This is a genomic window from Sphingomonas longa, assembly GCF_016892685.1.
Lineage (GTDB): Bacteria > Pseudomonadota > Alphaproteobacteria > Sphingomonadales > Sphingomonadaceae > Sphingomonas > Sphingomonas longa.
In genome coordinates, this window is sequence record NZ_JAFEMC010000004.1 from 343,236 (window position 1) to 446,650 (window position 103,415).

Genomic DNA, 103,415 nt, shown 5'->3' on the forward strand with positions numbered 1-103,415 from the left:
CCCATCCGCTTTCCTTGGCCGAATACGATGATGCAAAAGAACATTGCGTTCAATCCCGGCACGCTGATCGTGCCGGTCGGGGCGAGCGTCGCCTTTCCCAACGAGGATCGGGTCCGTCACCATGTTTACAGCTTTTCGAAGCCTGCAAGGTTCGAGCTTAAGCTCTTCGGGAAGGACGAGAGCCGCAGCTACACCTTCACTAGCACCGGCACGGTGGCACTCGGTTGCAACATTCACGACTCCATGTCGGGCTTCATTCGTGTTGTCGACACGCCGTTCGCGGACAAAACCGGAGCAGCCGGCGACACGCGTATCAGCGGCGTGACAGGCGGCAAGGCGACACTCACGATCTGGCATCCGCGGCTTAAGGCCAAGTTGAACGAGGTCGCTTTTCCGCTCGATGTGCCGAGTAGCGGTGACGTCGCCAAGCTCATCACGGTAACGCTGCGCTGATCATGCCGTCGTTTTCACCACCACTCCAGAGGTTGACCGGAGGCGTGCGGCGGTCTTTGTCCGCGAAGCTGACAATCTTCTACGCGGCATTGTTTGCTGTTGCGACAGCTCTGATTCTTGTTGGCGCGAGGACCGGCATTAATCGCTACGCCGAGCGCATGATCAAGAGCGAGATGATCGTCAGTGCAAAGGTTTTCGATCGTGTTGCAGCCATGCGCTACGCTCAGTTCGGCGATGCCAGCAAGGTTCTCGCGGCAGATTTTGGTTTTCGCACCGCCGCCGCGACAGGGGACGGACCCACCATCGCGTCCGCTCTTGCATCCCTCAGGGGCCGACTGGACCTTGATCAGGCTTTCTTCATCGGGATCGATGGCGCAATAATCGGCTTCCGGGGTGCAATACCCAGCCAAGATGCCAATGAACTGCAGTCAGCGCTGGAAGACGGACAGACCCGCGGCGTTTTGCGGATCGGCGGCAAGAGGTTCAATGCCGCCGCCGCGGCTGTTCGAGCGCCGACGACGATAGGCTGGGTTGTGTTCGGCAACACCCTTGATGCTGCCGAAATGGCAAGATTGGCGAAACTTTCCTCGATTGATCTCGCTCCGCAGATAGTGCCCGCCTCTAACCTCACCGCTAAACAGCGGAGTGGTGGTGCGGTCGAGCAAGACATTGGTGGCACGAGGATCCTTGTTCAGGCTTCGCCGATTGCATCATTTCGAGCCGACGAACCGCAGATGCTCGTCCTCCAGCACAGCATCACCCGTGCACTTGCTGAGTACGGTCCGATGCTCTGGCTGTTGCTAGCCTGCGGCGTCGTTGGCGTGCTGGCAGCCGGCGTCGGAAGCTGGCTCCTGGCGCGACGGATCACACGCCCGATCTCGTTGCTGAGCGGCGCTGCCCTGCGTGTTGCCAAGGGCGAATATGTTCACGTGAAGGTGACGACAACGGACGAACTCGGCACGCTCGCCGCCAGCTTCAACCGGATGGTTGACGACATCGGTGAGCGAGAGCGTCAGATTACCCATATGGCGCTGCATGACAGCCTTACTGGTCTCGCTAACCGGGTCCTGCTGCGCCAGCACCTCGCCGACACGCTGGCCCGGCCCGTAGCAGGCCGCCAACAGGCGCTATTTTGCTTGGATCTGGACCAGTTCAAAAATGTGAACGACACACTCGGGCATCCCACCGGCGATGCGCTGCTGTGTGAGATTGCGCAGCGTCTGCGTGACTTCGCTGAGGATGGGTTCGTAGCCCGACTTGGAGGCGATGAGTTTGCGCTCATCCTCGATGACTACCAGCGGCCGCTTGATCGCATCGCTCACGAACTCATCCGTGTCGTGGCTGAGCCATGCATCGTAAATGGTCACCGCATCGTGCCGGGCACCAGTCTGGGCATCGCGATCTTTGGCGCTGATGGCGTCGACTCGGTGACGCTTGCCAAGAACGCTGATCTGGCACTCTACCGTGCAAAGCATGATGGACACGGCAGCTTCCGTTTCTTCGAAGCGGCCATGGACGCGGAAGCCCGCAAGCGGCGGCAGATGGAGCTTGATTTGCGCGAGGCGATTAGCGGTGGTCAGCTATCGCTGATGTTCCAGCCGCTGTTCAATCTTGCTGAGTCTCGCGTCTCGGCCTTTGAGGCCTTGTTGCGCTGGAATCATCCAGAACGCGGACTTGTCTCGCCTGTGGACTTCATCCCGCTGGCTGAAGATACCGGGCTCATAGTGCCGATCGGCGAATGGGTGGTTCGCGAAGCATGTCGAGTAGCGCGCTCGTGGCCCGACCATGTCCGCATTGCAGTGAACGTCTCCCCTGTTCAGTTCCGCAATCCGGGCCTAGCCGCGGTTATCCTGCAGGCACTCACCGAAAGCGGTCTGCCGCCTCACCGCCTGGAGCTCGAGATCACCGAGAGCCTGTTCATCGACAACCCCGCCACGACACTCGCGTCGCTGCACAGTCTGCGTCGGCTCGGCGTTCGCGTAGCACTCGACGATTTCGGTACCGGCTACTCCTCGCTCAGCTATTTGCGGGCGTTCCCGTTTGACAAGATCAAGATCGACCGCAGCTTCATCATTGATCTGATGAGCAGCGATGGTGCGACCGCAATCATTAAATCGATCACGATGCTGGCCGATGCGCTCGGCATGGAAACAACTGCAGAGGGCGTCGAGGACGTCGGGCAGCTGGACATTTTGCGTGAGCAGGGCTGCAATCAAATCCAGGGCTTCTACTTCAGCAAGCCTGTTGTCGAAGCAGAGGTGCAGCGGTTGCTGAGCGCAGGAAGCCGCGAGGAGATGCGCATCGCTAGCTAGAAGTTCTGGCTCAATAGCCGCCAAGCTCAGAAACAGCTGCCGCTCAGCTTACAAGACCCAATTCCGGACATTGATGCCCCTTGCCTGGCTCCCAACTTCTGCCATTCGTTCATGTCGCGTCGCCAAGGTTGCAATCCGGTCGAGAACCATGAGCTGTGGAGCGGCCGCGCGCCGTGCTTGTCACGACGCGGCGTCACAACATTTCAGGGGTTGGCCGCGAGGTCGAGCTCATCAGCGCCGAGATGCGCCGCCACAGGACGACTGATCGATCCTCCTCGCTCGCGGTCAGCTCCCGACATAGCGGCTGCAAGGCAGCCAGCTGAGGTTCTTGCGGAGCGGCCTTGACGTGTAGCTCGCCACTGCTTCCAAGCCTGAACGATCAACGATCGTCAGGCTCTTCTTCCGACGTTCTATTAGCCCTCTGTCCGTCAGAACGATCATCGTCCGATTCAGATGAACCTGCGATATGCCGATAACATCAGCCAATTGGGCCTGGGTCAGCTCCAGCTGGAATGTATCGCCGGCGGAGGTTCCTGTGGGCAGGAGCCGATCGGCGAGGTCGAGCAGCAGCGCGGCCACCTGCGCGAGCGCCGACGATCGCCCCATCAATGCGAGCTGATCCATCAGGGCGACGCGCTCACGCTGTACGCTCAGGAGGAAGTATCCCGCCAATCTTGGGTGGGTATCAAGCAACGCGCCGAACCGCTCCAGCGGAACAGCACTGATGGCTCCGGCCGTTAGCGCCGTCAGTGTTTCAACGGCATGATCGCTGCACATGCTTGGCGATCCCAGCACGTCGCCCGGCAGATGCACCTTGACGATCTGTCGCCCACCACCCGGCAGCTCCATCGATGCTGCAACCCACCCCTCGACCAGGATGTAGATCATATCGGCGACGTCACCCTGACGACGGATGGTGTGATGGCGCTGGATACGAGTAGGTCTATCGCCGAGAGCCTTTACAGCCTCAAGCTCCGCCAGCGTCAGGCGACCGAACTCCTCGAAGCGATGGAGCGTGGTGGGTTCCGTCAAGACTGTCTCTCCTGACGGCCACAGATAGCTCCGTTCCAAATCGCGTATCAAGCAAAGCGCACGAGACAAGGCTGCAGACGTCCCTCCGCGAGGCAGCTGCTCAGTCCGACAATCGAGCCATTCGGCTAACAGCGTGCCAGACACAACGAACACGACGACGAGCTGCACCACAGGCGGAACAGCCTGTGGAACAACGGGAACGGCCCCGCCTCGATAATCGCCGCCAGCGCAATTTGGATGGGGGCTCGGCGACAAATCGTCTGGCCCTTTTTGTTACGTCAGCAACAAGCGGAGAGGGCGGGTTGTAACGACAATCTCTGTGACAACGGCCGTTTCGGACACGCCCACTCACCGAGGTCAATGCAGGCATATGAGACGCTGATAGGGTCCGACACATGGCCCTGTTCAACATCAGCGTCGATGACGGATGCGCATTTGCCTCCAGTGCAAACGACAGTTTCATCGACATCGACTGTGCGCTAAGAACGGCGGTTAGGGCAGCGATGATGATCGCGTTCGAGGAGCTCAACCAAAGCATTGACAAGTCGTTCACGTGCGAGGTTCAGGATACCGATACACGTGAGAGCAAACGGTCCATCGTCCGTCTTATCGTCACGGCGGAATGATCAATCTTGAATAAGGTCGGAGCCGGGTAATTCAGGCTGTCGCCTCATAGCCCTGGTTGTCGGCTCATCCGCAGAGGCAGGTCACCCCTCTGTCAGATCATGGCAACGTCACGGCGGATCATTCCGGAAATTGGATCGTTCCTTTGGCAATCCTGGCAGACGTTCAGCGCCTGGGACCGAGGCGTCATCCTCTCGCACGAGCGCTGCCAGAGGATCATCATGCCACGCTTCTTTTTCCACACGCAGACCGACTCTCGGATGACTGACTTCGACGGCTATGAACTGGCGACTGCGTCCGAGGCTCGTCAGCAGGCGATACAAACCTGCGGCCAGATGATGATCGATGCTGCAGATGCGTTCTGGGGATCGCGCCCCTGGAGCATCACGGTGACGAACGCCGAGGGGTTGATCCTTTGGGAGATCATCATGGACGGAAGCGCAACGCCGGCCTCGAGAGATCTGACCTAACCCCATCGTTCAAAGCTTTAGCATCGGCGATGCAGCGCGGCACTCCTCCGGTATGGCAGTAGATTTGACGTAAGTTAGCGCCTTACGTCTCGTTCCGCAGTTATACCGGCTATGATGGATGAAAGCGCTTCGGCAAATCCCCTGACGGCCAAGCTCCGGACCATCGCCGATCTGTCGCCTAGAGATAGTGCCACATTGGATCGGCTCGTCCAGGATGTCCGTGACATCCCCAGCGGCGGCACCATCATCGATGAAGGCGACAGGCCGACCCGGATCCACCTGGTGCTGGCGGGGTGGGTAGCGCGCATGAAGTACCTGTCAGGAGGAAGCCGGCAGATCACCGGACTGCTTCTGCCGGGCGACTTCTGCAATCTTCATGCGACGATCCTGGATGAGATGGATCATAGCATGACCGCGCTTGTGGACGCCAAGGTGGCTTTTGTGGCGCAGGATCTCCTCGACGATGTGCTGTTCAGCTCGCGCGCTGTTACCCGCGCCTTCTGGTGGTCGACGCTCCTCGACGAAGCCATTGTCCGGGCCTGGCTGGTCAGCGTCGGTCGGCGTTCTGGTCTGGCCAGAGTTGCTCACCTCTTTTGCGAGCTGCAAGTCCGATCGACGCGTGTCGGTCTGGCAACTGGCGACACGATGGTCGTTCCCCTGACGCAGGAGCAGCTTGGCGATGCTACTGGCCTCACCAGCGTCCACGTCAACCGCATGCTTCGCACCCTGCGCGATGCTGAGGTCATAGACGTTTACAGGGGGCGCATACGCATCATCGACAGTTCTGAGCTACGACGGATCGCGGGGTTTGATCCGACATACCTGCACGGACCGGAAACCGGTGCTGGCAAAAGCCAGCACCGCCCGCGAGGGTAAGCCATGCCCAGCCCCTGGCATCGGGCTAAAACGCCAGAACCACACAGTATCATGCGGTGACGCGCTGCTTCTTCTGGTTGAGGTGCAGGTAGGACGGATTGAAGTCCGCCGCTGATGCCATAGCTTTCCACTCAACGATGACGATCGAGTTTTTAGTCCTCGTGATCAGGCCCTCCGCTTCCAGCTCCTTCAGCATGCGGTTGACGTGAACCGGGGTCAGCGCGACCGCATCGCCGATCTGCTCTTGAGTAAGCGGCAGGGCGATCGCCGTCTGGTCGGGAACGTGGCTTTTGATCGCAAGACGGACCGCGAACTCGCAGAGGAAGTGCGCAAGGCGGGCACGTCCTATCCTACGGCCGACATTGAGCAGCCATTCGCGTTCGATCGACGCCTCAATGACGTTGTCGATCGTGATCGCCTTCAGGACATTGGGGTGTTTGTCGGCAACGCTCTGCAGGTCGCCTCGAGCTACCTCGATCAACGTGATGGTGGTCAGCGCCTGGATGTTGTGATCGGCCTCGTCGAGGTAAAGTTGCTGGAGATCGAGCGAATCACCTGGAAGATGCAAGCCCACGATTTGACGAGCACCCTCGCTGGTCAGCTTCGATCGCATCGCGACGCCTGCGATCAGTAACGAGCTGGCAGTTGGGCGCTGCCGTTCTCGGATGAAGTAGCTCCCCGGTCGCATCTCTCGTGTAGAAAAACGCATCTTCAGGAGCGCTTCCGTGTCGGCGGGTGTTAGCTCCACACGGCTTGCAAGCTTCTCGACGAAGGGTCGAAGAGGATTGTAATCCATCAAAGGCGCTCCGAAAGCGCCAGGAGGCGTACCCAGCTGTCCTTCCTAAGCTAGTCGCCTAGCCACGACCTGACCTCCCGTCAGTGACATGCCTTGCACTGCCATGCGCAAACTATGTTGGCGATCCAATTCAAACATCATAATGTTTGTTCATAGGTCGATCGCGGAGATAACGCCCAGCATTCGGTCCCGATGTGCAATGCTGCGAAGTTAGCTTGAAAGCGCTACCGAAGACTGCCGCACCAGACACGCCTCGGTTCAGAAATTTGATTTGGCCCATATCCGAACATTCGGAGGCGTTTACCTCCGCCTCGAAAGCGGACCTTCGTTCATATTCGAGGCTGCTCCCAGGACTCGCGCCTCCGAGATCTAAGCGAGCTGGCCTCACGTTCAAGCCACGGCTCTGATGAACCGTGCGGGTACACCGCCCCAGAGCTCACCAGCTGGCACGTCCCTGGTCACGACCGACCCAGCTGCGACGACGGCACCATCGCCGATGGTCGTCCCCTTCAGTATCGTCACGCGCGAACCGAGCCATACGTGGTCGCCGATGTTGATTGGGCCAGCGCTCGTGCTCGTCCCGCTCAGCTGGTGTCGGTCGTCGTCGATCAGCATCAGCTCAGGCCCGATCGCCACGCCGTGGCCAATGCGGACGTTGAGGAAGCACGAGATTGAAGCATCGCCGTTGATGTAGCCACTCCCGAGGCTCAACGTTGCGTTCTCTGCGATCGTCACCGTCGCACCCGAGTAGATGCTGAAGGCACCATCGACCCGAAGCGTACCGCCTCGGCGAATGACAAGATACGATTCCCGGTGAAAGCGGCCAGCCCATTGGACGCCGAAACTCAAACTACCGTCACCACAGACGGCACCATAAAGGCGTACCCGCGACCGTCGGTGAATAGTAATGCGACCGCGCCGGACCAAGCCGAAACGGCTTAACCAGGTCACCTTCCTTGTTCGTTTACGATCGCCCTCCAGGAACGCTCCCTCGCTTCGATCGTCCATTTCGCTGCGGCAAGCACCATCAAGACGATGATCGAAGCGGTCGCTTGTAAGACCGCGGCACCGTCATCGAGGAAGAGCACGCTAGTGTAGATCGCCAGCGTGGCTGTTGCCGCAACGATCAAGGCGGCCATGCCCCAGGCGCGTGACCAATCCCGATCAAGCAGTAACCAGGACAGACGCAGATGCGCCGCACCCAGGACGAGCCAGATGATCAGAAGCGAAGGAACCGCTGCCAATTGGGCCCGAGCAAGATACGGGTTCCGCGCGTGCGAATGATCGAGCAGGCTATGGATGCCGGCGGTGCTCGGCAGGCCCGCAGCACTGAGGATGTGCAGGGCCGCCATCGGCACGAGGACGCCGAGCGTCAGGACATGATTGATGAGCGCAAACTGGCCATGGTGGTGCCTTGGCAACTCGCGGAACGCGGCCAACAGGCAACCCGCAGCGAACGACAGCCCCCTACCCTCTGCCGCGGCGGCCCCGAACTCCACTTGCATGGCCAGCCCCCACTCACGATGCGAGGATCCCAGCCATCGCTCAACGACGACCATCATCAGGCGTGGCAAGATATCCGTCACGCGAGTGCCTCCTGAAGTGGCGCTTGAGCCGCACCAGCCTCGGCAACATTTCGGGCCAGAGCGACGCCAGCTGCCGTCAATTGGTAGGCGTGTCGGGCGGGGCGTCCAAGCTGGACCGGTTCGCGCCACTCGGCTTCTACCAAGCCCTGCTCCGCCATGCGCATCAACAGTGGATACAGGGTACCTGACTGCAGCCCCGTCCGCTTCATCAACTCATAGCCGTGATGACCGTGCTGAGACGGAGCGGCCAGCGCATCCAAAAGCATGAGAAACTGCTTCGATGGTCGGCGGGAGCGCGGCATCAGTCGCACGCTACCTATGTAGCCGGTGCAATCAACCTCCAAGTCAATGCTTACGCAACTCCGCGGCGAAGTTCCTTGACCGATAACTCTACATATGCCGTTATAGCATCAGGAGAATGGCTGGATGGGCAGGGCCGACGATGCCACGGCAGCTGGAGCCGGCGTGCAGCATCCATAGCCGTACCCGCCCTGCGTCTGGCGAGCAGGAGAACTTGGCTATGTGGCGTTGGATCACCATCGGAATTATTTCTGTAGGCGCTCTGCTGACCGCCGTTCTGATCATCAGCGCTCGAAAGCCGGCTGCTCGGCTGGGCGAAAACGGAACGTTCATCAGCGACTGCTGCGGCACGATCACGCTCGCCAATGGCAAGATGCTGCTCAATGAGCAGCGAAGCATCGGATATAAAGTGATGAGAGACGCGAATGGCCCATACATTCTGCCGCGTGTCTACATCGGCGCCGTGCCGGACTTTGGCTTCGATGTGGACGGTACCCGCTCCATATTGAAGCTAAGGCTCGACAGGCTTCCCGCGCCGACCAGGATTGTCCTCCATGAGGGGCTGACGCCCTATGCGTTCAAACGTCAGGATCCAGCCGTTACGCCACAGTGATCTGCTAGCCTTTCGAGGCTGATCGACAGCTCGCTTTCGCGGCAGCTGGAAGAGCGAAACATCTACCAGCCTAGGTAACATTCCTTGCGCGATTCAGGCGTCGAATTTCGTCACCGCATTTTCATGAAGAGCGTCACTGCGTTGCGGACGCTATCTGCAAAGCGGTTGTAGATCACGCGTGCTACCTCGGCGATCGCCGGTTGGCGGTCGCGGCCGCCGCGTGCAAAGACAGCGACTGCCACGCGGCGGCCATCCGGCATTGTCATGAAGCCCACATCATTGGTGATACCGTCCAACGTGCCGGTCTTGTTCTCTACTCGGGTACCTGCGGGTAGCAACGCGCGGATGCGTCGGGTTCCTGTTGCACAGCGGTTCATCAGATCAAGCAGGAAGGCGCGGCTTTGCGCCGTTAGAATCGTGCCGTTGTCGAGCTTCGTCAGCAGCGTGACCATCGCGACTGGAGTGGCGACATCCTTACTGTCGGCCAGATGACCTTTGTCTCGCAACAATTGGGCGATCGAACGGTCGATACGAATGCCAGCAATCTTCTGGGTCAACAGCCACTGTTGAACCGCAGCCGGACCGCCAAGCGTTGCAAGCAATTGATCAGTTGCCTGGTTATCACTTCGAATAATCATCAGCTCCATAACCTTAGCCGCAGGCCGGCCAGCGATCATGTCACTTAAGCCTCGTCGCCCCTGGTCGACGTCAGCGAGGTAGGCAGCCGCGATGGCGAGCTTCACCGTGCTCGCCATTGCGAACGGTGTGTCGCCATTGATGGAAACCATCGAGCCGTCGCGAAGGTCGAGTGCTGCGATGCCGTAGCTTCCAGAGCGTCCCGCGACCAAAGTGCTGAGCTCGCGTTCAAGGCTGATGAGTTCAGGTGAGGTCGCGACAGCCGGTGCGGAGACGAGGATGCTGGCGGCGATACCGCGAGTAAGAAGCTTGCAAAGCGGGCGCGGGCGCATTGATCGTCCTTAGGCATCATTCTTGGTGGCGTCTTCATGCTTAGCCACAAGCTTGCGCATGCGATCGGCATGCGGATCAAGGCCCACATCTATTGGTCGCAAAAACAGTCTTAGCTACTACGGCCCACTGACTCGTCAAACAAGGGCCTGCGGAGCCAACTGGCCTGCTACTCACCCTCATTGGGTGGCGCCGCCGGGATCTGGCAACGCCTGATCGTAGCCGGACCGCCACGCCTTCATCCATCTCGCCCTCTCATAACAGAAGGGGAGAGTACAGGCTGGTTGGGCGGGCGCCGGACTAGCCCCGTCACTTACGTGACGAAGACCCAAACCCGGACATTCGCGAGCTCTTTGTTGCTTCCGAAGATCCTTCGTCCGTTCACCTCGTCCAGATGCCTGCCGTGTCGGCCAGGCGCAGGGACGCGCCCAGTCGGAAGCTTGTCAAGGCGACCCGAACCTCATGCTGCGCGTTGCATCATCATGAAGAGGATTGCTTTACCCGACGGCACCATGGTCCCTGCGCTCGGCCAAGGCACATGGAATATGGCGGAGGACGCTAATCGCCGTGTCGATGAAATCACGGCGCTGCGCACTGGAATCGATTTCGGTATGACGCTGATCGACACCGCAGAGATGTATGCGGACGGCGAGTCCGAGCGGCTCGTTGGAGACGCGATCTCCGGGCGCCGGCAGGACGCGTTCCTCGTCAGCAAAGCCTATCCCCAAAACGCGTCACGTGCGCGTCTGCCAAAGGCATGCGAAGCCAGCCTGCGTCGCCTCGGCACCGATCGACTTGACCTCTATCTGCTGCACTGGCGCGGAGCGGTTCCGCTAGCCGAGACCATCGAGGCGATGCAAAGGCTGGTCGACGCGGGCAAGATCCTGCGTTGGGGCGTCAGCAACCTGGACACCGACGATATGGAGGAGTTGATGGCCGCAGGAGGTCAGCCATGCGCGGCCAACCAGATCCTCTACAACCTGACGCGGCGCGGACCCGAGCACGACCTGCTGCCCTGGCTCGCCGCGCATGCGATACCAGCAATGGCGTACAGCCCGGTGGAACAGGGCAGGCTCGTCGCGGATACCGGATTACAGTTGCTCGCCGCCGAAATCGGCAAGACGCCGGCGCAGCTCGCGCTGGCATGGCTGCTCGCGCAGGACAACATCGTTGCCATTCCCAAGGCAAGGCGCAGCGCTCATGTCCGCGATAATCGTGAAGCCGCCGACCTGGTGCTCAGTACCGACACGCTTGCGCGGCTCGACCAACTGCACCCTCGGCCGCGAGGACGCGTACCGCTCGAAATGCTCTAGCTACCTTGAAACGCCGCTAAATCACTCAGCAGTAATGGATCGGACCTAAGTCGCGATAAGGTATCAGGACGATACCCTCATCGTCGAACCACCACACCCAGCCGATCTACTAAACCGCTGCCAAAGCTTCTTCGTGATAGGAGTTCATCCGCTGCATCGCCTGCTCGCTCAAGGTGATCATCTCGCCATCGACCACAATCATGCCATCGGCATGAAGGTGTTTTATCCAGCGATCACCGACCTTCTTGTTCTTCGACGTAAGATTGACAGCATTGTCGATATACATTTTCTGCTCACGCAAAGCAGCAATATACATATGGAGCATCATATCCCAGGCATATTCGTCAAAGATGTCTGCTGGAAAGTGGCCATACCGTAACGCCCTGAGCGCCACCTGGGACTTTGCGAGATCGAGGCAACCATCAAATGCGGCCATAAAGCGCTCCAGATCAATGCTAAGGCCGTAGGAGCCAGAAGGCAAAAGGTATACGATCCCCTCGTCGCGGCATCGGCGTAATGCCACATGGAGGCACGCATGACGAGTCATTTGGAGCACGAGCAACTGCTGGCGCATCTTGAGGACGCGCTTGCCGAAGCGGAGCGCATTGGAAGCACATTGGCGGCGGCGATGATCGCCGACTGCATCGCTGCACTCGAGAGGACCTCTTCGCCAAACCTCCTATGACACATAGGTGTTTAGGATCGCCGGCGCGGCGGCATCATGTCGACTTGAAGAAGTTTCAGCAGGCTGTGGCGGCCACCGGTACCGATCCGCTGCGTTAAGTCGCACGCGCCTCCTTCTATTTGAAGTTTGTATCCTCAGTGTCCCGTTGCCGTGACGTAATGAACGCCGGTAAGCGGCACTGTCGATCGCCTGGTGATGACCGGCGGTAGATCTGACATCAGCCTTGGGCGATGGTCCACGTCTCGGCGTCTAACGTCAACTCCTCGTCGGCGTGATTGCAATCCAGAGATCATGAAGACCAGCTGCCTCATCGTCGTCGACGACTTCCTCTTCTACCGCGTAGCTGTCACACTCTCGCCGACGTGAAATCCCATCTGCCCCCCCCTCCTCGCATTCAAACACCAGCGCGGCGCCCGGAGCCAAGCGCTTTGGCCACATCGATTGTCCCCAAATTGCCGATATCGACCGCGGGGAACCTGGCGGCAGCGGCTCAGGCAGTGGTGGCGCATCGTCCGATCTTTATCTCGTCGGATAGCAGGCGTGAGCTCAACTCGACCGATTGATGGTAGGGAGACAGAGCGTCCCGGTCAGATAACCCATGTCTACAAAGAATGATTCACCCAAACTGACAGTCGAAAGCGCTGAACGTTTCGGTCGGGCCATTGTTAAATATGGCGAGGCTGCGCAGGGTGGCAGTCTTGACAATCGACCGGCTGACGCACCCTGTTTGCGCTTCCCCCATTCGCGAACCTCCCCCGTCAGCCGGTCCCCTCGCAACACGTCATTCTGCCAACAGACTCGCCTCATTGAGGCTGAGGTACGTGTTCGTTGAGCCGTCGCTCGGCCGCGGCCAAGGCAACTGATAGATGTGCGGCGACCAGCGGTTCGCTGACAGTGTCAGCGATCTCAAGCGCCTGGTGTATCAGCGCCACGGCAGTGCGAAGTTCAGACTGCTTGAGCATCTTACATCATCCGCTCGACAATGACCGGGTAGGCGACACGCTCCCCGTCCAACCCGAGTCGCCCGCCCGATCCTTACCTATGTTGTGCGCCACTGTAGCTAGCATAGGAACGGTTAAAGCAGTTCCAACGAGTATGAGCCGTTAACCATTTGAGAAGGCACTGTCCTTCAATCGCCGGGCTGCAAACTGCAAGCGTATGTAGCGAAGGGACCAGCGGTGGTTAACAGTCTCAAAAGTGCTCAATTCCTGATCGAAAGCCGTATGGCCGATGCCAGCGCAGGTAACGGTGACGCACTTTTCGATCTCGGCATCTGCTATCAGACGGGCACGTCCGGTGTCGCCATCGACCTGATCGAGGCGCATAAGTGGTTTAACCTTGCCGCTGTATCCGGCCTTGCCGCCGCACAGGGCGCGCGCACCGAAGTGGCCGAGGACATGACCGCCCGCGAGATCGCCACTGCACAGGCCGCAGCTCGAGCTTGGCTCGGCACAACTCGGCGGATGGCAGCATAGGCCCCTTGTCTCGCTAGTTTTAGTCAGCCTGATCGAGGCAAGGGATGGATCCTGGCAGCGGCGCTATGCGGTTTGCGGGAGATCATGGATGCCGCGCTACCACCTGAACCTCTACAATGACGAAGTGACGATCGATCACGAAGGCGTAATCCTGCCCGATCTGGACGAGGTAAAGCGTTATGCAATTCATGGCGGCAGGGAGGTGATTGCTGCTCACGTGATGGCCGGGAAGGCTCTCTTCATGTCGCACCACATCGACATCACGAACACCGAGGGTGCGGTTTTGCACTCCGTCAGTTTCGGCGACCTCGTGCAGGTTCGAAGCTGAATGCCTCGAGCACGAGCACGCCGTTGACGCTGCATTGGGTGCGGCACCACCACGCTCGGCCCCGGATTGGTTCTTTAACCCTGCTAAAAGGCAACGAAGTGCTTCTGCGACGATCAACGTGGAAAGTCTTCGTCTGTGTTCAGCAATGCCCCTATCGAAGCGCCTTCGATCAAGATCGATAGGCGGGCGTTGAACCAGGCGCATGAGGAAATCCGCGCTGCGTTGACAGAACTTCGCGGTCAACTTGCTGCCAGCAAGCCGGTCCTGCCGGCCCTGACAGCAACGAGAATGAAACTGGCGAGGGCGAACCGCGCACGGTCGGAAGCAATGGAGGCGCTCCTTGATCAGATCACGCGGCGCGGCGGTATAGCTATGTCACGAGCTACATCGATGCAGACTGACCTCCGTCGCTTTCACGCTTCGGCCAGCTCCCACATCGCTCGATGGGGTTGCCCGCATATCACTGCTGATTGGCAAGGATACCGCGAAGCATCGCTGGCATTAAGCCGAGCCACAGTCGCTCAGATGACGGCCGAGATACTCATGCTCGACGAAATAGATCGTCTGGCGAACCGGCCCTAGCCGCCGCCACGAAGCATCACGCTTTACTGCTGGGCATAGCCACGTCGATCCTGCCGCACAGCTGCGGGCGGGAGTATGGTGCTTGAGAGGATCAATTCGATGAAAACGACCCATCCCGGCCGTTCACGCCCTCCTTCTCGCTGCCCGATACCTGCCGCTCGTTCATCTGAGCGGATTGACGGCTGCGACGCGGCCAACAGCACTTCGGAACGGATCGGATTGGGGACTTTCCTGCCAGTCAACTTTCAGGATTGGAACGGTCGAAAGCCACCGGTACTTGGTGTCACAAACGTTCGGTTGTGACGCCTACCCCAGTCGTGGCGATGCTCGACAGATCGGTTGTGGGGTCGATCGGCACCCCGGCTTCCTTTCGTTCGGAGTAGCGATCGACGAGCTGAACCGCATGGGGCCGAAGCAGCACCGTGAACCGCACCAGCTCCTCCATCACGTCAACGATCCGATCGTAATAACTGGACGGCTTCATGCGCCCGGCATCGTCAAACTCCTGAAATGCCTTGGCGACGCTCGACTGGTTCGGGATCGTCACCATTCGCATCCAGCGGCCGAGAACGCGCAGCGTGTTGACGCTGTTGAACGACTGCGAACCGGCCGAAACCTGCATGACCGCGAGCGTGCGGCCCTGTGTCGGTCGCATCCCGCCTATGGAGAGCGGCAGATGGTCGATTTGCGTTTTGATGATGCCCGTGACCTGGCCGTGCCGTTCGGGCGAACACCACACATGACCTTCCGACCACATCGACAGCTCGCGTAGTTCGTGGACGGCGGGATGATCGTCGCCGGCGACCTGATCGGGCAGCGGCAGCGCCGAGGGATCATAGATGCGCGTCTCGCACCCGAAGAATTGCAGCAGCCGCGCCGCTTCCTCGACACACAGCCGCGAGAACGACCGCTCGCGCAGAGAGCCGTAGAGCAACAGGATACGCGGCGGGGGATCACCCGCGCCGAGACCGAGGGCGGGCCGTTCGATTGCATAGCGCCGATCAAGCGCGGGCAGGTGATCGGGATCGGAGAGCTGGCGCAGCGGCATTAGAGGGCTTTCACGAGATAGGCGGCCAACACCGGACAGAGCGCGATGAACTCACGCGAGCTGGCGATCGACGCCGGGGCCGTCGCGCGATCGGCCGCAGCGTAGCCACTAGCAGCGAAGAACGGTGGGGCCGTGTTGGTGAGCAGGTGAAGGCGGACGACGCCCAGCTCGCACGCGCGGGCTTCAAGCAGGCCGAGCATGACGCGGCCCAAGCCGTCGCCGCGCCGATCGGCGACGACCAGGAGCGAGCGGAGCAGGCGATCCGTCCCCTGCCCTTCAAGCCCGCCATAGCCCACCGGGCCGGCGTCATCATCGAACCGGAAGAAGGCCCGGCCGGAGTCGACCAGATCGGCGACAGGCAGGCCCGAGGCCGCGAGCGCGTCGCGCAGCCCGTCCAGATTGTCGGGATCGAGCGCGGTGACACGCAGTGCCGTCATGCCATGCTGATCCTGATCGCGAGCGCCGCGAGCGTCACCAGCAGCACCGGGATCGTCAGCGTCGCGCCGACCTTGAAGTAATAGCCCCAGCCGATGCGGATGCCCTTCTGCCCGAGGACATGCAGCCACAGCAGCGTCGCGAGTGAGCCGATCGGCGTGATCTTTGGCCCGAGGTCGCAACCGATCACGTTGGCGTAGATCATCGCTTCCTTGATCGCGCCCGTGGCGTGCGTTGCGTCGATCGACAGCGCGCCCACCAGCACGGTCGGCATGTTGTTCATCACCGACGACAGCAGCGCGGCGATGATCCCGGTGCCGAACGCCGCGCCCCATACGCCGCCTTGCGCGGTGCGATCGAGCAGGCCGGCAAGATGATCGGTCAAGCCAGCATTCCGCAGGCCATAGACGACCAGGTACATGCCGAGCAAGAAGATCACGACCTGCCACGGCGCGCCGGCCAGCACCTTGCGCGTCTGGATGACATGGCCGCGCGCGGCGATGACGAACAGGAGGACCGCGCCGGCAGCGGCAACGGCGCTGACCGGTACGCCGACGGGTTCAAGCAGGAAGAAGCCGGCGAGCAGCAGGGCAAGAACCACCCAGCCCGCCTTGAACGTGGCATGGTCGCGGATCGCGTCAGCTGGCGCGCGGAGCTGCGCCACGTCATAGCGGGCCGGTATGTCGCGCCGGAAGAACAGCAGCAATGCGATCAGCGTCGCGGCGATCGACGCCAGATCGACCGGCACCATCACCGAGGCATAATCGGCAAAGCCGATCCGGAAGAAGTCGGCCGACACGATGTTGACGAGGTTGGAGACAATCAGCGGCAGGCTGGCAGTATCTGCGATGAACCCCGCCGCCATCACGAACGCCAGCGTCGCCTTGTCTTTGTACCCAAGCGCGCGCAGCATCGCGATAACAATCGGCGTCAGGATCAGCGCCGCGCCATCGTTGGCGAACAACGCCGACACCGCCGCGCCGAGCAGCACGATCAGCACAAACAGCCGGCGACCATGCCCCCGACCCCAGCGCGCGATGTGGAGAGCCGCCCATTCGAAGAACCCGGCTTCATCGAGCAATAGGCTGACGATGATGATCGCGACGAACGTCGCGGTCGCATTCCAGACGATACTCCACACCACCGGTACGTCGGCGAGCGAGACGACACCGACAAGCAGCGCGATTGCCGCTCCGCCTAGTGCGCTCCATCCGATGCCGAGGCCCTTGGGTTGCCATATGACGAGCGCGATCGTGGCGACGAAGATAGCGAGCGCGAGCAGCATCAGGCGATGCGCTGACCCGAGGCGTCCACGACCTGTTCGCCGTCTTCCTTGGGAAACGCACCCTGTTGCGGTTCGGGCAGCAGATCGAGGACCGCTTCGGACGGTCGGCACAGCTTCACGCCGAGCGGCGAGACGACCAGCGGCCGGTTGATGAGAACCGGATGCGCCATCATCGCGTCCACCAGCGCGTCGTCCGACAGCGCGTCGTCACCAAGGCCCAGTTCCGCATAGGGCGTCCCCTTCTCGCGCAGCAGATCGCGGGGCGTGATTCCGGCGCGGTCGATCAGTTCGACCAGCAACGCGCGCGAGGGCGGGGTTTTCAGGTATTCGATAACGTGCGCCTCAATGCCGGCATTGCGGATCATCGCCAGCGTGTTGCGCGACGTGCCGCACTCGGGGTTGTGATAGATCACGATATCGACGGCCACGGCGCGTCCTTTCAGCAGCAGGGGGTGAGTTCGGCCAGGAGCGGCGCGCACAGCTCGGGCGAGCCGGCGCAGCAGTCTTTGACGAGGAACAGCGTCAACGCGCGCAGCCCGTCCAGATCGGCGCGGTAGATGATCGAACGGCTATGCCGTTCGGAGCGGACCAGACCGGCGCGCGCGAGAATCGCAAGGTGCGCCGACATGGTGTTTTGCGGCACGTCGAGCTGGCGGGCGACTTCACCAGCGGCGAGGCCGTCAGGTTCGTGTCGCACCAGCAGGCGGAACACATCGAGCCGCGTGCTTTGCGCGAGCGCGCCCAATGCGGAGATAGCCGGCTGATTTTCCATATATCCAGCTTAGAGGATATATGAAGCGGCAGGCAATCCGGTCATTTCGGCGAAACCAGGCTCGCAACGCCTTCCGGCTCGGAACAGGCTATTAGGCGCAGCTCGCGCGCCGGTCTTTCCCGAGGACCAGCAGCATGATTGATTTGGACGACCCCCAGGCCGTCAAGGAAGCGTCGCGCCAAAATCGCGAGCGTCGCCTTCGTGGCCTCCCAAGACCAATACGCCCCACCCCGCCAACTGACGATTAGGACATGTGGTGTCAAAACCAGTCGGTTGTGACGCTGCAGATCCCGCCACGTCTTCCAAGGGTCTCCGTGTATCAGAAATCCGGTTCAGAATGTCCGCTCCCGAGATCGGCACGTGCCTCGGCTACGACCGTCTTTGGGTCGGTTGCTGACAGAGCGGCGTGCAATCCTTCCCGTGACCACGTTCAGTAAACGGCAATCACGGCCGTGGAGACGAACGATGGGACACGCACAATATGATCCTGCCACGCAACGCCGCCCTGTGTGGAATGCGGGCAAGACAGTCGGCACGAAGCGACCGCTGACGCAAAAGCAAATCTGGGCCGTTCGCTTCTTCTTGGATCGGGAGTGCCGTCTCCGCGACAGGGCGCTCTTCGACCTGGCGATCGACAGCAAGTTGCGAGGCTGTGATCTCGTAAAAATCAAGATCGGCGACCTCGTCTCCGGGGCTGATATTAGAACCCGCGCGATCGTTACACAGCAGAAGACCGGACGCCCTGTCCAATTCGAGCTTACGGCCGATGTCAGAGCAAGCCTTCTCGCGTGGCTCGAACGCCGAGGTGGTAGCGTCCAGGACTAAGCATTTCCGAGCCGCGTCGACCACGCGGGGCACCTTAGCACGAGGCAATATGCTCGTTTGGTGGATGAGTGGGTCGACGCGGTCGGACTTCGCCGCGCCGAATACGGGACGCACTCGCTTCGTCGCACGAAAGCGTCGATGATCTACAAGGCCTCCGGCAATCTCCGGGCGATCCAGATCCTGTTGGGCCACACGAAGATCGAGAACACTGTAAGATACCTCGGCGTGGACATCGAGGATGCCCTGACCCTCGCAGAACGCACCGAAATTTAACATTGGGGCGGCCCATCTGACGACGGATGGGTCGTTCCTATGCCCGGCGAGATCCGCCCCAAATCTCGCTACTCCTAGACGATGTTGTGGACGGCAGCATTCTTCAAGACCGGTCGCCTACATCACAGAAGTTGGTCCAACAGCGACGCTCTTTGCATCTGCCTCTTCGGCCCACGAACGATCGTTCCGCAAGCCGTACTTCGATCCGACCACTTAATGGGCACCAAAGCCCGTTGAACGAGAAAGCACTTCCCAGCGACCAACCTCCGCCCGCATATCGTCTAGTTTCTCATCGACCAGTCCGAGGGCATCTTCGCCGAGGAACAGCCGAGTCGGCGGGTTCTTCTCCTCAACTATCGCCAGCAGCGCCCGCGCCGCCTTCGCCGGATCGTTCGGCTGATTGCCGCTCTTGGCCTGTCGCGCAGCCCTTATGGGGTCCATCACTGCGTCATAATCCGCGATGCTACGCGGCGTCCGATCCATCGAGCGGCCAGCCCAGTCTGTGCGAAACTGCCCCGGTGCCAGCGTCGTAACTTTTATACCGAACGCAGCCACCTCCTTGCCGAGCGCCTCAGAAATGCCCTCCAGCGCGAACTTGCTGCCGCAATAGAAGCTGATCCCTGGCATGGTGATGAACCCGCCCATAGAGGTTACGTTGATGATATGCCCGCGGCGGCGCTTACGCATACCGGGCAACACGGCCTGCATCATCGCAACCGGACCGAACACATTCGAGGCGAACTGCCGCTGGAGATCATCCATCGACGATTCCTCGAGCACACCTTCATGGCCGTAACCAGCGTTGTTCACCAAGACATCGATAGGACCGTCATCGCGCTCGGCTGCGGTTATCGCCAGAGGAATGGAAGCGAAGTCAGTCACGTCGAGCAGCATCGGGCTCGCGCGGTCCGGTGCGAGTGAAGCGAATGCGTCCGCATCTTCCTGGCGCCGCACCGTCCCAATGACCCGGTGACCGGCCTTCAAGGCGCCCTCAGCAGATGCTCGGCCAAGCCCAGAGCTGACGCCGCTGATCAGAAAAACTTTTGGCGATTGTCTGTCACGCGTACACTCCTGCAGGACAAGCTGTCTATATCATGATATAGATGTGCAATGAGTGAACACAAGATGGAAGCAGGTATGAAACGTCGGGGGGAACCGGTGCGCCAGCGTGTGCTCGATGCGGCAGAGCGTCTCCTGCGTGATGGCAAGGCAGAGTTCTCGATGCGTGATCTTGCCTCGGAAGCCGGGGTCAGCTTCGCGACACCCTTCAATCAGTTCGGCAGCAAGCCGGCGATCATGCACGCGCTGTCGGCGCGCCGCATAGACGCGATGCTGACGCGCTTAAGTGAAACGCCGCAGCCGCAGCACGCCGCCGACCGTGTAGCGCTGGCTATCGACATCGCAGTCGCGGTCATGCTCGACGAGCCGATCGTGAACCGCGCGGTCATGGCCTGGATAGGGACCGGGAGCGCGGCGTCGGGCGAAGTGAGATCAAATTCCACCGCCTTATGGGCACACGCCCTCGGCGACGGAATCGGACTATCTTCGCCCCGCCGGGATGAGGCATGCCGCATTCTGCCTTCGCAACTCGCGCTCGCTTTCCGGGGCGCGCTGTCCTTCTGGACCGCCGGCGAGCTTGCCGATGAGGAACTCGGCCAGGCTGCGCGGCAGATCGCCGGCACGCTTCTTCGAGCATATTCTTTCGACTAGGGGGCGGGAGCTGGAGCTCTTGAAGCCAGCGTTCAACAACGAAGTCTGTTTCTTGTGCGGAGCCGCCGTTCGCGCGGCGCATGCCGATCGAGCGGCCCAGCCAGCTGCCCACAAAGCTGAACGGAGAGAGTTCAATCCTGTAAGTTTACGATCATTGTTGATCGGTCCAGATGCGTGCCGATGGCACATGCAACTCTAATCGTGATGTGCAGCGGCGGCACCTATTTCGATCGCGACCATTACGTCGACGCTCACCGACCCTTGGCGCTTGCCTGCTGGCAGCGGCACGGGCTGAAGAGCGCCTCCGCCTTCTTCCCACGTGACGCCAACGCTGCGGATGTTTCCGTGGGTATCTACCGGTTCCGCGACGAGGACGCGCTGCACGCCGCACTCGCATCAGCCGAAGCGGATGCCGTGATGGCCGACGTTCCCCGCTTCACGGATGCAACCGTGTCCCGGATCGTGGGCACGCCGTTCTAATCGTACCGAGCCTCGCTTGGGCGGAGCTGACGGCGAAGGGCACTGACCGACCCACTTCCTTTCAAAAATACAGGGCAAGCGCGATGACGTTTTCTGATCTCAAGGTATTCGTCGTCGGCGGCAGCCGCGGCATCGGCGCCGCGATCGTGCGGCGTTTCGCCGCCGCCGGCGCAACGGTGATGTTCACCTATGCCGCTTCGGCCGCGGCCGCGGACCAGCTCGCCGCCGAGACCGGTGCGCAAGCGCTCCAGGCGGATGCGGGGACGCGCGACGAGCTGATCACGGCGATACGTGACGCCGGCCCGATCGACATCTTCGTCTATAATGCCGGTCTGCTGGTGTTCGGCGATCCGCTGACGCTCGATGCCGACGAGGTTGACCGCATGATCGACGTCAATGTGCGGGGAGCCTATTTTGGCAGCGTCGAGGCGTCCCGCCTGATGCCCGACGGTGGGCGCATCCTCGTCATCGGATCCGACACTGCCGACAGCATGCCGTTCCCGGGCCTCGCGGCGTACGTGCTGACCAAGGCGGCGGTGCAGGGCATGGCGCGCGGTCTGGCCCGCGACCTGGGTCCACGCGACATCACGATCAACGTGATTCAGCCAGGCCCTACCGATACCGACATGAACCCGGCCGACGGTCCGCGCGCGGCCGGCATGCTCGAGCCGATGGCCATCAAGCGCTACGGCACCGCCGACGAGGTCGCGAGCCTGACGCTCTATCTCGCCGGACCGCAGGCACGCGGGATAACGGGTGCAATGCACACGATTGACGGCGGCTTCGCCGCCTGATTTCCGGCATTCACCCAGCCAGCCAAGCAGAAAATGGCGACATGGACGATCCGGTCGAAATCGTCAGCGTCGATGCCATCTGTCAGGTCACGACCGAAACTCGCTTCGAAAAAAGTTCGACATCGAGTGACCGACAACGCTTAGCGCGCGAATAAGAGATCATGCGCTCGGACTTCCTCTCGAGATTGATCTCAAGGCCCTCGCCGAGCACGGCGCCGGTCAGCCGTGAGCGTCCGTCCCGAACCGCGCCGGACGCCTGGAGCAGCCTGATGGTGGCGGCGCAGAACGGACACGGCGGCGCCTATCGGCGGCTCCTTGGCGAGATGTCGGAGTGGCTCACGCGCTACTTTCAGCGGCGCCTGCCACCAGGCGACGTGGACGACGCCGTCCAGGAGACGCTGTTCGCAGTCCATCGGCGACGCCACACCTATGATCCTCAGTACCCCCTGGGCCCCTGGCTGGCGGCCATAGCCAAGAACAAATGGGTCGACCAGCTGCGCAGTCTGGCGCGTCGCCCAAGGGACGAGCTGCCCGACGAGATCGCCGTCAGCGACCACGAGGCCTCGGTGGTCAGCAGCTCGGTTCTGGCCAGCCTGCTCGACGAGCTCCGCCCCGCGCAGGCCCAGGCGATCCTGCTGGTCAAGGTGCGGGGCTACAGCGTGGAGGAGGCGTCAGGCGAGATCGGCCTTTCCGTCTCCGCCGTGAAGATGAACATCCACCGCGGGCTGGCGCGCCTGACGGCCATCATTGAGAAGACTCCCGATGTCGAGTGAATCCCTGATCGTTGATCTATCATCCGACCTCGTGCCCGTGCAGCGCCGCAGCATGGTGCGTGAAGGCGGGCTCGTCCTCGCGCTCGGCGCGGTGGAACTCGCGCTGTTCCTGGGCCTGGGCGCGATGCGGCCGGACATGAGCCACATGGCCGGTTCGCCCTATCTGCTGTGGCGGGTGGGAAGCCTCGGCCTGCTCGCCGTGGTCGCCTGCGTGCTGGCGATCCGCTCCTTTTCCCCGACGGCGCGGCCGCGCCAGGGGCTGATGCTCGCCTGCGTCCTGGCGATCGCAGCCATCGTGGTAGGCGCCTTCGTCACGCCCGACGGCGCGGGCGAGCGGGGGCTGCTGGATCGCATCGATCCGGCCAGTGGCATGCTGTGCGCCGCGTCTATTTTCGTGCTCTCGCTGCCGATTGTGGCGCTGCTAGGCGCTCTGATGCGGAGGGCCGCGCCGACCCAGCCCCGGCTCAGCGCGCTCGCCTCCGGCATCGCCGCCGGCGCCTGCGGAGCCTTCGTGTTCGCCTTCTGCTGCCCCTTCAACGACCCGCTCTACGTGGTAGTTTGGTATTCCGTCGGGTGCGCCGCCGTGGCGGCCGCTGCCCGATGGCGCCTGCCGCGACGCTTCCGACTTTGAACTGATCCGACGCGGCAGATCACGAGCCGCACAATCCCTAACCAGCGATCACCAACCCACCCGGATTTCGGGACGGGAGACGTGTGCCTGCATCACAGAAAGGAACCATGCCATGAAGACCATCACCGCCGCTAAGTCCCCGGATCGCGACTGGCTCAAGACCTACTACTATCTGCGCTTCGCGGTCTCCGCGATCTGGGTCGCGCTCGCCTTCACGGTCGCGAAGGCCATGCCGCCGCTGGCTGCGGTGATGCTCGTCGCCTATCCCGCATGGGACGCGCTGGCGAACTATCTCGACGCCAGCCGGAGCGGCGGCCTGACGCGCAACAAGAGCCAGATGCTCAACTTCGTCGTCAGCGTCGTGACCGCCGTCGCCGTCGCCGCGACCTTGCCGCACGGCATGCATCCCGTCCTCCAGATCTTCGGCGTGTGGGCCGTACTCTCCGGCCTCTTTCAACTCCTCACCGGAGTAAGCCGCTGGAAGTCCTATGGCGCGCAGTGGGCGATGATCCTGAGCGGCGCCCAGTCGGGTCTCGCCGGAGCGCACATGCTCAGCAAGGCCGCCGGCGCGGCGCCGGTCAGCATCGCCGACATCGCGCCCTACGCCGCCTTCGGCGCCTTCTACTTCCTCATCTCGGCGGTCTTGCTGACCATCAGCGACGCGCGCCGACGCTCGAACGCGGTCGCGGCCTGACGCGCACGCCAACACCTTTGGCGCCGGACCTGTCTGCGCCGCTCCACGAAAGGATTGAACCATGTCCATCGACGTCAAATACCGCACCGCCGCCACCGCGAACGGGGGCCGCGATGGACGCACCCGCACCGAGGACGGGAAGCTCGACCTCCAGCTGTCCACGCCGAAGGCGCTCGGCGGCGCCGGTGGCGAGGGGACCAACCCGGAACAGCTGTTCGCGTCGGGTTACGCCGCGTGCTTCCTCAGCGCGATGAAGTTCGCCGCGCACGGGCTGAACCTCCAGGTCCCGACGGGTGCGGCGGTGACGGCGACCGTCGGGATCGGCATGCGCAGCGAAGGCGGCTTCGGTCTGGATGTCGAGCTTGCCGTGGCGCTGCCGGGCGTAGAACGCAACGACGCCCAACGTCTGGTTGAGGCTGCTCACCAGACCTGCCCCTACTCCAATGCGACGCGAGGCAATATCGACGTTCGCCTCAGCATCGTCTGACCTTGATGGGTCTGGCCATGTCCGAACCCGTCCCCTTTCCGAGCGGCGCTTCGCGCCTTGGCAAACATCGAAAGGTAGCCTTCGCATGCGCAGCTTCGACGCAATCATCATCGGCGCCGGCCAGGCGGGTCCGGCGCTCGCCGGCCGGCTGAACGATGCCGGCCTGTCGGTCGCCATCATCGAGCGCCATCATGTTGGCGGCACATGCGTCAACACCGGGTGCAGGCCTACCAAGACGCTCGTGGCGAGCGCCTATGCCATCCACACCGCGCGGCGTGGCGCAGACTACGGCTTCAGTGTCGCAGGGCCAGTTGACGTCGACATGAAGGCAGTCGCAGACCGGGCGGACAGGATCATCCGGGATGGACGGGCGGGTAACGAAAGCTGGCTGTTCGGCATGGCCAACGTCGAGCTCATCCGGGGGCATGCGCGCTTTGAGAGTTCCGGCGTCGTCACCGTTGATGGGGAACGACTGACCGCACCGCGCATCTTCATCAACGTCGGCGGCAGGGCTGTGGTGCCGGAAATGCCGGGCGCGGACCAGGTGCCGCTCCTCACCAATACCGACATCGTCGCGCTCGACGCGCTTCCCCGGCATCTCGTGGTGATCGGCGGAAGCTACATCGGGCTAGAGTTCGCCCAGATGTATCGGCGCTTCGGCGCCGAGATCACAATTGTGGAGCGGATGGACCGGCTCATCGCGCGGGAGGACCCCGACGTGTCGGACGCCGTCCGACAAATCCTAGAGGCCGAGGGCATCACGATCCGGACGGGTGCGGACTGCATCAGCTTCGCGCGCAGCGGCGCGGACGTCGAGGTGCGTGTGGACTGCGCTGAGGACGCGCAGCCGGTCGTCGCCAGCCACGTCCTGATGGCGGTCGGGCGGCGGCCGAACACCGACGACCTCGGGCTGGAGGTCGCCGGCGTGGCAGTGGATGCACGCGGCTATATCACCGTGGACGACAGGCTGGAGACCAGCGTCCCGGGCATCTGGGCGCTGGGCGACTGCAACGGTCGCGGCGCCTTCACGCACACTGCCTATAACGATTTCGAGATCGTCGCCGCGAACCTCTTGGACGGGGAGGACCGCCGGGTCAGCCAGCGTCTGCCTGGCTACGCGCTCTACATCGATCCTCCGCTCGCACGGGTGGGCATGACCGATGCCGAGGCGGCCAGGACCGGACGACGGCTGCTCCATTCCAAGCGGCCGATGTCCCGCGTCGGTCGCGCAGTGGAGAAGGGCGAGACGCAGGGGTTCATGAAGGTCGTGGCCGACGCCGAAACCCGCCGCATTCTCGGCGCAGCGATACTGGGAACGAGCGGCGACGAGGCGATCCACGGCGTCCTCGACATGATGAATGCCGACCAACCGATCGAGCAGCTTCGCTGGGCGGTGCCCATCCATCCCACAGTGTCAGAACTGATCCCGACATTGCTGCTCGATCTTCAACCTGGGAATGGAGAGGCGTGATGCGAATGATCGGTCTGATTGGAGGCATGAGCTGGGAAAGCTCGGCGGAATATTATCGCCTCCTCAACGAAGGCGTTCGCATCCGTTTGGGTGCAACCGCTTCGGCCCATTGCCTTTTATGGTCGTTCGATTTTGCGGAAATCGAGGCGCTGCAACATGCCGGCGACTGGAGCCGCCTCACCGAGCGGATGGTGGACGCCGCACGGCGGCTGGAGGCAGCCGGAGCGGACCTGCTTCTGATCTGCACGAACACCATGCACAGGATGGCGCACGACGTGCAAAGCTCCGTTAGCATTCCGCTGATCCACATCGCCGATCCCACCGCGGAGCGGATCGTGGCCGCCGGGCTCCAGAAGGTCGGGCTGCTCGGCACGGCATTCACCATGGAGCAGGATTTCTACAAAGGGCGCCTGACCGAACGCTACGGTTTGGAGGTGATAGTTCCCGAGGAGCAGGACCGCGCGACCGTGCACCGGATCATCTATGATGAATTGGTCACAGGACGGATAGAGTCCTCGTCGCGAGAGGCCTACCGGGCGGTGATCAGGCGTCTTGTCGGTGCCGGTGCCCAGGCGGTGATCCTTGGCTGTACCGAAATCATGCTGCTTATCGGCCAAGAAGACAGCCCCGTGCCGATATTCGACACCACGGACATTCATGCGGCAGCGGCGCTCGATCATGCGCTGGGCACCGTCAAGGGCATCGATAAAGCGCGGCGGACTGCGGAGTGAGCAACGAAGCGATCATCGAGACTGAACCGCGCCGGGAAGCATCGTCGAAGGCGACCCGCTTCATCTTAGCATCGGGACTGGCGTCGCTCCTCATCGGCGCTGCGGAGCCCGAAACGCGGGTCGCCGTGACGCTGCAGCCCGACCTCGCCGAGGACGCGAGCGGCCGGCTGCTGTTGTTCGCCGCACGGGCGACGAGCGAGAATATGACAAGCGACGCTGTCGACCTTGAGCGTGGAGAGGACGTATCGGTCGCGGCGCGCGACGTGGCGAGTTTTGGAACCAGTCGCTCCGCGACGATCAATACACGGACAGCGGCCTTCCCCGCCAGCTTCGCAACGCTGGCGCCGGGCACCTACCGCGTGCAGGCGGTGCTCGATCGCAACGGCGACTACAACTTTACCGGTCGGGGACCTGGGGACCTCGCATCCAAGGTCGTCACAGTACACTTCCCGCTATCATCGATGCCGACCCTCCAACTCGAGCATGCGGTGCCGCCGGAGACCGACCAGTTCGACACGACCGGGCTGCCTCTCGTCGCGGCGGAGCAGATCGCCGCATCCCGACCGCATCTTCACGATGAGCGAATGCCATCCAAAGTGCTGACGCGCTTTCACGGCGCGAACCAGGCGGTGGCCGCATGGGTGCTGACCCCGCCGGGCTATAACGCCATGTCGCGCACGACCTATCCCACCGTCTACACGGCCACTGCGTTCGGCACGGGACACAAGCTGGCCGGCCAGCAGCTTTCGCGCATGTGGCACCTGATGAAAACCGGCGTCATGCCGCCGATGATCTGGGTCGCCCTTGATCACTCGTCTCGGAACGGCACGACTGAATTCGCCGACGGCGTGAACAACGGCCCTTTGGGCGAGGCGCTGGTCGAGGAGGTTATTCCCGCCCTCGAAGCCAAATACAGAATGGATGCCAAACCGTCCGGCCGTTTTCTGACGGGGCACAGCTCGGGCGGCTGGTTCGCGCTCTGGGCTATCGTCCGCTACCCGCAACTCTTCGGCGGCAGCTGGGCGACGGCGCCCGACCCGGTCGATTTCCACGACTTTCTCGGCGTCGATCTCTATGCAGCCGGCGCGAACATGTATCGTGCCCCTGACGGCAAGCCGCGCCCGCTCGAACGCGATCACGACAAGGTGCTCGGCACTATCGAGGAAGCTGCCCGGCTGGAAAGCGTTCTCGGTCACAGCGGCGGGCAGCTCCGCTCGTTCGAATGGGTCTTTTCTCCTCGCCAGCGCGACGGCGAGCCCGCCTTCCTGTTCGACCGGGAAACTGGCGCTGTCGATCCTGCCGTCGCGGCCTATTGGCGTGAGCGCTACGACATCGGGCACCGGATCGAAGCCGACTGGCCGCGGCTGGGCAGGTATGTCGATGGCAAGGTCCATGTCGTGGTTGGAACCGCCGATTCCTACTACCTCGACGGTCCGGTGCGTCAGCTCGATGCCGCGTTTCGCAAAGTCGGCGGTCACGCCGACTTTCGCTACGTGCCAGGCGCGACGCACAGCATGCCGATGCTCTACACGACAGACGGCGACCGCAACGCATTGTGGAAGGAGATGTCGCGCGCGATATATGCGATGGCCAGACCCGGCCAAATGTGGGGTGCACCTTCTCGCGCCGTTTTTACCCCGCCACCGCCCGCGCGAGCGCGCCAGCACTGATCTTGCAGTTTATCCGGAAGCCTTGAGTCACTGCTGGGCCGCACATCATGCGGTCGCGTTTACGAGATGGTCCGTTACCGTCGAGATGAATGCGCGAAGACGCTGAAGACGCCGTAGGTCCCGGTGGTATCCCATCCAGATGTCTCGCGCTGGAGGTTGCGTCGGCACTTCCAGTGTGCGGATCCCCGGGATCTGATTGCCGACTACGCGGGGCAGGACAGCGATGCCAATGCCTTGCCGGCACATGCGCCCCTGGACGTTGCGGTTGTTCGATCGCACGACCGGTCTTGCGTTCGGGAAGCTCTCGATGAGCCACGCGATGTCGGGAAAATGACCCGTGGATGTGTCGTGGGTGATCAGCCGGGATCCGGTCCCGTCGCCATATTTGGGATCAGCTGCTTCCTCGGCGATGTAGGCGCCATATTCGAGCCTGAAGAGCCGCCGCTGAACGACATCGGCAGTGTCGAACGGAACAATACGAAAGGCGACGTCGGCCTCCCGTTGGGCAAGGTTGAACAGGCGCGTGCCGGTCAGTATCTCGACGTCGACATTGGGATAGGCCTTTGAGAAGTCCGCCAGGATGGGGGGCAGGACATAGGCCCCGAACCAGTCCGCCGACGAAATGCGCAGACTGCCCTTGAGATCCTGCTCCTGCCCTGCAAGCCGACGCTCCATGGCCAGCGCGCCTTCTTCCATCTGCTCGGCCAGCGCGATGACACCCTGGCCCTCATCGGTCAGGACAAGACCGTCCGCTGTACGCTGAAAGAGCGTGTGACCGATTGCCTGCTCCAGTGCGCGGAGGCGCCTGCCGACGGTCGGATGGCTTGTCTGAAGAGTGCGCGCGGCGCCACCGAGCGTACCAGCTCGCGCGACAGCGAGAAAAACCCTGACGTCACTCCATTCCATCGCCGCCACCCGCACAAAACTGAACGCGTAGAATACAGCTACGTCAGTTCAAGAACAAATCTAAACACCTAGATCTTCTCCATCATCTGGAGGTTCATAGTCATGAAAACCTGGCTCATCACAGGCTGCTCGAGCGGCTTCGGCCAACGGCTTGCGCTCGCGACGGCACGCCGGGGCGATCGGGTCGTCGCGACGGCCCGCAACGTCAAGGCGATCGAGGAGATGGCGGAGCCATTCGACGATCGCATGATCACCTTGCAACTCGACGTAACTGATGCGGGGGCGGCCAGGGCGGCGATCGCAAAGGCTGTCGATGCCTTTGGCGGGATCGACGTCCTCGTGAACAATGCCGGCTACGCACTGTTCGGTGCGATCGAGGAAGGCAGGCCCGAGGAATATCGGCCGATGTTCGAGGTGAACGTCTTCGGTCTGATTGAAACCACCAGAGCCGCGCTTCCGGCTTTGCGACGTTCGGGCGGAACGATCGTCAACATGTCGTCCGGTGCCGGCATCGAGGGCCGCGGCGGCGGAGGTTATTATCACGCCGCCAAGTTCGCCGTGGAAGGGATTTCCGAAGCGCTCGCCGGCGAGCTAAAGCCGTTCGGCATTCGCGTGCTGATCGTCGAGCCTGGGCCGTTCCGCACCGATTTCCTGGGCCGTTCGATCACGATGGCGGCTAACGAAATGCCGGAATACGCGGCAACCTCGCGCAGGAACTATCGCGACACCAACGACGGCAATCAGGCGGGCGATCCCGACAAAGCGGTGGCGGTGATCCTCGAGGCAGTCGACGCCGAAGACGCCCCACTTCATCTCCCGCTCGGCCCGGCGGCGCACACAATCGCCGAGCGCAAGCTGGCAGCGTTCCGCAGCGACATCGACGCCTGGCGCGATATCACGATCGCCACCGATTTCGACCGGGGCTGAGCGCTGGCCGCCAGTTTTGATGAACGTCAGTAACGAACGGGAGAGCAATCATGATCGCGACTTTGCACGGGTTTACCCAGCAACTGGTGCAGGTGAACGGCATCAAGATCAACGCCGTCACAGGCGGCGCAGGGCCGCCAATCCTGCTGCTTCACGGCTGGCCTGAAACGTGGTGGGAATGGCACAAGGTGATGCCGCTGCTGGCCGAGCATTTCAGCGTGGTCGCCATCGATCTGCGCGGCGCGGGTTTCTCCGACTGCCCGCAGGGCGGCTATGACAAGGCGACAATGGCGCGCGACGCGCATGATGTGATGGTTGCCCTCGGCCACTTCCGCTACGCCGTGTGTGGACATGACATCGGCGGAATGGTCGCCTTGCCACAGGCCGCCCTTCATCGCGAGGCGGTCACCCACCTTACTGTCCTCGACGTCCCACTACCGGGCTGGAGCGAGTGGGAGGCGACCACCGCAAGGCTCTGGCACTTTGGCTTTCACGGAAGCCGGGATTTGCCCGAGCGCCTGATCCACGGCCGCGAATATGACTATTTATCGACCTTCATGGCCGAGCGTTTCTACGACCACAGCACTTTCAATCCAGCGGACATCGATATCTACGCCAAGGCGATGGCGCTTCCTGGCCGCACGCGTGGCGGCATGGAATGGTACCGCAGCCTCGCCGCCGATCATGCGGCTGCGCTCGAGTACAAGAAGCAGTCGCTTGAAATACCGGTGCTTGGCCTGGGTGGAGACCAGCGGTTCGGTGCGCAGATGGTGCCGATGCTTAAGGAATTCGCGACCAATGTGACCGGCGGCTCGATCGCGCGGTGCAGCCATTATGTCGCGGATGAGCGGCCGGATGAAGTAGCAGCCGCCCTGATCGACTTCCTCTCGGCCCGGTGAAATCTGGCAACCGTTTCGTCATTAGAAAGGAGAATGGACATGACCGCACCCGTCATTCGCGGTGTCAATCATATCGGCATCACGGTGCCCGACATCGAAGCCGCTAAATCGTTCCTGGTAGACGCCTTTGGTGGGCAGGTGATCTATCAATCTTTCGGACCACAGGATCCGCCTCGGCAAGGACCCGGCTTCGAGCAGGCCGTTGGCGCCTTTCCCGGAACGGTCGTGCGTGCGCAAGCAATGGTCAAGATCGGAACCGGACCAGATATCGAGCTCTTCGAAATGTACGGCCCCGAGCAGGCCCAGCCAATCCGAGCGAGCGACTTCGGCATTACACACTTCGCTCTCTACACCGACGACATCGACGCATCAGTCGAGCGTTTCGAGAAGGCAGGAGGCACACCCCTCACCGCGCCACGCGCTATCCCGTATGCAACCGAGAAAGGTCCTGGGAACAAGGTCTGCTACTGCCGCATGCCGTGGGGCACGACCATGGAATTCATCACCACGCCGGCTCGCATGGACTATCATGACCAGACGGATCTGCGCAGGTGGCAGGACGACGACTGAACAGCCCGCAAAGAAGCGGGCTCTTTTGAACGCCGGATACTCACCCTCAGGCTGGATGAGAGACCGGGCGACCCTCTCAATCAAACGATTTTGATGCAGCGCACCGGCGGCTTTCGACCCTTACGATACTTAAAGCTGTCTGCAGAGAAATCCCAAGGTCAGTCGCCCCGGCCCCGCAGTGGCTAGAAGAACGAACGGCCGGTATCGGGAGAGCGCTGCGTCAAGCTTAACGTCGGGAATAGGGTCGAAAGCAGAAGGTCTGCTTTGAAGCTGCTGCGGATGATGCCTTCTGAGTGTACCTCAGGAGGACCGGCGTGATTTAGCTCGTTTCCACTACCGGTCTGACCGATTTCGGATGGCCACGTCGATTGATTAGAACTCGGCTTGCAGGTACTCGCATCCCGCTGGTGAGCGGCGTGGGCGGGCTGCCTGCCGAAACGCTGGCACGCTTGCAGAGTCTAGAGCAGCGCGCGCTCGAAGCTCTCGCCAGGATTGATCGCAAGCTTCAGGAAGCCTGAGATTTCGCAGCTTGCCGTAGCGGGCGAACCGTCGCCATCGAGGTACTCACACATCTCCGCGCATCATTTCTTCATGCTGTCGAGCCCGTTCGGCCATCTCCTCCCACCGCTCGGCAGATTGCAGGAGAAGCTGACGCGCCTTTGGCAGAGATTCTTGGGCTGCCGCAGCACGATCGGCATCGGCCATGTCTCGACAGGTCTGACTGGAGATCGCCATGATCGCCTTCTGGAATGCGGCTTTATGTCAGTGCGGTCGAGGCAGAGTGGAGGTCCGCTGTTCCTCCGCTTCGGCTATTGCCAAGGCCTTGGCGAGGTACGCCGCGGCGAGGATGGCGGCACAGGCGACACACCATGCGCGTCGCCAGCCGTCTGAGACGGTGGCTGTCGGAAAGGCCTCGCGGCGGATGCGCTCGGTGACCGCCACGAGCTCGTCTGGCCTAGGCGGACAAGCTTCTCGAACGCACCCCACCAGAACCGGGGCGAATACGCGACGCATCTCAGGCGACATTTGCGGCTGTCTCATCCCCACTGCCGCACCCGTCCCGTGTCGACATGGACAAAGCCGTCATGCGGGTAGTAGCCGACACCGCCGCCACGCAGCGAAATGGCAGCTTTGCGCAACTGGTGCAGCGCTACACCGGGTATGGCAATATCGCTCGCCTTGCCCAGCATGTGCTGGCTCTTGCTGGCAACGCTGTACGAGCGGGCGTGGAGTGCGCGGTTTGTCCGCGGGCACCGGTAGCCCGAGATCAGCCTGAGGTGCTTACGCGGCGATACATCGAGACGATCACGCAGCGAGACCAGCAAATCCAAAAGCCTTGGATCCATGCGACGCGCCTCGCCAGTTCGCCAGTCGCGCATGGCATGGTTCAGTTCTGCCAGTCCGTCCTCCCGGTAGCGGCCGCCCGAGAAGTAGCAGGCGTCGTATTGCTCACCGTTGTGCGGGTTCGAAAAGCCGATGCGCCGCTCGGGCGCGCGGGCGGACACGCGGGCTGACAGAGCCATCATTACGAGCGCAGCGGCACCCCCAAGCACCTGGCGTCGGCCGCAATCGTCCACAATCATTCCGTACTCCCACTTTCATTGTGTCGCCTCGGATCGGACGGTGGTGGCAGCACAGCCGCATCGATCGAGGCAACCAGCAGCGTGAACAGGTTCAGCCCCTGCCCATCCGTGACAACCAGGCTCCAGTTACCGCTCTCGGGGAACTGCTTCAGCTCCTTTAGCAGATCGCCCGCAAAGCGGTTCGCCACCAGACGAGCATCACCCAAGTTGGCGAGCTCGAGGCCGTTCCAGTCGGGCGCCATTGTGCCATCACGGACATGGAAAAAGTAGCGAGGCATGATGTGCCTCCTGTGGTGTTGGCGATGGTTCGCGCATGGATCCCGTGGCCGCACTGACGGTCGACCGGCGATAGCGGATCATTACCACCGACCATTTTCATGGCCGATAAACTCGGTCAAGAATGCTGTCTGATTTCGATGAGTTGCGACAGACTGAATGCTGACTAGGGTCAGCCGCAGCACCCGTTGATCCACCGCAAACGGCGTCGGCCGGGGGATCACATTAACGTCCGCCGTACCAAACGGGGAGGCATGCGCCGCTACCCCGCCGCTCACAGCGAGGGCTCACCTCACAGCTACGAAGCCCTCGGATCTGCCGACGACATTCTGCAACCGGCGAACCTGCTCCAACTCTGTTGTTACAGCCTCAAGGGTTGAGGCGCTGACGGTTTTCACGCTCAAACAGTACAACGTTTGTGGCGCGGCTGCGTAGAAGCTAAATCCAGCGATCGCCACAGACACCGCGGGCAGCGGGTAGAGCAGCGGGTGAATACCAACAGCCAGCATCGCAGGGACGGCCGTGCCAGCCCATCCGACACACTTCAAACTCGCTGGCTTAATCCGCTCTTCGACTTCTACAGAAACGATCTTGTCAAATCCGACCGATCTATCATCCAACCAGACAAACTTCCGGCCAACTCTGAGCGACACGACATTCTCCCGGCAGATGCTTACTAAGGTAGCCGTCGGTCGCACCTCAGCGCAAGGTCATAGGTCAAGGCCCGTGTCCTATTGCCACGCCTTGACCGCGGAGGTCGAGATTGCTCCTTGAGCCTGAGTACTCGCGTTTGCCGGTTACCAAACGACGCTTCCACTTCCCTTCTCGACGATCCGTACCGTGGCATCCGTTGGATCGACAGGGTCCATAACAAAAGCTCCGGCATCTCGCTGAGCTACCAGCCATGACACATGCGCCGAGGTAATACGCTGCCCGGGTACGAGCCGCGGCACTCCCGGAGGTGCCGGCGCAATCATCTCCGCTGCGATCTGGCCGGCGGCATCTTCGTATCGCACCATCTTTGCGGGCCCACTCATCGCATCCGGCCCCGCCATCACCATTTCGACTGACAACGTGCCGATGCCGGGCATCGCGGGGGCCTGCGGCAGGATCGACGGGTCAGCCGCCAGCTTGCGCGTCAGGTCCTTCAGCGCGCGGACGAGCTTGCGAAGATCGGATCGCGTTGTCCCTAATGACAGCACAACAAGGAGATGCCTGCCGTCCGACAGGCCCACACTGATCCGGTGGTGGGCGTAGAGCCAGTCGTCGATCGCGTAGCCGGAAACTCCGAGAGCCGACACGTCGATAAGGACTTTGGTTATATCCAGATCGCAATTCGTCGGAAGGTCATCACGAACGAAGAGGCGAAGAGGTTTAATCGTTGCGAGCTGCCCCCGTAGCCACACTGCCTCCGCGATGACGGCGGTCCACATCTGTTCGCCGTTTAGCGCATGATCACGCCGCGTGGCGTCAAGCGTCGCCAGGATGGGAACAGACGGGCTGGTCGTCTCGAACAGTTCGTACGCCATCCAGAGCCGCTGCCGGTCGATCAACTCGCCCTTGGCGACGATCACCGACGCCTGTGCCAAAGCTCCCATGGTCTTGTGGGCGCTGTATACGGCGACATCGGCACCCTTGGTTAGCGGATCGTCCGGTAGAGCTTCGCAGAAAGCGTACGCTCCGCCCCAAGCAGCATCAGCGATCAAGGGAATGCCGTGCTCGTGGCAGATGTCTGCCAACGCTGCGACGTCGCTGGTGACGCCGTAGTAGGTAGGGCTGACGAGGATGAAGGCCCTCGCATCCGGATGCTCTGCCAGCACAGCCCTCAGCGTGTCCGGCGTCACACCATGTTCGATGTCCCACTCCTCATCCACGTGGACCGGGACGACGATCGCGTTCAGCCCCGTCGCCAGTGCGTAGGTGCGTTCCGCCTTGTGAGCATTGGCCGCGATCAGGATCGTGTCACCAGGCGCTGCAACCGCCGCCATCACGGTATGCAGGCTCTGGGTAGAGCCGCCAGTCACGAAGCGGCAGAAGTCAGCGTTCCACGCCTCTGCGGCAATCTCGTGGGCCCGCTGCAGGGCCAGCTTGCCCTCGGTACGATCGTCGAGCCCTTTCGGTGTGAGCACATCCGCCTGAAAGACCCGTTTGCCCAGCAACGCCTTCATCCCTGACGGAATGGCTGCACCCTGATTATGACCGGGCGCGCCAAAGCCAATGACCGGCCTCTTCTCAATTGCGGCCAGAGCCTCTGCGAGTGGTGCGCTCTTCTGATCCATACCCTGCCCGTTTGTAGCCGAGCAGGTGAAACGATTTCACGCCCTGCCTATCCAGCGCCGCCGGTAACTCAGGTTAAATAGCACGCAATATCAGCATGATGCGCCACCAGGCGGATTTGTCCGCCGTCACCCGTCGTCATCTTGAAATCGGACGAGGCGATAGGCGACGACGTGCACGACGGTCCGATTCTGAATGGCCCGTCCATTTTTACACTCTCGCTAAAAGCGATAGGCTTAAGACATATATTGGAAGTAGTTAGCCATTTGATTTAGGTTAGTCATGAAATATCTAATGCATCTTGCAAACAGGGACGGGCTTTCCGAGGACGCCGAAGGTGTCGAACGAGCGGATATGGCCGATGCAGTTTCTTACGCGATTCAGCCGGCGCAGTGTATTATCTGCGACGACCTGCTCGGCGGCGCTATCGATCTCGATCAGGCGATCATCATCGTACCGCCCGGAGGAAAGAGCTACGTTTTGCATTTCACATCAGTGGTGAGCCGCATTTCTGCGAGCGGCTATGATCGGCCACCATTTGGAGCTTTGGATCAACATATACATCGATCATCTGCCTGGCACGTCCGTCAGCCAGTAACAGGAGCCGTTAGCCCTCCGGAAGAAGATTACATTGAACGATTGGCACGCTTTCGCGCCATCGCTGAGGGATCTAACAATCCTGCCGCTGCCAATGCCTGCATCGATCTCGCGCACAGTTCCGCATTCGGCATTTGAAAGCGGCTCCTATGCGTTATGCCCTCATGAGGGTGTGCATAGCGGCTGGTTTTCAGAGGGCCTGTTTCCTATTCGATGCTGCCGGTCGTGGTGAGACGAACTGCAGTGGAACTCTGCGTGTGATCCAGAGGACGATGAGCCTCTCTAACTCCCCATCGAAGGAGCGCAGATGATACTTAAACCAGAAGACATAGATCCTGCCAACGCCGCGATATGCCACGTGCTTAAAACAGTTATAGCTATCCTAAAGTCACTGGACGAGGTGATCGCAACTGACCATGTCAAAGCAGCCTTGCTCATCGTCGAGTGATATCCAGACAAGCAGTGACACGTACTTACTAGCTTTTATCTTATTACTTTCAGAATGTAACCTGAAATTGCCCATTTTTCGAAAGGACTTCCTTGCACTGCAGTTGCTGATCGATGCGTTGCACTTCATTGGTCAGGCTGAGCGAGCGGATTGTAATCAATCATGACCTCCGGCACTGATCCAGCAACAAGGATGGCCTGGTTCGCCCTGTCCTCGCACGCCTCGGCAATTTCGAGGCATGATCGTACGGCCTCCGGGTCGTCGATCATACCGGCCAGATTGCGGTACCGCCGCGCTCGCACGAGAAGCTCTGCATTCGTTTCCGACATCATATTAGCCTCCACGCACCCTGACGAACAATCGGGGCTACCCGACAATACTCTAACCTATGATAAGGTGCTGTATTTGCACATTAAGTTTACGAACACGCGTTTTCCTTCCAAGAGTGTAAATCTGACACGGCAGTCCAAAATTGTACCCTTTTAGCGTCAGGACGCTTAACCTAACTGAGTAAGATATAACGTATTTTCCCGCCCGCCCGCTCGCGGGGGGCGTTCCGTGAGCCGTGAGTGAGCTGCGAATGTTTGTTGATTGCCAGGGTTGCCCCTTGCGGGTGCTATCCTCGTTCCGACCATTGGCTGGGGATGAGCTGAAACAGGTCCGGTCGATGAAGATCGGCCAGGATACAGTGCTTGCACGAACGGATCTTTTAAAGGCTGGTGCCGAGAAGATCCCTGTCTATACAATTTTCAGCGGCTGGGCTTATCGCTACATCGATCTTCGCGAGAATTGCCGACAGATCCTCGACATACTGCTGCCAGGAGATCTGATCGGATTGCAGGCACCCTTCACTGGCAAAGTGCGCCACTCGGTCCGTACGCTGACAGATGTCAGCGTATGCAGCCTTGATCCATCAGGCTTTGAGGTCGTGCTTGCCGCGCATCCCGCTCTCTCTGAAGCGCTCATAGCGACGTTGCTGATGGAGGAGCATCGGGCCGACATGCGCTTGATGCTGCTGGGCAGACAGCGACCCACCGAACGGATGGGCTACCTCCTGCTCGAACTGCGCGACCGATTAAGCCGGCGGGGCACCGATGTTTCAGGAGGATTCCGGCTGCCGCTGACCTACCATCATTTTGCCGATCTACTCGGCATATCGCGCTCACAGGTCGCAAACAGCCTCACTGAACTACGCGATCGACGCTGGGCAACGATTACCGACAAATACGCAATTATCGACAATCACACCGCGATGGCTGGCGAATGCCAATATGATGGACTTCCACCCGCATCGCTTCGGGCCCTGATCTGACAGCGGCTCACATCTGCGCGCTGTGATGAAGGCCAATCAGACAAAGCGCGATCTCGGGTGGCTGAGGAGCGCGCCCTCGAAGACTGACAATCCACAAAGCGAGAAACCGTGATGTGTCATGCCCCGATGACTAATTTGAATATACTTCGCCAGCGTCTCGCTTATGCACTCCGCGATGCCGATCTGCTTGAACACCACGCAGTCGCGGCATTGATCAGCGGCGCGATGGACATGTTAGACACCGATGTTCCGCCCTCGAATAAAGTCCAGCACCAGCGTTGATGTTGATCGCTCGATTGGCATTCAGGTCCGCCAGGCGTGCTGGAAATAGCTGCCGCTTGGAGGTGCTGATGATCCATTCCGGCAGCCGTGTGCAAGTCGGTAGCGTTGTGCGCTGCTGGTTGACGCCTTGCTATGCTCGACGAACGACTGGATACTGATCGGCATGGTTCGGTCTAAACCGCGCAGTCCGCCTCAGCGTATCTTCCTGCTCGTCGCTCTGCTCGCGTGTGAGCCTGTGCATGCGGGGCAACTATCGGTGCCTGGTTCGGCCAGCAAATCCTCGGCTTCAGAGGCAGGAGACAAGCGGCTCGTCCTGCGCCTCGTCGCTGGCCGTGACTGGGCACCGCAAGGGATGGAGATCGTGAAGGGACTGGTCATCTTCGAGGCCCTTGTAAACAACAGGCCGGCGACGATCCTCCTGGACAACGGAACCGGACGCACGGTCGTAGACACGAGATTCGCCCAACGGGCAGGCATTCCCATCAGCCAGACTGCGGCGAAAGCCTTGACCGGTTCGGCCGAGATCGCGACCTTCAGGACTGGCCGCACTGTGCTTGACGTCCCAAACGCGTTCACCCTGACGAGCGAGCTGGCCTCGTTCGACTTACGCCAGATGTCGCAGGCGCTCGGACGGCAGATAGACGCTGTGCTCGGCAGCGACGCTGTTAACCTCATGGCCGTAATGCTGCAGCCCGATAAGAAGCAGGTCGCGTTCCTGCCGAGCGGGTCGATAAAGCTCGACGGACCGGATATCGCCCGCCTTCCCCTGCTGCCGGGCAACGTGGTCGAGGCCACTATCAACGGTCACAAGGTGAGGTTGCTCGTCGATTTCGGCTACTCGGGTGCGGTCCGGCTCAGCGACGCGGCTTGGAAGCAGGTCGCGGGAGGGTCAGAGAAAGGTACAGCCGTGCAGAACGGTATCACGGCCGACGGCACGGCGCTAAGATCCAGGGTGGCTACCGGAGCTCTGAGGATCGGCAGCATCTCTTCACAGACGGCGCCGATTGCCAGCGGCTACGTACCCGTAGGAGCAAGCGACGGTCTCCTCGGCAGCGGCTTCTTCCTTCAGGGAACCAGCGTCGTTGACGGCCCGGCAAGGCAGGTAATGCTGATCGTCCGGCAAACTAATCAGGGGCCACCCGCCCGCCCGGAGTGAACGCTGGCAGTCCAAAGGCTTGAGGCTGCTGTTCGATCGACTGTGGACGGCACGAAATCCGCATAAACTATGCCACTGCTCGCGGCGAAGAGGACCCACAAGTGGACATTCAGCCCGCCCTTCCCGCTCCCCAACTTCGGACGCTCGTTCATCGTCGCGAACGACCAGCTTGCCACCCTGGACATCCACTAACGAACGTCGTGATCTGCTGGGAAGCGGCCGCTCCGCTATTAGGAAAGCAGATGGCGTTAGCGGACGTCGTCAGGCGCTGCGGCCTTTCTCAAAAAAGGATGGGATGTTGAGCTTATCGTCGGGTCTGTGGTCAACGGTGTTCGATGACCCGGTGGGAAGGCGAAGCGGCGTGCGGCCAGGGCGATGAGGAAGGCGGCTACGGCCAGCGCGGCGACAGCGAGCGGCAGCAGCGTGGTCCCTCCCGTCGTGAGGAGCACCCCGCCAAGCGACCCACCGGCCGCAATCGCCAGGTTCCAAGCCGTTGTCACCATCGCCTGCGCCAGATCAACGCCATCACCGGCTGCGTCCGCCGACGCCGTCTGCATCATCGCCCCGGCACCACCGAAGCCAAGACCCCAGACAACGGCTGCTGCATAGACGGCAAGGCCCTGGCCGCCGATGAGCGACAGGAAAACGGCGACGGCGGCAAACGATCCGATCGCGAGCAATACCAGCATGCGCAGCATCCGATCGACTAGTCGCCCGACGATCCAGATGCCGACGAGCGAGCTGATGCCGAACGCCAGCAGGACGAGATCGACCCGCACGGACGCAGCGGTCGCGAACGGCGCGATGTAGGTGTAGAGGATGTTGTGGCCCGTCATCCAGGCAAGGATGACGAGCAGGATCGGTATGATACCCGGTGTCGCGACGACGCGGCGCAGAGAAGGACGATCGTCACCCGTCCGCCCGGGGGCATCGGGAACCTTGAAGATAATCCAGCCGATCAGCACGACACTCAGTGCCGAGAGGATCAGGAACGATCCGCGCCACCCAACCAAACCGCCCAGGAAGGTGCCTATGGGAACACCCAGTGACAGCGCCAGCGGCACGCCGACCATGGCGAGGGCCATTGCCGGGCCGGTCTGATCGGCACGCACGATGCTGCGCGCGTAACCCGCAAGGATTCCCCAGGCGAGACCCGCCGCGCACCCGGCGACGAACCGCGCGACCAGCACGACCGTGATCGATCCGGCCCAAGCGGTCAGCGTGTTGCCGACAACGAAGCAGATGATGGTGGTAAGTAGGACCGGTCTTCTTCGAAGCCCCTGGGTCAGGCTCGTGAGCGGGATCGCTGCCAGCAAGGACCCCAGCGCATAGACGGCAACGAGTTGTCCCGCGATCGCCTCGGAGATCTGCAGGCCGGATGCGATCTGCGGGAGTAGGCCAGCAGGAAGTGTTTCGGTCACAATGCACAGAAAGCCACTGGCGGCGAGACCAGCAAGGGCCGCGGTCGGGAGTTTGGAGCGTGGAGCTATGCTCGCTTCAACGCGGCGTTTGTTGGAGGATGGAGGCATAACTGTTTTTGTGCATCGTTGATACCACCTCTGCGCCGAGACGAACCTGAGGCATGGTCATTTCTATGAATGGTCGCTATACAAATATGACTGACACAGGCAAGCGGGTTGTGTAATGACCATTAACGAAAATAAGCGGCCACGGGGGCGGCCCCGGGGATTCGCGCTTGAAGCTGCGGTCGAAGCCGGGCAGCACCTGTTTCACGAGCATGGCTATGAAAACGTCAGCGTGGCGGCGCTGACCGAGGCGATCGGGATTACTCCGCCGAGCTTCTATGCAGCGTTCGGCAGCAAGGCCGCATTCTTCAAAGAGAGCCTAAGGCTCTACTCGGCCACCGTGGTGCCGCTGGACCGCTTCCTGATGCCGGGTGCAGCGCCGATGGCGGCGCTTGGCGACATGCTGCGAGCTGCGGCGCACGCTTATACCACTAGTTCGCAGCGGCGTGGTTGCCTGATCCTTGAACACGCAAAAGCAGGCATAACGGATTGGGGCATCGCAGCCAAACAAATTGCGGGAGAAAACCGCAGCAGGGTGGCGGAATTTCTGGACGATGCGGGAATTAAAGCTCCCGGACGTGTCGCAGATTACGTTGCTACGACAATGCTCGGCCTATCGGCTGCAGCGCGAGAGGGATGGGACGAGCCAAGACTGCTTGCCGTCGCCAACACGGCAGCCGAGGCTCTACTTTGTCGCTCAACCCTTGAGGAGTGAACAGGTTTCTGCTTGGGCGGGCTTTCCCAACTGGGGACCTGTTGACCCAAAATCGGCCATTCAGTGCAGTCGTAGCGCTTACTCGCAAGCGGTCGCTCGTTCATGTTCAATGACCCTTTTCTGAACAGGCAGACTTTCCCGGCCCCACCGCCTGCCGGCGCGGGCCTATGGGCCGATCTCCAGCGCCCGTCGGCCGATAAAAGCCGGGCCCGCGAAGCGACCGGGCTCGTTGAGCTTCTTACAACGACGAGGCGGAGACGGCATGAACACGATTGAGCGCGGCACTGGCCGCACGCTGCTTTTGATCCACGGCCTGGGCGGGAGTTGGCAATCGTGGAGTACCGTCTTGGACCCACTCAGCGCCTCGCGAAAGGTCATCGCGGTCGACCTTCCCGGCCATGGGGCTACCCTTGCCGAATCCGACAGCGGGACGTTCGATGGTCTGGTCGGCAGCGTCGAGCGTTACATCGCGGAGGCTGGCTTGTCCGGCGTCGATGTCGTCGGCAGTTCCATGGGTGCGCGGATCGTGCTTGAGCTCGCACGGCGCGGACTCGTCGGGAACGTCGTCGCGCTCGATCCGGGCGGCTTCTGGCGGGGCTGGGAGCGCACCTTCTTCAAAACCACCATCGGCGCCTCCGGTCGCTTACTGCGGGCCATCCGGCCAGGCCTGCCGGCGTTGAGCCGGAATGCAGCGTCGCGCACGGCGCTGCTCGCGCAGCTCTCCGCGCGTCCTTGGGCGCTTGACGGGGAGACCGTCGCGACCGAGCTGGAAGGTCTCAGTACAACGCCGACGTTCGATGCGCTGGTCCGGAGCCTTGCCACGGGACCTGAGCAGTCCGGTCCCGCCGCTGCCGGCACCGGCCGGGTCGTCATCGGGTGGGGCAGGCACGACCGGCTCTGCCTCCCCAGACAGGCTGCGCGCGCGCAGGCAGCCTTTCCCGGCGCCGAGCTCCACTGGTTTGATGGCAGCGGCCACTTTCCTATGTGGGACACGCCGGAGGAGACAGTCGCCGTCATTCTCGACGCGACGAGGTGATGCTCCACCCGCTTCACGGCTCGATTGCGCGATGATGGTAGCATCGACCCAATCCCGGCCATTCGCGACATATTTATCGCTTCCCAGCTGCGGTCATTCGTTCATCTCAATCTCTACTGCTCATCCGATTTTGAGGACGAACCGATGGCGATGCGGACTGTTCGAGCAGCCACTGAGGTCGCCCTAGGCGCCATCGTCTACGCATCTGTAGGATCAGAGGCCGAGTAGGCGCCGATACTCCGCCTCGGCGAACCCGTATGTGTCGCCAGCGAGCAGCAGCAGCCGCTCCCTGTCGCGCACGATCACGCGCCCGCGTACGGAGCGGACAGCCTCATCCTCTTCAAGCTTGTGGAGGGCGTCGGTGACGCTGCTGCGACGGACGCCGAGCATGAGCCTGAACTCCTCGTGCGTCATGCAGATGTCGTCCTCCCGCACACGATCGTGGTAGAGCAGGATCCAGCGTGCCATCCGCCGCTCGATCGAGTGCGCGAGGGACGAGACGATAGTCCTCGACATCTGGGTCATGACCACGTCGACGAAGCGGAGCAGGACGGTTCGAATCGCCGGACGTTCGGCCAGTATCTCGTTCAACGCCGCAGCCGACAGCCGCATCGCCGTGCCGTGTTCGGCCCTCATCACCACGTCATGCGACCAGCGCCCGTTGCCAAGCAACAACTGCCAACCGATGAACCCTTCGCTTCCGACCAGCGCGACCGCGTAGCGGCGGTCGCCCTCGAGCGAGTCGAGTATCGCAGCGATCCCGGTCAACGGGAAGCAGATGCTGTCGGCCGCATCGCCGGCGCGTGCGATCATGTCGCCGTTGCGAAACGGCACCAGTTCCAGATGTGGCGTGAGGGCGGCGCGGTCAGCGTCGTTCAAAAGACGCAGCAGCGCATTCGCCTCACAGAGCAGCGCGTTGGACCTGCGCGTCCCATCCACTATCGAAGCCATATCATCCATTCCGCCGCCCATACTGCCCAACCTCGCTGCCCAAACGCTTGGGTCTACTTTCGTACCGAAACGCTGAAGGTCGCCCAATGGTTGGGAAACGGATAGTTACAGGAGGAATATTTGCGCAGAACCATCTCCATGCTGATCGCCGCGTCGACCGCGATCGCGGGCGTTCCGGCTCTGGCCCAGTCAGCCCGCTCGATCACTGCACCTCCTCCGCCACCGCCTCCTGCGACATCAGTGCAGCCCCCGAAGGCCGCACCCGACATGCAGTCGGTCCTGGACGCGCTCGCGTCGCTCGGCGGCAAGCCGATCGAGACGCTCACGCCTGCGGAAGCCCGTATGCAGCCCTCGGCTGCGGACGGAGCCAAGGCGGCGATGCAGAAGAAAGGTATGTCGACCGCGCCTGATCCGTCGGTGACGACGCGGGACCTGCCTTACGGCAGCGACCCCAAGCAATTCGCGCGCATCTACAAGCCGGCCCGTGCGCCAGCCGGTGGCAAGCCGATGCCGGTCATCGTCTATTATCACGGCGGCGGCTGGGTGATCGCCGACGTCGATACCTACGATGCCGCGCCGCGTGCCATGGCCAAGGCGCTCAACGCGATCGTCGTCTCGGTCGAGTATCGTCACGCACCCGAGTTCAAGTTCCCGGCACAGCATGACGATGCGGCCGCTGCCTATCGCTGGACGCTGCAAAATGCGGCGAGCTGGGGCGGCGATCCCGCACAGATCGCCACGGTCGGCGAGAGCGCCGGCGGCAACCTTGCGGTCGCGACCGCGATCTACGCGCGCGACAACGGCCTGACGGTGCCGCGCCACATCGTCTCGGTCTATCCGATCGCGAACAGCAGTATGACGCTGCCTTCGCGGCGGGATTCGGCGAACGCCAAGCCGCTGAACACTGCCATGCTGCCGTGGTTCGGCTACTACTATCAGACGAGCAAGGCGGATGCGCAGGATCCGCGCCTGAACCTGGTCGCCGCCAACCTGCGTGGTCTGCCGCCGACGACGATCATCAACGCGCAGATCGATCCGCTACGCTCGGATGGAGAGACGCTGGCGGCCGCGATGCGGGCGGCCGGTGACAAGGTCGAGCAGAAGACCTTCCCGGGCGTGACCCATGAGTTCTTCGGCATGGCCAAGGTCGTGAACGGCGCCAAGCAGGCGAATGATCTCGCAGTCGCACGGCTGAAGACGGCGTTTGAAGCGCCAGCAACCCGCCGCTGAGCGTGACGGCGGCGGCGTCGAGCCGCCGCCTCCTTGCCGGAGAGGACCAATGACCATGACCCAGACCCCCGTCCGCTATTCTCCCGACGTCGAGGATGTTAAACCCGACGAAGCCGAGACGATCACGAAGCTCAACGAGACGTTCGACAAGATCCTTGAGACGACAGCGGAGGACTATGGTCACGCTGTACGTTCGGTCCACGCCAAGGCGCACGGTTTCCTCGATGGGGTGCTAATTGTCCATGACGGGCTTTCCCCCGAGCTGGCCCAAGGCCTGTTTGCCACCCCGGGCGAGCACAAGGTCGTCATGCGCTTCTCGACCAACGCGGGCGACATCCTGCCGGATACCATCAGCCTGCCGCGTGGTCTGGCGCTGAAGGTGATGGACGTCGACGGTGAACGCCTGCCCGGTGCCGATGGACAGACGCAGGACTTCGTCATGGTCAACGGCTCGGTGTTCCAGAACAAGACCGCCGACCAGTTCCTGGGTAACCTCAAGCTCCTGGCAGGCACCACCGACAAGCTCGAGGGCACCAAGGAAGCGATGTCCAAGGTGTTGCGCGGTGTGAACACCGTGCTCAGCGCGGTCGGGATTGAAAGCCCGAAAGTGCAGACGCTCGGCGGGGCGCCCAACTCGGATCCGCTCGGTGAGACCTACTTCAGCGTCACGCCGTTCCGTCACGGCGACTACATCGCCAAATTCGCGATCTTCCCCGTGTCCAAGGACCTGACCGATCAGACCGACACCACGATCGACGCGACTGGCCGGCCGGACGCCTTGCGGGACGTGATCCGGTCGGAAACCCAGGTGCTTGAGATGGAGTGGGAGGTACGGGTGCAACTGTGTCGCGACCTCGAGGAGCAACCGGTCGAGGACCCGACCGTCGAGTGGAAGCAGGACGATGCGCCCTTCCAGACCGTCGCGACCATTCGGGCGGCCAAGCAGGACAGCCTGAACGAGGACAAGTTTCAGAAGATCAACGAGGAGATGCGCTTCTCGATCTGGACCGGTCTTGCCGCACATCAGCCGCTCGGCAACATCAATCGGGCACGCAACGGGACCTACCGCCACTCCGCCGACTTCCGCGCCCACGTAAACGGTTGCCCCTATCACGAGCCTGTTGGCGGTCGCGCCTGAACGGCGAAGGTGGCGTTCGGTCCCTTGACGCTGACCGTGGACAGATCGGCTTGGAGGCGAATTGGGCACTTGGCCGTTCTGAAGGCCGTTGAACCGCTGGTTTCGCAGCGACGGTGAAATGGCAGGGTCGACGAAACGTCCGCAAAGGTTTGAACCGCCAGGAGGCTGACGAATGCCGATGATTACCGCCGGCGACCTCAACATGGAGGTGTCGATTCACGGCGCGGAGGAGGGACAGCCGGTGCTCCTCCTCCATGGCTGGCCGGATGACGCTTCGACGTGGGATCAGGTGGCGCCCACACTGGCCGCGGAAGGGTTCCGCGTCATCGTCCCGACGTTGCGTGGGTTCGGCGCCACGCGTTTTCTCAACGACGATACCTCGCGAACCGGCAACAGCGCGATGCTCGCGATCGATATGATCGCGCTGCTCGACACGCTCGGCATCGACCGCTTCATGGTCGCCGGGCACGATTGGGGATCGAACACCGCCGAGGCCTTGGCCGTCGGGTGGCCCGATCGGGTAGAGCGGATGGCCATGCTGTCGACCCCGCCCCGGCTCGGCGGCATGCCTACGCCGCCGTTCGAGCAGACCCAGCGGCAATGGTATCACTGGTTCATGGCAACCGCGCGCGGGGCGGAGGCGGTACGTGCAGACCGGCGCGGGTTCACCCATCTGCATTGGGTCAACTGGTCGCCACCGGGATGGTTCGACGAGGCCACGTTCGACCGTGTCGCCCGGTCGTTCGACAATTCCGACTGGGTCGACGTGACGCTCCACAGCTATCGCGCACGCTGGGGCGAAGCGGAACCCGATCCACGAAGCGCCTGGCTGGAGAACAAGGTCAAGGCGACCAAGACGTTGTCGCTGCCGACGCTCTACATCCACGGCGATGCCGACGGCGTGAACCCTCCCTCGACCGCGAAGGACGTGCGAGCGAAATTCGCCGGGCCGTTCGCGCGCATCACCATGACCGGGGTCGGCCACTTCCCGCAGCGGGAGAACCCGCAAGCGGTGGTGCGCCACCTCCTTACCCTCTTCGCCGGCAATCCCGCCGTGCTCACCGATGTCACCGATAGGAACCTGTCCATGAAGAAAGCCGCCCCCTATGCCGCCGGGATTGCCGCCATCGGCTTGGTCGCCGCTGCCGCAGCCGGCGTTGCCCATGCCCAGGGACGCAGCGCACAGCTGACGCAGGTGGCGCAGTTCGATCATCAGGCGACCGGCGTGGCGGTGACCGAGGATGGACGGCGCTTCGTCAACTTCCCCCGCTGGACCGACGACGCGCCTATCTCCGTCGCCGAAGTGATGAAGGACGGATCCTTACGCCCCTATCCTGACGCCAAGTGGAACAGCTGGCGCAACGCCCGCGCCAACGAACTGCCGGTCGGTGAATATTTCGTCTGCGTGCAGTCGATCGTGCCCGATGGTCACGGCAATCTCTGGGTGCTCGATCCCGGCGCGCCGGGGAACGAGAAGATCCTCGAAGGCGCGCCCAAGCTCGTCCGCATCGATCTGGCGTCGAACACGGTGACGAAGACGATCCTGGTTCCCGGCGACGTCGCGCTGCAGGGCACGTATCTCAATGACATCCGCTTCTCGCCCGACGGCAAGACCGGCTACATCACCGACAGCGGCACGCGCGGCGCGATCATCGTCGTCGACCTGGAAAGCGGCAAGAGCCACCGCGCGCTCGATGGGCACGCCTCGACGCAGATCGACAAGACGGTGAAGGTTACGCTCGACGGCAAGCCGTTGGTCCGCCCCGATGGCCGGCAGCCCGCCTTCGCCGTCGATGGCATCGCCATCTCCAAGGACGGCAAGACGCTCTTCTATCAGGCGCTGACCGGAAAGACGCTCTATTCGATCGACACCGCGAAGCTGCGATCAGACGTCAGCGAGGCCGATAGGGCGGCAGCGGTGAAGACGGTCGCGCAGACCCACGTCGCTGATGGTCTGTGGATGAGTAAGGCAGGCGTGCTCTACCTGACCTCGCCCACTGACTATGCGATCAAGCGTCTGAACGGAGCGACCGTTGAGATAGTGCTGACCGATCGCCGGCTGCGTTGGCCCGACACCTTCTCGGAAGGGCGCGACGGGACGATGTACGTCACCGCCAGCCATATACAGGACACCAACTGGTTCACGCCCGGCGCACCGCCGTCGATCAAGACGCAGCTGTTCTCCTTCGCTCCCGCCAAGTGATCGGACATCCCATGACCTATCTTCGCTATTCGCCCGATGTCGAAACACGAGAGCCCGACGAACAGGAGAGCACCGACGGCATCATCCAGGGCATGACCCAGGAGAGCCAGACGGTCGAGAAGCGCGACGGGCACGCGGTGCGGGCGAGCCACGCCAAGAGCACGGCGTGCGTGATCGGCAAGCTCATCGTCGCGCCCGGATTGCCGCCCGAGCTCGCACAGGGCCTGTTCGCGGAACCTGGCACGTTCGATGTCGCCGTCCGCTTCGCGCAAGGACCCGGTGAGAAGCTCGGCGATCGCGTCTCGACCCATCGCGGCATGTCTATCAAGGTGTTCGGCGTCGAGGGCGCGAAGCTGCCCGGCCATGATGCGCCAACGCAGGACTTCGTCCTTGCCAGCGGCACGACCTTTCCGGCGGGGACCGCCGCCGGCTTCCTTTCCCAGGCCAAGAAGATCGGCCTGACGGTTCCGATGCCTGAGGGGGTGAAAAGCGCGGTCGCTTCCGTCGCTCGCAACATCAACAAGGTGCTGAACGCCGTCGGCGCGGGTCCAAGCCCGACGCTGGACTTCTACGGCCATCCCTTCAGCCACCCGCTGGTCGAGGAATATTTCAGCCAATGCCCGGTGCGCTTCGGCGACCATGTCGCCAAGATCGGGGCGTTTCCCGTTGCAGCCGAGCAAAAGGCACTCGCCGATTGGCAGCTCGACCCTCATCAGGACGAGGATGGCTTCCGCCATGCCGCGGTGGATTACTTCGAGGGCAACGATGCGGTGTTCGAGCTTCGGGCGCAGCTGTGGACCGATGCCGAGACGCAGCCCATCGAGGACACCTCCGTCGACTGGCCGACGAGCGAAAGCCCGTATCGCACCGTCGCCACGATCCGACTGCCGCGGCAGTCAGCCTATGGTCCCGACCGCGTCCGCTACTTCGACGAGGTGATGACGTTCCGCCCGGCCCACAGTCTGGAAGTGCATCGCCCGCTCGGCGGCGTGATGCGCGCGCGCATGCAGGTCTACCAGGCGCTCAGCGACTTCCGCCACCGAGAGAACGGCATTGCCGCCGCGAACACCGCCGACATCCGGGACATTCCAGCCTAAGCTGAACGCCAGTGCTGACGATAGTGAAAGGACAATCATGAAGTTCGAAGGCAAGCACGACGTTCAGGCGGAGAATGCGTAATGGCGCGCTTTTCCAACAAGGTCATCGTCATCACCGGTGCCGCCTCGGGGATCGGTGAAGGCGCCGCGCGCCGCTTCGCTGAGGAAGGCGCAACGCTGGTGTTAGGCGACATCGACAAGGCCGCGCTCGACAAGCTGGCGGGCGAGCTGCACGGCACAGTCGAAACCCGCGAGATCGACGTGTCGGACCGCGCGGCATGTGAAGCTCTCGTCCAGGCTGCGATCGATCGCTTCAGTCGGATCGACGTGCTGGTCAACGACGCCGGCGTCGATCATCTGGGCAAAGTCGACGAGGGCGACTTCTCTGAATTCACCAAGGTGATCGAAACCGATCTCTATGGTGTCGTCCACATGAGCCGCGCGGCGATCGCGCACCTGCGACAATCCAAGGGCTGCATCGTCAACGTGTCGTCAGTGTCGGGCCTGGGTGGCGACTGGAACCACAGCTTCTACTGCGCGGCGAAGGGGGCGGTCAGCAACTTTACCCGCGCGCTGGCAATGGACGAGGCGAAGCACGGCGTCCGCGTCAACGCGGTCAATCCGTCGCTCACCTACACCGCGCTGACCGCGGGCATGAAGAAACAGCCTGAGCTGATTGCCAAGTTCGAAGAGCGTATTCCGATGGGCCGCGGTGCCCAGCCCGCCGATATCTCGGGGGCGATCGCGTTCTTGGCGAGCGACGATGCGCATTACGTGACGGGCGTGAATCTGCCGGTCGATGGCGGGCTGACCGCGTCAAACGGGCAACCGCCGCTGTCTTAATGAATGTGAGGCGGGCCCTTGCGCCCGCCCACTATTCAGGATTGGACCGTGCCGCTGGTGCCAGATTCATCACGGGCAAATTGCTCATGCCAATGGAGTCACGTCGCAGCAATTTTGACCCAAAAGCCGCCGCCCGCCGCCGGGCTCCGGCTTCCCGAAAGCTGTCGTCCATTCAGAAGACAATGCGCGGCCGGACCGGGGCCGTTTGCAGCCTGGCAGCTTCCGGGTACCAGGGTAGTACCAAGCGTGCTTCCTCCACCGCAGTCAGGGTGTTAGCTTCGCGGGATGGGCGAGGACGAAGCGATCACGGCGCTGCAGGAATTAGCGTTTCCCTACGAGATGCGGCGCTTTCAGGAGGTGTTTGAAAAGGGGCTGAGAATGGCCCATTACACCACCGCCGAGAATGCCGCGCTAATCCTTAAAACCAAGACGCTTTGGCTCCGCAACGCGCAGTTAATGAATGACTTTTCTGAAGTCGCATACGGCACCGCCTGCCTTATTGCCGCCCTTCAGATGGGCGTCGGGGCTCAGCTGGAAACCGCGCTAAACGGCGCACATCCTGGCCTCTGGAACTCAATTGCTGAATTCATCAACAAGGTAGAATGGCAGTCGCGAACCCAGACCTATTTGACCTCTTTATCGGCGCACGATCCCGAAGACTTCCTCGGGCGGCTGTCGATGTGGCGCGCGTATGGTGGCCCAACGTCGGGGGTCGCGCTCATCTTCAAGACGGAGGTATTCGAGAATGATGCTGGCCAGCTAAACACTTACTCAAGCCCGGTCGCATACGGGGACGAGACGGTGCTGTTCTCAAACCTGAAAGAGGTGGCTGACGGGCTGACGGGCTGACGGCGAACATCGAGACAATCAAGCAGGTGCCGTTCCAGAACGCGCAGTCGATAATTACGAACGCACTCCAATTCGCCACGCTATCGTTCAAGCACCCTGCGTTCGCGGAGGAGCAGGAGTGGCGCGTCATTCACCGGCCGCTTTCCGACCCGTCGCCATTCATCAAGTCGAGCATCGAAACGGTCCGCAGCATTCCGCAGATGGTCTGCAAGGTACCTCTGACGGACCAGCCAGGGTTGAATATGCCCTGGATGAACCTCGATAGGCTGCTCGACAGGATCATCATCGGGCCTTGCGTCTACCCGAACCAAGTCGCGTGGGCATTTCAGGAAATTCTACGCGGGTTGGGCATTGATCCAGCAGGCAAAGTTTCAATCGCGGCCATCCCGCTGCGGCAACAGGGCTAATCCAGACCTAACGTCTTCGATCGATTAAAGGAGCCTTGCGGTCTTGTCGAACCCTCGGACCAAGCTAACGCGATGGCTTATCTCGACGGCGAGATGGCTGGAAAACCGACCAAACGAGGAAGGGCGCGGACCCAAGTTCGTCGATTTGGCTCCTACCGATCAGGCGGATGAGGCTGGCATCTATTCTGGCGCTCTGACCGAGGCCACCGACAATCCGCGCGTGATGAACATCGCGCTCACCGGCCCATACGGATCGGGCAAGAGCAGCATCATAAAGTCGTTCCTGAAGAACTATAATCGGCCCGTTCTCCAGATTTCCCTGGCCGCGTTCCTGCCAGATGCCGCCGCGTCCGCCGACCAGGAGGGTCGGCGGGAGACCGAGCGGAGCAACCCTACGGTGAGTAGGCAGGAGATCGAGCGGAGCATACTCCAGCAGATGCTCTACGGTGCCGACGCCGACAGGTTGCCGCTATTCAGGTTCAAGCGGATCCAGCGACCTGGCCGGTGGGCGTCCGTCGTCTCCCTCTTCTGCGCGCTTGGCCTCGTCGCGTGCTGGCAGCTGATCCAGCGGCGCGAGGCGGTCATGTCGGGCGCGTACTTCCGGCCCCTCGGAATGGAGAATTGGTTCAACCTGCTCGTGTTCGTCGTCGGAGCGGGCTTCCTCTGGCTGATCTTCCACCAGATCTACGTCGCCAGCTTCGGCATCTCGCTGAAGAGCATCTCGCTCAAGGACATCGAGATATCGCCGAACGCGGTGACGGAGGAGTCGATCCTAAATCGTCACCTCGACGAGATCGTCTACTTCTTTCAATCTACGCCATACGACCTGGTCGTGATCGAGGATCTCGACAGATTCAACAATCCGGAGATCTTCGTCACGCTGCGCGAGATCAACAGTCTCGTGAACGCAAATGCCAGCGTGAGGCGGCAGGTCCGCTTCCTCTACGCCATCCGGGACGACATTTTCGTAAGCACCGATCGGACAAAGTTCTTCGAGTTTATCATCCCGGTCATCCCGATCATCAACAGTTCGAATTCGATCGACAAGGTGCTCGAGCAGGGGAGGCGCCTCTCGATCGACGACAGGCTGGACCGGCAGTTCGTGCGGGAGGTCTCAAGGTATCTCAGCGACTTGAGGCTCATCCAGAACATCTTCAACGAGTACGCCATATACGTGGCGAACCTCGAGACGGAGGGCGAAACCAACCTCGACGCGACCAAGCTGCTGGCCGTCCTCATTTACAAGAACGTGTTCCCGAGCGACTTCGAGCAGCTCCACCGCGGGCGGGGGCAGCTCGCGGAGGTCCTGCATGGGCACGACCGGTACATCGCCGCCACCGAGGCCAGCCTGACAGCCGAGATCGGCCGTCTAGAGGCGGCGGTGCACGCTTCCGGTAGACAGCTGCCCGAGGACTTGGCCGAGCTGCGCGCCATCTACGCGATGGGTGTCATCGAGATTCTCCCGGAAGGCGTAACCCACGTCGGGGTGGATCATGGCAGCCTGATCCCCGTGACGGAGTTGGCGAGAAGCGAGCGCCTCGAGGCGCTTCTGGCCTCGGACTACGTGATCGCGACCGGGCCTCAGCGGGGAGCACAGCGCATATCGCTAAGCGGCCTCGCGGCGAAGCTGAAGGACGGCGCGGCGTTCGCCGAGCGCACATCCCTGGTAGAGGGACGGTCGGCCACTTCGAGGAAAGGTGCCACCAGGTCGATCGCCGAGCTCAGGACGAAACTTTCGCGCGTGCGAATGATGAAGTTCAACGAGGTTCTGAGGGAGAGCTCGGAGCTGCTCGAAAGCATGTTCGCCGCGTTCGGCGACGATGCCGACCTAGCCCGCTTCCTGGTGCTCGAGGGGCATCTCGACGACACCTACTACCAGTACACGTCGCTGTTCCACTCGGGCAGGCTGTCGCCGAACGACAACAAGTTCCTGATCCGCATACGCGGCTTCAGCAATCCGGACCCGAACTTCCTTATCGATAACGCCAAGGAGGTCGTCGTCGAGATGCGCGACGAGGACTTCGGACGGAACTACGCCTTCAACGTGAGGATCGTGGACTGCCTGCTCGCCGATCCATCATCCTACGAGGCGCAGACGTCGCGCCTTGTGGGCTTCATCGCATCCGACCTCGGTGAATGTGAGGACTTCCTCGCGGCCTACTACGCGAGCGGCACCAAGGTCACGACGCTGCTGTCGAGACTGGCGTCCGGCTGGCCGGGCTTCGTGCCGGGCATCCTCGCTAGTCCGGCCGCCCGAACCCACGTGGCCAGGATGCTGGGCCACTTGCCGATCGGACAGCTGGAGACCCTCGCCGAACGTCATCCCGGGCTAGCGGATCTGCTCGCGACGGAACTGCCCGCGATCCTGGCGCTCGGGATCGACATTGCACCCGAGCGACTGCGGTCGCTCGACCTCGAGGTCTCCGACCTGTCCGCGTTGGAACCGCATCCCGGCTTCGTCGGGATGCTGCACGAGCGCGGGCTGTACCATCTGTCCATCGGCAACCTGGAGTTCGTGTTCAGGGCCGTGCTCGGCGTCCCAAACGACGGACGCTCGCGTGAATGCAACTATACCCTCGTCCTCGACGGGGGGGACGAACCGCTGCAGGCCAAGGTCGAGCGTCAGTTCGGCGCGTATCTGAAGGACGTGCTGCTGCAGCTGCCGGACAACCGTCACGAAGACGTCCCTGCGATCCTGCGCATCCTCGCCCGGACGGATGTGGACCGCGAACTTGTGCTCAGCCTCATCGAGCGTCAGACGACCGCGCTTCCCACCCTTGAGCAGGTCCCGCCGGACTACCAGGCGGCGCTGGTGGGCATGGGCAGGATCGAGCCGACATGGGACAACTGCCTCTTCTTCATCGGCCGGGAAACCTTCGATGCGGATGTCCTAACGAACTTCCTCGACAGGGAGCAGACGATCGCGGCGCTCGGCGGCCACATGATGCCCGGCGGAGATGCCGCCTTCCCCCTGCGCAGGTTCGTCGTCGAGAACGACGCGCTGAGCGACGAGGCCTACGCGGCATACCTCAAGGTCCTGCCGACCCGGTTCAAGTCGTTTCCGGATGCCATCGGTAAGGAGAAACGCCATGCTTTAGTCGAGCTCGACCGCATAACCTTCTCGGGCGCTGCGCGGGCGCAGCTCGAGGACGACGTTCCGCTGGCCGCGGCCTTTGTCACCGGCAACCTGGACGAATTCTTCAGGCTCGAGGACGAGCTGGAGGTGAGTGAGGATCTGAAGGCGCGACTCCTCGGGTCGGACATCCCGGATGAGAGCCGGTTGAAGATTATCCGCTCGATGGATTTGTCCGTGCTGCACGACATGCACTCTAGAGCTGCCCTTGTCGGCGGCATCCTCGCCCGCACGGGCGTCGTCGTTGAGAACCTAGACGCGGAGGGGATGCAGGCGGTCATCCTGCGCTCCCGCCCGCTCGGGACGCAGATCTCGCTGTTCAACATGCTGCAGGACCGTCTGGCGGACGCGGAGATCATGGACCTGTTCGCGCTGCTGCCGGACCCGATGCCGGACATCAGGCCTGGTTGGGCTACTCCGAGATTGGAGAACAGCGAGATCAACCGCCAATTCGCATCATGGTTGCAGGACCGTGGGTTCATATCGTCCTGGAAGCAGGGCGGCCTCTTCGATGACGACATACGCCTCAACATGCGCAGGAAGTAGCCTCGTTGATTAGTCGAGTTGGCCCGGCCGCGCCGGCTATCGCGGCGATCTTCCGGTCATTCCCGCTTAACTTCACAGCCACGCAGCAATCGTCTTTATCGATGAACCTCTCTCTGCAGAGATTTCAACAGCCGGTTGACTACATCTTTATCGCTCGAGAACGGCGGGGCCATAAACCATCGTTACTACCTAAATGAACGGCGGCTCTAGGCTTATACGCTGGGCGCGTGAATGGCTGGGATTAGGGCGCATGGCCTCCGTCCCGCTGAACCTGAACGAACGACAGGTTCTGTCACCTAGGCGCCGAAAAGCGGACTGGCAGATTTCCACCAGAAATGCCCAAAATCAGACGGTCTGTCTCGTCTCAGGAATGCTTGCTGCCGCTTAGGCCGGCTCTCCCTGATGTTTCGCCTCAACGTCACACGGCAGAAGCGGTGCGGGCGGACGCTTGGACAGTGGGTGCCCTGCCCCAGCCTTTTAGACGCCCGGGTTGCGGCGACGCATACATGACGGCAGCCGTAGAAAACGGTACCTGCGATCAGGTGACGCTCTCCTTCCAGTCCTTCGTCAGCACGTCCGCGCTCAAGCAGGCCTTCCGGGTCGCCGCGGCCTGCGCGGTCGCTTACGCGGCATACAGGCTGCTAGATCTGAAGCAGGGTTACTGGGCGGTGTTCACGGTGCTCATCGTGATGCAGGGCTCCATCGGCGGGACGCTTGGCGCAGCGTTCGATCGGCTGCTTGGCACGCTGGTCGGGGCAGCGCTCGGCGCGCTGGGTGCCTGGGCGCACAATGGCGGCGTGATCAGCACGGGTGTTGCGCTGGTCGCTGTAGCAGCCCTTGGCAGCTATCTGGCCGTGCTCCGCCCCCAGCTCAAGGTTGCGCCGGTCACGGCTTCGATCATGATGCTGACGGTGCCGCCAGCCAGTCCCATCGCGGACTTCGTCGTCGACCGCGTCGCCGAAATCATGCTCGGCGGGGCAATCGGCGTCGCAGCGATGGCACTGATCCTGCCGGCGCGGTCGGGGGCACTCGTCGCCCGCCGCATTGCCGCGGTGCTCGACACCATGCACGTAACGCTCGGCGACATGGCAGATGCCATCGCAAGCGGCGCAACGCTGTCACTGGGTTCATCGCTGATGGCGCTGCGTCCCGCGCTTGCCGGTGTCGAACAGGCGCTGAAGGATGCTGACCGCGAACATGCTGCTCGGTTGTGGCGGCACGCCATCTCCCCCGCGGTGCCGCGAACCTTGTGGCGCATCCGCTCGGACATCGTGCTCGTCGCCCGCGCGCTCAACCCGAGCTTCCCGGACCCGGTTCGCGCGGCGCTTGGTACCCCGGCCGCGGCACTGGTTCGCCTGCTAGGCGCCGAGATCCTCGCCTGCGCAACCGCGCTGCGAACCAGACAGACCGTCGCACGCGGTGATCTCACGACGGCGCGGCAGGCATTCTCCAGCGCCCTTGCTGCGTTTCGCACCAGCGCCGAGGGGAACGCACTGGATCTGGACATGGCGGGACATGTCTTCGGCTTCTCGTTTGCGCTGGACGAACTCGCACGCGACCTTAGGGATCTCGCTGACCGGATCGACGAGATCAACGCGTAAAGCTGTGTTGCTCATGAGCAGTCATTGATGATCTAGCCCGCGTCGCCTTTGACGAAGCACTCGTTGCTGACCGGAAGGCCGCCTGCCGCCTTGCTGAGCGCGCCAGAGATTAGCTGCTCTCAGCGTCGCCGGTGCTGCTGATGGCGCTGGCGATCATCGCAGCCAGCGTCTCCTCGGCGCGCTGCCGCTGCAGCGGATCGCGAGCGGCAAGGTCTACCCTCACCCACTCCGGCGCGCGGGCGAGCACCTTCTCAACGAGATCGACGAGGCTGGCAGATGGCATGATGAGGCGCTGTCTCACGGGCCAATGGCCGTCACAAGACGCTTGGGCGACGCGCTGTTCCATTCCGAGCCAGCATCGCTCAGCGACGATGCGGCTGCGCCTTGCGAGCGGCGTCGACGACATCGGCAATCGTCTGCAGTTCGCGAGCGACGTCCCGCAGTTCCTGGGCCCGCGTCGCAGCCAGAGGATCCAGCAGCGCCTTTGTGGCCATGTCCTCCATGATCATGCCCGCTGCGGTCATGTAGGTGCGGATAAGTTCGTCCGGTGTCATGCTCAGCCTCCTGAGCATGACCACAGCCCTGCGTGGCGGCAGAAGTCGATATGCAGCTTTCGAGGGTTGCCGCGCATCCCTCATCGCCGTCGCGGCGGATCCTCCCGGCCGGTCCGCGGATCCACGCGAGTGAGCATCCACATGCGGTGGTTCTTCTGGTGGCGAACGAAATGGCTGAAGCTGTCCACCTGATCGTCGTGCCGTCCGTTGGGAAAGGCCCGCAGTTCCCGGCGGAACTCGTCCAGCCACGGCGCGGCCGTGGGCAGCAGGATGTTGCCGGCCTCGACTTCCCCGAAGGTCCCGGTGAAGCGCGACATCTTGTCCACGTCGGTCTTGCTCATGAACGGCCGAAACTTGCCCTGCAGCCTGATATCCTGCGCCACCGATTTGCCGGCGCCGGCGTCCTCGATGATCACCCGGTCGGCCTTCCACTGGTCATGAAGCCGCTCCACCGCCCGCCGGAGTTCAGGATAGTCGAGCCGCTGGCGGAAGACGTCCAGCAGGTACCATTTGTCCCCGCAGAAACCCCATGTCGTGCAGACCGAGAAATCGCTGGTCGGTGCTGCGCTCATGCCCGTGTCCCAGCTTTGCACGACCCTGGTGAAGTTCCGGCGCGCGGGCGGCTCGTCATAGGTCTGGAACCACTCCATCCGGATCGAATTGCCTTCCGGCGCCACCGGGTTCTGTTGATACTGCGCCGAGAAGACGACGGGCCCGAGTTCGATGCGCATGCGATCCAGCAGCGCGCGGTCCTCGCGATCCGGGTTAAGCAGGTCGCCGACGACGCGCCGGTGAACCTTGCCGGGGCCAATCGGCACGTCCTCGACCTGCTCGGCGATGGCGGGCAGATTGAGGTGGCGATAGCCACGCTCCAGCAGCATCGCGGGCAGATCATCCTCGTGGAGGCGCTGCTGGATCGAGATGATCCGACCGGTCTGCTTGTCATTGAGGCGCGTGAGGAGGGTATTGGCAAACCAGTTCTTCACCTCCTCGCGCAGCGTGACGCTCTTCACATCGTCAGCCTTCATGCAATCATCGACGATGATGAGATCCGCGCCGAAACCGGTCACCGTCCCGCCGACCGACACGCCCTTTCTCACCCCGCCCTGCGTAGTGATGATCTCGAGTGCCCGGTTGCCGCCATCGGCAATCCGGGTCTTCGGGAACAGGCTCTGGTACCAGTCGGACTCGATCAGCGTCCGGCACTGGCTGGCGTGCAGGCGCGACAGATCCTGGCTGTAGCTGGCGACCATGATCTTCATCGTCGGATCACGCCCGAGCGCCCAGGCGACGAACGCCACCGAGGCGGTCACTGACTTCAGGTGGCGCGGCGGCACCGTAACGACCAGCCGTCGCTCATCACCCGCCTCGACCCTCTCGAGCCAATGGCACATCGCATCGAGGTACCATGCGTGCGCCAGTGGTTTCTCCCCCGGGTGCAGCGTCTCGAACGGTGCTGTCAGTCTAATGCGAACCGCTCTCCACCAGATGCATGTCGGGCTTTGAGGATGGCAGCCTAGCCGACGAGCACCTGCCACTCCGCAAGCGCTGCGGAGCGTCGTACCCGGTAGGTCTGTCGATCGGTGAGATGGCGCTCCAGGCTGAAGTGGTTGTGGACGTTGGCGTGAACTGAGGCAAACTTCTGCAGCGTCTTCATCTGCCTGAACCGGAGCATCGCGCGCTCCCGTCGTCGGAACGGCAGGTGGGAGTTCTCGACTCGGTTGTTGGCCCAGCGGCCCACCTCCTGCTTCTCGGCGTTGCCGAGCTCGTTCATGGCTGCACGGTAGGAGCGCAGGCCGTCGGTGGTGATCGCCTCTGGTGAGCCGTGGCGCTTCAGCGCCTTCTTCATGAAGGTGAGCGCTGCCGCCTTGTCACGCGTCTTGGTGACGTAGCTCTCCAGCACCTCGCCCTCGTGATCGACGGCTCGCCAGAGGTAGACCATCTCGCCGTTCAGCTTCACGTACATCTCGTCCAAGTGCCAGCGCCAGTGACGGAAGCCGCGCATGTGACTTACCCTTTTCCTCCGCACCTCGCCTGCGAACAGCGGCCCGAACCTGTTCCACCACAGCCGCACGGTTTCGTGGCAGATGTCGATCCCACGCTCGAACAGCAGGTCCTCCACGTTGCGCAGGCTCAGCGGGAAGCGGACGTACATCAGCACTACCAGCCGGATCACCTCGGGCGACGAGTTGAAGTAGCGAAACGGACTGGCTGGCTTGCGCGGGCGGGGCATGCAGCGCCCCTACCCTGTCCTGATTACCGGCTGGTGCATTAGCTTTGACAAAGCCTTGCCTGGGGTGCTTCGAACCGAGTCGTTACAGGCTTGATCAACCCCCTCTTGATGAGACGATGACGCTCTCAAGCCCGGAAGCGTATGCACACACGCTTTGATGTATGTTATACTTGATGCGTGTTAGTCTTCGTATTGCTCGCGCGCTGAGTTTCGTCGCCGGAGAGCTCATGCATTGATGGGAACAATCATGACCAACTCAGAGCCTGCGCCTCTTCGTCCATTCCTCGCCAGATTGCTGCGGCATTCGGCGTTGGACGAGGTTGAACAAGCGGCCATCATGAAGCTGCCGGGCATTGTCGCTGAGGTGGGGACGCATCGAGACATAGTGCGCTTGGGCGACAAAGTGAAGCATGCATGTTTGGTGCTGTCCGGCATAGTTGGCCGGTTCAGCCAGGATCGTGTTGGCCGTCGACAAATGGCTGCGATACACCTTCGCGGCGACATGGCCGACCTTCACTCGGTGGTCGTTCCCCAAGCGACATCGACGCTGCAAGCTCTTAGCGCTGCTACCATCTTGCACGTGCCTCATGGGGAAATTGTTACACTCGCAAGAACGTACCCGGCCATCGCTGACGCCTTTTGGAGAGATTGCGTTGTCGATGCCGCAATCATGGCAGAGTGGTTGACCAGCATGTCGCTGCGGAGTGCCAATAGCCGTACGGCACATCTCTTCCTCGAAGTGGCGTGGCGACTTGGGATCGCTGCCGGAGAGCGACCAGTCAGCTACGACTTCCCCATAACGCAGGAGCGACTGGGTGAACTGCTCGGCCTGACTGGGGTTCACGTCAATCGGACTCTGAAGGCACTTCGCACTCACGAGGTGCTGGATTTTCATCATGGGAAGGTGTCGATCATCGATTGGGAGAAAGCCGCACAGTTAGCGGACTTCGACCCCGCTTACCTTGAGGCAGCATCGCACCGCTTGCCTGCCGGGCGATCACGACGAGGTTGAGCTCCGCTCCTCCGCGCTGTTTCTCGGAAGTCCTGCTCCCGATCACCAGCTCAGGTGTCGGCCGACGCCGTCCAGGTGCCTGCATGATGCAAGTGAGCGAACGTCCGGCCGTGTTGGTCTATCATGCAGGGATGGGACGCTATCTGACATCGATCGACGACGGTTCCGGATTTCCGGCCGGCGCTGAACAGGATTTCGAGAGTCTAGAGGCGGCGTTCAACGCCACTCTCCGATCGGCCGCTATGATTGCGGCCGAGGAGCTGCCCACCTTGGGCGCCCATACATTCACGTGCGAGGCACAGGACGCGGAGACAAGCGAAAGGCGACGGGCCACCTTGAAGGTCGTCGTGGTGAGTCATCCATAGTGGGGCGCACGACGCATCGGACTGCGTCATGATTGGCCACAGCGATCCGTTGCCACTCGCCAGAACGTCGATCAGCTGACCAAAGCAAAGAGCCGCCAGCTGGTTGGGCTGGCGGCTCTTCCGATCTCCCGAGGGAGCGAGGATGGCTTACGCGAAGCTGACCTTCGTGCTAACGCGGCGACGGCGCATGGCGCCGCCAACCATGCCGATGCCGCCGATCATCATCGCCCACGTGGCAGGTTCGGGCACTGCGCCAGCCATCGTCGTAGCAGTGATCGTTGCGTCGGCTACGGTCTCAAAGCCGATAGTGTTGAGGATGTTGTCGCTCGAATAAGCGAACCCGTAGAAGGTACCGGTGTTCGTAACAGCACGAAGACCGAAGTAATTTTCACCATTGCTGAAGCGAATCGCAGTCTCGGTAGGGAAAGCGGCGAAGTTCATACCCGGGCCAAACGATACCGTCCCACGATCAGGAAAATAGGCCGAGGGCTCACCGAACGTCGTATTGATCTCGCCGCCATTGGCTGTGCTGACGGTAATGGGACCAGTGAACAACTGACCGTTAGAGCCGAACGTGAAGCTGCTCCCCATGTAAGTGAACGTGTAGGGTGAGGTCGACAAATCAGCGCCAATATTGGTGATGATTGGCGTTGCCGCGGCGGTAGAAGCTGCCATTACAAACATCGTTGATGCTGCGGCGAGCATGATTGATTTGGCGCTGAGTGTCATGTCGGTGTTCCCCTAAAAGGTCCGACACCACAGTCGCGTCGGTTCCACCGTGTGAACCGCACATTAACTATATAGTTCATCAAAATATTTCGCTGTGCCATTTCGAGACGCGCGCGTCTTTTTCCGTTTTCGGACGTGACGAGGCGCCGCCTTGCTTCGCCGGCAACTTCTCTGCCGACTGATCGTAAATCGCTGATTAGGCGAGTGTGCGGAGAGCGATGATGAACATCATGATCCTTGCGACGGCCCTAGTCGCTACACCCCTGCAATCACAGGGTGGAGTGCGATGGGACAACAGCCACCCCGTTTTTGACGAGACTGACGTCATAGCCAGGAGCGAGCGCGTACGACAGGCGCAGCTGCAAGCCGAGCAGCAGGAGATGCGCGCTGCTCAAGGTCAGCAAGAGCCGGACCAGAAGCCAAAGCTGCCAGCGGAAGCGCCCGCTCCTGTCGTCGAAAGTAGCGCTCAGGCACAGAAAAGCCGCTGATCACCCGACGCGATCAGCGGTGTATCTTCAACCACGAGGGTAAAGTTACGGGAAGCTGCATTTGTATAGCTCGTCACTACGGCAACCATGTCGCTTACCGCGCGAGGCGATCGTCGAGGGCGCGACCTTCACATTCCACAGACTGCGGAAGAACGCATGCTGCTACCAGCTGGAGTGCGGCCTGAACGACAGCGGAGTCGGCGAGATACTCGGCGTGTCACCGGAGTTGGTTAGGCACTACGGGAAGCGCGCGCGGGCGCTGATGATCGCGCGGGGCGAATCGGATCGCGTTACCACCGGCAACATCAATCCGCTGCCACTCGGCCGAGCCTCGATAAGCTGACCGAATGCAAAAGAGCCGCCAGCCTGATGGCTGACGGCTCTTCCGATCTCCTAAGAGAGCGAGGTAGCTTACGCGAAGCTGACCGTCGTGCTGACCGCACGACGGCGACGGAGAGCGCCGCCAGCCGCGCCGATACCTGCGATCATGAGCGCCCACGACGCGGGCTCGGGCACACCGCCGCCAGCAGCCAGGTCGTACACGATGTTGTCGATCTGAACGGTGTTTTCGCCGTATAAGCTCCCGGACGTGACGAACGAGAACGACGAAATGCCAGAAATGTTGAACAGCTTCGTCTGCATGCCAGGCGTGAGGTCGATCTCAACCGAACGGGTCAGGGTGCCGCCCGTCGTGTTGAACGTGGAGCCGTAAAATCGAGTGTTATCGATGCCGGTTGCCCGTTCGGGCCTCTAACCCGGTGTCATGCAAATCAATGGCTTATGGGGCGGGGAGGCAACCGGATGATCGTCTCCGATGCAGTCGACGAGCATCCGCAGGCTGACTAAACGCCGCGGTAATGGGACCGTCGAGTCAGGAACTCCGCGCACTGGCCGCTGCCGATCGAGCCGCAGCCGAAGTACAGACCCTGCCGAATGCCAAACGTTTGTTGCTGCAATCTGCCGAGCGGTGGGAACGGTTAGCGGAGCGCGCTGAGCTCATCGAGAGCCACCCGCGTACCAAATATTGAGCCTTCGATCCTCTTGGCGTAGGCTGTGGGGATGGACGACGATGACGCCGGGCCGCCACGCTGGAGCGATCCAGTCGAGCCCGGATACAAAGCAGCAGGATGGACCTGCCTCTTCATTCTGCTGGTGCCATTTATCGCCGTCATCTGGTTTGTCGCTGGATGGATGATCCGCGCCGGCTGAGATCGGGCTGACTAGCCGGATCTCAAATTACGATCCTTGAAAGGTGGTAGGCTGAGGGAATGACGATCGATCAGAGCAAGATGCTTCCGGTCTACGGAGGCCCTGAAGGCATGGAAGCGATGGGGTTCGCTCCCCTAGCACTATCAGGGTACGGGACTTTCGTTGTGACTGGGACGCCAAATACCGGCTTCACGTATGTTCCTGAAGACGACACCGATCTGCTCGCCGCTTATCAGGCCACAGACCGAGAGCCGGGCAACCCTGAGGCGGATGCTTTGGCGGCCGAGATCGAGCGGCGCGGCCTCGACGTCTGAAGCGCCGCTTCCTTCTCGTCGGCTTGTCCCTTGCCTTGCTGCTGGCAGGGATGGTGTGGCGGGTGCTGGTGCAGGGGTGAAGTGGCGGCCTTGATCTGCCGTGGTCGCTTTGCCACGATGTTCGTCCCAACTGGTGATAGCCTCCGGTTGATCCTCGCGCCGGCCTTCGGGTCGGCGTCTTTGTGTCAGGCACCCGTGTCCCGATATGCCCCCGACCGGCGCAACTGCCGTACGATCGCGTTGAACCCGGCTGTCACCCCCTGAGAGCGCCCGATCTCGCTCGGCTGACCCACGGCCTCGCAGAACGTCACCAGCGGCCAACGCTCCGGGCAGTGTGGCCACAGACACCGCAGCGCCAGGCGAACCGGTACCGCGTCGGCCTTCTGCTGACCCAACAGCCGCATCGCCTCGCGCAGGATCTGCACGGCAAGCTCGACGGTGATTCGCTGTTGCCGACGCATTCCGCTATGGAACGGAAAAGGAACAACATCGCAAGTGATTCGAGATGCCACGCTGCCGCCTCTGCACCAGCAACGACGATGAAGCGCTCAACGAGCACTTGGCCGAGAAGCTGTGGGATAGCCGGATAGAGCGGCTGGAGGGGCCGATCCCGTGGAGCGAGGCTGGCGCTACGTGGCAAGCGGCGTTCCGGGAGTTAGCGGTCGCGGCTCGACAGGCGCTGGTAGCACGGGCCTGAGCTAAGTGCCTCAAATAGGTGCATACCTATTCATGGTTGCGCTAGCGCGTTCGCATGTGCAGCATACTCGGGCCTTTCAGGCATCCTCTCCTAAGACTTGGGCCGGCTTCACCGCCGGTCTTTTTTTGTGTTCGCACGGTCTGCTATCGCCCCCGCACAACGGCGGCGCACATGCAAAAAGGGCCGCCAGCCTCTCGACTAACGGCCCCTCCGATCTTCGGGAGCAGACCTCTTACGCGAAGCTGACCTTCGTGCTGACACGGCGACGGCGCATTGCACCGCCCACCATGCCGATGCCGCCGATCATCATAGCCCAGGTGGTGGGCTCGGGCACAACGCCAGCGACACCGTCTGTCAGGAAAAAGGCATGCTCATTGCCGTTGTCGGTCCAGTTGTCGAACGTGCCGCCGAAGCTCTCGATGCCCGTGTTCGTCCGGTTGAGATCGGTTGTGACCCAGTAAATTTCATCGCGATTGTAGTCACCTGCGCCGCTGGCATGGATACCGAAGTGGTAAGTTGTGTTCGCAGCAGCGGCGAAGTCTGCAAAGCTAAACTGGAACAGGTAAGCGTTGCCGCCGCCGGCCCAAGGTGTTCCGCTGTCGGTGATCGTCGGCGATACGGCTCCGGTCGCTAGTACCGATCCCGGGGTTCCTGCACCGTCTGCGAAGATGAAATACTGGAATGCGCCATCGTACGCGTTGACGTTGCCAAACCCACCCAAATAAACGCCGGCGCCCCCAATTACGGTGGCGGCATCGAAGCTGAAGGTCTCGGCCTGCACCCAAGCGGTTGTCTCGTTGCCGCTGGTGATAGTTGGACCGCCGTTGTTGTAAACGGTCGCCGCGAATGCAGGTGTCGCGCTCATTAGCACGAGTGATGCAGCAAGCAAGCCTTTGTAAGACATGATATTTCCCCGTTAGCGACTCGCAAGAGTCGGCCGCTCCCCATGATGCGGCAAAGCAGTCTTACCAAAAACCGACCGTTCAAGTAATCGACAATAAACCAATTTTATTAGATTGTCCCGGAACTGGATCGATGCCGGCTCTCAGCAGGGCTCTGACCCCTGTCCGCCCTGCATCGACGGCACGACATCACCGCAGACGGTTTCGTTGCTGCCGCCGGTCGTGCTGATCCACGCCTCAAACAGCTCAGCGGCATTTCCCCGTGCCATACCGGTTGGCCTGCGCCGCCACGACGTTACCGCAGGCGAGTGCATCGCTGTCGGGGGCGTACACCCAGGGATAGGTCAGCGGGTGATCGCCGCGCGGCTGACGCGACCCGGGGATTGGCAGGATGCGATTGTTGCGGATGACGATCGCGCGCCCCTCATAGACGCTGATCCCATGCCATGCTCCGGACAGGCGCAGGTCGTTATCGCGGATCGTGATGCGATCGTAGCCGCCCTGACCGGTGTTCCCGAACCATATGCCCTGCATCGGCCCTTCCGCCGTGTTACCGGCGATCAGGACATCGGCGACAGGGGGCGGCCGCCAGCGCGACGGGATAGGCGAGGATCATGCGTTTGCACTCCGGTAGGGGCCAGCTTCACTGATGCAGATGACCGCGCCGACTGAGGCAGTGCTGCCCGACAGGTTGCGGAACACAATTGGGATGTTGAACTCAAACACGCTCGGCGTGACGGCGTTCTGGTTCTGCGCCACCAGGTTCGGATCCTGGAGGTCCATCACTTCGGTGATGAGGGTAGTCCGATCGCTGTTCCCGTAAGCGTCAACGACATTGTTGAGCGCGGTTTCGGACCCTAGAGCCAACGCCGTCGTGCCGCCCGCTACGTGGCTCCTGGCCGGCTGCCGCATCCGTGTAGCTGATCGACGTACCAACCCCGATCAGCTTCTGCGAACCCGCATCGGCGCGGACGTTGGCACGCCCACGCAGCTTGTCGTTGACCGAGAAGAACCCGCCGGCAATGAGCGCGTTCAAGGTTGCTGAGGTGATCTGCTGACGGAAGTTGAGCGTGGCCGTCAAGCCGGTTCCTAGGGAACCGCCAATGGTGATCTTGACCATCGGCTTACCATTTGGTTCCACCCGCCCCTTCTCGATCACGACCGTCATGCCCGACGTGTTCGCGGCACCAGCCAACACCCAGCTCTGTGGGACGCCAAAGGCAAGCGGAGCCGTTGCGAACGTGCCGCCCACCGCACCGTCCGTACCAGCCGTCAGGGTCGAATTATTGCTTACAAAGGTGCTGTCAGTCTAACGCGGACCACTCTCCACCGGATGCCTCTCGCGCTTTGAGGATGGCGGCCTAGCCGGCGAGCACCTGCCACTCCGCAAGCGCTGCGGAGCGTCGTTCCCGGTAGGTCTGTCGGTCGGTGAGATGGCGCTCCAGGCTGAAGTGGTTGTGGACGTTGGCGTGCACGGAAGCGAATCTCTGCAGGGTCTTCATCTGCCTGAACCGGAGCATCGCCCGCTCTCGTCGTCGGAACGGCAGGTGAGAGTTCTCCACCCGGTTGTTGGCCCAGCGGCCCACCTCCTGCTTCTCGGCGTTGCCGAGCTCGTTCATGGCTGCACGGTAGGAGCGCAGGCCGTCGGTGGTGATCGCCTCTGGTGAGCCGTGGCGCTTCAGCGCCTTCTTCATGAAGGTGAGCGCCGCTGCCTTGTCGCGGCTCTTGGTGACGTAGCTCTCCAGCACCTCGCCCTCGTGATCGACGGCTCGCCAGAGGTAGACCATCTCGCCGTTCAGCTTCACGTACATTTCGTCCAGGTGCCAGCGCCAGTGACGGAAGCCACGCATGTGGCTCACCCTCTTACGCCGTACCTCGCCTGCGAACAGCGGCCCGAACCTGTTCCACCACAGCCGCACCGTCTCGTGGCAGATGTCGATCCCGCGCTCGAACAACAGGTCCTCGACGTTCCGCAGGCTGAGCGGAAACCGGACGTACATCAGCACCACCAGCCGGATCACCTCGGGCGAGGAGTTGAAGTACCGGAACGGACTGGCTGGCTTGCGCGGGCGGGGCATACCATTACCCGTACTCTGCCACCATTACCGGCTGGTGCATTACAGCTGACAGCGCCCGACAGAACGTTTGCATCACTTCGCTGATCCGATTGCAGGCTGCTGTTAATTACTGACGCCACGTTAATCGGAAAAATGCCGGCTAAGGTGTTCCATCATGCAGGCCGCAACAGGCCGCGTGATTGGTGGCATTGCTGTCAGAACTGTAAAGACAAGATCGTTAGCAGCAGGAAGACGTTCAGGGCCAGCACCACGATCAGGGCGATCCGAAATCCCTGCCTGCGGATCAGCAGGAACAGGAGCGAGAGCAGTCCGACAAGCCCCAATGCCGCAAGCATGAACAGCTTATCGAAGGCGCTGCTCATCGCGTTTCCGGCAGCGTCGCCACCTGCGGAAGATGAGTATCCGCCGAAAGCAAAGTGCGCCAGAACGAGGTTCAGGAGCGCCATGGCCCAAAAGGTCAAGACGATCGGAGACGGCCATCTACGTTCCGTCCCACGTGGCCTGACAGCGCGTTCGATGTGATCCATTGTCTGTCGATCGCATGGCTCCGACCCTCCGTCCAGCGCTCGGCAAAAGATCCACACGGCGGCACGCAAGCCTTACTGTTCGACACCAGAGGAACGTGCCTTATGAAGGCGGAGTCATCACGATCTCAGGAACTCGTCCATCATGTTTAAGCCAAGATCCGCCACACTGTGCATGCTTGCTACAGCGACATTCGGCTTGTCCGCGTGCGGAAAGGGAACCAACACCACCACTAACGTTGCCGATGGCGCAGCCAATCAGGTGGGCACGGCCGGTACATCGGCTGCACCAGAGGTTGCGGCGCTTAATATTTCGGAAGGACCGGACGTCTGTTTCCGAGCGATCGCCAAGCACCTTGGCCCAAACGCCAAGGTTTCAGAAATCAATTCTTTCTTCAGTTCGGGCAAAGACATCGACAGCAGCGATGACGAACCGCAAGGCCAGCTGACCGTCTGCTCGGTCCAGTATCAGGATCCGACCGATGCAAGGAAGCTGCTCAGCACGTCCTTGAACATGCGCACAGGCAAGTTCGCGGCGCCGAGCCCAGTCGACATCACGGTCAGTGGTGGCGATGCGTCTGAATTCAAACTGGCGGACTACGTCACCCCGATGGCGCAGGTAAACGCAGCGGCCCTGGCGCCGTTCATGGAAGCCCAGAAGGGTCCTATGAGCAAGATCTACAGCCGCTCCGCTTGGTCGGGGATACGGCTGATGTCGCCGGGCGCCTTTAGCGACGTCCACGTGCTGCGGCTCGACATCGATGGTCGACTCGCCGCCAACGATATCAAGGAAAGCGGCTATGCCGAGTTCACCATCGACGGCAAAACGCTCAAGGAGAACAACTTAAAGCCGTAATCATCGGGCGTGCCGCCGTCGTGATGTCGTGTCATGGCGGCGGGCTTCGCATCGTGCGTCGTGTCCGTCAGGCCCTGCTAACTAGCGTGCAGACCTGAGAGATCGGGCAGAAATCTACTGCTGTGGCTTCAGCCGAGATGGCTCATTTTCGATTATGGTACGCCGCCATAACGGTAGAATTGGAATATCCCATTGATTACGTACCGTTCGCCAACGACCATTCCGCTGCACCTGCAACGATGTCCAGAACGGGGAAGTATCGCGGTAAGCCGTCCGTACCAGCAGACGGCCTGATCCTCCTATTAGGGCATCCAGGCCTTCCACCAGTTCGGCCGGCAGCCCGACATCCGGGCTTCCGGGAGTCGCCCCATCGAGAGTCCAACCATCGCCCCAGCAATGGACGGAGCCTTTCTCGAGCGCTAACGTGATTGCAAGCGAAAGCCCCTCTTGGACAGGAAAGGTGCAGACGACCTCATATGGCACGTCGTCTGGCCATTGCAGATCAAGATGATGGCGCTGAGCCAAATTGATAAAGGCTGCGCGGGCAGCGGGCTGATAATTCGCCCATGTCCATCCGCTATCTGCCATGGCTCGCGGCGATGGCAGTGCAGGCCGGATCGCCGATGCGATCGGCCACGCCATAACCCGCGCCTTGCCCTGCTCGAACTCCTCGTTCGAGATAAGACCTCGTTCGCGTAGCTCCTGCAGTTCGCGTATTTCGCTAGCAAGCGTTCGGACCGGTGTTGGCGGCACGAGGGCTTTGCGCGATGGCAAGCACAAGAGCAATGCAACGGCAATGGGGCCGCTCAGCACTCCCAGGATCGTCCACAGCACCACCGATCTATCCCTGAGGGCCGCGATCACGCCGCTCAGGATCGTGCTGACGAACATGGACAGCATAAGTCCGTTCATAGGGCGGTCCACCAACCTGAAAACGACGCCTGCTGTGGCTGCGAAAGCACGGATCGGGGAGCGTTGCCATTCTTAAACTCGCTCCTCAAGACGCCCACTTAGGCTCTTTCGAGCGACCTACTCTACCGCCCACGCTTCAGCGGCAATTCGTCCGCTCTTCGCGTTGCAGATCTTGTTGACGAATCGAGTGCCTTTCCAGTCGACCTCTGTCCTCCGCAGCCTCCCGGGCTGCCTACGGCTTCACGAAACCGGGCTGGCCGAAGCGGTTCAGGAAGAACGCGTACATGTCGGCTCGGAGCGCCAGGGTCTTGTCTCGACCCGAGCCGACGCCGTGGCCCGCGTCGTCATCGACCCGCAGCAAGGCCAAGTGCCGGTCTTGCCATGCAGCCCGCATCGTCGCGACGGCCTTGGCGGAATGCCAGAACGGGACCCGGTGGTCGTTGAGCCCGACCGTGAACAGGAAGTCGGGGCCGCCTCTCGACTTCGGAACGAGCATGGTCGTGTCCTGCGCGACCAGAGCTTCATACCCCTCCGCCGTGCGCGGATCGCCGAATTCGGCGAACTGGCTCGCGCCATTCTCGCCGCGGTCCAGCGCGGTTGGGTTGACCATGCCGACGGACGCGGTGACCGCCCGGAACAGGTCTGGACGAGCAAGGGCCGCAGGCGGCACGATCGTGCCTCCCGCACTCGTACCCCACGCACCCAGCGTCCGCGGGGTAGCGAAGCGCAAGGCGACCAGCCGCTCGCCGCACGCGATGACGTCCTCCTGACCGCGAGGCTTGTTGCGGCTGCGTCCCGCCTCGTGCCACGCACGCCCCTGCTCGCCCCCTCCGCGCGCATGACAGGTCGCGAACACGCCGCCGCGGCGCACCCATGTCAACGTGACCGGCCCGAAGAAGGGTGCCGCCACGGAGCCGTAAGAGGAATACGCCTCCAGGATCGTCGGCCGCGCCCCGGCAAAGGTCGCCGATGGAGCGAGGATGGTCAGCGGAACCTTGGTTCCGTCTTTGCTTGTCGCGACATCCTCAATCAGTCGCGCGCCGGCGACCACGGCAGCGTCCGTCTCGTTCCCGATGCCGACCGAGGTCGCCTTGCCGCCATCGAGCCGCAGATACTGCATGTCGTTGAGCCATCCGACGATCGACAAGATCGGCGAGCCGCCGTCCGCCGGTGCGGACACGTTGCCGATCGCACCGGCGAACGACAGCCTGACCTCGACCGGCGCTGCCGCACCGTAGCGCAGGAACAACAGTCGGCTCGAGCCGGTCGGGCGGAGCGCCGTGACGTACAGGCCGTCGCGGGCGGCAACGATCTCCTTCAGCACCAACCCGCCGCCGCCGAGCACCCGACGGCTGGCGGACAGCTTCGGGGCGCGGGCATCGACGCTGCGGACCTCCCCGTCGGGCAGTTCGCGCTGGGTGATGTAGTAGAGGGTATCGCCATGGACGGTGGCGCGCGTGACCCGGTCCTCGTAGTCGGCAACCGGCACCCAGGCGGCGCGGCCCGCAACGAGATCGGCCGTGCGCGCCAGTGCTATCCGAGAGTCCGGTCGCGCCTGCCCGATCACGCCGATCGTCCAGGCGCTGCCGACGTCCGACCCGGGCAAAGCCGCCTCCTCCTTGCTGACGACGACCGTCGTCCTGGCGAGGCTTCCGAGCAGCGGCGCGTCCTCCGACGCCGGCCTGCCAATGACGTGGCGGTAGAGCGTCACGTCCTCCTGCACGTTCTTGCCTTCGGTTCGCGCCATGCGGGTGTAGAGCAGCGTTCTGCCGTCCGCCCAGTTCACCTGATCGCTCCACATCGGCGTCAGCACATCGTCTAACCGCTTGCCGTTCGCGACGTCATAGATGTAGCTCGCACCGATCTCGCTGCCGCCCTTCGACAGCTGAACCACGACGAAGCGGCCGTCCGGCGACGTCTGATAGGTCCCGATCGCGGCATCCTTGCCGGGATCCACCAGCACGCGGTCCCGGCCGTTCTCGCGAACCATCAACACCGGCTGGTTGGCATCGGGCGCGATCAGTCCAAAGAACAGCCGCCCGCCGGCCGATGACACCTGGTAGATGCCGGGCTTGGCCCTGGAAGCCGTTGTGATCGCGGACAACAGCGCAGGGTACCCCGGCAGCGCCGACAGTTGTGCCCGCGTGTGCGCGCTCGATGCCTGCATCCATGTCGTCAGCTCGGCCCTCTGCTTGGCATCCTCCATCCAGCGCCAAGGATCACTGACATCGTTGCCAAAAACCCTCTGCCTGTACGGTACGCTCCTGGGTAGCGCGGGATAACTGGTGAGACTTTCGCCCGCCGCCTGCGCGGGGAGCGGCGCTTCCGAACACATCGCCGACAATACGGCTGCGATCGCGATAGTGGTGAGTCTCTGCGTCATTTTGCCCCCACGGCATGTCCAGTTTACACGGTTCTGTTGCTTGTAGTTGAACCTGTCCAGAAGCGATGAAAAGATTCCGCCACGAGGTCTCGACCATAGCAGAGGGTTTTGCCAGACAAGTGCACCAGCTCGCGAATTGACCGTACATCACTCATTCTTCAGCAATCGAGCATAAGCCAGTAAAGCTGTCAGTGCTGCGGATGCGCTCGCCCTGGTTTAGAGAAAGCACCCGTTTGCGCTCCGAAAGGCAGGCAAACGGGTTAGTATTTCGCCCTAGACGGGTCGTGTGCAGTTGCTTTGACAGCACCAACTCTAACGCCGGTATCGGCGCAGTCCCCGAGCCCTCCACATGGGCGATGATGATCGTCGGCTTCGGCATGGTCGGCGGGGCGATGCGCCGTCGTCGCGTCAGCACGAAGGTTAGCTTCGCCTGATCCATCATTCTGGGTGGTGTCGAGGAAGCCGCTGACCACTCCGCAGGGTCGTCAGCGGCTTCACTGTGCCTTGCCGGAGCAGGAGGGCCGGTTTGAGGCGGATCGTCCCAAATCGGGACGCACTCAACAGCCGATAAAACATCAAATGATGAATGATTATATAGCAGTTAACACAAAAGATCGTCCCGATAAAAGGTCATGAGGTTGGTTTATGAAGACTTTCGGGATACGGATTCTGGCTGCCGTAGCTATCTCAACGGCGTACTCGGCTCCTGCCAGCGCAGCACCGACGATCTATACCGATCGCGTCGCGTTCGAGGCTGCCGCGGAAGCGTTGATGTTCGAGAGTTTCGAGCAGAAACGGGAAGCAGCCGCCAGCCAAGCCTATGGCGATTTCACCATTGCAGAAACCGGAGGAAATCCTGATTTAGTTTTCATCAACGGTGATCTAGGCGCGAGTTCCGGAAATTCAGCGGCATTCATTACTGATAACGGCAGCAGCGTCTTCTCGATTGTGTTTCGATCCGATGTGTACGCGGTCGGCTTCGACCTGCTGTCCTATGATACATCGAGGCTGACGATCGGGGGCGCGGCGCATTATAGCCTTACACTCGCAAATGGATCGACGCCATTCTTTGGCTTGATCGACAGCACGGGGTTTCGCGCCCTGTCGATCGATGCTGCCGGAGGCCCGACGTTCGCGATTGATGGTTTGTCCTACGCGTCGACACCGGCAGGTGCAGTTCCCGAACCTGCAACGTGGGCGATGATGATCGGCGGCATGGGCGTAGTTGGCGGAGCGATGCGCCGCCGTCGCGTCAGCGCGGAAGTCTCGTTCGCTTAATTGATTTCCCCTGGCGGGGATGGGGAAGCCGCCGGTCGAGAGATTGTCGGCTTTGTCGTGCTGCCGGGACTCGCTCGGCTCTTGCCAACTAGAGCCCCGCTTGACGACGATTGGCTGAACGGCCCGCCCTTATGTTCCTGTATCTCACCGACGAGCCAGCGACTTCCCAGCGATCAACCTGGCAGATATGGTTCCGGCGTTAGCCAAATCGAGGATGTTGAATGCGACGAGCGAGTACCGGTTACACCGTATCGGCAGCTGCAACGGCAGTCCTTTTATCCTTAGCAGCGTGTGGTAACCAGCCGCAGCCGACACCGGCCCCAAGCATCCAGCCGGAGACCGTCGTGACTAGCCGCTCGGAAGGAAAGGCGATCGCGAACCCGCGCCGTGGTGGCTACAAGAAGTCCGATCCTAACGCGAAGGGTGGCTACAGGTCACCCGACTGAACCGCTGCGGCGGCGGAACTGCGGGACGTTCTATCCAGTTGAGCTTTTGCGAGCCCGTTTTGCCGCGGAGGTGGAGCCAGAACATGTCACTGAAGGATATCGTGGACGGTGCTGCCAGCACTATCGGCTCCGCTGCCGCAGCCGCATCTGACCCGGTTAACCCGAACACCGAACGATCCGCGATGCTCGACAAGCTCCATCAGGCCCGCACCGCCTACGATCTGGATCAATCGCCACAGGCCGGTGGGCAGTGGCTCGCACGCGACGACGCCGGGCGGGTGGCATTCACCCCGACACGTCCGGACGGCCAACCCATGGTGATCGGCGGACAGTCAGTCACAATCTGGCAAGTCGAAGAGCTTCCGGCGGTACTCGACGCCTTCGAAGCCGCAATCAAGTCGGGCGAACTTGATCCACAGCTTACCGGCTCTACACCCGCGGGGCACTCGCTGCCATTAGAGCGTCTCAAGCAGCGCTAATCTGTTTTTCCAACCCGAACGTGGCTTGTAGCTGCGCTTCGGTCATCTCAACCTTGTGATCGCGTGGGGAATACCGGCCCCCGCACCGTCATCCGCTCCGACGGATACGGCTGCTGGAGCGTAACCACATCGTCATAGCTACCCCGCAACCAACGATCCCAGTCCGCTTCATGCAGGATCGTAATCATCGCCTTGGGGTGGATCGGCGCGACCAGCTCGTTGGGGTCGCACGTGACCATTGTGAACCCGGCCCCCTTGCTCGTCTGCTGCCAGAACCCAGCGACAGCGAATACCGGCTGCTCTGGCACGTCGAACCACATCTCACCCTTGATCGGTGCGCCGTCTCCAACCTTGTGCTTGTCCGGCGTCCACTCGCAGAACTCGGTCAGCGGGACGAGGCAGCGGTTATGTGGTTCGGCCGCAAGCCGGCGCCACTGCGGCAGCCCCAGGTTGCGGACGTTGGTCATGGGCCACGGAGCAGCGCCGCCCAGAACGTCCCACAGCATCAGATCGACGGCCCGCTGGTCACGCTCCTCGCGAATGACAAAGGCCTTACTCTTGGGGAACAGCTCGACCGGATCCTTGTTTGGCCGCACCACGTCCTGCGCCCAGCTCGCGCTGAAGCGCGCGAACAGCGTCTCCGGTTCGCCAGAGAGGCGGGCTCGGTTACACATCAGGCGAGCCCCGGTGCATAACTGTGCTGTCCGCCCCGACCGTGATCGCCGTGCCAGCGCCTGCGCTAACCGACCGGCAACCGCTCACGGCTTCTGCTCCGTGACAGCCGCAGCGTGCACCTTCTCGAGCCGATCAAGAATCACGTTGAGGTCGTCGCCGGTCAGCGCGCTTGCCTCGCTGACATAGTCGTTAGGGCTGAACGTGGCGGCGAAGGCGTGCAGGTGGTTTATCGCTGCGCCGAGGCGGTGAGTCGCATCTTCGTCGGTCATGGTGCCAGCCTATGTCCGCGGTTGTCGCCCGTCGACTCCTGCTAGAAGTCGGATCGAACGATGCGCCACCAACGGATGAACCGCTCCTGCCACGTTTCCTTCAATCGCTCACGACGACATCGCGGATCGACCGGACGCCAGGGGCGCCTGCTAGCGGGGCGGCGGGGCATGGTGCTGCATGACATGCCACCGCTTCCCGGGTGGTGAACGCCACGGACTTGCCACGTTCAGCTAGGCGCGAACCGTCGGCACCTCGGCGATGCTGGTGGTCCACGCCGGCGAGCGCATCTCCGATCGCAGCTTCCACTCACGCCGGAAGCCTTGCGACGCGGTCACTGCGGTCCATCGTCCGAACCGACCGTTGATCTCGTCAAGCGCGCCCATCAGCCGGGTCCGTTTATCAGTGTCTTCCTCGAATAGCGTCCTCGGACGCATGTCTGCGGCGACGAGATCGTCCAGCATGATGCCAGCCTTGGTGTAAGCATATCCGTCCCTCCACGCCCGTTCCGCGGCCCGGCGTGCGGCCGCGATCAGCTCGAGGCTATCGTTCGTCATGGGATGCAGCGTCACCATCCGCGATCCGGCGTGCTGCGGCCGCTCCGGCTTGTGGCGGTTGGTATTGAAGAAGGCGGTCAGCCGCGCGGCGACGAGGCCGTGGCTGCGCAGCTTCTCGCCGGCACGCAGCGCGTATTGGCTGAGCGCCCCCATCATTCCGTCGAAGCTCGTCACGGGTGTGCCGAAGGACCGGGTCACCGCCATGCCCTTACGCTGCGGCTGCACCATCTCCACCGCCGCGGACGGCACGCCGCGCAGCTCGGCGACCAGACGTTCGAGCACGACGGTGCCGACCGCTCTGGCCTGCTTCATCGGCATGTCGCGCAGCGCTCCCGCGGTGGTGATCCCAAGGTCGTTCAGCTTGCGCGCTGTCGCCCCGCCCACGCCCCAGACGTCGCCAACCGGAAAGGCGGACATGACGTGACGGCGGACATCCTCGTCGCGCAGGTCCGCCACGCCGCCGAGCGCCGCGTCCTTCTTGGCGGCGGCGTTGGCGAGCTTCGCCAGGGTCTTCGTCCCGGCAATGCCGACGCAGGTCGGGATGGTCGTCCACTGCCGCACCTGATCGCGCATGGCGTGGGCGTGCTTCACGAGATCGCGGTCCTCAAAGCCGGCGAGGTCGAGGAACGTCTCGTCGATGGAGTAGATCTCGAAGTCGCGGGCGAACGCCTCGCACGCAGCGATCACCCGTCGCTGCATGTCGCCGTAGAGCGTGTAGTTGGACGACAGGACCCTGATCCGATGCTGACGCACCTTGTCGCGCAGATGGTGCATCGGATCGCCCATCTTGATGCCGAGCGCCTTCGCTTCTGCCGAGCGGGCGATGGCACATCCGTCGTTGTTCGACAGGACGATCACCGGCACCCCGACGAGGCTGGCGTCGAACGCCCGCTCACAGGACACGTAGTAGTTGTTGCAGTCGATCAGCGCGATCGGCGTCGTCATGGCATCTTGCGGGCGACACCGACCACGACGCCCCATATCTCCACGTTTTCATCGACGATGATGTGCGGAAAGCCTTCAGCCTCCGGCACTAGCCAGAAGCGGCCGTCCATCCGGCGCAGCCGCTTCAGCGTGCGGTCGCCGTGGACCAGCGCCACCACGATCGCGCCCGCCCGAGCCTGCTTGGCGCGGTTCACGACGATCAGGTCGCCGTCGTTGATGCCCGCTCCCGACATGGACTGGCCGTCGACGCGCATGATGTAGCTGGCAGCCGGATGTTCGACGAGCCAGGCACCCAGATCGATCGGATCCTGCATGTCGTCCTGCGCTGGCGACGGGAACCCTGCGGGCGTCCGGCACAGGAAGTAGGGCACCTCCCGCGGCACCAGATCATACGGTATTTCGTGGAGCCTCAACGCGCTCATGACTCGGTCCCTCGTTCGCGCGCATTGTAACGCTCGCCAGAACGAATGGGGAACACAGATTCGTAATCGGCTCGTCGCAGCTGACCGACTGGGCAGAGCGACCACTCAGCTGGCGTTCAGTCTGGGTGAGGGCCAGTGGTTGCCGCCTACCCCCCTTCGAATGGCGGCATAGCGGAACCTGTCGGACGCTCGATAGTCCGGCCGGTGATGCCCAGCCCCCCGCCCGCGCCCGCCGCCTTCGTCATCAGCCGCGTCATGCGCCCAGGACACGAAGAGGCGTATGGTTCGTGGGTGGATCGCGTGATCGCTGCGGCGCATGTCGATGGCGGGTTCATGTCGGCAGTGCGCCTCGATCAGGCGGGCGGCTTGCATCATCTCGTCCTGCACTTCGACGAGCGGCGGAGATTAGAGCGTTGGTCGGAGGGCGCGACCTACATCGCGCTGGCTTCCGAGGCCGATGCCTTCTCGGTCGGCCTGGACCAGAACGACAGCGGCAGCGTCATGGGCTTCGATCTGCCCAGCGAGGTTGCCGCCAAGAAGTGGAAGACGGCACTGGTAACCTGGCTGGGGGTAGTGCCGACGCTGTTGATCGTGAGCAGCGTCGTCGCGTGGGCGCTGCCCGACGTCCCGCGTGTTCTGCAGCAGATCGTGTCTTCGGTCCTGCTCACGTCCGCGCTGACGTGGCTGATCCTCCCGAAGGTGCGAGGCTGGTCACGGTTCTGGATGATGCAGAATGAGCAAGGGGATCTGCGAAAGGAGCCAGGCTGAAGCAAGCAACCGCATTCTTCAGGCGTGGTCCAGTCTACGTGACACGAACACTGCGTTCCTGCCGACCGGCGATCAGCTTCTTCAGCTGCTCCTTGATGGTCAGCCCGCTCGTCTCCGTCTCCACATTCTCGTAATGCTCCTCGCGAAGCTGCGTCCGGATCTCCGGTATCGAAGTGGCGGTGCCAATGCGGGCAATCTCGATTGCGCGCTCGACTGTCGACTTGCTGCCATCCGATCGCTTCACAGGCTCAAGCCACGGTGCTTGATCTCGGCTAGCAGAGCGTCAGCCTCGGGCTCACCGACGCGCTTTTCCGTTCCATTAAAGGCGGCGACCAACCGATCGTCAGGCCAGTCAGCTTCGATCTTACTGATCTCGCCCTGGCAGTTGTTGATAGCTTCTTCGCTTCCCGCAGAGCGTTGCGGCTGCTGCATCTCGCCCAGCGTGCCGCGGAGGCTACGGAGCTTGGCGATGTCGTGCAATTCGGTGCTGGTCATGGGCGACCGTAGGCGTAGCGTGGTCTCGCACACGATGATCCAGATCATCCGATCGCGAGATCGACGTCAACGGCCGGTGCTGGCTCCCGAAGCGGCTGTCCGCTCCTTGATCAGCTGGTTGAGCTGGGCCTTTATCAACATGCCGCTTGTCGCAGCCTCGACCCCTTGGCGCCCTTCGTTGTTCAGCCACACCCGGATGCCGTCGAGATTAGTGGCCAGGCCGTTCCGGGCGATCTCCACCGCTCGCTCCACCGTCGAGCGGTCGCCCCTCCAATGTCGCATGCGTCAGATCCTCGATGTGCGTCCTGACGCCAGCTCTATGCCAAGCCGGTTAAGAACATGCCGGCCTAGTGCAGCTCCGTCCCATTGATCTGTCGGCAGCGGTCGACAACGAGGCGCGCTTCGACGAGGCAGCCGCTGTGACCTGATCGCCAGCGACGCCTGGCTTCATCGCGTGCTGTGCACCGAGTGAAGCAGGTCGGGTGCGGCTGATCCGTTGGCCTTCAGTAGGGGCTTCAGCAGTTCGTGGAGCATCGTCACATTCCGCTCAGCGACGCTGAGCCGGTCTCGCAGCTGGCCGATCTCTGTGGTGTCTTCCATCGACATGGTATTCTCCTGAAGTCGGACCCAAGCCTAAGGTCAAGCAGGCCTATCGCGTGCCCGTTCGCCAGCTTCATCCACTGGTTCGACGACCACATCGATGTGCACATCGTCGCCGCCTGACGAGCCCAGCGGCTTTTTGGCCGCCTTGCCATCCATCGTCACATCAAGTTCGCCAGTCACGCCGATCTCGTCGAGCGCCGACTGTATCGCGGCCGCCACGTCCTTGGCATCTGCCATGACTTGTCTGCTTGTAATCGGCGGAACCGAGGATCGCTCCGCCATGTCGTAGCGACCTAGCACGGATCGAATCGACAGGCGAACGTCGGGCCCGTGCGGTCGGATCGGCGCGACACAAGTCGATGAACAGCTCTGCGCATCCAGCGTTGGTCGCCCCATGCACATCGACAATTCAGTCGCTCCGGTCAGCCTCGACCGTCGTCATCGCGCGCGATTGAAGCTGAAGGTCGGCCGACGTTCGGCACTGAGGCTAGACCTCGCGATCAGCTCGTCGGGCCTGCTGGCGATCGGCGGGCTGGTGTCGTCCATCCTGCTCGCAACGGCGGTGGTCGTCCAAGTCGCTACGCGCGGGCGCGACACAAAAGGCGGCTCGGCAGTTTCGCACCATCAGGAAGCCATTCCCGCACCCTGATGCAGCAGTTGGTCATACTTCGCAGCAACCGCCTTCCACATCCTGACATCGTCCCAATCACCAGCGATTGCGGCGGCGCCGATCCGCTCAGCTATGTGCCTCGACCCTTCTCGACCGTGTTCCTGTTCGAGCTTGAGCGTGAGGCTCCATAGCTCGTGATCGCACGCCATACTGTCACCTGCTGCCGTTCACCGCCTCCCGAACCCAGCCATGCTGTTCTCGCCGCTGTCGGTCCGGTCGCGACCGGCCAACACGTTCTCCAGCTCGGCCAGCGAATGCGGCACGTCCAGGTGCTGAGCTCCGAGGAAAAGGCGGGTTCCCGCACCCTCAGGCACAGCATGGGTCAGCTTGTCGATGTCCACCAGCGCCTTGCCGGATGGAAGGATGTCGATCTGAACGAACCGCATGATGATCTCCGAGGGTTGCCTGACTGGGCCGATGCAGGTCAACGCGCGATTGTGGAACATGGATCGCGGGCAACTGCCGCGCACCCAGCTTGCCCGATCTTGCGTTGAGGCCCGACACGAAGGAGCGCATCATGATCGATCCCGACACCACGCAGGATAAGGAAGAAGCAGAAGAGATGGAGAAGGTGCAGGAGGACGCAGCTGAAGAGCGCGAGGAGAACGGCGGTTATCAGTAAGCCAGGTCGAACGGCAGGTGACGCGGTTGCGTCCCTGCCCCGGCGCTCTGACGGCTTACTCAGGATTTTGACTGCTCGATCCGGAGCTTCGTGCCCGATGGGGTGCGTTCGGGGACTGCTGGCATCTCCGGCACACGGGGAGCGGCCCCGTCGCGTCGCACCGCATACGTCGATCCCGTCTCCTCGAAGTGCAGGACCAGGATCATAGCCACGGGCGCAGTGGTGAGAAGCAGCAGTAAGAAGCCTATCAGCCATTGATTGCCCTCGAGAGGCTGCGAGAAGTTATCGCTGGGCCGCAGTGATGGGCTAGCCCGCATCGGGCGCCTGCCCGCTTGCGTGGCATAGGACGAGCGGTGTGAGGTGTATGAGCGGGAAGACGGCGGAAGTCGCGAGCGATCGTAGGCGGCACGTGCTTCCTTCTTACCCAAGACGGCATACGCCTCGTTGATCGCTTTTGCGCGGGCAGAAACGTCCTCACCGAAGTTTGCGTCAGGGTGATATCGGCGGAGCAGTGCCTTCCACGCGGCGTGAATAATCGCACGATCTGCCGTAGGGGGCACTCCCAGCACAGAGTAATAGTCGGGCGAGTTAGCCATGCGCATTTCACCTGTCGCTAAACACCAGGCAGGCATGTTCGCGTGTCGCGCCATATGCCTGCTGACGCTGCGGGCAAATCGAACGGACCAGCTCCTGACGTAGTATGAAGTAACGGCTCCTGCAGCGTTTTGCTACTTCGATGAAGCTGTCAGTGCCGCGAAACTGCTTGTTTTGTTTCCTAGGTTGCCGCCGTTTGCCTGTTGGTTGATAGGCATACGGGACAGGGTCTGGCCCCGGTCTGCTCATTGGCGTTCCTTGGGAGTACCATCGACACTGCGACAAACGTGCCCGCAGTGACGAAGCAAACTGGACTTGAGCGCCCACCAGAGCGACAGGATGCCCGACTCGGATGCGCAGCGAGGGCCGACGAGCCAGAGCCCTGATCGGCGTGACCGACAGGGCTGCCGGTGGTGGCAGCGGCACTGGAGCCGCTGCGAGCTAAGGAACACCACCATGCCAAAACTCAGCGACACGCAGGCCATCCTGCTGACCCACGCCGCGCAGAACGACACCGCCAGCCTCTATCCCCTGCCGCAGACGCTGCGCCGCGGCGGCGGCATCACCAAGGCTATCGGCGCACTGGTGAGCGCCGGCTACGCCGACGAGCGCGAGGCCGGCGACGGGAGTGCGGTGCACCGCACCGACGCTGACGTCCGCTACGGCATCTACGCTACCGCGGCGGGTCTGGCCGCCATCGGCATTGTCGATGGCGAGCAAGGCGCGGCGCAGCCCTCCCCTGATCCCGCAACTGCTGCTTCAACTTTGGCCATGCCTCGGGTCACCAAAGCCAGCACGGTGGTGGCACTGCTATCCCAGCCCACCGGCGCAACGCTGCCGGAGCTGATCACCGCCACCGGCTGGCTGCCGCACACCACCCGCGCTGCGCTGACCGGCCTGCGCAAGAAGGGCCACACCATCGTGCGGTACAGCCGCGATGGCGCGACCTGCTACCGCATCGACGCTGCGGCGGCCGCAGCATGAGCAGCGTCGAGGCGGAGATCGCCGCGCTGGAGGCGCTGTCCTCGGCCGCCCTGCGCGAGCGGTGGTCGGCGCTGACCGGCAGTCCGGTGCCGCGGATCAGCCCGAAGCTGCTGCGGCTGGCGCTTGCGTGGGAGCTGCAGGCGCGGAGTTTCGGCGGACTGTCGCGGGCGACCACGCGCACGCTCGACCAGCTTGGCCGCGGCGAGACGCTGACCGCCCCTGCCCGGCCCGGCATGCGGCTGGTGCGCGAGTGGCAGGGCCGCGTGCATGTGGTGACGGTGGGAGAGGATCAGGTCGTCCGCTGGGAGGAGCGGCCATATCGCTCACTGAGCGAGGTCGCCCGCGCGATCACCGGCACGCGCTGGTCCGGACCTGCCTTCTTCGGCCTGAAGAAGAAGGTCGCGGCATGAAGCCTGTCCTGAGCAGAGCCGCGACCACGGTCCGCTGTGCGATCTACACGCGCAAGTCGAGCGAGGAGGGTCTGGAGCAGGACTTCAACTCGCTCGATGCGCAGAGAGAGGCGTGCAGCGCCTACATCCTCAGCCAGGCCAGCGAAGGCTGGCTGCTGAGCGGTGAGCGCTATGACGATGGCGGCATCTCCGGTGGTACTCTCGCCCGCCCTGCCCTGCAGCGGCTGCTGGCCGATGTCGCAGGCGGCGAGATCGACATCATCGTCGTCTACAAGGTCGACCGGCTGACCCGCTCGCTGCTCGACTTCTCGAAGCTGGTGGAGGCCTTCGATGCCGCCGGCACCAGCTTTGTCTCGGTCACCCAGTCGTTCAACACCACCACCAGCATGGGGCGGCTTACCCTCAACATGCTGCTCTCCTTTGCCCAGTTCGAGCGGGAGGTCACCGCCGAGCGCATTCGCGACAAGATCGCCGCCTCCAAGGCCCGGGGCATGTGGATGGGCGGTACGCCGCCGCTTGGCTACGCCCCTGATGGACGATCCCTCAGAATCGTCGAGGAGCATGCCGCCATCATCCGGCACATCTACACGCGCTATCTGGCGCTCGGCTCGGTGCGCAGCCTGTCCGAGGAACTGGAGCAGCGCGGCATCCGCGCCCCGGTCCGCACCACCCTCGGTGGCAAGGCGTTCGGCGGTGTCCGCTTCTCGCGTGGCAACCTCTACTCGATCCTGCGCTGTGCGACGTACGTCGGCGAGATCCACCATCAGGAGCGGGTTCACGCCGGCCTCCATGCGCCGATCATCCCGCGCAACGTGTGGGACGCGGTGCAGGCCAAGCTCACCGACAACCGCCAGGGCGAGCAGCGCCGCGGTGGCCGGGCAGCGGCCAGCCTGCTCGCCGGCCGCGTCGTGGATGCGCAAGGGCAGCCGCTGGTCGCCACCCATGCCGCCAGGGGGAAGGCACGCTACCGCTACTATGTCAGTCGTCACCTGCAGACCGGCTCCAGCGACACCGGGCTGCGCATTCCGGCCACGGAGCTGGAGGCGGCTGTCACCCGGCGGATCGCCGAGCTGTTTGCCGACCCGGTCGAGCTTGCTGCTGCCGCGCAGCTCGAGCTGACGCCCGACAGCTTTGCCGCCGCCGCAGCGAAAGCCGACGCGATTGCCAGCGGTACACCCGCTATCCTGAAGAATACTGCCCGCAGCATCCTCACCTCGGTGCAGATCCATGACGGGCGCATCGATCTGGTCTGCGATGCCGCGGCTATCGCCGCAGTCCTCCAGCTTGCCGGCACCACCACAGCGGAGACCATCACCATCCGCTCGGAGGTGCGGCTCACCCGCTCAGGGCGTGTCATGCGGCTGGTGCATGCCAGTGGCAGCGGCGTGACCGCGACCGCCAACGGTTCGCTCGTCCGACTCATCCTCAGGGCGCGGCGCTGGTGGAGCATCCTCAAGGCGGGCGAGCTTGATGTCACCACGCTGGCTGCTAGCGAGAACGTACAGGCGGGCTATGTCACCCGCGTGCTGCGGCTGGCGTTCCTGGCACCAGCGGTCGTGGAGGCGATCCTCGTCGGCAACATCAGGACTGGTGTGGATGGGGCGACACTGACCGCTACCGGCGCGGTGCCGGCGCTCTGGGCTGAGCAGGTTGCTGTTTTACTGCCAGAGCAACGATGATCTCCCGTTCAGCCGGCGTTAGGTCGGCTGGGGCGAGTTAGAGGCAACTCAGCCGACAGAAGAGAACAGCCGCATGTCCCAGCCTTCCCGCAGATCTCTGCTTCTCGGTGCAGCGTTGATCGCGCCGCTGCTCGCTCTGCCAGCCTGCGTGACAGGCGGACCGGGTGGAGGTTTGACCGAGGGCCTGCGACGCCTGCTGGAGATCTCCAGCCAGCGTGCGCTTGCCCGGCTGGCAACATCGAACGGCTACCTGAACGATCCCGCTGCGCGCATCACACTTCCAGGTGGAAGCAGCGATCGTTCTGCCGCGGTTCTCGGTGCCCTGTTGCGTTCGGCACCGGTGCAGCGTGAACTGACGCTGGCGATCAACCGCGCCGCGGGCGAAGCTGCGGATCGCGCCGCGCCGCTTGTTTATGACTCGATCCAGTCCCTCACCTTTTCGGATGCACTCGGCATCGTCCACGGCGGGCCGACCGCCGCCACCTCCTACCTTGAACGATCCATCGGCGATCAGATCATCGATGCGATGTTCCCCGAGATTGGTGAGGCACTTCGGCAGTTCGGAGGCGGGTCGATCCTCGGGCCGGTCCTTGGCGCGGCGACCGGCATCGACATACCCGCGATCCAGCGCGCAGTGACCAGCCAGGCTTCACAAGGGCTCTGGCGTGCCATTGGCCGGGAAGAAGCGGCCATTCGCGCCGTACCGGCGCGTGCAGGCGATCCGCTTGTTGAGGCGATACTGACCGGTCGGATACCAAGCTAGACTAAGGCCAGCGTTCGTCTTCAACAGCAGTCTGCGAAAAACGCGCTTGCCGATCATGGCGACCGACGCAGAACGGTACTTCAGGGCCCGAGGAGCAGCGCAAGGAAGCCGAGACCGCCGTCCCCACAATCACACCCGTTCCTTGTGCATCAACGAGCGAACGCCCACGTCGTTCGTTTGGAAGGATATCGATGAGCTACGACATGGTCTTTCTGAAGGACGCTCTCGAAATTGCCCGTGAGCCGATCAGCGGCAAATTAGGCGAGGCGATGGTTCAGGCTGAAGATGCGGTGCGAAGCGGGCAGCATGAGCGCGTGGAGATCCGCAACGAGGACGAAAAGATCATCTTCTGTCACCCACGCGTGAAGTTCGGTGCGCCCTAAAAGAGCCAGCTTATAACATGGCTGAATTCGCCTGCGCTGGGCTAGAAATCTGACCAGGAGCGCTGCGCTCATCGCCAACGATGCTCGACCTTCGCGCGGGGCGTAGCAAGCGGCAGGACGCGCTCCCTGCCGCTGCTTTACGTGCGGGTGCTAGCCGTCAGTCCTTGAGAGCGGCCGGAACCCTGCCGCCGCTCTTCTCCAGCTCGCGCATGACCGCCTTGTGCAGCCAGATGTTCATCTCCGCACTGCCATCTTTCGAGCCGTGGTAGCCGAGCTCACCTGCCAGTTCCTGCCGGTTGGCGAGGCTGGAGTCGAGATCGAGAAGCTTCATCAGATCGACAATCGATGTGCGCCAGTTCAGCGACATTCCCTTCCGCGCAGCCATGGCCTGAAGCACGGCCTCAACGTCGACGCTCTCCGCAGCCGGCGAATGCTGGGCAGGCGCGGCTGCCGGGGCCGGCGCTGCTGAGGGTGTCGAAACCGTCGATGCTGGAGTGGTATCGAGCCGTGGCTCGGGGGCCGTCGCAGGCGCATCGGGTTTAGGCGTGCCGAAGTGCCCGCTGCCCAGGACACCTCGCTCGCCGAAGATTGCCGATTTGATTTTGCCGAAAATGCTCACGCTCAACTCCAATGCTGGTGAAAGGCTGAAACGCAGCGACTGCGTCCAGGTGCCGCCGTGAGCCTTCGGTTCATGGCCCGACGTCGACGGCACCACTCTGCACGCGCAGGGCTTTGCCAGCCTTGAACCCGAGAGCTGCACCGATGCGATCATCCCAGCCATATGGGTCGTTGCGGACGATCGGCTCGTCCGCGCCGTCGAACAGCACCGTCTGATAGAGCATGCGGACCGGGATCTGCCCTGGCAGCTTCACGAACGTCTCCCTGCCGCTTGCCCGCGCTGTATGCCACTCATCCAGGACCCCCTCATCCTTCGCCAGCATTTCCGCAAAGCCGAGCGCATCCTCGACCCGGACACAGCCATGACTACGTTGCCGCTGCACCATGGCGAACAGGGGCTTGGCGGGTGTGTCGTGCAGATAAATGGCATGGTCGTTCTGCATGTCGAACTTGACCAGCCCCAACGAGTTTTTGGGCCCCGGCTGCTGCACGATCCATCCATCCTTCCACACCATGTTATTGGCCTTGAGGTAGCCAGAACCCTTGTTGACTATTTCCTTTTCCTGGATCGAGCGAGGCACGGTCCAGGTCGGGTTCGCCACCAGCCGGAAAATGGGCGATCCAAGCTGCGGCGTTTCGGTGTCGGGCTCACCGACGATAACCTTGCGGCTATCGACGATCTTGCCGTCACGCCAATACGTCAGTCGGGCGGCAGCCAGGTTCACGTCAATGCGCGTTGCAGGAGGTGTCCGCTCCAGCCACCGGAGCCGCTCCATCGAGACAGCGATAGCGCGGCTGCGATCGACGTCGGACATGTTGAGGATCGCCAGCGCTTCACTGCCAATGATGCCGTCCGGCTTCATCCCGTAATCGGCCTGCATCTGTCGAACGGCTGTAATCAGCTTGGGCGTATACCGATCGCCTTGAGCATCCTCCGGAGTGACATAGTCGAGAATGGCAAGCTCGCGTGCAATAGCCGGGATACGGGGATCGACCGCCCCTGGCTTGATCGCCTCTCCCATCACCGGGATCTCTGCAACCGACTGGGCCGGCGCCCTGAGCAACCTGAGGTAGGCGTCAGACAGTTTTTTGTAGTTGGCGTCCTGCGGAGCGAGGCTGGCAAACCATCCGGTCAGGTCGCCGGCACGCAGCGCGTTGGCAAGCCCGGCCTTCAGATCAGGGGATGGTCGCGGCACAGTGTAAACATCGTACAATTTCGTGGGGTCAGCGGCACCACGCGCCAGCGCTGCCGCGTAGCGCATTGCCTGTCCGGTAAGGTCCGCGTCCGCGTTCGAAGTAGCGCCGAAGTCAACCTTGTCGAGCCCGTGCACAGCCCGCGCCTCAAGAGCTTTGCGCAACTGCTCCTTTGCCTGGGCGGACCACTGGGGCTGCGCTGTCACCTCTGCTGCCGGAGAGGTTGAGTTTTCGTCCGGACCAAAACGGACGCTGCAAGCGGACAGCGAGATTCCAATCGCCAGAGACCAACCCACTGTTAAACGCACACGTTGTTCCTCAAAGCTCGGTCTGGATGAACGTTGCTCAACCTGTCGGCTGCTCGCCCGTCAAGCTGCGCCTTCGACCTAGCGCGGGCACAGCCCGAATGTTCAAGTTAGTCGTGCCGGCATCGCTCCTGGCGAGCTGCCGTCCTAGACGGGGCAGTTGAGCCGGGAGCCGCAGCCCCCGGCTCCTCGTTCAATATGCCGTCGACCGTGCCCGCGATGCAGAATGCCCGCCGTTGCGGTACAGCACCTCTCGAGCGCGCTCGCCCTCGGTGCCTGCAGCCTGGACGGTAACGAGCACTCCGCCGGTCTTCAGCCGCTCGCCGTAATAGGCTGCATCGTCCTCGCTGACGCCGTGCTTGGTCAGCACCTCGTTGAAGGTACCGGCAGCCGCGCCCGCAACTGCGCCGATCGCCATGGCTTCTGGGACGGCCGCCGCGGCTATCGCGCCGAGCGCAGCGAGGGGTCCGACGCCCGGGATGGCGAGCGCGGCCACGCCGAGGCCTGCACCGAGAGCGCCACCGCCCAGGATACCGCGAAGGACGCTGGTATGCTCCTCATCGGTGACCTCACCGTCGCCGCCCCTCGTCGTCATCGTTCCCTTGTTCTGGGCGATAACAGAGAGAGACGCATCGTGGACACCCGCCTGACGCAATTCAGAAACTGCCCGCTCGGCTTCGGCCTGACTGTCGAACATGGCCGAGATCACGCTGCCGCCGCTCCATGTGTGCGACCCCGACCGGTCGCCCGCCAAAGCTGCCGCAGTGCCACCTTCGTGTCCGGTAACAGCGTTTGCAGCGCGGTCCAGGGGACCGCGATTGGGATCGTCGTGGCCGGCGACAGCATTGGCAGTGCGGTCGATTGGTCCACGGGTTGGATCCTCGCGACCATCGAGAGCATTCACTGCACGGTCGATCGGTCCACGGTTCGGGTCGTCAGATCCGAAGCCTGCTCGATTGTCGATGCTCATCCAGTCTCTCCTCGTTGGCTTCCAAGCGTTAGATCGCACAGGTCATCGAATTCCTCGCGATCCGAGTGACTTGAACGGGTCCAAGGCCGCGGAGGTTCAAAGTAACAGGTTGGCCACTTGATGCGCCTGCACCACCCGAGCTGGTACAAACACGTGAGATGTCGCCGATTCTGCCGATGCAGAATCCTGCCAGATCGTGGGCACAGCTATCCGCCCGCAAAGCGAGGAGAGAGCATCTGCGCGGCCGCGGCGGCAGTTACTCTCGCGTAGCTTTGCGGCAACGCCAGCGTCAGAATAACGACGCTCCGCCCTACCGATCGGAACAGCGCCTTATCGCGGACCTATAAGCGGCAACGGCTGTTGATGATGTTCACGAGAGGACCGAACATGAACCTGAACGAGCTGCTGCCGAACGGCGGGATCGAGGCACTGGCAGGCCAGTTGGGCATCCCTGCGGACCAGGCGCGGCGTGGAGCTGAAGCCTTGTTGCCGTCTGTGCTGGGCGGAATGGGCGATAATGCCGCAGGCGTTGAGTCGCACGTCAACGATCTTGGCGGAGCACGCCTCGCTGACAACGTAGTGGGCAGCGAGCCGACGCAGGTTGATCAGGGCAATCAGCTGCTTGGAGGCATCTTCGGCTCGAAAGACGTCAGCCGTCAGGTGGCCGGGCATGCGGCGCAGAGCAGTGGACTTAGCCCGGCGCTGCTGCAGCAGATGCTGCCGATCCTGGCGATGCTGGTGGCAGGACACCTCGCCGGGCGCTCGGGCGGACAGCAGGGCGGTCTTGGCGGCCTTCTCGGCTCGGTTCTCAGCGGCTTGGGAGCCGCTGGCGGCGGTGGCGGAGTGTTGGGTGGCGCAACTGGCGGGGGGTCGCCTGCCGGGGGCCTTGGCGGCATCCTGGGCTCGATCCTGGGCGGCCGCCGCTGAGACTAAGGTGAGCCTCGCCGTTGAGCGCGTCGAGGACGGGCAGGACCGGTCCGACCTCACGCTCCCCGGTGCCGGCCATCACGCCGACCGACCTAGGCGCCCCAGTCCGGTCCATCGTCGTCGGGGTAGAAGCCGTCCGGATCAGGTCGCTGGTTCAGGCACCGTGACGAGCTTGTGGCAGCGCTGGACACCGGCGGCAACGTCGGCGCACCTCCTCCAAACCGCACCCGGACAAAGGCTGAGCCGCCGTCCATTCCCTGGAAGATCGCGACGGCGTCTTCACCGCGGCCCATGCGTCCGCTGATGTACGGTGCCCGTTCGGCGCTCAGGTATCCGATCTGCACGCCGCGCGGACTGATCACGGCGATGGCGTTGCTGTCGTGCTTGTTCTTCGGCTCGGGCACCAACTCCAACGGTTCGCCCGGCAGGGTCATCATCGCTTCGGACCGTCGGTTGCTGCCATCGGCGTTTGGAAAGTCGATGCCGACGACGGCGAGGGTCAGTTCCTGCATGACTGGTTTGTAGGTCTGGAGATCCTCAGAGCCAATCGCGCTATGCCGAGCAACATGCCTCCCCGCTGCGCTTGTGAGCTACGTAGCTCAGCCGGCTAGCGCCCGAAAGCTGCCATTCGTCGCGAATGGCATGACAACGGATCGTAGCGGTTGGAAAAAGCGTTACTGACACGCTTACCCTACAAGGCCCCTGCCCCTTTATGTACCCTGAGCCGATCCTCGCCGCGCTGATGGCGACGACAGACGATCACGTTCGGGAAGCAGAGCGCTGCCGTCGGTTGGCGATGGGGGTCAACGATACGCGGACGTTCTCGACGCTGTCCGAGCTTGCGGACCAGCACGACCTCTGCGCTCGCATCATCGCCGAGCGGAAGCAGTAGGCCGAGGAGAAGACATGTTCGGATGGTTCAAGAAGCCGAAGCAGGAGCTGACAGACGCGGAGATGGGAAGCACGCTAAAGGCCCTCGTAGTCGGCGTCCTTTCCCAGCACGGCGGTTTGGACCCCAACTACCGGCCGGACGTTTTGTCGGAAGAGGACTTTGAGGCCCGATCGGCCGAGTTGCCGCTCATCGTCGTATGGGGGGAGCATGACACTCCGGAAGGCTTGGCGTTCTCGATGTCGGTCAACAAGCACCTAGTCGAGAAGACGGTGCTTGGCTTCGTGGCTCGGGAGGACCAGTGGTTTCTGCCCGCCCGCAACCAGATCGTTGAGGATCTACGGACCGCCACCTTCGCTGCAATGATGAAGGCAGTGGAGGCGACCGGAGCGCCGCCTAGCGCAGTGTGCAGGTCGATGTCGTCCGGCTGAGCACCACATGCCCCACGGACAGCGTGGTGGCTCGCCACGCGACAAGGTTGGGCTCTAATACTTATTTCATGAGCGTACCCGCTCCGGGAGGTGCTAAGGACCGAGTCGGCCATATCGACAGGTCGGTGGCCCAGGGAAGTCGTATGGCGCACTACCGGCTGTATCTCCTACGCCCCAACGACCGCATCGGGCGAGCGCTGGACCTTGACTGCCCCAACGATGAAGTGGCGATTGCCGTCGTTGCCCAGCACAACCATTCGCACGCTATGGAACTGTGGTCAGGCAAGAGGAAGGTACGCTACTTCCCTGCACCCGAGGGAGACGGGCAAGTGAAGATGATGGGCGGCGAACGGCGCGATCGTAGCGCGGAGCTCGGCGAGTTGGCGAAGAGTGTCCGCGATCCCATCACGTCTGACAGCGACCCACAGGCCAGTGCGGGCTACGAGGCCATGGCGGCCCACTTGGATCATCAACAAGCCGACGCTCTGCAAAGCGAGGACGAGCGGCTCGGACGTCGATCCAAGGAGGCCTGAGCTCTACGCAGCCGCCAGCGCCCTCCCAAATGCGTCCGCCAACATCAATGGCGAGAACGGCTTCGCGAGTACCGCGACGGCGTAACTGCATGGACCGCACTCGTCAGGCGTGCCGGTGATGAAGATGGTAGGCAGCTCACCATGCTTGGATCGGATGACATTGACTGCATCGGGGCCGCGCCCCTTCGCCAATCGGATATCGGACGTGATGACCTTCGGTTGATGGGCGGCGGCCATCCGGATCGCCTCGTCCGCTGTCTCCGCCACGTCGAAGCTCGTGGCTCCTTCATCCCGGAGAAAGTCGCAGATAATCTCGGCAATCATCGGCTCGTCTTCGATCACCAGCACGTGGCACATACCTTAATCCTGACACGGGTTAACCACTAGGTCATCCACTTTGGCCTACTAAGTCGCTCGGAACAAACGAAACATAAGTCGAATCGCATCCGCTTTGGCTCAGATCAGCTCGACCTGCTGCATCGATCATCAACCTGGTTCTTTAAGAAGTCGTTAACCAGCGCGACCCACGTTTGAGGCAGCGGCGGGAGAGGCTCGGCCTGCCAGGGAACTGCAATGAACCACTACCGCCTTTACATCATCGGTCCGCACGGTCGCATCGCCAAGGCGCTCGACCTCCACTATCCGGACGACGACGTCGCTGTGAGGGCAGCCAATCGCCAGCCCCACTCCTATGGGATGGAGCTGTGGGCCGGGCCGAGGAAGGTGCGCGTGTTCCCTAAAGTGCCCAGGTTGAGTAACGAAGCGGCTTGAGGTCGCCAATCACGTCTATTCGGCCCTGTACCAGCCTCTTCGGATCGATCGCGGCCAACTCACCCTGCCGCTCCTTCAACGGGCGATAGTTCACGCTCCACGCGACCTTCCGGACATGGTGCGGCACCGCGGCTCCATGCCGGCTGAGTGCCGTACGTGCTTTTTGAGTGGCCCTGTTCTCGCCGGGAGAGCACGGAGGTCATCTCGCCCGCAAGTAGTGGGACAGCTCGTGGTCTCAGTTCGCGCGGAAGCCTAAGTGTCAGTGCGGGCAGGGCTTCGCGTTCAGGCTAAGCGTGCCTTCGGAGATCACGCGGATGTCTCTTCGGCGAGGAACGTAGAGCAGATATTGCCTGCATGTTGCGAAATTTGAAGGTGGATGATGACGAAGCAGCCTCAACGCCGCCGCCGTGGCCCGAAGTGTAAGGACTACATCGTCATCTTCGGAGCAGCCGTTCGTCCCGGTGGTCGTCCGAGCCCTGCCCTGCGGCACAGGATTGAGGGAGCGTTGGCTTGGGCCTGCGATCATCCCTCGGCTATGATCATGCCCACAGGCGGGATCGGGAAGTATGGGCCGGCGGAGGCCGTCGCGATGAAGCGGGCTTTGATGGAAGCTGGTGTGGCGGCGTCGCAAATTGTGGTTGAGCGCTACGGTCGAGACACCCTCGAGTCAGTTCGGCTGTGCCACCAGCTCTTGCAGGCACGTGGCGACTGCCGGCGGATCGTCTGCTGCACCAGCACCTACCATCAGCCGCGTTGCGTGCTGCTCTTCCGGCTGCTCGGCTACTCGGTCGTCGTTCCCAAAGTTCCCAACAGCATGGGACGGATGTCACGGACCACTTACGGCAAGCTCGTCGTACGCGAGCTTGCCGCCACGCCCTACGACAGCCTGCTGTTGATGCTTGGCCGGGATGACAAGAACAACGTCGCCGAGACGTCGAAGGATTCCCCAATGAGTGAGGGCCCAGAAACCTGAAGCGGTCGTCGCGGGCGTCCTGCTCATTGCCAATCGCTACCGTCCTTTCATCCTAGCGAAGCGTCGCAGCCTGACAGGCGATGCTGCTAGGTATGGACATCATTCACCGCTATTGCCCGAGACGGGGCGAGTTCGGTTACAAAGCCCTGCGATGGGAGAAGATCTGTGCTCTTTCACACGATGGTTGGTTCGAACGACATTGATCGATCCAAGCGCTTCTACGACACCGTTTTAGGTGCCCTTGGCGTTGGAGAAGCGTCGCTGAACGTAGCCGACAGTGGCCATACCCGTCTCATATACCGAGGTGAGGACGGGACCGCTTTCATCGTCACGCAGCCGATCAATGACGAGCCAGCAACCGTCTCCAACGGCAGCACAGTTGCGTTCCAATGCAACTCGCCAGAACAGGTAAAGCGATTCCACGATGTAGCGGTGGCGGCTGGCGGAACGTCGATCGAGGCGCCCCCCGGTCCTCGCCATACGGCCTCAATGGGCACGCTCGAACTTACCTATATTCGCGACCCGGATGGCAACAAGCTTTGCGGCATCCACTTTCCCAAATGACTGGCTATGGGTCGAGCACGCTAATGAGGTTTTCGGCAAGCTCGACTCAGAGTTTCGCGGTCCGTTTCCAGCTTTCAATATTCAAGCGCTGTTTGCTCTTGCTCTGCTAGCGCTCGGAGCCACCGCGGAGCGGTGTTACGCTCCGGAATACTGCTCAATCTCGTCCAATCGAAGCGTGATCGCTCTGCTGGGCAGGTGGACAGTTAGTCTCCGCCGTTCATCTGCGCTGAAACGAGCGGCCTTTCTCAACAGGTCACGGATGGCTGCGCGACCGACGACTCTGTCGCCTCCAAGCCAGCCACTGCCAAGCGGGATCTCAGGTGCCAGGATGAGGAGACCATAAGCGTCGGATGCCAAATGCTCGATTATGACAACGGCGCCCTTCCTGCCGTGATCGCGACCTGCCTCTAAACCAAGGATCTCGGCTTGGCGATCGGCAGGCGTTTGGACCCACTTCCCGCCATTCAACGGCCTTGTTGCGCTTCCCAAAATCTGCCGTTCATTCAGACTGTCATGGCTCGCTTCTGCGGGCGCCAGCTGCATTTCCACTGGCAGACGCCCGCAACAGAACTGACGCCTCACGCGCGATCTGTTCTTCCTCGTTGGGCGAAAGAATCCTGACGCTGACCCTATCCGACGCCTGTCCTGCTTGCGCCACTCCGGCCCAAGCTAGATCCGCGCAGATTGCCTGCCGCGTGTCGGCATCATGCTCGCCGATCCCGCCGCTGAACACCAGCATGTCGATGCCGCCCAGGCTGGCGATCATCGCCGCGACCTGCTTGGCGACCGATCGGCAGAAGATGTCGATGGCGAGACGGGCGTCGGGAAAGGACGGCGCCAGTTCGCGGAGCGTCCTCAGGTCGCCACTCCGGTCCGAGATGCCGAGGAGGCCAGATTGCCGATCGAGCAGCACCTCGAGCCGGCGAGCCGTCATCCCGTGCTCGCGCAACAGGAAGAGCAGCAGGCCGGGATCAACGTCGCCGCTGCGGGTAGCCATCATGACGCCTCCCGAGGGCGTCAGTCCCATCGAGGTATCAACCGAGACGCCGTCAAGGACCGCCGTGACGCTCGCCCCGCTGCCGAGATGAGCGATCACCAGCCGCTCGGGCAGATCTGCGCCGAGCTGGCGCACGATCGACTGACAAGACAGGCCGTGAAAGCCGTAACGTCTGACCCCGGCCGCCCGGAGCGCTTTGGGAACGGGCAGGACAGCGGCGATCGCCGGTAGGTGTTCGTGGAAGCCTGTATCGAAACAGGCGATCTGCGGCGTGCCCGGGTAGCGGCGCCGCGCCGCCGCGATCAGGTTCAGCGCGGCTGGCCCATGCAGGGGCGCAAATGCGCAGGCCGCCTTGAGATCTGCCATAACACCGTCATCGATCAGCGTCGGCCGGAACAGCCTTGGTCCACCATGAACGATGCGGTGGCCGATCGCATCGGGCGACCTGCCCAGCTTCGCCGCGATCTCGTCCAAGCTGGCGGTATGATCGTGGGCAGTCTCGATCGCGCCGGAGACAAGCGTTTCCGCCCTGTCCCCTGCGACGGAGAAGGTGCCGTACTTCAGCGACGACGACCCGCCGTTGATCGCCAGGATCAGCGTGTCCACTGCCAGTCCCGCACCTCCGGCAGATCGTCCCCCTGCTCGGCGACGTAGAGCTTGTGACGCTCCATCATCGTCCAGTAGCGGGCGGTCTCCGCAGGCACGCGGTTCTTCAGCCGCGGCACGCGCTCGATCGCGTCGAGTGCCAGCCGGTATCGATCGAGGTCGTTCATCACGACCATGTCGAACGGCGTCGTCGTGGTACCCTCGCCCTTGTAGCCGCGGACGTGGAAATTGTGGTGGCCGTGGCGGGCGTACGCCAATCGGTGAACCAGCGACGGATAGCCGTGGAAGGCGAAGATCACCGGCCTGTCGGTGGTGAACATCGCGTTGAACGCGCGATCGTCCAGCCCGTGCGGGTGTTCCGACTGCGGTTGCAGCACCATGAGGTCGACGACATTCACCACCCGAACGCGGATGTCGGGCACATACTCTCGAAGCAGGGTGGCCGCGGCGAGTGTCTCCAGCGTCGGCACGTCGCCGGCGCAGGCAAGCACCACGTCGGGCTCCCCGTCGTCACTCGCCCAGTCCCAGATGCCGGCACCGATCGTGCAGTGGCGCACCGCTTCGTCGATCGTTAGCCACTGCCATTCGGGCTGCTTGCCAGCGACGATCACGTTCACGTAATCGCGGCTGCGCAGGCAGTGATCAGCGACTGACAAAAGGCAGTTGGCGTCGGGTGGGAGATAGATGCGGGCCACCTCCGCAGTCTTGTTCGCCACGTGGTCGAGGAAACCAGGATCCTGGTGCGACGAACCGTTATGATCCTGCCGCCAGACATGTGAGGTGAGTAGATAGTTAAGCGAGGCGATCGGCCGGCGCCACGGGATCGTGCGCGCCGTCTTCAGCCACTTGGCGTGCTGGTTCACCATCGAGTCTACGATGTGGACGAATGCCTCGTAGCACGAGAACAGGCCATGGCGGCCGGTCAACAGATAACCTTCCAACCAGCCTTGGCAGAGATGCTCGCTCAGCACCTCCATGACGCGCCCGTCCTGGGCAAGGTCGGTGTCGTTCGGCTCCGTGTCCGCCATCCACGCCTTGCCGGTGACGTCGTACACTGCCTGCAGACGGTTCGACGCGGTCTCGTCGGGACCGAACAGCCGCATGTTCGACGCGCCCAGGTTCAGCGCCATTGCTTCCTTCAGGTAGCTGCCGAGCGTCGCCGTGGCCGCCGCCCTGACGCCCCCGGGCGCGGTGAGCGTAACGGCATGCGAGTGGAAATCGGGAAGCGCGAGCGCCCGTATCAACTCGCCGCCATTGGCATGTGGGTTCGAGCCCATACGGCTGTGCCCGGTCGGCGCCAATGAGGCGAACTCTTCGCGGAACTTGCCGGTGGCGTCGAACAGCTCTTCTGCGCGGTAGCTGCGCATCCACTCCTCGAGCTGGACGAGGTGCTCCGGATCGCCGAAGTCGGCGATCGGCACTTGATGCGCGCGCCAGGTTCCCTCGACCGGCTTGCCGTCGACCATCTTCGGTCCGGTCCACCCCTTGGGCGTGCGCAGCACGATCATCGGCCAGCGCGGCCGCATCCCGGTCGTCGTGGGCGAACGGGCTTCGCGCTGGATCGTGCGGATATGGTCCAGCACCGTGTCGAGCGCCCGCGCCAGCTGCTGGTGGACGCGCATCGGATCGTCGCCCTCGACGAAGAACGGTTCGTGCCCGTAGCCGCGGAGGAGGCTAGCCAACTCCTCGTCGCCGATCCGGGCGAGCACCGTGGGATTGGCGATCTTGAAGCCGTTGAGGTGCAGGATCGGCAGCACGGCGCCATCGCGCGCGGGATTCAGAAACTTGTTGCCGTGCCAGCTTGCCGCCAGCGCGCCCGTCTCCGCCTCGCCGTCCCCGATTACGCAGGCGACGATCAGGTCGGGATTGTCGAACGCGGCGCCGTAAGCGTGCGCCAGCGAGTAGCCGAGCTCGCCGCCCTCGTGGATCGATCCCGGCGTCTCCGGCGCGACATGGCTCGGGATACCGCCCGGCCAGGAAAACTGCCGGAACAGTCGCTCCATGCCGCCGCGACCGCGCTCGATCGCCGGATAGCGTTCGGTGTACGACCCTTCGAGATAGGTCTGGGCGACGATGCCGGGGCCGCCATGGCCGGGGCCGATGATCGCGATCATGTCGAGGTCGTGCTCGACAATCAGCCGGTTCAGATGGACGTAGATTAGGTTCAGCCCCGGCGTGGTGCCCCAATGGCCGAGAAGCCGCGGCTTGATGTCGGCCAGCGTCAGCGGGCGTTCCAGCAGCGGATTTGCGCGCAGGTAGATCTGGCCGACGGACAGGTAGTTCGCCGCCCGCCAATAGCCGTGCATCCGCTGCAGCAGATCCGGCGACAGCGGCGACGCCTCTGCCGCGTGCGTGTTTATGTCAGGGTCCGCAGAGGGCGAGCATTCGAGCAGCGCGTCCATGCTCAAGTCGTTCCGCCGTCGACGGATGGCCCACTGGTTGGAGTGTGGCCGGCTGCCCAGTGCAGGTCGGCGAGCTTGGTATGGATGATGCGCGCCATGTTGGTAGCCGACAGATCGGCCATCTTCCGTTCGAACCGTGCGCGAGCGAGATGACTGCTACGGATAATCGGCATAGCCGTCTCCCATTGGTAAGCGGGAGCGCTGACGGTCTCTCAGCCGTCGCGGTGCCCAGGGCGGAAGCGACGATGCGCTTCGTTACCACGCAGCGGCCCGGGGTCCTAACGATCTCTGGTCGGTAAACGAAGAGCCGGCGTGCAGTACAGTCACCGCCGCCAAGACCCACGATCGGACGTTCACGCACTCTTGCGCGCTTCCAGACTTCGGCCATTCGTTGATGTCGATCCTACGGCTCTTCTGGCGAGCAGGGTAAGCCGAGCGGCCCCACTTTCCAGGCCAGCGGGCTTATCACCCGCTGGCAGAGTTTCTCAAATTTGAGCCAAGCCTCCATCGGCGAACAGCTCACTGCCCGTCATGAAGCTGCTGTCGGAGGATGCGAGGAACGCGGCAGCCGCCGCCACCTCGGATGGGTCGCCGACATGGCCGATCGGCGTGGTAGCCCCCATATCGATCATCGCTTCGCGGCCGACGACTTCGGCCGCCAGTTCGGTCAGCGTTGGTCCAGGCGACAGGACGTTGACGCGAATACCCGTACCGCGCAGGTCCTGCGCCCAGCTACGCGCGAGGTTGCGGACAGCAGCCTTTGACGCGCTGTACATGCTGAATGCGGGCGTTCCCATCACGCCGGTGGTCGAGCCGGTGAGGACGACCGAACCACCCTTACCCATCAGCTTCAAGCCCTTCTGCACCGTAAAGATCGTGCCCTTCACGTTGATGTCGAAGGTCTCGTCATAATGCTCGGGCGTGATCTCGGTGAGCGGCACCAACGCGCCGGTTCCGGCATTGGCGAACAGGATATCGAGCGTGCCGCGCTCCTGCTTCACGGTGTTAAACAGTCGGTCGAGATCGCCGTTGTCCGTCACTGATCCCGCCACCGCGCGCGCATTCACACCGAGGGTAGCCACCGCTGCATCGAGCTTCTCCTGCCTCCGGCCAAAAATGTAGGCGAACGCACCTTCCTCAATGAAGCGCTTTGCTGAAGCGAGGCCAATGCCTGTGCCACCGCCGGTGATGATCGCAGTCTTGCCTTCAAGCCGGTTCATACGTGCCTCCAGTTCTTGGTTGCACGCAGCTGGCGCTAACCCTACCTATTGGCAAGTATGCACCTTTAGGTAAGTACCAGGATGTCCGAAGCCGTCCATCCCACCACCGTCGAGCCCACTCCTATCGCTCCCCGCTTCACCTGCGGCCTCGACGCGACCCTGAAGATTATCTCGGGCAAGTGGAAGCCACTCATCCTGTATTTCCTGCTGCGCGGACCAACGCGCTACGGCGAACTCAAGCGGGCCGTGCGCGATGTCAGCGACAAGGTGCTGATCCAGCATTTGAAGGAGCTGGAAGCGGACGGTGTATTGCGCAGGAACGACTATAAGGAGGTGCCGCCACGCGTTGACTACACGCTGACGCCGCTTGGCCAGAGCCTCGCTCAGGCGCTTGAACCCTTATGCACCTGGGGAACCGACAACATGGTGGAGATGCAGAAGATCTTCGCCGAGCGCGATAGCTGGCTTCGCGAGAAGCACGCCTAGCTGCCGCCCGGCAAACGGACGTGAGCGACGCAGCGGATTCCTCGCTGGCCGACTTGAACGCCTTAACCGCGCTTTAGCCTGCCTTGAGTTTCGCGGAGGCGACCCAATGGCGGACGCTCAGCGCCGTCTCAACCGACCAGAAGCGGTTGTCGCAGGCGTCCTGCTCATTACCAATCGCTGCCGTCCGTTCATCCTAACGAAGCTCTGCTGCCTGACCGTCGATGCTGCTAGGTATGAACATGGTTCACCGCTATTGCCCGAGACGGGGCGAGTTCGGTTACAAAGCCCTGCGATGGGAGAAAATCTGTGCTCTTTCACACGATGGTTGGTTCGAACGACATTGATCGGTCTAAACGCTTCTACGACACCGTTTTAGGTGCCCTTGGCGTTAGAGAAGCATCGGTGAACGTTGCCGACAGTGGCCATACCCGTCTCATATACCGAGGTGAGGACGGGACCGCTTTCATCGTCACGCAGCCGATTAATGACGAGCCAGCAACCGTCTCCAACGGCAGCACAGTTGCGTTCCAATGCAACTCGCCAGAGCAGGTAAAACGATTCCACGATGTAGCGGTGGCGGCTGGCGGAACGTCGATCGAGGCGCCCCCCGGTCCTCGCCATACCGCCTCAATGGGCACGATTGAACTTACCTATGTTCGCGACCCGGATGGCAACAAGCTTTGCGGCATCCACTTTCCCACATGACCGGCTTTGGGTCGAGCTCGCTACTGAGCTTGCCGGCAAGCTCGACCCAGAGTTTCGCGGTCTGTTTCCAAGTTCCCAGCTTCGGCCGCTCTTTACTCTTGCTTTGCAAGCGCTCGAAGCCGCCGCGGTCACGCTCCGAAACATCGTTCGATCTCATCCAACCGAAGCGTGATCGCTCTGCTGGGCAGATAGATAGTTAGTCTCTGGCGTTCATCTGCGCTGAAACGAGCGGCCTTTTTCAACAGGTCACGGATGGCTGCGCGGCCAACGACTCTGTCGCCTCCAAGCCAGCCACTGCCGAGCGGGATCTCAGGTGCCAGGATGAGGAGGCCATAAGCGTCGGATGCCAAATGCTCAGTTATGACAATGGTGCCCTCCTGCCGTGATCGCGACTTGCTTTGAGCCGAGGATCTCGGCTTGGCGATCGACAGGCGTTTGGACCCATTTTCCGCCATTCACGTGCACTTTCCTGCCGCCCGAGACCTGCCGCTCGTTCATATGAGCGCAGCGACTGTTTTCGAGAACCTCGTCGGATACTGGGAACAGCTGGAATTGGGGACCAAGCCTACAGGCGACCATCTGCCACTGATAAGGCGATAACTGCCGCAACCTGCATCGCTGACAGACGAATTCGCCGGGAAGCTGCTATACTCCAGCGCTTCTAACGAGGCCCTTTGCCCTCATCGCCGGAGCCCAGCGCAACTTTGTGCAATGCACAATGGTTGACATCAGATGACACAGAAGCCGAACAGGAAGTCGCACCAACACGCTGAGCATCCCGCGTCTTCGAAGACGTCCTGGCTCGCCACCATCAAGCACAACAAGGAATGGGTTGCGGCTGGCTCCGGAGCAGCAGCGCTGGCGGCCCTTGCCCTGTTCAATCGGGCGAGCGCGAAACGCGCTGAAGCGAATTACCCGCCAATCGGCGATTTCGTCGAGGTCGATGGCGTGAGGCTCCACTATGTGGATCGTGGCGAGGGGCCCGCTGTGGTGCTTCTCCACGGCAACGGCGTGATGCTGCAGGACTTCGAGCTAAGCGGCGTGCTCGATTTGGCCGCGGAGCATCACCGCGTCATCGCGTTCGACCGGCCTGGCTTCGGCTACAGCGATCGTCCGCGCTCCAAAATTTGGACCGCGGCAGCGCAGGCAGATCTGATCGCAAAAGCGCTCAAGCAGATCGGCGCCGGACCAGCAATCGTGGTGGGCCACAGCTGGGGAACGCTGGTCGCGTTGGCAATGGGGCTTGATCATCGGGAGGCGACCGCCGGTTTGGTGCTGCTGTCGGGCTACTACTACGGCACGGCACGCCCGGATGTTCTGCCGTCTTCGATCCCCGCTATCCCGCTGCTGGGAGATCTCATCGCTAACACAACAGCACCGCTGACCGGGCTGCTGATCGGACCGGCAGCGGTCAAGGCGAGCTTCGCACCCGCCGAGATTTCGGAGAAGTTCGCGTCCTTCCCGAAGGTCATGGCGCTGCGTCCGTCACAGGTGCGCGCGACGGCTGCCGATACCGCGATGATGATCCCGAGCGCGATCGCGCTGAGCAAGCGGTACGGCGAGCTCGACCTCCCGGTGATCATCATGGCAGGACAAGGCGATCTCATCGCGCACGTTGATAAGCACGGGGAGAGGCTTGTGGGCGAAGTCAAAGGCGCTGAGTTGCGGATCGTGCCCGATCAAGGACACCTGTTTCACTACGGGGTTCCTGAGCAAGTCGTGACGGCGATGGCCGACGCCTCGCGGGCTGCATAAGCTCACGCGGCGAGCGCGATCATGATGGCTTCCTTGATGTCCGCAATCATGGACCGACTAGGCTGGTTCGTATTCGACGAGCTATATAAAGACGGCGATCCGGTCGCCGACCATCGTGCGAGCGAGCATTCCCAAACCTATCTATCGTGATCGGGGATCTTGCAGAGCGGAGCGTGTTCACGCTCGGTCCTCTGGCGGTCAATTGAAGAGCTGTTCGCAACCAAGGATACGTACCATGGCCCTTAAGGACATCCTTCCATCGAAGCTCGGCTTCGGCGCCGCACCGCTCGGCAACATGTTCCGCGCCATCCCCGAGGACGAGGCGCTCGCAACCGTCGAGGCGGCCTGGAACGACGGGATCCGCTATTTCGACAATGCTCCCTTCTACGGCGCGGGTCTTGCCGAGATCCGCATGGGCGAGGCGCTGAAGGGCAAGCCCCGCGACAATTATGTCATCAGCACCAAAGTCGGCCGCATCGTGCTCGACGAGGTCGATGAGGCGCCGCGCGACAATGGCGAAAAGGGTGACGTGTTCGCCAACGGCCGTCCCAACAAGGTCATCAACGACTATTCGCACGACGCTACGCTGCGCTCGATCGACGATAGTCTGAAGCGCCTCCAGACGGACCATATCGACATCGTCTGGGTCCATGATCTGGCGCAGGACTTCTACGGTGACGAATGGCTTACGAGGTTTGACGAGGCGCGCACCGGCGCGTTCCGGGCGCTCGATCGGCTGCGCGACGAGGGAACGATCAAGGCCTGGGGGCTCGGCGTGAACCGGGTTGAGGCGGTCGAACTGCTGCTCGATCTCGACGGCCCGCGGCCCGACGGGTCGCTTCTTGCGGGTCGCTACACCCTCCTCGATCATGACCGCGCGCTCGAGCGCCTGATGCCGAAGGTCGCCGACCGTGGCCTGGGCATCGTCGTCGGTGGACCCTATAGCTCAGGCGCGCTCGTCGGCGGACCGAACTTCGAATATGCGCCGGCCACGCCCGAGATCCTCTCCAAGGTCGCGGCGATCAAGGCGATCGCAGATCGCCATGGCGTCAGCATGAAGGCGGCGGGCTTGCAATTCGCGCTCGCCAATCCCGCGGTCGCGGCAGTCATCCCTGGCGCAAGCCGGCCGCAACGCATTGCGGAGGACACCGCCGCGCTCAATGAGGTGATCGCTGCCGATTTCTGGCACGAACTGCGCCAGGGGGACCTCGTCAGCGCGAGTGCACCACTGCCCCTTTGAGGGTGCGATCGGCCGCGACTATCCAAGGTACAGGCGAGAATTGCAACTTCTTACTCATCGCCCGACGAGAGGCAGGGTTTCAGCCTGCCAAGCGTCAAATGTTCCTTAACCGGCGGAATTGACCCGATTGTGTTGAAAAAGGCTGGCTTGCAGTGGTGCCGGCAGTCTGATTCACTTGCCGCGAGGTGAGCGGAGACGGGCCGATGATGGGCGAGCGGACGGTAGCGCAGGAGGCGCTGTTCTACAGCTTCAGCCTGGAGCGGCACGTGCCGACGGATCACTTGCTGCGCTCAATCGACCGGTTCGTGGACCTGTCTGGCATCCGCGAGGAGCTGAAGCCCTTCTACAGTGACACGGGTCGCCCCTCGATCGATCCGGAGCTGATGATCCGGATGCTCATCATCGGCTATTGCATGGGCATCCGGTCCGAGCGGCGGCTGTGCGACGAGGTGCATCTCAACCTGGCCTATCGCTGGTTCTGCCGGTTGGGGCTGGAGGGCGACGTGCCCGACCACTCGACCTTCTCGAAGAACCG

At 62.4% G+C, this 103,415-nt stretch carries 123 protein-coding genes and 2 pseudogenes (1 of these 125 only partly in view); 66 read left to right on the top strand and 59 right to left on the bottom strand.

Going from position 1 to position 103,415, the window contains the following annotated elements; all coding sequences use genetic code 11:
• Both ILT43_RS14860 and ILT43_RS14865 read left to right on the top strand, forming a co-directional pair.
• Positions 1-453 carry the 3' portion of a cupredoxin domain-containing protein gene (locus ILT43_RS14860; RefSeq protein ID WP_204199765.1) on the top strand. Its footprint begins 150 nt before the window's first position, so 453 of the gene's 603 nt are visible here — the last part of the coding sequence; its start codon lies off the left edge, out of view; the stop codon is at positions 451-453.
• A 56-nt stretch (positions 454-509) separates the two neighbouring features.
• Entirely contained in the window at positions 510-2,765 is a 2,256-nt protein-coding gene (locus ILT43_RS14865; protein ID WP_204199766.1) for a putative bifunctional diguanylate cyclase/phosphodiesterase, read from the top strand.
• 285 nt (positions 2,766-3,050) lie between these two features.
• Here the strand turns inward: ILT43_RS14865 and ILT43_RS14870 are convergent, their stop codons facing one another.
• Positions 3,051-3,797: a Crp/Fnr family transcriptional regulator gene (locus tag ILT43_RS14870; protein WP_204199767.1), complete on the bottom strand. Its 747-nt coding sequence runs from the start codon at positions 3,795-3,797 to the stop codon at positions 3,051-3,053.
• 395 nt (positions 3,798-4,192) lie between these two features.
• On the opposite strand from ILT43_RS14870, the gene ILT43_RS14875 reads away from it, so the two are divergent.
• The 3 genes from ILT43_RS14875 (at position 4,193) to ILT43_RS14885 (ending at position 5,767) form a co-directional block, all read left to right on the top strand.
• Complete coding sequence (locus ILT43_RS14875; protein WP_204199768.1) at positions 4,193-4,423, top strand: hypothetical protein; 231 nt, start codon at positions 4,193-4,195, stop codon at positions 4,421-4,423.
• A 99-nt stretch (positions 4,424-4,522) separates the two neighbouring features.
• The gene (locus ILT43_RS14880) at positions 4,523-4,891 is read left to right on the top strand and encodes a DUF6894 family protein (RefSeq protein WP_204199769.1); all 369 of its coding nucleotides are present in this window, start codon (positions 4,523-4,525) and stop codon (positions 4,889-4,891) included.
• 111 nt (positions 4,892-5,002) lie between these two features.
• Positions 5,003-5,767, top strand: coding sequence for a Crp/Fnr family transcriptional regulator (locus tag ILT43_RS14885; RefSeq protein WP_204199770.1), 765 nt, complete (start codon positions 5,003-5,005; stop codon positions 5,765-5,767).
• A 49-nt stretch (positions 5,768-5,816) separates the two neighbouring features.
• Here ILT43_RS14885 and ILT43_RS14890 read toward each other — a convergent pair whose 3' ends face one another.
• From ILT43_RS14890 to ILT43_RS14905, 4 genes are all read right to left on the bottom strand, one after another.
• Positions 5,817-6,563: a Crp/Fnr family transcriptional regulator gene (locus tag ILT43_RS14890; protein ID WP_204199771.1), complete on the bottom strand. Its 747-nt coding sequence runs from the start codon at positions 6,561-6,563 to the stop codon at positions 5,817-5,819.
• 390 nt (positions 6,564-6,953) lie between these two features.
• Complete coding sequence (locus tag ILT43_RS14895) at positions 6,954-7,298, bottom strand: DapH/DapD/GlmU-related protein (protein ID WP_204199772.1); 345 nt, start codon at positions 7,296-7,298, stop codon at positions 6,954-6,956.
• 212 nt (positions 7,299-7,510) lie between these two features.
• Positions 7,511-8,149: a hypothetical protein gene (locus ILT43_RS14900; protein ID WP_204199773.1), complete on the bottom strand. Its 639-nt coding sequence runs from the start codon at positions 8,147-8,149 to the stop codon at positions 7,511-7,513.
• Positions 8,146-8,451 carry a PadR family transcriptional regulator gene (locus ILT43_RS14905; protein WP_343283976.1) on the bottom strand — a complete coding sequence of 102 codons (306 nt, stop codon included), beginning with the start codon at positions 8,449-8,451 and terminating at the stop codon, positions 8,146-8,148. The genes ILT43_RS14900 and ILT43_RS14905 overlap by 4 nt, the downstream gene beginning before the upstream one ends.
• Positions 8,452-8,669: 218 nt before the next feature.
• Here ILT43_RS14905 and ILT43_RS14910 point away from each other — a divergent pair, with 218 nt between their 5' ends.
• A complete protein-coding gene (locus tag ILT43_RS14910) occupies positions 8,670-9,062 on the top strand; it encodes a hypothetical protein (RefSeq protein WP_204199775.1) in 393 nt (130 codons plus the stop codon).
• A 110-nt stretch (positions 9,063-9,172) separates the two neighbouring features.
• Here ILT43_RS14910 and ILT43_RS14915 read toward each other — a convergent pair whose 3' ends face one another.
• Positions 9,173-10,030 (bottom strand): serine hydrolase, encoded by an 858-nt coding sequence (locus ILT43_RS14915; protein ID WP_204199776.1) that lies wholly within the window; start codon positions 10,028-10,030, stop codon positions 9,173-9,175.
• 480 nt (positions 10,031-10,510) lie between these two features.
• Here ILT43_RS14915 and ILT43_RS14920 point away from each other — a divergent pair, with 480 nt between their 5' ends.
• Entirely contained in the window at positions 10,511-11,341 is an 831-nt protein-coding gene (locus ILT43_RS14920) for an aldo/keto reductase (protein ID WP_204199777.1), read from the top strand.
• Between the two features lie 109 nt (positions 11,342-11,450).
• On the opposite strand, the gene ILT43_RS14925 is transcribed toward ILT43_RS14920, so the two are convergent.
• Positions 11,451-11,777 carry a hypothetical protein gene (locus tag ILT43_RS14925; protein ID WP_204199778.1) on the bottom strand — a complete coding sequence of 109 codons (327 nt, stop codon included), beginning with the start codon at positions 11,775-11,777 and terminating at the stop codon, positions 11,451-11,453.
• Positions 11,778-11,876: 99 nt separating this feature from the next.
• Between ILT43_RS14925 and ILT43_RS14930 the strand changes: the two genes are divergently transcribed.
• The 3 genes from ILT43_RS14930 (at position 11,877) to ILT43_RS14940 (ending at position 13,829) form a co-directional block, all read left to right on the top strand.
• Positions 11,877-12,026, top strand: a complete 150-nt coding sequence (locus tag ILT43_RS14930) for a hypothetical protein (RefSeq protein WP_204199779.1) — start codon at positions 11,877-11,879, stop codon at positions 12,024-12,026.
• 1,178 nt (positions 12,027-13,204) lie between these two features.
• Entirely contained in the window at positions 13,205-13,501 is a 297-nt protein-coding gene (locus ILT43_RS14935) for a sel1 repeat family protein (RefSeq protein ID WP_204199780.1), read from the top strand.
• An 88-nt stretch (positions 13,502-13,589) separates the two neighbouring features.
• A complete protein-coding gene (locus tag ILT43_RS14940; protein WP_204199781.1) occupies positions 13,590-13,829 on the top strand; it encodes a DUF6894 family protein in 240 nt (79 codons plus the stop codon).
• An 865-nt stretch (positions 13,830-14,694) separates the two neighbouring features.
• On the opposite strand, the gene arsH is transcribed toward ILT43_RS14940, so the two are convergent.
• Genes arsH through ILT43_RS14965 form a run of 5 tightly spaced genes read right to left on the bottom strand, consistent with a single transcriptional unit; the run spans position 14,695 to position 17,951 of the window.
• The gene (gene arsH, locus ILT43_RS14945; RefSeq protein ID WP_204199782.1) at positions 14,695-15,459 is read right to left on the bottom strand and encodes an arsenical resistance protein ArsH; all 765 of its coding nucleotides are present in this window, start codon (positions 15,457-15,459) and stop codon (positions 14,695-14,697) included.
• A complete protein-coding gene (gene arsN2 / locus ILT43_RS14950; protein WP_204199783.1) occupies positions 15,459-15,896 on the bottom strand; it encodes an arsenic resistance N-acetyltransferase ArsN2 in 438 nt (145 codons plus the stop codon). Before arsN2 ends, arsH begins: the two co-directional genes overlap by 1 nt.
• Complete coding sequence (locus ILT43_RS14955; protein ID WP_204199784.1) at positions 15,893-17,179, bottom strand: arsenic transporter; 1,287 nt, start codon at positions 17,177-17,179, stop codon at positions 15,893-15,895. The genes arsN2 and ILT43_RS14955 overlap by 4 nt, the downstream gene beginning before the upstream one ends.
• Positions 17,179-17,607 (bottom strand): arsenate reductase (glutaredoxin), encoded by a 429-nt coding sequence (arsC, locus tag ILT43_RS14960; RefSeq protein ID WP_204199785.1) that lies wholly within the window; start codon positions 17,605-17,607, stop codon positions 17,179-17,181. The genes ILT43_RS14955 and arsC overlap by 1 nt, the downstream gene beginning before the upstream one ends.
• A gap of 11 nt (positions 17,608-17,618) precedes the next feature.
• Positions 17,619-17,951 (bottom strand): ArsR/SmtB family transcription factor, encoded by a 333-nt coding sequence (locus ILT43_RS14965; RefSeq protein WP_204199786.1) that lies wholly within the window; start codon positions 17,949-17,951, stop codon positions 17,619-17,621.
• Between the two features lie 465 nt (positions 17,952-18,416).
• Between ILT43_RS14965 and ILT43_RS19570 the strand changes: the two are divergent.
• Positions 18,417-19,049 (top strand): annotated as a pseudogene (locus ILT43_RS19570) (tyrosine-type recombinase/integrase).
• A 213-nt stretch (positions 19,050-19,262) separates the two neighbouring features.
• Here ILT43_RS19570 and ILT43_RS14980 read toward each other — a convergent pair.
• Positions 19,263-20,126, bottom strand: coding sequence for an oxidoreductase (locus ILT43_RS14980; RefSeq protein WP_204199886.1), 864 nt, complete (start codon positions 20,124-20,126; stop codon positions 19,263-19,265).
• 33 nt (positions 20,127-20,159) lie between these two features.
• On the opposite strand from ILT43_RS14980, the gene ILT43_RS14985 reads away from it, so the two are divergent.
• From ILT43_RS14985 to ILT43_RS15030, 10 genes are all read left to right on the top strand, one after another.
• Complete coding sequence (locus tag ILT43_RS14985) at positions 20,160-20,759, top strand: TetR/AcrR family transcriptional regulator (RefSeq protein ID WP_082543654.1); 600 nt, start codon at positions 20,160-20,162, stop codon at positions 20,757-20,759.
• 180 nt (positions 20,760-20,939) lie between these two features.
• The gene (locus ILT43_RS14990; RefSeq protein WP_204199788.1) at positions 20,940-21,239 is read left to right on the top strand and encodes a hypothetical protein; all 300 of its coding nucleotides are present in this window, start codon (positions 20,940-20,942) and stop codon (positions 21,237-21,239) included.
• Positions 21,240-21,322: 83 nt separating this feature from the next.
• Entirely contained in the window at positions 21,323-22,033 is a 711-nt protein-coding gene (gene bdcA, locus ILT43_RS14995; RefSeq protein WP_056533127.1) for an SDR family oxidoreductase, read from the top strand.
• 269 nt (positions 22,034-22,302) lie between these two features.
• Positions 22,303-22,806, top strand: coding sequence for a sigma-70 family RNA polymerase sigma factor (locus ILT43_RS15000; protein ID WP_056533124.1), 504 nt, complete (start codon positions 22,303-22,305; stop codon positions 22,804-22,806).
• A complete protein-coding gene (locus ILT43_RS15005; RefSeq protein ID WP_056533121.1) occupies positions 22,796-23,437 on the top strand; it encodes an NrsF family protein in 642 nt (213 codons plus the stop codon). The genes ILT43_RS15000 and ILT43_RS15005 overlap by 11 nt, the downstream gene beginning before the upstream one ends.
• Positions 23,438-23,549: 112 nt before the next feature.
• Positions 23,550-24,131, top strand: coding sequence for a DUF308 domain-containing protein (locus ILT43_RS15010; protein WP_056533118.1), 582 nt, complete (start codon positions 23,550-23,552; stop codon positions 24,129-24,131).
• A gap of 61 nt (positions 24,132-24,192) precedes the next feature.
• On the top strand, positions 24,193-24,618 hold the full coding sequence (locus tag ILT43_RS15015) for an organic hydroperoxide resistance protein (protein WP_204199789.1): 426 nt from the start codon (positions 24,193-24,195) through the stop codon (positions 24,616-24,618).
• Between the two features lie 85 nt (positions 24,619-24,703).
• Complete coding sequence (locus ILT43_RS15020) at positions 24,704-26,089, top strand: FAD-containing oxidoreductase (protein WP_204199790.1); 1,386 nt, start codon at positions 24,704-24,706, stop codon at positions 26,087-26,089.
• Positions 26,089-26,820 carry an aspartate/glutamate racemase family protein gene (locus tag ILT43_RS15025; RefSeq protein WP_211534539.1) on the top strand — a complete coding sequence of 244 codons (732 nt, stop codon included), beginning with the start codon at positions 26,089-26,091 and terminating at the stop codon, positions 26,818-26,820. Before ILT43_RS15020 ends, ILT43_RS15025 begins: the two co-directional genes overlap by 1 nt.
• Positions 26,821-26,993: 173 nt before the next feature.
• Positions 26,994-28,490 carry an alpha/beta hydrolase gene (locus tag ILT43_RS15030; RefSeq protein WP_204199792.1) on the top strand — a complete coding sequence of 499 codons (1,497 nt, stop codon included), beginning with the start codon at positions 26,994-26,996 and terminating at the stop codon, positions 28,488-28,490.
• Positions 28,491-28,535: 45 nt separating this feature from the next.
• On the opposite strand, the gene ILT43_RS15035 is transcribed toward ILT43_RS15030, so the two are convergent.
• The gene (locus ILT43_RS15035) at positions 28,536-29,396 is read right to left on the bottom strand and encodes a LysR family transcriptional regulator (RefSeq protein WP_204199793.1); all 861 of its coding nucleotides are present in this window, start codon (positions 29,394-29,396) and stop codon (positions 28,536-28,538) included.
• Between the two features lie 102 nt (positions 29,397-29,498).
• On the opposite strand from ILT43_RS15035, the gene ILT43_RS15040 reads away from it, so the two are divergent.
• The 3 genes from ILT43_RS15040 to ILT43_RS15050 are packed head-to-tail and all read left to right on the top strand — an operon-like array spanning position 29,499 to position 31,792.
• Positions 29,499-30,323, top strand: a complete 825-nt coding sequence (locus ILT43_RS15040) for an oxidoreductase (protein ID WP_204199794.1) — start codon at positions 29,499-29,501, stop codon at positions 30,321-30,323.
• Positions 30,324-30,373: 50 nt separating this feature from the next.
• Positions 30,374-31,222 (top strand): alpha/beta fold hydrolase, encoded by an 849-nt coding sequence (locus ILT43_RS15045; protein WP_204199795.1) that lies wholly within the window; start codon positions 30,374-30,376, stop codon positions 31,220-31,222.
• Between the two features lie 39 nt (positions 31,223-31,261).
• Entirely contained in the window at positions 31,262-31,792 is a 531-nt protein-coding gene (locus tag ILT43_RS15050) for a VOC family protein (RefSeq protein WP_056533222.1), read from the top strand.
• A 564-nt stretch (positions 31,793-32,356) separates the two neighbouring features.
• Here ILT43_RS15050 and ILT43_RS15055 read toward each other — a convergent pair.
• The 5 genes from ILT43_RS15055 to ILT43_RS15075 all read right to left on the bottom strand — a co-directional run bounded on the left by ILT43_RS15055 (position 32,357) and on the right by ILT43_RS15075 (position 35,930).
• Positions 32,357-32,527 carry a hypothetical protein gene (locus ILT43_RS15055; protein ID WP_204199796.1) on the bottom strand — a complete coding sequence of 57 codons (171 nt, stop codon included), beginning with the start codon at positions 32,525-32,527 and terminating at the stop codon, positions 32,357-32,359.
• 302 nt (positions 32,528-32,829) lie between these two features.
• Positions 32,830-33,375, bottom strand: a complete 546-nt coding sequence (gene mepK / locus ILT43_RS15060) for a peptidoglycan L,D-endopeptidase MepK (protein WP_204199797.1) — start codon at positions 33,373-33,375, stop codon at positions 32,830-32,832.
• Complete coding sequence (locus ILT43_RS15065; protein WP_204199798.1) at positions 33,372-33,653, bottom strand: DUF6894 family protein; 282 nt, start codon at positions 33,651-33,653, stop codon at positions 33,372-33,374. The genes mepK and ILT43_RS15065 overlap by 4 nt, the downstream gene beginning before the upstream one ends.
• A gap of 285 nt (positions 33,654-33,938) precedes the next feature.
• Complete coding sequence (locus ILT43_RS15070) at positions 33,939-34,304, bottom strand: hypothetical protein (RefSeq protein WP_204199799.1); 366 nt, start codon at positions 34,302-34,304, stop codon at positions 33,939-33,941.
• Between the two features lie 144 nt (positions 34,305-34,448).
• Positions 34,449-35,930 (bottom strand): aminotransferase class I/II-fold pyridoxal phosphate-dependent enzyme, encoded by a 1,482-nt coding sequence (locus tag ILT43_RS15075; RefSeq protein ID WP_204199800.1) that lies wholly within the window; start codon positions 35,928-35,930, stop codon positions 34,449-34,451.
• A 280-nt stretch (positions 35,931-36,210) separates the two neighbouring features.
• On the opposite strand from ILT43_RS15075, the gene ILT43_RS15080 reads away from it, so the two are divergent.
• Positions 36,211-36,663, top strand: a complete 453-nt coding sequence (locus ILT43_RS15080) for a DUF6894 family protein (protein WP_204199801.1) — start codon at positions 36,211-36,213, stop codon at positions 36,661-36,663.
• Positions 36,664-37,098: 435 nt separating this feature from the next.
• Here the strand turns inward: ILT43_RS15080 and ILT43_RS15085 are convergent, their stop codons facing one another.
• Positions 37,099-37,305: a hypothetical protein gene (locus ILT43_RS15085; RefSeq protein ID WP_204199802.1), complete on the bottom strand. Its 207-nt coding sequence runs from the start codon at positions 37,303-37,305 to the stop codon at positions 37,099-37,101.
• 335 nt (positions 37,306-37,640) lie between these two features.
• Between ILT43_RS15085 and ILT43_RS15090 the strand changes: the two genes are divergently transcribed.
• On the top strand, positions 37,641-38,285 hold the full coding sequence (locus tag ILT43_RS15090) for a Crp/Fnr family transcriptional regulator (RefSeq protein WP_204199803.1): 645 nt from the start codon (positions 37,641-37,643) through the stop codon (positions 38,283-38,285).
• A gap of 643 nt (positions 38,286-38,928) precedes the next feature.
• Positions 38,929-39,723, top strand: coding sequence for an aspartyl protease family protein (locus ILT43_RS15095; protein WP_204199804.1), 795 nt, complete (start codon positions 38,929-38,931; stop codon positions 39,721-39,723).
• A gap of 248 nt (positions 39,724-39,971) precedes the next feature.
• Here the strand turns inward: ILT43_RS15095 and ILT43_RS15100 are convergent, their stop codons facing one another.
• Entirely contained in the window at positions 39,972-41,252 is a 1,281-nt protein-coding gene (locus ILT43_RS15100) for an MFS transporter (RefSeq protein WP_239474808.1), read from the bottom strand.
• A gap of 115 nt (positions 41,253-41,367) precedes the next feature.
• Between ILT43_RS15100 and ILT43_RS15105 the strand changes: the two genes are divergently transcribed.
• Positions 41,368-41,964 (top strand): TetR/AcrR family transcriptional regulator, encoded by a 597-nt coding sequence (locus ILT43_RS15105; protein ID WP_204199806.1) that lies wholly within the window; start codon positions 41,368-41,370, stop codon positions 41,962-41,964.
• A 262-nt stretch (positions 41,965-42,226) separates the two neighbouring features.
• The gene (locus tag ILT43_RS15110; protein WP_056638197.1) at positions 42,227-43,000 is read left to right on the top strand and encodes an alpha/beta fold hydrolase; all 774 of its coding nucleotides are present in this window, start codon (positions 42,227-42,229) and stop codon (positions 42,998-43,000) included.
• 213 nt (positions 43,001-43,213) lie between these two features.
• Here the strand turns inward: ILT43_RS15110 and ILT43_RS15115 are convergent, their stop codons facing one another.
• On the bottom strand, positions 43,214-43,960 hold the full coding sequence (locus ILT43_RS15115) for a Crp/Fnr family transcriptional regulator (RefSeq protein WP_204199807.1): 747 nt from the start codon (positions 43,958-43,960) through the stop codon (positions 43,214-43,216).
• 258 nt (positions 43,961-44,218) lie between these two features.
• Between ILT43_RS15115 and ILT43_RS15120 the strand changes: the two genes are divergently transcribed.
• From ILT43_RS15120 to ILT43_RS15160, 9 genes are all read left to right on the top strand, one after another.
• The gene (locus ILT43_RS15120) at positions 44,219-45,181 is read left to right on the top strand and encodes an alpha/beta hydrolase (protein ID WP_204199808.1); all 963 of its coding nucleotides are present in this window, start codon (positions 44,219-44,221) and stop codon (positions 45,179-45,181) included.
• 55 nt (positions 45,182-45,236) lie between these two features.
• Positions 45,237-46,319: a catalase family protein gene (locus ILT43_RS15125; protein ID WP_211534559.1), complete on the top strand. Its 1,083-nt coding sequence runs from the start codon at positions 45,237-45,239 to the stop codon at positions 46,317-46,319.
• Between the two features lie 172 nt (positions 46,320-46,491).
• The gene (locus ILT43_RS15130) at positions 46,492-48,522 is read left to right on the top strand and encodes an alpha/beta fold hydrolase (RefSeq protein WP_204199810.1); all 2,031 of its coding nucleotides are present in this window, start codon (positions 46,492-46,494) and stop codon (positions 48,520-48,522) included.
• 11 nt (positions 48,523-48,533) lie between these two features.
• On the top strand, positions 48,534-49,619 hold the full coding sequence (locus ILT43_RS15135; protein ID WP_204199811.1) for a catalase family protein: 1,086 nt from the start codon (positions 48,534-48,536) through the stop codon (positions 49,617-49,619).
• A gap of 81 nt (positions 49,620-49,700) precedes the next feature.
• The gene (gene budC / locus ILT43_RS15140; protein ID WP_056397257.1) at positions 49,701-50,462 is read left to right on the top strand and encodes a meso-2,3-butanediol dehydrogenase; all 762 of its coding nucleotides are present in this window, start codon (positions 49,701-49,703) and stop codon (positions 50,460-50,462) included.
• A 285-nt stretch (positions 50,463-50,747) separates the two neighbouring features.
• A complete protein-coding gene (locus tag ILT43_RS15145) occupies positions 50,748-51,311 on the top strand; it encodes a DUF2971 domain-containing protein (protein ID WP_204199812.1) in 564 nt (187 codons plus the stop codon).
• Between the two features lie 26 nt (positions 51,312-51,337).
• Positions 51,338-51,718 (top strand): DUF2971 domain-containing protein, encoded by a 381-nt coding sequence (locus ILT43_RS15150; RefSeq protein WP_204199813.1) that lies wholly within the window; start codon positions 51,338-51,340, stop codon positions 51,716-51,718.
• A gap of 43 nt (positions 51,719-51,761) precedes the next feature.
• Positions 51,762-55,397, top strand: a complete 3,636-nt coding sequence (locus ILT43_RS15155; protein WP_486377076.1) for a YobI family P-loop NTPase — start codon at positions 51,762-51,764, stop codon at positions 55,395-55,397.
• Between the two features lie 374 nt (positions 55,398-55,771).
• Positions 55,772-56,998 carry an FUSC family protein gene (locus ILT43_RS15160; protein ID WP_204199815.1) on the top strand — a complete coding sequence of 409 codons (1,227 nt, stop codon included), beginning with the start codon at positions 55,772-55,774 and terminating at the stop codon, positions 56,996-56,998.
• A gap of 109 nt (positions 56,999-57,107) precedes the next feature.
• Here ILT43_RS15160 and ILT43_RS15165 read toward each other — a convergent pair whose 3' ends face one another.
• From ILT43_RS15165 to ILT43_RS15180, 4 genes are all read right to left on the bottom strand, one after another.
• Positions 57,108-57,281, bottom strand: a complete 174-nt coding sequence (locus ILT43_RS15165; RefSeq protein WP_204199816.1) for a DUF6771 family protein — start codon at positions 57,279-57,281, stop codon at positions 57,108-57,110.
• Positions 57,282-57,360: 79 nt separating this feature from the next.
• Positions 57,361-57,552 carry a hypothetical protein gene (locus ILT43_RS15170; protein ID WP_204199817.1) on the bottom strand — a complete coding sequence of 64 codons (192 nt, stop codon included), beginning with the start codon at positions 57,550-57,552 and terminating at the stop codon, positions 57,361-57,363.
• 80 nt (positions 57,553-57,632) lie between these two features.
• On the bottom strand, positions 57,633-58,865 hold the full coding sequence (terL, locus tag ILT43_RS19800; RefSeq protein ID WP_204199818.1) for a phage terminase large subunit: 1,233 nt from the start codon (positions 58,863-58,865) through the stop codon (positions 57,633-57,635).
• A 203-nt stretch (positions 58,866-59,068) separates the two neighbouring features.
• Positions 59,069-59,785: an IS6 family transposase gene (locus ILT43_RS15180; protein ID WP_204199819.1), complete on the bottom strand. Its 717-nt coding sequence runs from the start codon at positions 59,783-59,785 to the stop codon at positions 59,069-59,071.
• A 247-nt stretch (positions 59,786-60,032) separates the two neighbouring features.
• Here ILT43_RS15180 and ILT43_RS15185 point away from each other — a divergent pair, with 247 nt between their 5' ends.
• Both ILT43_RS15185 and ILT43_RS15190 read left to right on the top strand, forming a co-directional pair.
• Entirely contained in the window at positions 60,033-60,797 is a 765-nt protein-coding gene (locus ILT43_RS15185) for a Crp/Fnr family transcriptional regulator (RefSeq protein ID WP_204199820.1), read from the top strand.
• An 83-nt stretch (positions 60,798-60,880) separates the two neighbouring features.
• Positions 60,881-61,162, top strand: a complete 282-nt coding sequence (locus tag ILT43_RS15190) for a DUF6894 family protein (RefSeq protein WP_204199821.1) — start codon at positions 60,881-60,883, stop codon at positions 61,160-61,162.
• Positions 61,163-61,309: 147 nt separating this feature from the next.
• Here the strand turns inward: ILT43_RS15190 and ILT43_RS15195 are convergent, their stop codons facing one another.
• Positions 61,310-61,891, bottom strand: a complete 582-nt coding sequence (locus ILT43_RS15195) for a PEPxxWA-CTERM sorting domain-containing protein (protein WP_204199822.1) — start codon at positions 61,889-61,891, stop codon at positions 61,310-61,312.
• Positions 61,892-62,109: 218 nt separating this feature from the next.
• Here ILT43_RS15195 and ILT43_RS15200 point away from each other — a divergent pair, with 218 nt between their 5' ends.
• Positions 62,110-62,379 carry a hypothetical protein gene (locus ILT43_RS15200; RefSeq protein ID WP_204199823.1) on the top strand — a complete coding sequence of 90 codons (270 nt, stop codon included), beginning with the start codon at positions 62,110-62,112 and terminating at the stop codon, positions 62,377-62,379.
• A 411-nt stretch (positions 62,380-62,790) separates the two neighbouring features.
• Here the strand turns inward: ILT43_RS15200 and ILT43_RS15205 are convergent, their stop codons facing one another.
• The gene (locus ILT43_RS15205) at positions 62,791-63,021 is read right to left on the bottom strand and encodes a PEPxxWA-CTERM sorting domain-containing protein (protein WP_204199824.1); all 231 of its coding nucleotides are present in this window, start codon (positions 63,019-63,021) and stop codon (positions 62,791-62,793) included.
• Positions 63,022-63,438: 417 nt separating this feature from the next.
• Here ILT43_RS15205 and ILT43_RS15210 point away from each other — a divergent pair, with 417 nt between their 5' ends.
• Both ILT43_RS15210 and ILT43_RS15215 read left to right on the top strand, forming a co-directional pair.
• A complete protein-coding gene (locus ILT43_RS15210) occupies positions 63,439-63,588 on the top strand; it encodes a hypothetical protein (RefSeq protein WP_204199825.1) in 150 nt (49 codons plus the stop codon).
• Positions 63,589-63,647: 59 nt separating this feature from the next.
• The gene (locus ILT43_RS15215; RefSeq protein ID WP_204199826.1) at positions 63,648-63,902 is read left to right on the top strand and encodes a hypothetical protein; all 255 of its coding nucleotides are present in this window, start codon (positions 63,648-63,650) and stop codon (positions 63,900-63,902) included.
• Positions 63,903-64,087: 185 nt separating this feature from the next.
• Here ILT43_RS15215 and ILT43_RS15220 read toward each other — a convergent pair whose 3' ends face one another.
• From ILT43_RS15220 to ILT43_RS15250, 7 genes are all read right to left on the bottom strand, one after another.
• Positions 64,088-64,363, bottom strand: a complete 276-nt coding sequence (locus ILT43_RS15220) for a hypothetical protein (protein ID WP_204199827.1) — start codon at positions 64,361-64,363, stop codon at positions 64,088-64,090.
• A gap of 468 nt (positions 64,364-64,831) precedes the next feature.
• Positions 64,832-65,503: a PEPxxWA-CTERM sorting domain-containing protein gene (locus tag ILT43_RS15225; protein ID WP_204199828.1), complete on the bottom strand. Its 672-nt coding sequence runs from the start codon at positions 65,501-65,503 to the stop codon at positions 64,832-64,834.
• 244 nt (positions 65,504-65,747) lie between these two features.
• Complete coding sequence (locus ILT43_RS15230) at positions 65,748-66,035, bottom strand: hypothetical protein (RefSeq protein ID WP_204199829.1); 288 nt, start codon at positions 66,033-66,035, stop codon at positions 65,748-65,750.
• Between the two features lie 78 nt (positions 66,036-66,113).
• Positions 66,114-66,284, bottom strand: coding sequence for a hypothetical protein (locus ILT43_RS15235; protein ID WP_204199830.1), 171 nt, complete (start codon positions 66,282-66,284; stop codon positions 66,114-66,116).
• Positions 66,285-66,327: 43 nt separating this feature from the next.
• Positions 66,328-66,669: a hypothetical protein gene (locus ILT43_RS15240; RefSeq protein ID WP_204199831.1), complete on the bottom strand. Its 342-nt coding sequence runs from the start codon at positions 66,667-66,669 to the stop codon at positions 66,328-66,330.
• Positions 66,670-66,862: 193 nt separating this feature from the next.
• The gene (locus ILT43_RS15245; RefSeq protein WP_204199832.1) at positions 66,863-67,579 is read right to left on the bottom strand and encodes an IS6 family transposase; all 717 of its coding nucleotides are present in this window, start codon (positions 67,577-67,579) and stop codon (positions 66,863-66,865) included.
• 194 nt (positions 67,580-67,773) lie between these two features.
• Complete coding sequence (locus tag ILT43_RS15250) at positions 67,774-68,025, bottom strand: hypothetical protein (protein WP_204199833.1); 252 nt, start codon at positions 68,023-68,025, stop codon at positions 67,774-67,776.
• A 253-nt stretch (positions 68,026-68,278) separates the two neighbouring features.
• Here ILT43_RS15250 and ILT43_RS15255 point away from each other — a divergent pair, with 253 nt between their 5' ends.
• A complete protein-coding gene (locus ILT43_RS15255; RefSeq protein WP_204199834.1) occupies positions 68,279-68,959 on the top strand; it encodes a hypothetical protein in 681 nt (226 codons plus the stop codon).
• Positions 68,960-69,073: 114 nt separating this feature from the next.
• On the opposite strand, the gene ILT43_RS15260 is transcribed toward ILT43_RS15255, so the two are convergent.
• The gene (locus tag ILT43_RS15260) at positions 69,074-69,859 is read right to left on the bottom strand and encodes an SHOCT domain-containing protein (RefSeq protein WP_204199835.1); all 786 of its coding nucleotides are present in this window, start codon (positions 69,857-69,859) and stop codon (positions 69,074-69,076) included.
• Positions 69,860-70,103: 244 nt separating this feature from the next.
• Positions 70,104-72,254 (bottom strand): prolyl oligopeptidase family serine peptidase, encoded by a 2,151-nt coding sequence (locus tag ILT43_RS15265; RefSeq protein WP_204199836.1) that lies wholly within the window; start codon positions 72,252-72,254, stop codon positions 70,104-70,106.
• A gap of 323 nt (positions 72,255-72,577) precedes the next feature.
• Between ILT43_RS15265 and ILT43_RS15270 the strand changes: the two are divergent.
• From ILT43_RS15270 to ILT43_RS15280, 3 genes and pseudogenes are all read left to right on the top strand, one after another.
• A pseudogene (locus ILT43_RS15270) lies at positions 72,578-72,688 on the top strand (PEPxxWA-CTERM sorting domain-containing protein); the annotation flags it as partial.
• A gap of 211 nt (positions 72,689-72,899) precedes the next feature.
• Entirely contained in the window at positions 72,900-73,532 is a 633-nt protein-coding gene (locus ILT43_RS15275; RefSeq protein ID WP_204199838.1) for a PEPxxWA-CTERM sorting domain-containing protein, read from the top strand.
• 529 nt (positions 73,533-74,061) lie between these two features.
• Entirely contained in the window at positions 74,062-74,457 is a 396-nt protein-coding gene (locus ILT43_RS15280; RefSeq protein ID WP_204199839.1) for a hypothetical protein, read from the top strand.
• A 47-nt stretch (positions 74,458-74,504) separates the two neighbouring features.
• On the opposite strand, the gene ILT43_RS15285 is transcribed toward ILT43_RS15280, so the two are convergent.
• The 4 genes from ILT43_RS15285 to ILT43_RS15300 all read right to left on the bottom strand — a co-directional run bounded on the left by ILT43_RS15285 (position 74,505) and on the right by ILT43_RS15300 (position 77,323).
• Positions 74,505-75,131, bottom strand: a complete 627-nt coding sequence (locus ILT43_RS15285) for an SOS response-associated peptidase family protein (RefSeq protein ID WP_204199840.1) — start codon at positions 75,129-75,131, stop codon at positions 74,505-74,507.
• An 84-nt stretch (positions 75,132-75,215) separates the two neighbouring features.
• Positions 75,216-75,401, bottom strand: a complete 186-nt coding sequence (locus ILT43_RS15290) for a hypothetical protein (protein WP_204199841.1) — start codon at positions 75,399-75,401, stop codon at positions 75,216-75,218.
• 231 nt (positions 75,402-75,632) lie between these two features.
• Entirely contained in the window at positions 75,633-76,901 is a 1,269-nt protein-coding gene (locus ILT43_RS15295) for a Y-family DNA polymerase (RefSeq protein ID WP_204199842.1), read from the bottom strand.
• A complete protein-coding gene (locus ILT43_RS15300) occupies positions 76,898-77,323 on the bottom strand; it encodes a LexA family protein (RefSeq protein WP_204199843.1) in 426 nt (141 codons plus the stop codon). Before ILT43_RS15300 ends, ILT43_RS15295 begins: the two co-directional genes overlap by 4 nt.
• A 291-nt stretch (positions 77,324-77,614) precedes the next feature.
• On the opposite strand from ILT43_RS15300, the gene ILT43_RS15305 reads away from it, so the two are divergent.
• Complete coding sequence (locus ILT43_RS15305; protein ID WP_204199844.1) at positions 77,615-78,091, top strand: putative antibiotic biosynthesis monooxygenase; 477 nt, start codon at positions 77,615-77,617, stop codon at positions 78,089-78,091.
• A 34-nt stretch (positions 78,092-78,125) separates the two neighbouring features.
• On the opposite strand, the gene ILT43_RS15310 is transcribed toward ILT43_RS15305, so the two are convergent.
• From ILT43_RS15310 to ILT43_RS15330, 5 genes are all read right to left on the bottom strand, one after another.
• Complete coding sequence (locus ILT43_RS15310; protein WP_204199845.1) at positions 78,126-78,335, bottom strand: hypothetical protein; 210 nt, start codon at positions 78,333-78,335, stop codon at positions 78,126-78,128.
• Positions 78,332-78,634, bottom strand: a complete 303-nt coding sequence (locus tag ILT43_RS15315) for a hypothetical protein (protein ID WP_204199846.1) — start codon at positions 78,632-78,634, stop codon at positions 78,332-78,334. Before ILT43_RS15315 ends, ILT43_RS15310 begins: the two co-directional genes overlap by 4 nt.
• 18 nt (positions 78,635-78,652) lie before the next feature.
• Positions 78,653-78,826, bottom strand: coding sequence for a hypothetical protein (locus ILT43_RS15320; RefSeq protein ID WP_204199847.1), 174 nt, complete (start codon positions 78,824-78,826; stop codon positions 78,653-78,655).
• A gap of 207 nt (positions 78,827-79,033) precedes the next feature.
• Positions 79,034-79,186 carry a hypothetical protein gene (locus ILT43_RS15325; protein WP_204199848.1) on the bottom strand — a complete coding sequence of 51 codons (153 nt, stop codon included), beginning with the start codon at positions 79,184-79,186 and terminating at the stop codon, positions 79,034-79,036.
• A 39-nt stretch (positions 79,187-79,225) separates the two neighbouring features.
• The gene (locus ILT43_RS15330) at positions 79,226-79,426 is read right to left on the bottom strand and encodes a hypothetical protein (protein ID WP_204199849.1); all 201 of its coding nucleotides are present in this window, start codon (positions 79,424-79,426) and stop codon (positions 79,226-79,228) included.
• A gap of 157 nt (positions 79,427-79,583) precedes the next feature.
• Here ILT43_RS15330 and ILT43_RS15335 point away from each other — a divergent pair, with 157 nt between their 5' ends.
• A complete protein-coding gene (locus ILT43_RS15335; RefSeq protein ID WP_204199850.1) occupies positions 79,584-79,838 on the top strand; it encodes a hypothetical protein in 255 nt (84 codons plus the stop codon).
• Here ILT43_RS15335 and ILT43_RS19920 read toward each other — a convergent pair.
• The 3 genes from ILT43_RS19920 to ILT43_RS15345 form a co-directional block, all read right to left on the bottom strand.
• Positions 79,814-80,008 carry a DUF6961 family protein gene (locus ILT43_RS19920; RefSeq protein WP_425530307.1) on the bottom strand — a complete coding sequence of 65 codons (195 nt, stop codon included), beginning with the start codon at positions 80,006-80,008 and terminating at the stop codon, positions 79,814-79,816. The genes ILT43_RS15335 and ILT43_RS19920 overlap by 25 nt on opposite strands.
• A gap of 18 nt (positions 80,009-80,026) precedes the next feature.
• A complete protein-coding gene (locus ILT43_RS15340; protein WP_204199851.1) occupies positions 80,027-80,305 on the bottom strand; it encodes a hypothetical protein in 279 nt (92 codons plus the stop codon).
• A gap of 235 nt (positions 80,306-80,540) precedes the next feature.
• Positions 80,541-81,077, bottom strand: a complete 537-nt coding sequence (locus ILT43_RS15345) for a J domain-containing protein (protein ID WP_204199852.1) — start codon at positions 81,075-81,077, stop codon at positions 80,541-80,543.
• 454 nt (positions 81,078-81,531) lie between these two features.
• Between ILT43_RS15345 and ILT43_RS15350 the strand changes: the two genes are divergently transcribed.
• The 5 genes from ILT43_RS15350 (at position 81,532) to ILT43_RS15370 (ending at position 85,294) form a co-directional block, all read left to right on the top strand.
• Complete coding sequence (locus ILT43_RS15350; protein ID WP_204199853.1) at positions 81,532-82,059, top strand: DUF3489 domain-containing protein; 528 nt, start codon at positions 81,532-81,534, stop codon at positions 82,057-82,059.
• Entirely contained in the window at positions 82,056-82,469 is a 414-nt protein-coding gene (locus ILT43_RS15355; protein ID WP_204199854.1) for a DUF2924 domain-containing protein, read from the top strand. Before ILT43_RS15350 ends, ILT43_RS15355 begins: the two co-directional genes overlap by 4 nt.
• Positions 82,466-84,148: a recombinase family protein gene (locus tag ILT43_RS15360; RefSeq protein WP_204199855.1), complete on the top strand. Its 1,683-nt coding sequence runs from the start codon at positions 82,466-82,468 to the stop codon at positions 84,146-84,148. Before ILT43_RS15355 ends, ILT43_RS15360 begins: the two co-directional genes overlap by 4 nt.
• 172 nt (positions 84,149-84,320) lie before the next feature.
• Complete coding sequence (locus ILT43_RS15365) at positions 84,321-84,911, top strand: DUF4197 domain-containing protein (protein ID WP_204199856.1); 591 nt, start codon at positions 84,321-84,323, stop codon at positions 84,909-84,911.
• 191 nt (positions 84,912-85,102) lie between these two features.
• Entirely contained in the window at positions 85,103-85,294 is a 192-nt protein-coding gene (locus ILT43_RS15370; protein ID WP_204199857.1) for a hypothetical protein, read from the top strand.
• 157 nt (positions 85,295-85,451) lie between these two features.
• On the opposite strand, the gene ILT43_RS15375 is transcribed toward ILT43_RS15370, so the two are convergent.
• The 3 genes from ILT43_RS15375 to ILT43_RS15385 form a co-directional block, all read right to left on the bottom strand.
• Positions 85,452-86,066, bottom strand: a complete 615-nt coding sequence (locus ILT43_RS15375) for a DUF3597 domain-containing protein (RefSeq protein ID WP_343283975.1) — start codon at positions 86,064-86,066, stop codon at positions 85,452-85,454.
• Entirely contained in the window at positions 85,984-87,312 is a 1,329-nt protein-coding gene (locus ILT43_RS15380) for a L,D-transpeptidase family protein (RefSeq protein WP_204199859.1), read from the bottom strand. Before ILT43_RS15380 ends, ILT43_RS15375 begins: the two co-directional genes overlap by 83 nt.
• Positions 87,313-87,604: 292 nt before the next feature.
• On the bottom strand, positions 87,605-88,381 hold the full coding sequence (locus tag ILT43_RS15385) for a hypothetical protein (RefSeq protein WP_204199860.1): 777 nt from the start codon (positions 88,379-88,381) through the stop codon (positions 87,605-87,607).
• 387 nt (positions 88,382-88,768) lie between these two features.
• On the opposite strand from ILT43_RS15385, the gene ILT43_RS19710 reads away from it, so the two are divergent.
• The gene (locus tag ILT43_RS19710; protein WP_204199861.1) at positions 88,769-89,308 is read left to right on the top strand and encodes a DUF937 domain-containing protein; all 540 of its coding nucleotides are present in this window, start codon (positions 88,769-88,771) and stop codon (positions 89,306-89,308) included.
• Between the two features lie 92 nt (positions 89,309-89,400).
• Here ILT43_RS19710 and ILT43_RS15395 read toward each other — a convergent pair whose 3' ends face one another.
• Positions 89,401-89,820 carry an HIRAN domain-containing protein gene (locus tag ILT43_RS15395; RefSeq protein ID WP_204199862.1) on the bottom strand — a complete coding sequence of 140 codons (420 nt, stop codon included), beginning with the start codon at positions 89,818-89,820 and terminating at the stop codon, positions 89,401-89,403.
• Between the two features lie 230 nt (positions 89,821-90,050).
• On the opposite strand from ILT43_RS15395, the gene ILT43_RS15400 reads away from it, so the two are divergent.
• The 3 genes from ILT43_RS15400 to ILT43_RS15410 all read left to right on the top strand — a co-directional run bounded on the left by ILT43_RS15400 (position 90,051) and on the right by ILT43_RS15410 (position 91,161).
• Positions 90,051-90,200, top strand: a complete 150-nt coding sequence (locus ILT43_RS15400; protein ID WP_204199863.1) for a hypothetical protein — start codon at positions 90,051-90,053, stop codon at positions 90,198-90,200.
• A 14-nt stretch (positions 90,201-90,214) separates the two neighbouring features.
• A complete protein-coding gene (locus tag ILT43_RS15405) occupies positions 90,215-90,628 on the top strand; it encodes a hypothetical protein (protein ID WP_204199864.1) in 414 nt (137 codons plus the stop codon).
• A gap of 143 nt (positions 90,629-90,771) precedes the next feature.
• Positions 90,772-91,161 (top strand): hypothetical protein, encoded by a 390-nt coding sequence (locus tag ILT43_RS15410; protein WP_204199865.1) that lies wholly within the window; start codon positions 90,772-90,774, stop codon positions 91,159-91,161.
• Positions 91,162-91,164: 3 nt separating this feature from the next.
• Here the strand turns inward: ILT43_RS15410 and ILT43_RS15415 are convergent, their stop codons facing one another.
• Positions 91,165-91,518: a response regulator gene (locus tag ILT43_RS15415; protein WP_239474810.1), complete on the bottom strand. Its 354-nt coding sequence runs from the start codon at positions 91,516-91,518 to the stop codon at positions 91,165-91,167.
• A gap of 216 nt (positions 91,519-91,734) precedes the next feature.
• Between ILT43_RS15415 and ILT43_RS15420 the strand changes: the two genes are divergently transcribed.
• The 3 genes from ILT43_RS15420 (at position 91,735) to ILT43_RS15430 (ending at position 93,469) form a co-directional block, all read left to right on the top strand.
• Entirely contained in the window at positions 91,735-91,932 is a 198-nt protein-coding gene (locus tag ILT43_RS15420; RefSeq protein ID WP_204199867.1) for a hypothetical protein, read from the top strand.
• A gap of 376 nt (positions 91,933-92,308) precedes the next feature.
• Positions 92,309-92,905 (top strand): YdcF family protein, encoded by a 597-nt coding sequence (locus ILT43_RS15425; protein ID WP_204199868.1) that lies wholly within the window; start codon positions 92,309-92,311, stop codon positions 92,903-92,905.
• 165 nt (positions 92,906-93,070) lie between these two features.
• Positions 93,071-93,469: a VOC family protein gene (locus ILT43_RS15430; protein WP_204199869.1), complete on the top strand. Its 399-nt coding sequence runs from the start codon at positions 93,071-93,073 to the stop codon at positions 93,467-93,469.
• 511 nt (positions 93,470-93,980) lie between these two features.
• Here the strand turns inward: ILT43_RS15430 and ILT43_RS15435 are convergent.
• The 4 genes from ILT43_RS15435 to ILT43_RS15450 form a co-directional block, all read right to left on the bottom strand.
• A complete protein-coding gene (locus tag ILT43_RS15435) occupies positions 93,981-95,072 on the bottom strand; it encodes an acetate/propionate family kinase (RefSeq protein WP_204199870.1) in 1,092 nt (363 codons plus the stop codon).
• Positions 95,060-97,474 (bottom strand): phosphoketolase family protein, encoded by a 2,415-nt coding sequence (locus tag ILT43_RS15440; RefSeq protein ID WP_204199871.1) that lies wholly within the window; start codon positions 97,472-97,474, stop codon positions 95,060-95,062. The genes ILT43_RS15435 and ILT43_RS15440 overlap by 13 nt, the downstream gene beginning before the upstream one ends.
• A 2-nt stretch (positions 97,475-97,476) precedes the next feature.
• Positions 97,477-97,647: a hypothetical protein gene (locus tag ILT43_RS15445; RefSeq protein WP_204199872.1), complete on the bottom strand. Its 171-nt coding sequence runs from the start codon at positions 97,645-97,647 to the stop codon at positions 97,477-97,479.
• Positions 97,648-97,959: 312 nt separating this feature from the next.
• A complete protein-coding gene (locus tag ILT43_RS15450; protein ID WP_204199873.1) occupies positions 97,960-98,694 on the bottom strand; it encodes an SDR family NAD(P)-dependent oxidoreductase in 735 nt (244 codons plus the stop codon).
• 81 nt (positions 98,695-98,775) lie between these two features.
• Between ILT43_RS15450 and ILT43_RS15455 the strand changes: the two genes are divergently transcribed.
• Both ILT43_RS15455 and ILT43_RS15460 read left to right on the top strand, forming a co-directional pair.
• Entirely contained in the window at positions 98,776-99,180 is a 405-nt protein-coding gene (locus ILT43_RS15455) for a winged helix-turn-helix transcriptional regulator (protein ID WP_204199874.1), read from the top strand.
• A 306-nt stretch (positions 99,181-99,486) separates the two neighbouring features.
• A complete protein-coding gene (locus ILT43_RS15460) occupies positions 99,487-99,885 on the top strand; it encodes a VOC family protein (protein ID WP_204199875.1) in 399 nt (132 codons plus the stop codon).
• Between the two features lie 128 nt (positions 99,886-100,013).
• Here ILT43_RS15460 and ILT43_RS15465 read toward each other — a convergent pair whose 3' ends face one another.
• The gene (locus ILT43_RS15465; RefSeq protein WP_204199876.1) at positions 100,014-100,340 is read right to left on the bottom strand and encodes a hypothetical protein; all 327 of its coding nucleotides are present in this window, start codon (positions 100,338-100,340) and stop codon (positions 100,014-100,016) included.
• 277 nt (positions 100,341-100,617) lie between these two features.
• Between ILT43_RS15465 and ILT43_RS15470 the strand changes: the two genes are divergently transcribed.
• From ILT43_RS15470 to ILT43_RS15480, 3 genes are all read left to right on the top strand, one after another.
• Complete coding sequence (locus ILT43_RS15470; protein ID WP_204199877.1) at positions 100,618-101,640, top strand: alpha/beta fold hydrolase; 1,023 nt, start codon at positions 100,618-100,620, stop codon at positions 101,638-101,640.
• Between the two features lie 235 nt (positions 101,641-101,875).
• Positions 101,876-102,880 carry an aldo/keto reductase gene (locus ILT43_RS15475; RefSeq protein WP_211534546.1) on the top strand — a complete coding sequence of 335 codons (1,005 nt, stop codon included), beginning with the start codon at positions 101,876-101,878 and terminating at the stop codon, positions 102,878-102,880.
• Positions 102,881-103,083: 203 nt separating this feature from the next.
• Positions 103,084-103,415, top strand: a 332-nt coding sequence (locus ILT43_RS15480) for a transposase (protein WP_204199879.1), incomplete at its 3' end; no start/stop codon positions are given.

Bases quoted from the DNA above. Each gene is read 5' to 3' on its own strand.
- ILT43_RS14875 (WP_204199768.1), top strand. From the start codon at position 4,193: ATGGCCCTGTTCAACATCAGCGTCGATGACGGATGCGCATTTGCCTCC.
- ILT43_RS14880 (WP_204199769.1), top strand. From the start codon at position 4,523: ATGGCAACGTCACGGCGGATCATTCCGGAAATTGGATCGTTCCTTTGG.
- ILT43_RS14885 (WP_204199770.1), top strand. From the start codon at position 5,003: ATGATGGATGAAAGCGCTTCGGCAAATCCCCTGACGGCCAAGCTCCGG.
- ILT43_RS14890 (WP_204199771.1), bottom strand. From the start codon at position 6,563: ATGGATTACAATCCTCTTCGACCCTTCGTCGAGAAGCTTGCAAGCCGT.
- ILT43_RS14905 (WP_343283976.1), bottom strand. From the start codon at position 8,451: ATGCCGCGCTCCCGCCGACCATCGAAGCAGTTTCTCATGCTTTTGGAT.
- ILT43_RS14910 (WP_204199775.1), top strand. From the start codon at position 8,670: ATGTGGCGTTGGATCACCATCGGAATTATTTCTGTAGGCGCTCTGCTG.
- ILT43_RS14915 (WP_204199776.1), bottom strand. From the start codon at position 10,030: ATGCGCCCGCGCCCGCTTTGCAAGCTTCTTACTCGCGGTATCGCCGCC.
- ILT43_RS14920 (WP_204199777.1), top strand. From the start codon at position 10,511: ATGAAGAGGATTGCTTTACCCGACGGCACCATGGTCCCTGCGCTCGGC.
- ILT43_RS14925 (WP_204199778.1), bottom strand. From the start codon at position 11,777: ATGGCCGCATTTGATGGTTGCCTCGATCTCGCAAAGTCCCAGGTGGCG.
- ILT43_RS14930 (WP_204199779.1), top strand. From the start codon at position 11,877: ATGACGAGTCATTTGGAGCACGAGCAACTGCTGGCGCATCTTGAGGAC.
- ILT43_RS14940 (WP_204199781.1), top strand. From the start codon at position 13,590: ATGCCGCGCTACCACCTGAACCTCTACAATGACGAAGTGACGATCGAT.
- arsH (WP_204199782.1), bottom strand. From the start codon at position 15,459: ATGCCGCTGCGCCAGCTCTCCGATCCCGATCACCTGCCCGCGCTTGAT.
- arsN2 (WP_204199783.1), bottom strand. From the start codon at position 15,896: ATGACGGCACTGCGTGTCACCGCGCTCGATCCCGACAATCTGGACGGG.
- ILT43_RS14955 (WP_204199784.1), bottom strand. From the start codon at position 17,179: ATGCTGCTCGCGCTCGCTATCTTCGTCGCCACGATCGCGCTCGTCATA.
- ILT43_RS14965 (WP_204199786.1), bottom strand. From the start codon at position 17,951: ATGGAAAATCAGCCGGCTATCTCCGCATTGGGCGCGCTCGCGCAAAGC.
- ILT43_RS14985 (WP_082543654.1), top strand. From the start codon at position 20,160: ATGAGTGAACACAAGATGGAAGCAGGTATGAAACGTCGGGGGGAACCG.
- ILT43_RS14990 (WP_204199788.1), top strand. From the start codon at position 20,940: ATGGCACATGCAACTCTAATCGTGATGTGCAGCGGCGGCACCTATTTC.
- bdcA (WP_056533127.1), top strand. From the start codon at position 21,323: ATGACGTTTTCTGATCTCAAGGTATTCGTCGTCGGCGGCAGCCGCGGC.
- ILT43_RS15000 (WP_056533124.1), top strand. From the start codon at position 22,303: ATGGTGGCGGCGCAGAACGGACACGGCGGCGCCTATCGGCGGCTCCTT.
- ILT43_RS15005 (WP_056533121.1), top strand. From the start codon at position 22,796: ATGTCGAGTGAATCCCTGATCGTTGATCTATCATCCGACCTCGTGCCC.
- ILT43_RS15010 (WP_056533118.1), top strand. From the start codon at position 23,550: ATGAAGACCATCACCGCCGCTAAGTCCCCGGATCGCGACTGGCTCAAG.
- ILT43_RS15015 (WP_204199789.1), top strand. From the start codon at position 24,193: ATGTCCATCGACGTCAAATACCGCACCGCCGCCACCGCGAACGGGGGC.
- ILT43_RS15020 (WP_204199790.1), top strand. From the start codon at position 24,704: ATGCGCAGCTTCGACGCAATCATCATCGGCGCCGGCCAGGCGGGTCCG.
- ILT43_RS15025 (WP_211534539.1), top strand. From the start codon at position 26,089: ATGCGAATGATCGGTCTGATTGGAGGCATGAGCTGGGAAAGCTCGGCG.
- ILT43_RS15035 (WP_204199793.1), bottom strand. From the start codon at position 29,396: ATGGAATGGAGTGACGTCAGGGTTTTTCTCGCTGTCGCGCGAGCTGGT.
- ILT43_RS15040 (WP_204199794.1), top strand. From the start codon at position 29,499: ATGAAAACCTGGCTCATCACAGGCTGCTCGAGCGGCTTCGGCCAACGG.
- ILT43_RS15045 (WP_204199795.1), top strand. From the start codon at position 30,374: ATGATCGCGACTTTGCACGGGTTTACCCAGCAACTGGTGCAGGTGAAC.
- ILT43_RS15050 (WP_056533222.1), top strand. From the start codon at position 31,262: ATGACCGCACCCGTCATTCGCGGTGTCAATCATATCGGCATCACGGTG.
- ILT43_RS15055 (WP_204199796.1), bottom strand. From the start codon at position 32,527: ATGGCGATCTCCAGTCAGACCTGTCGAGACATGGCCGATGCCGATCGT.
- mepK (WP_204199797.1), bottom strand. From the start codon at position 33,375: ATGATTGTGGACGATTGCGGCCGACGCCAGGTGCTTGGGGGTGCCGCT.
- ILT43_RS15065 (WP_204199798.1), bottom strand. From the start codon at position 33,653: ATGCCTCGCTACTTTTTCCATGTCCGTGATGGCACAATGGCGCCCGAC.
- ILT43_RS15075 (WP_204199800.1), bottom strand. From the start codon at position 35,930: ATGGATCAGAAGAGCGCACCACTCGCAGAGGCTCTGGCCGCAATTGAG.
- ILT43_RS15080 (WP_204199801.1), top strand. From the start codon at position 36,211: ATGAAATATCTAATGCATCTTGCAAACAGGGACGGGCTTTCCGAGGAC.
- ILT43_RS15085 (WP_204199802.1), bottom strand. From the start codon at position 37,305: ATGATGTCGGAAACGAATGCAGAGCTTCTCGTGCGAGCGCGGCGGTAC.
- ILT43_RS15090 (WP_204199803.1), top strand. From the start codon at position 37,641: ATGAAGATCGGCCAGGATACAGTGCTTGCACGAACGGATCTTTTAAAG.
- ILT43_RS15100 (WP_239474808.1), bottom strand. From the start codon at position 41,252: ATGCCTCCATCCTCCAACAAACGCCGCGTTGAAGCGAGCATAGCTCCA.
- ILT43_RS15105 (WP_204199806.1), top strand. From the start codon at position 41,368: ATGACCATTAACGAAAATAAGCGGCCACGGGGGCGGCCCCGGGGATTC.
- ILT43_RS15110 (WP_056638197.1), top strand. From the start codon at position 42,227: ATGAACACGATTGAGCGCGGCACTGGCCGCACGCTGCTTTTGATCCAC.
- ILT43_RS15115 (WP_204199807.1), bottom strand. From the start codon at position 43,960: ATGGATGATATGGCTTCGATAGTGGATGGGACGCGCAGGTCCAACGCG.
- ILT43_RS15120 (WP_204199808.1), top strand. From the start codon at position 44,219: ATGCAGTCGGTCCTGGACGCGCTCGCGTCGCTCGGCGGCAAGCCGATC.
- ILT43_RS15125 (WP_211534559.1), top strand. From the start codon at position 45,237: ATGACCCAGACCCCCGTCCGCTATTCTCCCGACGTCGAGGATGTTAAA.
- ILT43_RS15130 (WP_204199810.1), top strand. From the start codon at position 46,492: ATGCCGATGATTACCGCCGGCGACCTCAACATGGAGGTGTCGATTCAC.
- ILT43_RS15135 (WP_204199811.1), top strand. From the start codon at position 48,534: ATGACCTATCTTCGCTATTCGCCCGATGTCGAAACACGAGAGCCCGAC.
- budC (WP_056397257.1), top strand. From the start codon at position 49,701: ATGGCGCGCTTTTCCAACAAGGTCATCGTCATCACCGGTGCCGCCTCG.
- ILT43_RS15145 (WP_204199812.1), top strand. From the start codon at position 50,748: ATGGGCGAGGACGAAGCGATCACGGCGCTGCAGGAATTAGCGTTTCCC.
- ILT43_RS15165 (WP_204199816.1), bottom strand. From the start codon at position 57,281: ATGCCATCTGCCAGCCTCGTCGATCTCGTTGAGAAGGTGCTCGCCCGC.
- ILT43_RS15170 (WP_204199817.1), bottom strand. From the start codon at position 57,552: ATGACACCGGACGAACTTATCCGCACCTACATGACCGCAGCGGGCATG.
- ILT43_RS15180 (WP_204199819.1), bottom strand. From the start codon at position 59,785: ATGCCCCGCCCGCGCAAGCCAGCCAGTCCGTTTCGCTACTTCAACTCG.
- ILT43_RS15185 (WP_204199820.1), top strand. From the start codon at position 60,033: ATGACCAACTCAGAGCCTGCGCCTCTTCGTCCATTCCTCGCCAGATTG.
- ILT43_RS15190 (WP_204199821.1), top strand. From the start codon at position 60,881: ATGATGCAAGTGAGCGAACGTCCGGCCGTGTTGGTCTATCATGCAGGG.
- ILT43_RS15195 (WP_204199822.1), bottom strand. From the start codon at position 61,891: ATGACACTCAGCGCCAAATCAATCATGCTCGCCGCAGCATCAACGATG.
- ILT43_RS15200 (WP_204199823.1), top strand. From the start codon at position 62,110: ATGATGAACATCATGATCCTTGCGACGGCCCTAGTCGCTACACCCCTG.
- ILT43_RS15205 (WP_204199824.1), bottom strand. From the start codon at position 63,021: ATGCAGACGAAGCTGTTCAACATTTCTGGCATTTCGTCGTTCTCGTTC.
- ILT43_RS15210 (WP_204199825.1), top strand. From the start codon at position 63,439: ATGGACGACGATGACGCCGGGCCGCCACGCTGGAGCGATCCAGTCGAG.
- ILT43_RS15215 (WP_204199826.1), top strand. From the start codon at position 63,648: ATGACGATCGATCAGAGCAAGATGCTTCCGGTCTACGGAGGCCCTGAA.
- ILT43_RS15220 (WP_204199827.1), bottom strand. From the start codon at position 64,363: ATGCGTCGGCAACAGCGAATCACCGTCGAGCTTGCCGTGCAGATCCTG.
- ILT43_RS15225 (WP_204199828.1), bottom strand. From the start codon at position 65,503: ATGTCTTACAAAGGCTTGCTTGCTGCATCACTCGTGCTAATGAGCGCG.
- ILT43_RS15230 (WP_204199829.1), bottom strand. From the start codon at position 66,035: ATGCAGGGCATATGGTTCGGGAACACCGGTCAGGGCGGCTACGATCGC.
- ILT43_RS15235 (WP_204199830.1), bottom strand. From the start codon at position 66,284: ATGGACCTCCAGGATCCGAACCTGGTGGCGCAGAACCAGAACGCCGTC.
- ILT43_RS15240 (WP_204199831.1), bottom strand. From the start codon at position 66,669: ATGACGGTCGTGATCGAGAAGGGGCGGGTGGAACCAAATGGTAAGCCG.
- ILT43_RS15245 (WP_204199832.1), bottom strand. From the start codon at position 67,579: ATGCCCCGCCCGCGCAAGCCAGCCAGTCCGTTCCGGTACTTCAACTCC.
- ILT43_RS15250 (WP_204199833.1), bottom strand. From the start codon at position 68,025: ATGGCGCTCCTGAACCTCGTTCTGGCGCACTTTGCTTTCGGCGGATAC.
- ILT43_RS15255 (WP_204199834.1), top strand. From the start codon at position 68,279: ATGCTTGCTACAGCGACATTCGGCTTGTCCGCGTGCGGAAAGGGAACC.
- ILT43_RS15260 (WP_204199835.1), bottom strand. From the start codon at position 69,859: ATGCTGTCCATGTTCGTCAGCACGATCCTGAGCGGCGTGATCGCGGCC.
- ILT43_RS15265 (WP_204199836.1), bottom strand. From the start codon at position 72,254: ATGACGCAGAGACTCACCACTATCGCGATCGCAGCCGTATTGTCGGCG.
- ILT43_RS15275 (WP_204199838.1), top strand. From the start codon at position 72,900: ATGAAGACTTTCGGGATACGGATTCTGGCTGCCGTAGCTATCTCAACG.
- ILT43_RS15280 (WP_204199839.1), top strand. From the start codon at position 74,062: ATGTCACTGAAGGATATCGTGGACGGTGCTGCCAGCACTATCGGCTCC.
- ILT43_RS15285 (WP_204199840.1), bottom strand. From the start codon at position 75,131: ATGTGTAACCGAGCCCGCCTCTCTGGCGAACCGGAGACGCTGTTCGCG.
- ILT43_RS15290 (WP_204199841.1), bottom strand. From the start codon at position 75,401: ATGACCGACGAAGATGCGACTCACCGCCTCGGCGCAGCGATAAACCAC.
- ILT43_RS15295 (WP_204199842.1), bottom strand. From the start codon at position 76,901: ATGACGACGCCGATCGCGCTGATCGACTGCAACAACTACTACGTGTCC.
- ILT43_RS15300 (WP_204199843.1), bottom strand. From the start codon at position 77,323: ATGAGCGCGTTGAGGCTCCACGAAATACCGTATGATCTGGTGCCGCGG.
- ILT43_RS15315 (WP_204199846.1), bottom strand. From the start codon at position 78,634: ATGATCTGGATCATCGTGTGCGAGACCACGCTACGCCTACGGTCGCCC.
- ILT43_RS15325 (WP_204199848.1), bottom strand. From the start codon at position 79,186: ATGGAAGACACCACAGAGATCGGCCAGCTGCGAGACCGGCTCAGCGTC.
- ILT43_RS15330 (WP_204199849.1), bottom strand. From the start codon at position 79,426: ATGGCAGATGCCAAGGACGTGGCGGCCGCGATACAGTCGGCGCTCGAC.
- ILT43_RS15335 (WP_204199850.1), top strand. From the start codon at position 79,584: ATGCACATCGACAATTCAGTCGCTCCGGTCAGCCTCGACCGTCGTCAT.
- ILT43_RS19920 (WP_425530307.1), bottom strand. From the start codon at position 80,008: ATGGCGTGCGATCACGAGCTATGGAGCCTCACGCTCAAGCTCGAACAG.
- ILT43_RS15340 (WP_204199851.1), bottom strand. From the start codon at position 80,305: ATGTTCCACAATCGCGCGTTGACCTGCATCGGCCCAGTCAGGCAACCC.
- ILT43_RS15345 (WP_204199852.1), bottom strand. From the start codon at position 81,077: ATGGCTAACTCGCCCGACTATTACTCTGTGCTGGGAGTGCCCCCTACG.
- ILT43_RS15350 (WP_204199853.1), top strand. From the start codon at position 81,532: ATGCCAAAACTCAGCGACACGCAGGCCATCCTGCTGACCCACGCCGCG.
- ILT43_RS15355 (WP_204199854.1), top strand. From the start codon at position 82,056: ATGAGCAGCGTCGAGGCGGAGATCGCCGCGCTGGAGGCGCTGTCCTCG.
- ILT43_RS15360 (WP_204199855.1), top strand. From the start codon at position 82,466: ATGAAGCCTGTCCTGAGCAGAGCCGCGACCACGGTCCGCTGTGCGATC.
- ILT43_RS15370 (WP_204199857.1), top strand. From the start codon at position 85,103: ATGAGCTACGACATGGTCTTTCTGAAGGACGCTCTCGAAATTGCCCGT.
- ILT43_RS15375 (WP_343283975.1), bottom strand. From the start codon at position 86,066: ATGATCGCATCGGTGCAGCTCTCGGGTTCAAGGCTGGCAAAGCCCTGC.
- ILT43_RS15385 (WP_204199860.1), bottom strand. From the start codon at position 88,381: ATGAGCATCGACAATCGAGCAGGCTTCGGATCTGACGACCCGAACCGT.
- ILT43_RS19710 (WP_204199861.1), top strand. From the start codon at position 88,769: ATGAACCTGAACGAGCTGCTGCCGAACGGCGGGATCGAGGCACTGGCA.
- ILT43_RS15395 (WP_204199862.1), bottom strand. From the start codon at position 89,820: ATGCAGGAACTGACCCTCGCCGTCGTCGGCATCGACTTTCCAAACGCC.
- ILT43_RS15400 (WP_204199863.1), top strand. From the start codon at position 90,051: ATGGCGACGACAGACGATCACGTTCGGGAAGCAGAGCGCTGCCGTCGG.
- ILT43_RS15405 (WP_204199864.1), top strand. From the start codon at position 90,215: ATGTTCGGATGGTTCAAGAAGCCGAAGCAGGAGCTGACAGACGCGGAG.
- ILT43_RS15410 (WP_204199865.1), top strand. From the start codon at position 90,772: ATGGCGCACTACCGGCTGTATCTCCTACGCCCCAACGACCGCATCGGG.
- ILT43_RS15415 (WP_239474810.1), bottom strand. From the start codon at position 91,518: ATGTGCCACGTGCTGGTGATCGAAGACGAGCCGATGATTGCCGAGATT.
- ILT43_RS15420 (WP_204199867.1), top strand. From the start codon at position 91,735: ATGAACCACTACCGCCTTTACATCATCGGTCCGCACGGTCGCATCGCC.
- ILT43_RS15425 (WP_204199868.1), top strand. From the start codon at position 92,309: ATGATGACGAAGCAGCCTCAACGCCGCCGCCGTGGCCCGAAGTGTAAG.
- ILT43_RS15440 (WP_204199871.1), bottom strand. From the start codon at position 97,474: ATGGACGCGCTGCTCGAATGCTCGCCCTCTGCGGACCCTGACATAAAC.
- ILT43_RS15445 (WP_204199872.1), bottom strand. From the start codon at position 97,647: ATGCCGATTATCCGTAGCAGTCATCTCGCTCGCGCACGGTTCGAACGG.
- ILT43_RS15450 (WP_204199873.1), bottom strand. From the start codon at position 98,694: ATGAACCGGCTTGAAGGCAAGACTGCGATCATCACCGGCGGTGGCACA.
- ILT43_RS15455 (WP_204199874.1), top strand. From the start codon at position 98,776: ATGTCCGAAGCCGTCCATCCCACCACCGTCGAGCCCACTCCTATCGCT.
- ILT43_RS15465 (WP_204199876.1), bottom strand. From the start codon at position 100,340: ATGGCGGAAAATGGGTCCAAACGCCTGTCGATCGCCAAGCCGAGATCC.
- ILT43_RS15470 (WP_204199877.1), top strand. From the start codon at position 100,618: ATGACACAGAAGCCGAACAGGAAGTCGCACCAACACGCTGAGCATCCC.
- ILT43_RS15475 (WP_211534546.1), top strand. From the start codon at position 101,876: ATGGCCCTTAAGGACATCCTTCCATCGAAGCTCGGCTTCGGCGCCGCA.